A 115,343-nucleotide genomic window follows, 5' to 3' on the forward strand; every position below is an offset into this window, starting at 1 on the left:
CAGAGAAGTTAAGCCCACCAGAGCCGATGGTACTGCGGTAACACGTGGGAGAGTAGGTCGGTGCCAAATCTTAAAGAGACCCTGTAGTGAAAACTACAGGGTTTTCTTGTTTTATAACATTTCTAGGTTTCTTAGGATTTGTAAGTACAAAGAGTTCTTTACCCATCCCAAAACGGCTTGTATGCTAATCCAAAATGTCTCTGTCAATTTATGTTTGTTCATTTTTGTTCATTCTCTTACAAGCCTTGTTTAATAGGCAGATAATCTGTTATTTTATTGTAGTGGTCATTAAAAGAATCGTAACTTTGAACTTTTTATAAATGACACTTTTATGAGTAAAACTAATAGGAAACAAGACGCTTTAGATTATCATTCTCAGGGGAGACCTGGTAAAATTCAGGTTGTACCAACAAAACCGACAGCTTCTCAGAGAGATTTAACACTTGCCTATTCACCAGGCGTGGCCGAGCCATGTCTGCGTATTGCCGATAATACAGAAGATGTATATAAATACACTGCCAAAGGTAATCTTGTAGCTGTAATCAGTAACGGTACTGCAGTTCTTGGTCTTGGCGACATTGGTCCTGAAGCCAGTAAGCCTGTAATGGAAGGTAAAGGATTACTATTTAAGATATTCGCTGATATCGATGTGTTCGATCTGGAATTGGATACCAAGAACATTGACGACTTTGTTAAGATTGTGAAATCTCTGGAGCCTACTTTTGGTGGTGTCAACCTGGAAGATATCAAAGCACCTGAGTGTTTTGAAATTGAAAGGCGTTTGAAAGAAGAGATGAACATCCCGGTTATGCATGATGACCAGCATGGTACAGCAATCATCTCTGCAGCGGCATTATTGAATGCCTGCGAACTGCAAAAGAAAAAAATGGACAAGATCAAGATCGTAGTGAACGGGGCAGGTGCTGCAGCAATTTCATGCACACGTCTGTACGTTTCTCTTGGCGCCAAAAAAGAAAATATCGTGATGTGTGACAGGACTGGTGTAATCCAGGACAGCAGACCAAACCTTGATGCTATTAAAGCTGAGTTTGCCACATCAAGAAAAATAAATACACTGGAAGAGGCGATGAAAGATTCTGATGTTTTCATTGGTCTTTCTTCTGCAGATACAGTTACGGTGGAGATGTTGAAGTCTATGGCAAAAAATCCTATTGTTTTTGCTATGGCTAACCCAAATCCGGAGATTGCTTATGAGCTTGCAATCAGCTCACGTAAGGATTTGATTATGGCGACTGGTCGTTCTGATTATCCTAATCAGGTTAATAATGTATTGGGTTTCCCATACATCTTTAGGGGAGCACTTGATGTACGGGCTACAGCAATCAATGAGCCGATGAAAATTGCAGCAGTAAGGGCTATCGCTGAATTGGCGAAGAAAACCGTTCCTGAAGCGGTAAATTTGGCTTACAATGAAAAGAATATCAAGTTTGGTAAGGAATATATCATTCCTAAGCCAATGGATCTTCGTTTGTTAACGAACGTATCGGCGGCAGTGGCCAAAGCAGCTATAGAATCTGGCGTAGCAAGAAAAGTGATTCAGGATTGGGATGCCTATGCTGAAGAGCTTAAAGGTAGATTGGGTGGTGAGGATGCAATCATGCGTGCTATTACCAATAAAGCCAAATCTGATCCTAAACGTGTGGTTTTTGCTGAGGCAGATAATTATAAGATCTTGAAGGCTGCTCAGATTGTCAAGGATGAAAATATCGCTATTCCAATTTTGTTAGGGAACAAAGCAGCTATTCAACAAATCATCGAGGAAAGCGCACTTGACCTGGAAGGGGTAACGATCATTGATCCCTTCCTGGAACCTGAGCGTATGCAGAAATATGCTGAATCTTTATATCAGAAAAGACAACGTAAGGGCGTAACGCTTTTTGAAGCTACCAAGCTTTTACGTGACAGGAATTACTTTGGTGCATCGATGGTTGAATTTGGTGAGGCTGATGCGATGATTTCTGGTCTTACCAAAAACTATGCGACTACTATTAAGCCAGCCTTACAGATTATCGGTACAGAAGCGGATGTAAACCGTGTTGCCGGAATGTACATGATGATGACAAAGAAAGGGCCGGTATTTTTCGGAGATACTACAGTAAATGTAGATCCTACGATGAATGAATTGGTAGATCTGACTTTACTTTTGGATCGTTCGGTACGCAAATTCAACATCACGCCACGTATTGCAATGTTGTCTTATTCGAATTTTGGTTCTAACGAAGGCATTATTCCTGATAAAGTTAAAGGAGCTGTCAAGATTTTGCATGAACAACATCCGGATGTACTGGTAGATGGAGAGATGCAAGGAAACTTTGCCATCAACAATGCCTTGTTAAAAGATAATTTTCCGTTTAGCAGATTGGCTGACGCACCGGCAAATACCCTGGTATTCCCGAACTTGGAATCAGGAAATATTGCCTATAAATTATTACAGGAACTTGGCGAGGCCGAGGCAGTAGGTCCTATTTTATTAGGTCTTAAAAAACCCGTACATATTGTACAATTAGGTAGCTCGGTTAGAGAGATTGTAAATATGGTGACTATCGCTGTGCTTGATGTGCAGGTAAAGCAGCAGGAAGCCACTGCTAAAAAAGGCGGATTGTTAAAAAGAGTAGCAAAGAAATAAGATGTTTGATTATATTGATGGTAAATTAACTTTTAAATGTCCGGCTTATATTGTGGTAGAAGCCGGAGGCGTAGGTTATCACGTCAATATATCATTAAACACTTACAGTCTTTTAGCAAATACAGAAAGGTGTAAAGTTTATGTGTGGTTACATGTAAAGGAAGATGCACATACACTGTATGGCTTTGCTGACGAGGGGGAGCGAAGATTATTTCTTCACTTGATCTCTGTTTCAGGAATAGGTCCGAATACAGGTAGAATGATGCTTTCTTCGATTACACCTAATGAAATACAAAGTGCCATCGTAAATGCAGACTTGACATTGATCCAGAGGATTAAGGGTATTGGTGCCAAGTCTGCGCAACGATTGGTTTTAGAATTACAGGATAAATTAAAGAAGGAAGGTACAGGCTCACTCATTTCTGCGCCTTTAAATAATACAGTACGTGAAGAATCCCTTTCTGCGCTGATGATGCTTGGCTTTGCCAAGGCACCTGCAGAGAAAGCGATAGATCAGGCAGTAAAAGTCGGTGGCCCGGAGTTGACTGTTGAACAAATGATAAAAATGGCCCTTAAGAGTTTATAATATTTTTTGCCTTTGAGAAAGACTTCTACCTTAATCATTATTCTCGTTGGTTTATTTTTTTGGCAGGGCGCTTTTTCGCAGGTAAGGCCACCCGTTAGAACAGGAACCGACACGGTCAGAAATACCTTTGGTGTTCAGGAGAAATCGCGCTTGAACCTGGGCAATGGCAACAACAGTTTTGCCCCTGTTCCTAATTCTGTAAAACGGGAGGTGGAGTATGATGCCGCCAACAAACAATACATTATCAGGGAAAGAATTGGAGGACGTTATCTGACAGCTCCGCAATATCTGAGCATCGCGGAGTATCAGCGACTGATTAACAGTGAGATTAAACGAGAGAACTGGCGCTCTTTTTCGAATTCCGAAGTAGAGGATTATAGGAAGACAGGCATTATCCCACCGATCCAGATTAATAGCAGATCTTTTGAGCGGCTCTTTGGCGGTACAACCATTGATATCCAGCCAAGGGGCGAGGCTGAACTTACTTTTTTAGGTAGGGTAAATAAGAACGAGAATCCGTTATTTAATGAGCGTCAGCGTGTTCAGAGTAATTTTGATTTTAATCAGCGTATCCAGATGGATGTTATTGGTAACATCGGAACTAAGCTTAAAATCAATATGAACTACAATACTGAAGCTCAGTTTGATTTTGAGAACCAGATTAAACTAGACTATACAGGTGGGGAGGATGACATCATCAAGAAAATTGAGGCAGGTAATGTAACGTTTCCCTTAAATACAACGTTAATTAATGGTACCCAAGCCCTGTTCGGTTTAAAAACACAGCTCCAGTTTGGAAAGCTAAGTGTGATGTCTGTTTTTAGTCAGCAGAAATCTCAATCCAAACAAATATCCATTAACAATGGGGCACAGCAAAATGAATTTCGCCTGAGTGCAGATAGCTATGAAGCAAACAAGCACTACTTCCTGGCACAGTATTTTAGGAACAATTACAATAAGAACTTAATTAATCCGCCGACTTTAAACTCTGGAATTAACATTACTAAAATAGAAGTCTGGATTACCAACAAAACTGGAAATACCACTGATTCTCGTGATGTTTTGGGTTTGATTGATCTGGGTGAGAACGCACCTTATAACACGGCTCAGGTATTGGGCGGGGCTGGTTTTTCAGCACTCCCGGCGGGTTTTACTTCTACACAGTTCCCTCGGCAGTCCAATGATCTCTTATCGAAACTGCCGGCTGATGCGCGACAGACCAATTCAAACGGGATCATCTCTTTTTTCCAGGCCAATGGGGCTACAGACAACTTCGCGAAGTTGACCTATGCACGGAAATTATCTGATAGGGAGTATAATTACCATCCACAGTTAGGATATATCTCTTTAAATAATGCACTGAATTCTGATGAGGTTCTTGCTGTAGCCTATCGTTATACCTATAACGGTGTGGAGTATCAGGTAGGTGAGTTTTCTACAGATGTTTCATTTGATCAGGCGTCGCCAAAAGTACTTTTCGCAAAGTTGCTTAAGAACGAGACGACAAAAACGAATCTGCCAACCTGGGACCTGATGATGAAAAACATCTATTCCATAGGCGGATACCAGATTTCTCCACAGAACTTTAAACTTGACATTTTCAGGATTGATGATAATTCCGGTATAGAACGTCCTTTGATTTCTGAAGGGCAGAATACACAGAATAAGTTATGGATCAATCTGACGGGATTAGATAGGCTGAATCAACAGAATGAGCGTAAGCCGGACGGGATTTTTGACTTTGAAGCTGAGGACAAACCTTTCACAATAGCTCCGGATCCTGGGAACACTATTGGAAGTATTGGCGGTACTGCGACGACTGGAAATTCATCAAATGCCGGATTGTCGGCGTTCTCTACCAATACACATAGTGGATACATCACGATTGACCCGCTGAATGGCAGAGTAATTTTTCCTGTGATAGAGCCATTTGGTAAAGATCTGGCTTCGCAGTTTACGCCAACAGAACAGACGCTGATAGATAAATACACATTTACAGCTTTGTATGACTCTACCCAGGTTGTGGCAAGACAGTTGTTTACCAAGCAGAACAGGTATGTTATTAAGGGTTCTTATCAATCTGAGATCTCTTCCGAGTTTAGTTTAAACTCCATCAATGTTCCTGTTGGGTCGGTTAAGGTTTTTGCAGGTACGATACCCTTGCAGGAAGGATCTGATTTCACGGTAGACTATCAGGGTGGAAGGGTGAAAATCCTGAATACCGGAATTCTTACATCTGGACAAGCTATTAAAATCAGCACAGAAAACAATGAGTTGTTCGGTTTACAGCAACGTTCTTTATTTGGAACACGGTTTGACTACCGGGTAAACAACAAGCTGAATCTAGGTGGGACTTTCATGAACCTATCAGAAAAACCACTTACGGCAAAAGTGAATATTGGCGAGGAACCGATCAATAACACCATGTGGGGTATGGACCTGAACTATAGTTCGGCATCCAGGTTCCTGACACGTATGGTGGATAAGCTGCCACTTATATCTACAAAGGTACCTTCAAGCATTGCTTTCTCCGGAGAGTTTGCGCAGTTGATCCCTGGTCACCCTAAAGCATTAAATGCTGATGGTAGTACTGGTGGTACGAGTTACCTGGATGACTTTGAGGCATCACGATCGGTGATCGACTTGAAGAGTGCTATCGCATGGCAATTGTCGGGAACACCACAAATGTTTTCTGAATCACAGCTGACCGATAACCTTGCCTATGGTTATAACCGCGCGAGGATTGCTTTTTATAATATCGATCCTACATTTTACAACAGAGGTGCGTCAGCAATTCCTGATTATTTAAAGAACGACAGGAACGCTTTGTCTAACCACTACGTGCGTGAAATTATAGAGCAGGAAGTTTTTCCTTTCAAAGAAACCGCAACCGGGCAGTCGATCACATTGCCTACGCTAGATGTCGCCTTTTACCCAAATATCCGCGGACCATACAACTATGTAACATCGGGATTCGGTGCTGATGGAAAATTGAATAACCCACGTTCGCGCTGGGGAGGACTATTCCGGAAAATTGAGACCAATGATTTTCAGGCACTGAATATAGAATATCTTGAACTGTGGGTGATGGATCCTAATATTTATAAACCGGGAAATTCAAATGCAGGAGACTTATATTTCAATTTAGGAAATATCTCTGAAGACATTTTAAAAGACGGGCGTAAATCGTTGGAAAACGGATTACCAACAGATGGCGACCGGAGTAAATTTGATGAGACAAGCTGGGGCAGAGTACCAAAGTTGCAGCCAGTAGTGCAGGCATTTGATAATAATCCGGATGCCAGACGTTTACAAGATGTTGGTCTGGATGGTCTGTCTGATGCTGATGAGCGTGCAAAGTTCGCCTCAGTCTTGAATCTGATCAAGGCACAATTAAATCCCGACGCCGCATTGGCCTTGGAAAATGACCCCTCTTCAGATAATTATTCTTATTTCCGTGGCCCGGCGCTGGACCAGGCTCGTGCAGGAATCCTACAACGTTATCAAAGTTATAACGGTACTGAGGGTAACTCTAAAACCGCCCAGCAGTCTCTTGCAGATCTCGGTCTGGAGAACTCTGCTTCGACTTCATTGCCTGACGGTGAGGATATCAACAGGGATAACAACATGACCCAGTCTGACGAATATTTTCAGTACCGCATTTCTATGCGTGCGGGAGATCTGGAAGTAGGTAAAAAATATGTAACTGATAAAGTTGTCTCGCCAGTGAAATTGGCAAATGGACAGACACAGAATGTTACCTGGTACCAGATTCGAATTCCTCTGGCAGAATATGATCAAAAATATGGGAACATTCAGGATTTTAAATCTATCCGTTTCATCAGGATGTTTATGACCAATTTTGCCGATACAGCAATTTTGAGATTTGCGAAGATTCAACTTGTCCGTGGCGAATGGCGTCAATATAACGCAACCAATGACCCTGCGCAGATTATTGTTGACCCATCACTGGCGCTCGCCGGAGCGGATAACTCAACACTTGAAGTGGCTACAGTAAACATTGAAGAGAATGGTAAAAGAACACCTATTCCTTATGTAATTCCTCCAGGTATTGTGCGTGAACGTGACTATAGCAACTACAGAGGAGACACCCGCCAGAACGAACAGTCACTATCATTAATCGTTAAGAATTTAAGAGATGGTTATGGCAGGGCGGCATTTAAAACAGGGACAAATGACTTCAGGTCGTACAAGCGCTTGGAAATGTATATTCACCTTGAGGCCTTACAAAATAGCGTGCTTAACGATAATGACCTGAGTGGGTTTTTACGAATTGGAACAGACAATCAGGATAACTATTACGAGTATACTCAGCCTCTTATTGTGACGCAGCCAAATACAAGTGATCCTTATGCCATCTGGCCTGATCGAAATAAGATGGATATTGATCTGGAGCTCTTCCAGAAAGCGAAGATCGCACGTAACAATGCGAAACTGGTTAACGGACAATCCTGGCCCGTAAATATTCCTTTTGAATATACGGATGGGCAGAATACGATTACCGTAAAAGGACAACCGGATATGAGTAAAGTGCGACTCTATATGCTTGGTATTAAAAACCCAAGACGTACTACTTCCCGGTCTGACGACGGGCTGGATAAGAGTGCGCAGATCTGGTTTAATGAGTTGCGCTTAACAGAATTTGATGAGCGTGGTGGCTGGGCAGCAACAGCACGGATGAGCGCTAAGTTGGCAGACTTCGCTGATGTGAATGTTTCAGGAAGCAAGTCGACCATAGGCTTTGGCTCTCTGGAAAAAAGAGTAAGTGAGCGCAACCGTGCCGACAATGTTTTCTTTGATGTGTCATCAAACATAGAACTTGGTAAATTATTACCAAAGAAAAGTGGGATTAAGGTACCGATGTTTGTGAGTTACTCTACACAGGTAAGCACACCTCAGTACAACCCAATGACGCCTGATATTGAACTTAAGAACGCTTTGGAAGGAGCAACAAAAGCTGAGAAAAAGGCGATCCTGAATTACTCTCAGGACTACACAACAAGAAACAGTATTAACTTTACAAACGTCCATAAAGAGCGCGATCCTGAGAAAAAGGCTAAACTATGGGATATAGAAAATTTGAATGCCAGTTATGCATACACGAAATTCTATCACAGGGATTTCATTAACGAAAACAACATCCAGCAAACGTATAGAGGATCGTTGGAATATAGGTATGCGGCACAGGCGAGAAGCTATCAGCCATTTGATAAGATTGTAAAAAACAATATGCTGGCCTTAATCAGGGATATTAATTTTACCCTGATGCCGAGCGCCATTAATTTCAGGATAGATGTAGACCGTTATTATTCTGAGAACAGCTTGCGCAACAATGATCCGGGTAATTCTATTCCTGTAAATACGACTTTCAACAAGAACTTCCTGATCACACGTGTCTATGGTATTTCCTGGAATCTCACCCGTTCGCTGACACTGGATTTTGACGCCACAAACTATTCTATTATTGATGAACCTGAGGGTAGAATCAACGGATTGAAGACTGACACAGTTTGGCAAAATCTTAAGCGACTAGGGCGGACAACAGATTATAACCATAACTTAAATGTGACTTATAATCTGCCCTTAAATAAGATTCCGGGTTTGGACTGGGTTACCGTGGCTACGCGTTATGGAACCAATTTTAACTGGCAAACGGAGCCTTTATCGACCTTGCGTGATCCCAATATCAATCTCGGGAATACAATCCAGAACTCCAGGAATATTCAGATCAACCCGACGTTGAATCTAACGAGTTTATACAGCAAGGTAGGCTTTATCCGACGAATGAATAGTAAGACGAAAGACCGGGGAGCGAGTGGATTTTTTGTAGATCTATTGACAAGTATCAAAAGTGTGAACGGTGCTTTTACGCAAACCAAGGGAACATTCTTGCCAGGATATCTACCTAAGACGAATTACTTCGGTATTGAGAATGCTACGGGGGCACCGGGACTTGGGTTCGTTTTTGGAAGTCAGCGTGACATTCGCCAGATGGCGCTGAATAATGGCTGGATTACACTAGACACTTTGCAGTCGCAATTGTACATTAATACGCTGCGTGAGGATCTTAGTATGACAAGTATAGTTGAGCCGATCCGCGATCTGAGGATCACTTTATCTGCCAATAGAAACAGGACATTAAACTATTCGACAAACTTCAGGTACGATAGATCTTCGGAGAGCTTTGAAAATTTCAGCCCGTACACTACCGGTGATTATAACATTTCTTTTATCGCTCTGCGTACCGCATTCTCTGATAAGACTGGAAGTACATTGTCTAGTGTTTACAACAAATTCATGTCTAACAGGGCTGCCATATCTCAGCGTTTAGGAGCTTCAAATCCAAATTCCAGAGGTGGAGCAGATGGATTTGCGGATGGATACAATAAGAATGCCCAAGATGTTATTGTTGGTGCTTTCCTGGCGGCTTATAGCGGTAAGGATGCATCGTCAGTCAATTTGAGAACCTTTCCTAAAATCCCTTTGCCAAACTGGAGGATCAATTATAGTGGATTATCCAAACTGGCATTTATTCAGGAGAACTTTAAATCTATCGATTTGCGCCATGGTTACCGCTCTACATATAGCGTAAACGGATTCAATACTTTGCAGCAATATCAGGAAACTGGCGGCTCCGTATCGAGCAGGGATAACAACAACAACTTCCTGCCTTATTACCAATATTCACAGGTTACCATTTCCGAGCAGTTTGCCCCATTGATCGGAATAGATACACGTTTCAAAAACAACCTGACTGCGAATTTCGAATTTAATAAAAACAGGTTGTTGGGTCTAAGTTTGTCTAACTCGCAGCTGGCACAGCTTTCAGAAAACAATATGGTTTTTGGATTGGGATATCGAACCAATAAATTCAGGTTCCCATTCGGGCTGTTTAAGCAGGTAAGAATGGATAATAACATGGATTTTAAACTTGATGTAGCTGTTAGAGATAACAAAACTGTGATCTACCGGGCAGATGTAACAGAAGCAGAAGTATCATCAGGAGCAAAAAATATTTCATTGAGGCCAACGGTAGATTACATCTTGAACCAAAGGTTTAATATTAAGCTGTTTTATGATTCGAGTATCACTAAACCTTATACCTCGCAGAGCTTTAACACTTCATTTGCCAATTTTGGATTTAGTTTAAGGGTTACACTGAATTAACGTTGGTATAAAGGGCTAGAATATTTATCTTTGGTGCAATCAAAACAAATCACAATGAACTTTCCATCAGAAGTAAAATACACAAAAGACCACGAGTGGGTTAGAGTTGAAGGTAACGAAGCATATGTAGGTATTACCGATTTCGCACAACGCGAGCTTGGGGATATCGTATATATTGACATCAACACGGTTGGTGAAGAGGTGAAAAAAGATGATGTGTTTGGAACAGTTGAGGCTGTTAAAACTGTTTCTGATCTTTTTATGCCGGTTACAGGAACTATCCTTGAGGTCAACACTGCACTGAATGACAGTCCGGAGTTAGTAAATTCTGATCCTTTTGGCGAAGGCTGGATGGTTAAGGTTACTTTAGCTGATGTTGCTACTGTTGAAGAACTATTGGACGCAGATGCTTATAAAGCTTTGGTAGGTGCCTAATTCATGAAGTTTATAAAGGAATTGAGATACCAGGGCTGGGCTATCGCCTGGACCGTATTTATTTTAATACTTTGTTGCATAAAAATGCCAGCGTCTGAAGGACCTGGCTTTTTTTTCGAAGGTTTTGATAAAATGACCCATTTGGGTTTTTTCTATGTGCTTAGCGTTCTGCTGTTTTACGGCAGGATTAATTCCAGTCGGAGCTACAGTTTCCGAAATTTAACAATACTAAAGATCATTGTTTTTACTGCGGGTGTTGGTGGGGCTATTGAATTTCTGCAATATGCATTTTTCCCATATAGATCTGCAGAATGGTGGGACTTTGCCTGCGACATGATTGGTGTGGGGATGGGCATATTCAGCTATATTTTACTGCATAAAACAGCTTACAATGAAAAAAAATATTAAACTTTATTTCTTTTTGCTTCTGCTTACTGCGCTAAGTTCTTGTGGAGTCTTTAAACCAGGATGCCACTGTCCTAAAGTAAGTTACCAGGGATATACTCATTCTGAGGACGTTAATTCCTAATTATATTTTTATTTTTTTATGGCCAGTTTAAGTGCATGTAACGATAAAGTTAGTTGTATTTAAATTGTTACCCATTATTTGACACCCCTTAACAAACTATTAGGCATTCCCGTAGTCTATTAGGGGTAAGTACACAACATTTAAATTAAATATGAAGACTCTTATTAAATCGATACCCTTGTTTTTACTGCTTTTGGCAGGGTATTTTGCGAATGCTCAAACGAAGAATGGCTCTGTTACAGGCAGGGTAATCAATGCAAAAGATAAATCCATTCTGGATTATGCTTCAGTATCAGTCAAAAACTTGAGAGATTCGAGTATGGCAGGATCCAGCAATACCAATCAGAGTGGTGTATTTACGATATCAGGATTGGCTCCTGGAACTTATCGTTTATATGTTGCATACCTGGGTTTAAAAACCATCAATAAAGATTTTACTGTAACTGCGGCTGCTCCAAAAGTAAACATGGGTGATGTAGCACTTGCTGATGGCGGGGTTGACCTCCAGACAGTGGAGATTAAAGGTGAAGCGCCTCCGGTAACAGTAAAGAAAGATACGCTTGAGTTTAACGCAAGCTCTTTTAAAGTAAGAGAGAATGCAGTAGTAGAAGATGTATTGAAAAAGCTTCCAGGTGTTGAAGTTGCTAAGGATGGATCTATCAAAGCGCAAGGTGAGACGATCACTAAAATCCGGGTGGATGGTAAAGAATTCTTCGGAAGTGATCCTTTATTGGCTACAAAAAATTTACCTGCTGATATGATTGACAAAATTCAAGTTATCGATCAGTTATCAGATCAGTCACAATTTACTGGCGTTGACGATGGAAACAGAGAAAAAATCATCAATATCACGACTAGAAAAGATAAAAAGAATGGTTACTTCGGTAATACCAGTGCGGGATACGGTACGGACGATAAATATGATGTAAACCTGAACGTCAACAAATTTAACGGTGAGCAGCAGATCTCTTTGATCGGGCAGTTTAACAATGTAAATAAACAAAGCTTTGGCGGTGGTGTAGGCGGCGGCGGTGGCGGCGGTCGCGGTGGAATCTCTTTTGGTGGTAACACACCGCAACAAGGTATAACAACTACTAATGCTGCTGGATTAAACTATTCTAATGTATACAAAAGCGGTACCCAATTTAATGCAAGTTACTTCTTTAACAAAACGTCGTTATTTAACGATCAGAATAGTTTAAGACAAAATTTATTGGGCGGCGGACAAAGCACAACGTTTGCTGATGCTTTTAATAGTACTACAGACAAGGTTAACCACAGAATTAACTTCTTGTTGGATACTAAAATCGATTCATTAACTTCAATCAGGATCCAACCTAACTTTAGCTATACAACAACAGATCTTGATAAGGACGATGCGTTTACCAATTCGCTTCCAAATTCAGTGACTGTGGGTACTCAGCAATTGAATACAAAGTCGACATCTCCCGTATTGTCTGATAATTTATTGATCAGAAGAAAATTCCTAAGAAGAGGCAGAAGTTTGTCTTTAAACATCAATACGAACTTGAACAACAGTACTTCTGATAACTACAATAATATTGTCAACAATATCACTGTTGCTAATGCAGGGGTTTCGCAGGAAACTACAAACCAGTTCAACGATCAGAGTTCAAAATCTTTTGGAAACACTTCAAGATTGGTGTATACTGAGCCCTTATCGAAGACTTTAAGTTTGGAATTAAACTATGAGAACAGATATAACCATGATAATTCGGAAAGATTTACCTATAACTTCAATCCGGTTACGTCGAGATATGACCTCATTGATAACACCTACACAAATACTTATGAGAATACTACGCTGACTAATGCTGTAGGTTTCAGTTTCAATAAAACAGCAAAAAAATACGTGTTAAATCTTGGTCTTGCTGTACAGAATACGGATCGTGAAAACGACAACCTTACCACTGGAAATGTTTTCAATCAAAATTTCACCAACCTTACACCAACTGCTCAGTTCAGATACACATTTAGTAACAGCAAGCGCTTAAGGATTAATTACCGTGGTACAACACAACAACCATCTATTTCTCAGATTCAGCCGGTTCCTGATAACTCAAGCACACAAACTATCGCTTTGGGAAATCCTGACCTTAGACCTTCATTTTCAAACAACCTGAGTATATTTTATAATAACTTCGATTTTGCACATTTCCGTTCATTATTCTTGTTTGCTAACTTAACACAGACTTCTAACGCGTTTGGAAATAGCCAGGCAACAATCCTCGATCAAACAAGTGATAACTATGGTAAAATAGCTGTAACACCTGTTAACGTAGGTGGTGTGTATTCTGGTAATGCTTTTGCAAGTTTAGGTTTGCCAATTATCAAAGAAAATAAGTTGAATATCAACATTACCCTGGGAAGTAATTACGCCAGAGGTGTCAACTTTACTACAAACACGAGCAATGTTAGCGTTAAGAACATTACAAACGATTTCAGCTTTACAAACGGTTATAAATTTGTTGCTGGTCTAGATAAGTTTGACCTTACAGCGGGTATAAACGGATCGTTAAACAGAGCGACTTATTCTGCTAACCCAGGTCAAAATACTACGTATTACGTTTTGAATCCGACTGCAGATGTTGGTTACCTTTTCCCTGGAAACATTCGTTTAGCTGCAGATGTTAACTACTATCAGAATACTGGTCGTGCGGAAGGATTCAATACAAAATATACGCTATTGAATTCTTATATCAGCAGACAGTTCTTTAAAAACAAAGGCACATTCAAGTTTTCTGTTAATGACTTGTTGAACCAGAATCAAGGTACAACAACAACAAGTGCGAACAACACGATTACCAACTTAAACTACAACGTACTGAAAAGGTACTTCCTGTTCTCGTTTACTTACTCATTGGGTAACATGATGAGCGGCAGAGGTAACCAACAAGGTATGGGCATGCCAGGTGGCATGGGCGGTGGACGTCCAAGAAACTAAATCTCATTCATTATACTACAAAAAGCCACATCGTGTGGCTTTTTGTGTTTTACAAGCGGGATGTAAATTTATCCATTGCTTCCGTTTAATCGGATCGTTATTTGGATTTATTATAGATTAAGGCTAAATTGCCGACTAATTCATGATATGAAACTGTCACAGCTTAATCCGGGAGAACAAGGTACCATAGTCGCATTTACAGATTTGGACATGTCCGTTAAATTAATGGAGATGGGATGTCTTCCCGGGGAGATTGTAGAGGTTGAGCGCCTGGCTCCACTTGGAGATCCAATGGCCATCCGCGTTGCGGGATATCAGCTTTGTTTGCGCAAGAACGAGGCATCGATGATTATAATTGAGTAATAATTTGGCTTCCACTATTAAAATTGCCCTTGTTGGTAATCCAAATACGGGAAAATCAACCTTATTCAACCTATTAACCGGGTTGAATCAAAAGATAGGAAACTTTCCAGGGATTACAGTAGATAAAAAAATCGGATACAGTAAACTCGGAGGTGATAAGCTTGCCGAGATTATTGACCTTCCAGGAACCTATAGTCTTTACCCGAAGAGCAGGGATGAGCGCGTTGTTTTTCAGGTTCTGGCGGATAAGACCAATGCAAGTTATCCTGATCTGATGGTTGTTGTGGTTGATGCCACAAACATGCGCAGAAACCTGCTTTTATACACACAGGTTGCTGATCTGGGTATCCCGATAGTGCTGGCCTTAAACATGACCGATATGGCCATGAAAGAGGGGATCAATGTAAACGTTGATAAGCTTGCCGAACGATTAGGTGTTCAGGTTGTGGCGATTTCTGCACGTAGTAATAAGGGGATTGATGCGCTCAAGCGGGCTTTACTGAATACATCTATCGCAACGCAGGTGCCTGGGGCAGATATGCTTGCATTGGCGCCAGAAGCAATTGCCAAATCTAAAGCCTTGCTGGGCACAGATGAGGATTATTATGCGCTTCAGATTTTGCACCAGCATGCGCATCTGGATTTATATTCTACAGAACAACATCAGGCATTTGCCGACATCAAGGCAGAACACGGTTTTGAATCTTCCAAACTGCAAGCCGCTGAAACGATTAGCAGATATCGTTATTTGGGCAGTATACTCAGCGGAGTTATTGTTGATACGGGTGCATTAAGGAAATTTGCCTTTAGCGATAAACTGGATCGCATATTAACAAACAAGTTCTCCGGGTTTCTTATTTTCTTCCTGATTCTCTTTTTCGTTTTCAATTCCATCTTCAGCTGGTCGGCATACCCGATGGAGCTCATTGAAAATGGTTTTGTTTGGTTAACCGAGCAAGGGCACGCCCATCTGCCGGATGGCGTACTTACCAATCTTTTTCTGGATGGAGTAGTGGCCGGTCTGGGAGGCATTGTTATTTTTATTCCACAGATTGCTATTTTATTTGCTTTTATATCGATCCTCGAGGACACGGGGTATATGGCGCGGGTTACCTTCATGATGGATAAGATCATGCGCAAATTTGGTCTTAGTGGTAAGTCAGTTGTACCAATGATTGGCAGTCTGGCTTGCGCTGTTCCTTCTATTATGAGTGCCCGGAATATCGAAAGCTGGAAGGATAGGATCATTACAATTATGGTTGTGCCTTTGGTAAGTTGTTCTGCACGATTGCCTGTTTATACTTTGCTGATATCATTAATCATTCCTGAAAAAATGATTTTTGGATTTATCAACCTGCAGGGATTAACGTTGATGGGTATGTATGTAATCAGTATCCTTGCCGCCATCATTGTTGCTTTCGTAATGAAACTGATCATTAAGGCAAAAGAAAAATCCTATTTCATCATGGAGCTTCCAGTGTACCGGATGCCGCGTTGGAGTAACGTACTCTTTACCATGTATGAGAAATCTAAAACCTTTGTGCTTGAAGCGGGAAAGGTAATTATCGCTATTTCCATTATTCTATGGGTATTGGCGAGTTACGGTCCGCCAAAGCGTTTTAACGAAATTGACAAGAAATATGCGCTTATAGAGGCCAAAAAAGATAGCACAGCAATTAGTACACTGGAGCGTGATAAAGCGGCTGAGCGTCTTGAAAATTCGTACGCAGGCGTTATTGGTCATGCAATAGAACCTGTGATCAGACCACTTGGCTTTGACTGGAAAATTGGTATTGCGCTGGTGACTTCATTTGCTGCGCGGGAGGCCTTTGTAGGAACGATGGCCACGATTTATAGTGTAGATAATGGCGATGAGCAGGTTGGCACTATTCGAAATAAAATGGCTGCAGCTAAAAATGCTGATACCGGACTTCCGGTTTTCACTTTTGCAACTGGGTTATCACTGATGTTATTTTATGCTTTCGCCATGCAATGTATGAGTACTGTAGCGGTTGTATTCAGGGAAACAAAATCCTGGAAATGGCCGGTTATTCAGCTGCTCTACATGACTGGGATGGCTTACGTGGCCAGCCTCATTGCATTTCAGCTTTTAAAGTAATTTAGGTAACTTAGTAGGGTGAAAAAGGATGATATATTAGCACAATATATGCCTGCTCCTGCAGCGCCGATTATTGCAAAGTGGATTGATTATTTTCAATGTGAGTTTAAGATTTCTAAGAGTCGGGCTACGAAGTTGGGCGACTACAGGCATCCTTTCAAGGATGCGGGGCATAAAATCTCTGTAAACAATAACCTGAACAGCTATGCTTTTCTGGTTACAACTGTTCATGAGTTTGCCCATTTATTAACTTGGAACGACCACAAAAATAAGGTAAAGCCGCATGGACAGGAATGGAAGTCCAACTTTAAAAGGATGATGAGCCCATTTCTTGAGCAGCAAATCTTTCCGGAAGATATCCAGCAGGCGATACAGACTTATCTCAAGAATCCATCGGCATCCAGTTGCACCGACCTTGGTCTTTCCAGGAGCTTAAAAAAGTATGATGCTAATCATCAATATCAGCGCCTGGAAGAGCTTCCATTACATGCCCGTTTTGTGATCAAAGATGGGCGTTCTTTTAAAAAAGGGGAGCGGTTAAGAAAACGCTATCGTTGTACTTGTCTGAACAACGGGAATATTTATCTATTCAATCCGCTGGCTGAAGTTGAGGTCGTACCTGAAGGGACATATATGGCTTCCTGATTACTAATTTTCCATTTCAACTTTAGCCGCTCATCCTTGAACTCTGCAGGAAACCTAAGTAAACTATCTATTAGTGCATCCTTTTCCTGTAGGTGCAGACTCGCGTTATAGCCATTTGGGATTTTGCTTTTCAGCATCAGAAAAGTAGCATCAGGATAGGTTGTAATATGATCAAACACCATATCGAACTTGTTTTTTTGTTGTAATGCGTCATTTAGGGTTTGAATTTCCTGTGGATAATTTTCATCGAAGGTGCCGTTTTCTGACGGGGAGATGGCGGTGTAAGGGAGTTTTCTCAGCGCGTCGTTATTAGCTGCTGTTCTACCATCCCTTTTAAAGATGATATTATTTCTCAGATAGGTTTTGGTATCATTCAATACCTGACCGTTGTCTGTGTCCTGGACATGATTTATGGTTACCAGAATCAAGCTGTCTTTTTTGAAATAGTATTTCTTAATAAATTTGCTGAGACCGCCGGTATTTAATCGGGTGATATAAATATGACTTCCATCAGCATTGCTGTACTTCTCAGCATATAATGTTTCTTCACCAAGTGTATAGATCAGGCTGAATGTTTTTTGGGATGCAGGTGTGTTTAATAGTGTATCTATTCCATTTGCAAAAGCGCGTATAGACACCTCGTTCATACCCGTTGCCGAATTCTGGTTGATGAGATCTGACTGGGGATGCGCAGGTTTCGTACTACAACTGTACAGAATAGTGGCTAGCGCTATTAAAAAAAATGCATAAAAACGGTTCATCGGCTCTTTAAGTTATGGATCTGCAAGTCAGTCCATTATCGTGCCAAGGCCTAGTACGAAAGTAGTTTTTCTACGGTCTCCGCCAACCTGCTTTTAGCCAGAAAGCTATCTTCCAATGTTTTGTGCATCGGTATTGCAGTATCAAGACTTGCGCAGCGCATTACCGGAGCATCAAGATGTTCAAAACAATGTTCAGAAATCCAAGCGGCTATTTCAGCACCGAAGCCACTTCCAAGCGTGTCCTCATGTAAGATAATCACCTTTCCACTCGTTTTTACTGCAGCTGCCACAGCAGCTTGATCCCAGGGCTGCAAGCTACATAGGTTCAGTAGGGTTGCTGATAAACCGGGATGTTGGTCCAGATAGGCCAGCGACCAGTGTACGCCTAGTCCATAGGTAATAATAGTAAACTGGCTGCCTGTGCGTAGTAAATTGGCTTTGCCAATTTCGCAGGTATAATTGCCATCCGGTACAGGGCCAGTTAAACTCCGGTACAGAAATTTGTGTTCAAAATATAATACTGGATTGGGATCGTTAATTGCGGCTATTAATAATCCCTTAGCGTCATAAGGGAAGGCGGGATAGACTATTTTTAATCCTGGAGTTTTGGTAAACCAGGCCTCATTACTTTGAGAATGAAACGGGCCAGCGCCCGTTCCGGCGCCTGTTGGCATCCTTACTACCACGTCGGCTTTTTCCCCCCAACGGTAGTGTGTTTTCGCGAGGTTATTTACAATCTGGTTAAATCCACAGGTAACAAAATCAGCGAACTGCATCTCGACAACGGCTTTAAACCCATTGATGGAAAGACCCAGAGCTGTCCCTACAATTGCAGATTCACATATTGGTGTGTTTCGTACCCTTCCTTTGCCAAAACGGGTACTAAACCCTTCGGTTATTTTAAAAGCACCACCATAATCTGCCACATCCTGACCCATAATTACGAGGTTCTCATGCTGCTGCATCGAGAGATCCAAGGCATCGGTAATGGCATCAAGATAGCGTTTTTCTGTTTGTGTAGTACCTGGTAAGACTGGTTCTTCCTGATACGGATAATACATATCTGCCAACTCACGTTCTGGAGATGCTTCGGGCTCCGGTTCGTTAAAAGCGGCCTCTACATCGGCATCTATTGCCCGCTTAAATTCGAGCTTTATCGCAGCTATTTGTGTGCTATCTAAAAGCCCTTCAGCGATCAGGTAGTCCGTATAATTGCTTAACGGATCTTTTGCTGCCCATTCGGTAATAAGATCCTGAGGCACGTATTTCAAGCCCGAGGCTTCCTCGTGACCGCGCATTCTGAATGTTTTACATTCCAGGAGCACAGGCCCTGGATTGGTTCTCATTTCTTTTGCCAATTCGGTTATGGTGTCATAAACTTCCAGAATGTTATTGCCATCAATCTGTACACCTTTGATTCCGTAACCAATAGCTTTATCAACCAGATTTGCACATTTATATTGTTCTGATGTCGGTGTAGATAACCCATAGCCATTATTTTCTATAAGGAAGATCACAGGCAGGTTCCATACGGCAGCAACATTTACAGCTTCGTGGAAATCACCTTCACTGGTAGCACCTTCACCGGTAAAAACGAGCGTTGCCGATGACTTGTTGCGGAGTATGTTTGCCAGGGCAATGCCATCTGCAAGGGCAAGTTGTGGTCCTAAGTGCGAGATCATCCCGATAATGCGGTAGTCTTGCGTACCGAAATGAAAGGAACGATCACGGCCTTTAGTGAAGCCAGAAACCTTACCTTGCCATTGTGCCATCAGCCTTTTAAGTGGGATATGCCTGGACGTAAAAACACCGAGATTTCTGTGCATTGGAAGTATATATTCTGTGCTGTCCATCGCGAGCGTGCTACCCACAGCTATTGCTTCCTGACCTATACCCGAAAACCACTTACCAATGCGTCCCTGTCTGAGCAGGATGAGCATTTTTTCTTCTACCATCCTGGGGAAAAGCAGGTGTCTGTAAAGTTTCAGTAGGGTGGTATCAGATTTATCTTTCCTGTCAAATTGCATATTTTGCTGCTTAGCTTTGCTTATCGTCTTTACGGGTTTCTGACCAGAGTTTTGAAAAAGATTTAGGAGAGATCACGGGCATATCGCGGTACTTCCCCCAGATTTTTCTAAAGAGTGTTTTCAGAAAGAAATTCTTTAGCTTACCGCCAATCAAATCCATTCGGCTACGTTTTAACATACCCGTTTTCCAGAGTTTCCAGCCCAGGTTTTCTGTTTTGCTATTTTCCTGTTCTACAACGGCATCGCGTCGGTTGAGTAAAAGCATTTTGTGAATGTCAATCTTCACCGGGCATACTTCTGAACATTTACCGCAGAGACTTGAGGCATAGCTAAGGTGCTTAAATTCCTTCATGCCTTTCAGGTGCGGCGTTATGATGGATCCAATTGGTCCACTATAGGTTGTGTTGTAAGTATGGCCACCGATATTTTTATAGACGGGGCAGGCGTTAAGACATGCACCACAACGAATACAGTAGAGTCCCTGGCGTTGCTCTTTTTGTGCCAGTAAGTTTGTCCGTCCGTTATCCAGGAGTATCACATACATCTCCTCGGGGCCATCGGTTTCTTCAGGTTGTCTGGGGCCGCTAAGGATGGTATTATAGACAGTCAGATTTTGTCCTGTCCCATGACTGGCAAGTAAAGGCCAGTATAAATCCAGATCCGACATTGAGGGAATAACCTTTTCAATACCGACGATGGCAATATGTATTTTTGGAAATGTTGTACAAAGACGAGCATTTCCCTCGTTTTCTGTTAATGCAATGCTACCGGTATCTGCAATCAGAAAATTCCCCCCGGAAATGCCAATATCTGCCTGAAGATATTTCTCGCGCAGCAGTTCTCTGGCCTTTTGGGTTAACTGCTCTGGCGTTGCGTCAATTGGGGTGTTAAAGCGATCGTGAAAAAGTTTGGCAATTTCTTCCTTGCTAAGGTGCATTGCAGGAGTGACAATATGATAGGGAGGCTGGCCCAGCAACTGAACAATATATTCGCCAAGATCACTTTCCAAAGAACTGATATCGTGTTCTGCGAGAAAATCGTTGAGGTGAATTTCTTCAGTGGTCATGGATTTTGACTTGATTACCGTTTTTCCACCATTTCTGTTGATGATATTCAGGATCTCTTGTTGTGCTTCTTGCGCATCATTTGCCCAGATTACTTTACCACCTCTTTTTTGGAAGTTGGCTTCAAATTCAGGTAGGAACTTATCCAGATTTTCCATTACGCGCCACTTAATAGCATGTGCTTTTTTCTTGGAATGGGCTAAGTTTTCGAATTTTTGAATACCACGTTCTACCGCTGCGTTATACTTCCCAATGTTATAATTTATCGTCCTTCTATGATTTAAATCAAACACTTTGTCTTCAGCCTTTTCCAAAAAATCTTCCGCGGTATTCATCATATTCAAAAGTACATATTAATATTTGATAACACAGGTAGCATAAAAATCTTGCCACTATACTAAATCATCGGGTATTTTATGTTCAAACAAAAAAACCTGCCAAAGGGCAGGTTTTTAATTTATAATGCGGTTTGTATTATTTGTCTGTTTTATCTACTACAGGCCTATTGGCCCTGTTTGCTAGTTCCCATGCAGTAAAGAATGTGAATTGAGCACGTTTGGCCAATAATGGGAAGTTGATCTTACTGATCTCATCGCTAGGCTTATGGTAATCCTGGTGCAATCCATCAAAATAGAAGATAATTGGAATGCCATGTTTTGCGAAGTTATAATGATCAGAACGTTTATAAATCTGCTCTGGATCTGCAGGATCATCATATTTGTAATCCAGAATCATTTTTGTGTAAGTGGCGTTGGTTGCTTCGCTGATCTTACGGAGCTCAGAGCTTAATTTATCAGAACCTACTACATAGATGTAGTTTGCCGAATCAGGTTTTCCCTGATACTCGAAACCTGTACGTCCAATCATATCGGTATTTAAATCAGCAATCGTATTTTCCAATGGGAAAACAGGATGCTCAGAATACCAGTCAGAACCAAGCAAGCCTTTCTCTTCACCAACAACAGTCATAAACAAGATACTTCTTTTCGGTCCTTTACCAGCTTTTTTAGCCTGAGTGAATGCTTCGGCTATTAACAACACACCCGTTGTTCCAGATCCATCATCATCGGCACCATTATTTACTTTGTCAGGGCCCGAAGTTGTCAATCCGATATGGTCATAGTGACCAGTAACTACAAGAATTTCTTTTTTCAATTTAGGATCAGACCCTTCAAGGAAGCCTAATACGTTTTCTGCACGTACTTTAACTTCCTGTTTCATCGCACTTGCAGAAACATCAATTTTAATGACACGTGACGCTGGCTTAGCTGTTGTCGTAATTTCTTGTTGTAGTCCGGCAACAGTAAGGCCTGAAGCCTTAAGAATATCATTTGCAGTAGCTGTGCTGATGTTGACCAGGCTCAAGACTTTCTTCTGCATATTAGCCAGATTTTCTGCGTTTAAAAGTGTTAACCTACCCCCGTTGCCTGCACTTCTTGCACGTGCTTCGGCAGTCATATTATCCAGTGTTGGGTCTATGGCTAAAACTGCAAGGGCACCGTTATCCAGTAAATATTTAAGTTTTTCCTGACGGGCGATCATCATCTTACGCATTGTTGCACGATCCATCGGACCTGGAGCAGCTTTTTGCGTCGGATCGCCTGCGGCGAAGATCATCACAACCTTACCGCTGATATTCTGACCTGCAAAATCATCGTACCCATCCTTTTTAAGGCCATAACCGGCAAAGAGAATATCACTGGCATTGAAAGCAAATCCTTTATTACCAACATTGGCAGCGGGGATATTAAAATCTACAGTAGCTTCTTTGGCTGCACCATTAACAGTTAAAACTGTTTGCGACAAGTTGTAGGTCGCCATATCGATAGGTTGGAAGTATTCACCATTTACAGGTGGTTTCAGGCCTAATTTTTTAAACTCGCCTTTGATGTAGTCGGCTGCCATCCAGGCACCCTTTTTACCTGTTTCTCTACCTTCGTATTCATCAGATGCGAGGATGGAAAGATGTTTGTAAGCTGTTTCTTTAGTGATAAATCCGCTGAATTTCACAGCACTTTTATCCTGAGCATTTGCCCCAAGCCCCATTAATAGTACAAGGCTGGTGTACAAAAATTGTTTTTTCATGATTTAGTGATTAGTCGTACACCAAATCTATAAAGATTACCTGATACCGTCCGTAAAGTTTTCGTTAGATATTAGGTTTCGACGTTCCGTATAGCTCTTTGTTCTTTTTACGCTCGATGTTGGCAGAAATAAAAATACTCAACTCATATAGAATAAAGAGTGGAAAGGCTACAACCATCATCGTGATTACATCTGGTGTAGGTGTGACTACTGCTGCAATAACTAAAATAATTACTGCGGCGTACCGGCGACTTGCGCGCATAAACTTCGGCGTCATGATACCGAATTTTGAAAGGATGTAAATTACTACTGGTAATTCAAAAATAATACCTGTACCAATGGTCAGCGTAGCTACAGAAGAAAGATAAGAATCTATGGTAAATGTATTTTCTATATCCGGGCTTACGGAGAAGCTGGTTAAGAAATTAATAGATAATGGACAAATAATGTAATAACCAAAAAGGATCCCGATAATAAATAGCGAAGAAGCGAAAAAAACAAATCCGCTTGCATTTTGTCTTTCCTTCTCATGTAACGCTGGTTTGATAAAAAGCCAGAGTTCAAATAGGAGATAGGGAATACCAAAAATGATCCCTGTCATCACACAAGAATTGATCTGGAGGGTAAACTGTCCTGCCATTTCAGTATTGATGATCTTACCGCCAATTTTGGTGATACAGAAATCAGAACCGAGGGACGGGAAATGTGCCGCAAGTTTACACATCATTCTGTAGGTCCAGAAATCGGGTTTCTTTGGGCCCATGATGACAGTGTTGAAAATAAATTCATAGAACCAGAACGCGAGGCCGGTAAATATGACTACAACGAGCAAAGCTCTGAGCAGGTGCTTCCGTAATACGTCAATGTGGTCAAAAAAAGACATCTCTGCCTCTAAACTTTTACCTTTATTCTTAATAGAATCGATCAGATCCTGCGTTTTATTCTCACTCATGTATGCGACTTGATAAACAAAAATACCATTCTATAAAGACAAATAGAATGGTACTTACGTTTTAATTATGAAAAAGAGTTTTCGTTATTCTGAAAATTCAAAAGTTTCCATGAACTTGGTGGTAAAATTACCCGCACGGAAGTTCGGGTCTTTCATCAATTTCAGGTGGAAGGGAATCGTTGTTTTAATACCTTCGATCACGAATTCGCTCAATGCACGTTCCATGGTACTGATGGCTTCTTCACGTGTTTGTGCCACGCAAATCAATTTAGCAATCATAGAATCGTAGTTCGAAGGAATCTGATAACCAGCGTATACATGTGTGTCTACACGTACCCCATGTCCGCCGGGAGAATGGAAGTTAGTAATCTTTCCGGGGCATGGTCTGAAGTTATTGAAAGGATCTTCAGCATTGATACGACATTCAATAGCGTGCATATCTGGCAAATAATTTTTACCAGAAATAGGTACACCTGCAGCTACTTTAATCTGTTCTTTGATCAGGTCGTAGTTAATTACTTCTTCAGTTACCGGATGCTCTACCTGAATACGGGTATTCATTTCCATGAAATAGAAATTACGGTGTTTGTCAACCAGAAATTCAATGGTTCCTGCACCTTCATATTCTACTGCAACTGCACCTTTAATAGCAGCTTCACCCATACGTTCGCGCAATTCTGGAGTCATGAAAGGAGACGGTGCTTCTTCCACTAACTTCTGGTGACGGCGTTGAATAGAGCAGTCGCGCTCAGAAAGGTGGCACGCTTTACCATACTGGTCACCAATAATCTGGATCTCAATATGACGAGGGTCTTCAATATATTTTTCCAGGTACATACCGTCGTTACCGAAGGCTGCTCCCGATTCTTGTCTTGCACTATCCCAGGCAGCTTCAAATTCTTCAGCTTTCCATATCACGCGCATACCACGTCCACCACCACCGGCAGTTGCTTTGATAATTACAGGATAACCCATTTCGTTTGCTAATTCTATACCTTGTTTAAAGCTTTCCAATAGTCCCTCAGAACCTGGAATCGTAGGTACACCTGCTTTTTTCATTGTTTCTTTGGCTGATGCTTTATCACCCATAGAATTGATCTGCTCTGGAGTCGCACCAATAAACTTGATACCGTAATCACGACAAACCGAAGAAAATTTAGCATTTTCAGATAAGAAACCATATCCAGGGTGAATGGCGTCAGCATTTGTTAACTCAGCAGCGGAAATGATATTAGGAATGCTCAGATAAGAATCTTTACTGGGTGGGGGGCCAATACAGACCGCTTCGTCAGCAAAACGGACATGCAGACTTTCTCTGTCGGCAGTAGAATACACGGCCACAGTCTTAATGCCCATTTCTTTACAGGTGCGTATGATACGCAAGGCAATTTCGCCCCTGTTAGCAATTAATATTTTTTTAAACATACAGTTGATAAGATAAAACCTGCAGAAGCCTGCTGCCTGAGGACAATCATCCTGAGTCTGGCGGGCTTCAAAGCAATTAATGATTTATATGCAAAAAGATCTGCTAAACGCAAATCTTACATGGGCTCTACTAAATATAAAGGCTGATCGTATTCTACTGGAGATGAATTATCTACCAAAACTTTCACGATGCGACCAGAAACTTCAGATTCAATTTCATTGAACAATTTCATGGCTTCGATGATGCAGATTACTTTTCCTGTTGTGATTTCATCACCAACATTTACAAACGAAGGTTTGTCAGGGCTCGATGAACGGTAGAAAGTACCGATCATTGGAGATTTAATTGTAATATATTTCGACAAATCTTCTGTTGCAGGGGCAGCGGCTTCAGTAGCAGCAACTGGCTGAGGAGCCGGGGCCGCTGGTAATACTTGTGCTGCAGGCTGTGCAGGTACCGTTGTGGTAATCACAGTCGGCGTTTGGTTTGTTTTGATTGTGATTTTGAAGTCTTTTTGCTCAATAGCTACTTCATTTACGCCAGAACGAGAAACAAATTTAATAAGTTCCTGAATTTGTTTGATATCCATTTTTTAGATTTTATTTTAAAAAAATAGTGTGCGTTAACACAAACTAAGTTAAGATTATTTATGTATAAAAATTAATATGCCCATTTTACATAGACTGAGCCCCAGGTAAATCCGCCCCCAAAAGCAGCTAAAATTAAGGTGTCTCCTTTTTTAAGCTGACTTTCCCATTCCCATAAACAAAGGGGAATCGTTCCGTTAGTGGTATTGCCGTAGCGCTCTATATTGATCATTACTTTTTCGGCACCTACACCCATGCGGGATGCAGTAGCATCAATTATTCTTTTATTGGCCTGGTGCGGCACCAACCAGGTAACATCATCAGCAGTAAGCTGGTTGCGGTCCATAATCTCGGCTGCCACATTAGCCATATTGGTTACTGCAAATTTAAATACTGCCTGACCTTCCTGATGTACAAAATGTTCGTGGTTGTCGATAGTGTCATGGCTTGCTGGTCTGGCAGAGCCACCTGCTTTCTGATGCAAGAACTGACGACCGGCACCATCACTGTGCAAAATTGAGTCAATTATTCCGTTACCTTCTTCATTAGGTTCCAGTAATACTGCGCCACATCCATCACCAAAGATGATACAGGTAGTGCGGTCTTCATAGTTAATGATAGACGACATTTTATCGCCACCCACCACCAGAACTTTTTTGTGTTTACCAGATTCAATAAATTGGGAAGCTGTTGACAGCCCATAAATAAATCCTGAGCAAGCAGCCTGCAGGTCGTAGCCCCAGGCATTCTTTGCGCCAATTTTATCCGCTAATATATTTGCTGAAGCAGGGAAGGGCATATCAGGGGTAGTGGTGCAGAAGATGATCAATTCGATTTCTTCAGCAGTGATGCCTCTTTTTTTGAGCAAGCCATTTACAGCATGCACTGCCATATCTGAAGTGCCCAGGCCTTCGCCTTTTAATATTCTGCGCTCTTTAATACCCGTTCGTGAAACAATCCATTCGTCTGTGGTATCCACCATAGCTTCCAGATCTTTATTGGTCAGTACATCATCAGGAACATAACCATGAACCGCAGTAATTGCAGCGTGAATTTTATTCATCTTGTTGTCTTTTATTTAAATGCGGCTTGTATTTTCTCTACAAGTCCGGTAGCAATCATATTTCGCGACTGAAGTATCATGTTTTTAACTGCGGTAGGGCTGGAAATACCATGTCCAATGATAACAGGTGCGTTAACACCTAACACCGGACTGCCACCATAGTTTTCATAATTTAACCGGTGGAAGAACTCGTCCTGAAAGCCTTTTTTAATCGTGACGACATAAAAGGATTCAGCAAGCTTAAGTAACACATTCCCTGTAAAACCATCGCAAACGATAACGTCGGCTTTATCATTGAACAGATCCCTGCCTTCAACGTTACCCACGAAATTAAATAAGTTGGTATCTTTCATTAAAGGGAAGGTAGCCAAACTCAGCATATTTCCTTTTTCATCCTCTTCACCGATATTCATCAATGCCACTTTAGGATTGTTGATCTGCATTACGTTTTCTGCGTATAGACTGCCGAGCACGCCAAATTGCAATAAAGTATCTGGTTTGCAATCTGCGTTAGCACCTACGTCAAGCATGAGGCCTGCGCCACCGCTCAATTTAGGTACGTGCGTACATAGACAAGGGCGGATGATCCCTGGAATAGTTTTCACACTGAAAACAGCACCAACGAGCATGGCGCCAGAGTTACCTGCGCTTGCAAAAGAGTCTAGTTTACCTTCTTTAAGTAAGGAAAAACCTACAGAAATGCTGGAATTAGGCTTCTGAACGATAGCCTTTGTGGGATGTTCGCCCATACCAATAACTTCTTCGGTATGAACATATTCAAAGTGGTCGGGATTGAACCCGTTTTCAGAGAGTAAAGGCTTAATCTGCTCTGTGTCACCGATCAGCACAATGTGCTCTCCGGGAGATAATAACTCATGAGCTGCTATTGCTCCCAAAACATTTGCTTTGGGAGCATAGTCTCCGCCCATTATATCGAGACCTATTTTCATAGTAAAAAATCAGTTTGTGTACGTCGCACTATTGCCGGATTCAAAGGTCTAAGTTAAACTTAAACACGCTGAAAACACAAACTATTTTTCAAGAAAATTAACCTATAGAGGTGTTTTCAATAACCAATTTACCATTGTAGTACAGGTTACCATCAACGTTGTATGCATGGTGAGGTACATGAATCGCACCAGTAGTCTGACATGTAGCTAAAGAAGGCGCTACTGCTTTATAGTGGGTTCTTCTTTTGTCTCTTCTACTTTTAGAGATCTTACGTTTTGGATGTGCCATTGCTTTTTATTTAATTATTATTTTAATTTTTTTAGTGCTTCCCATCGTGGGTCGTCACTGGTTTGTTCTGGTTCTTCTTCCTGATGTCCGACAGCTAAACTTTCCAGTCGCTGAATCATCTCTGCATCACATTTTACGTTTACTCCGTTTTCCTCACAAATTTTAATGTAAGGCACAGAAACCGTAATCAGTTCGTAGATCATTGAGGAAACATCAAGCTCACTCTCTTTTCTGTTCAGCATGATAATTTCGAGATCATCGCTCTCTAAATCATCTTCTGCAAACTTTACGATCTGACGCTCCGAAATATCAATAGGGGCATCAAAAAGTGCTAAACACTTGTCGCAGTCCAACTCAATTGTTCCAAAAATATGGAATTGCAAGAGTAACATTGTTTCCTGTTTGTCTAGCTCAACTTCAACTTTTAAATTCCCTTTTTTTACAAGAGAATACTCAAAGGCATCAAAAAAGCTGTTATCAATTTCAAAATCAAACTGATGTTTGCCAATTTTTAAGCCTGTAAACGGGATTGAAAATTGTTTTAATGGTCTCAATTGTAACAAAATTTTAGCCCGCAAATGTATGAATTATTTTAACATAAATAAAACATTTGCAGGAAATTTATTGATCTAATTTGCGTCGTCCTTTACGTCGGCAGCAGTTTCTATCACTTTCCCACCACTTCTAAGCTGTCCCTTCAATAGTTCATTCTGCTCTTTGCGACTTTTAAAGATGTGTACGGCAGCAAAAAGTGCTTCTCTGAATGAGGTCGGGTCGGCAAGATTTTTTCCAGCAATATCGTAACCTGTACCATGATCTGGAGAGGTACGTACTACTTTAAGTCCCGCTGTAAAGTTTACGCCAGTACTAAAGGCCAATGTTTTAAATGGAATAAGGCCCTGGTCATGATACATCGCCAGCACTGCATCAAATTGCTTATAGGTTCCATTGCCGAAAAACCCGTCGGCTGGATATGGGCCAAAGCAAATGACGCCTTTATCAAAGGCATTTTGAATTGCAGGCATGATCACATCCTTTTCTTCAGAACCAAGAAGACCATTATCGCCAGCATGTGGATTAAGACCGAGTACAGCGATTTTAGGCTTTTCAATCCAGAAATCCTTTTTTAGGCTCTCGTTCATGAGGATCAGCTTTTTAGTGATCTTCTCGGCGGTGATACTGGCAGATATCTGGTTTACCGGGATATGGCCTGTCACTACACCGATGCGTAGATCTTCACTCACCAGAAACATCAGCACGTCATTGCTCCCACTTTTTTCCTGCAGGTATTCTGTATGCCCTGGAAACTGGAAAGTTTCCGATTGTATATTATGTTTATTAATCGGCGCAGTAATGAGTGCATCGATATCACCTTTTACAAGATCTTCAGTAGCTTTTTCGAGTGAGAGTAAAGCATATTTTCCGCCTATTTCATTAGATACACCCAGTTCAATCTTCACATCTTCTTCCCAGCAGTTGATCAGGTTAGCCCGTTTAGGATTTGCATTTTCAGGGTGTCCAATTACGTTGAAGCTGAAATCGCCCAGGCCCAGGGCCTTGCGGTGATAGGATGTCACTTTTGTATGTCCATATACTATAGGTGTACAATATTCAAGGATTGCAGGCTCAATCAGGGTCTTCAAAATAACCTCCAGCCCGATTCCGTTTACATCGCCTATACTAATACCAATTTTAACTTTATCGCTCATGTCCACATCAGAATTTGGTGCAAATTACAGAATTTGACTTAATGTTAAGCCGATACTGATAAAACTTTAGTTATTTTGCAGCTTTAGAAGCAGAGATATATGAGTTTGGTAAAGGCAAAAAAGCACTTAGGGCAGCATTTTTTAACTGATAAAAATATTGCAGCAAGGATCGTTGACGGCCTGATTCATACAGACCAATATAGCCAGGTGCTGGAAGTAGGACCGGGAATGGGCATCTTGTCAGATATCCTTTTGGAAAGAAAACATCTGGACACCTATCTGATTGATATCGACCGTGATTCGTATAAATTTCTACAGGAAAAATATCCGCAACTGGGAGAAAAGCTTATCCTTGGTGATTTTCTTGCACTTGATCTGGCTAATATCTTTCCTGGTAAATTCGCTATTATAGGTAACTTCCCTTATAACATTTCTTCGCAGATTTTATTTAAGGTACTTGAACACCGTGACTATGTTGTGGAGATGGTAGGAATGTTTCAGAAAGAGGTGGCAGAACGCTGTGCTTCAAAATCAGGAACCAAAGAATACGGTATATTGAGTGTACTGATCCAGGCCTATTACGATATCAGCTACCTCTTCACGGTGAAGCCTGGAACATTCAATCCGCCACCTAAGGTCAATTCGGGGGTAATCAGGTTGAGCCGTAATAAAACCGAGAAATTGCCTTGCGATGAGAAGCTGTTTTGGCGCGTCGTAAAGGGAGGATTTAACCAGCGCCGCAAAACATTGCGTAACGCGTTGTCTGGTACAATTCCCAAAGACAGAATGGATAACCATCCGTTCTTTGATAAACGTGCTGAACAGTTAACTGTAGTAGATTTTATTGCATTAACCCAGCATTTAACCACATTGAACGAAGCTGCAATATGAGCCGTAAAATATTAATAGTTGACGATTTACATCCAGCCTTTAAACTGAAGGCTATTGAACTTGGCTACGAAGTTGACGACAGGCCGCTGATTACAAGAGCGGAAACTATTGCCGTTATCGGTACTTACGACGGTATCGCCGTACGGACCAAATTTCAAATAGACCGGGAGTTTTTTGATGCTGCTACGAACCTGAAGTTTGTAGCGCGCGCTGGTGCCGGACTAGATAATATTGATGTAGCCCACGCGGAGGAAAGAGGCGTTATATTGATCAATGCTCCAGAAGGGAATTGTGATGCTGTAGGTGAGCATGCTATTGGCATGTTGCTGAGCCTGGCCAATCATTTTAGAAAAGCCGATCAGCAGGTGCGCTCTGGTATCTGGGATCGTGAAGATAACCGTGGCTGGGAACTAAAAGGTAAAACGGTGGGCATCATCGGTTACGGATTTATGGGACAGAGCTTCGCAAAGAAACTTTCTGGCTTTGGTGTTCAGGTAATCGCATACGACAAATATAAAACCGGCTTCTCAGACCAATATGTAAGAGAAGTGAGTATGGAAGAAATCGTTAAGTTTAGTGATGTGCTTAGTCTGCATATTCCATTAACTTCAGAAACACGACAGTTGGTAACGGAAGAATATTTGCTACATTTCAAAAAACCAATATTTTTTATCAGCACCGCGAGGGGTGAAATTACCAGCACCAGGGCCGTGCTTGATGCCATCATCAATGGTAAGATCGTTGGCGCGGGACTTGACGTACTGGAAGTAGAAAAATTTCCAAAGCTTGCAGAGCAGGAGTGGTATACGGACCTTGTCAACTCAGGAAAGGTTATCCTTACTCCGCATGTTGCTGGCTGGACTTTTGATTCTTACCGCAAAATCTCAGAAGTACTTGCAGAAAAACTAAGCGCTATCGCCTAGTTTTTCCAGTTATTATTGGCGGGTTTGGCATCCATAAAGATACCGCCCTCCAACACAATGTTAGTTACTTTCCCTGTTGCGCTGATCTGAACGGACGTCTGTTTTTGATTTGGCTTCCATATTGCTGCTGTTTGGTGCAAAGTCTGCTTTGTGCCGTCGGCATAGGTAACCAGCACATCAAAAGGAGCTGCAAAGCCACCAATGTTTTTAATATCGACAGTATATTTTGACCCTTTAATGCTTACCTTTTCTACGGCCAGGTCAATATAATTGTTGCTAAAAAACCAATTGTTCCAGTACCAGTTTAAGTCCATACCAGTAGCGTCGTTAATGGAATTGAAGAAATCCCATGGGATAGGGTGTTTACCGTTCCATCGATCCATATAGATATGTAGTGCTTTCAGGAAAAGTTCATCACCCAGCATATCTTTTAAAGCGAGGTAGGAAAGCGAAGGTTTTACATATGCATTATTGCCATACCCAACGCCTGAAACTTGTGTAGATAAGCTGATGACTGGTTGATCCTGTTCCGTAGAGGCATCGGAGATCCATCGTTTTACCCGGAAGTTTTTGTATAATGAGTCGGCTTTAGCTTTACCGACCTGTTGCTGTCCTATAAAATATTCGAGCGTAGTAGCCCAGCCTTCATCCATGTATGCATATCGTGTTTCGTTTATGCCCATATAAAAAGGAAAATAGGTGTGCGCGATCTCATGATTCATTACAAACTGCGAAAACGGCAAATCCGGCGTTGGGGTATCGTTCACCATCATCGGATATTCCATATCGGCAAAGCCCTGAACTGCGGTCATCTTCGAGAAGGGGTAAGGAACGCCAGGCAGGTTATTCGAAAACCAGTAAAGCGCCTGTTTGGTCCATTCCACTGCATGAGGAAAATCCTTCGCGTCTGCGCCATACGCGGCTTGTACACTTGTTTTACGTCCGGTCTTTTTATCAACCAGCACACTGCTTGCATCCCAGGCGTAATGATTACTGAGCGCAAAGGTTACATCAACAATATGTGCGGCGGTAAATCTCCAGGTATTCCATTCTTTCTGTTGGGTAACAATGCCCTTTTTCATCTCATCAAAACTTACTACATGGCTGATTTCGTCGGCAGCATAAGATTTCTTTAAGCGCTCGGCGAAAGTTGGCATTAGCACCTCATCAGGATTAAGCAGGTCGCCGGTAGACCATACCACATAATTTTTTGGGGCCTTAACAGCGAGGGTATAGTCGTTGAAATCGTTATAAAATTCGTTTCTTCCATTGTGCGGCAGCACATCCCAGCCATTGTAGTCGTCATAAACCGAAATCCGTGGATAGGCGTAAGCCACAAAAAAAGTAGTGCTGTCTATCTGGCCTTCGCGTCCACTCTTTTTGGAAAGTGGGTAAGACCAGTCGATTGCGAAAGTTGCCGACTGCCCGGGAAGTAAAGGTGTCGTAAGTTTTACTTCTCCCGTGGTGCCCCACTTCCTACTGTCAACTTCCAGTTTGGCTCCATTTACAACGAATTTGTTAACCTGAAGACCACTGGTTAAAAAATCTGGAGACTCCATGCCTGCTCTTGGTGCTTCGGGCTTATGCACGTTATTAACGAAACGGATAATCACAGATTTGAGCGTATCAGGACTGTGGTTTGTGTACATGATGGTTTCGGATCCGCTAACCAGTTTATTTTGAGGGTTAACACTGATTGTCATGTCGTATTTACCATGGTTTTGCCAGTATTTCTTACCGGGTTTTCCATCTTCAGAACGAGTTCCCAGTTGATAGGCTTTCTGGATATTTCTTGGCATATATAGCTCCTGGGCCGCTGCCGGGCCAGCAACAAAGAGGAAAATGGAGGCGAGTCTAAAAAATTGCTTGAACATAAATTTGTAGCTTGGAATTTAAAACTACACATTTATTTCAAGAAAGCTCTACCTGTAGATAGTTAAAGCGGCTTTAGCGAAATCGGGACTTATTCGTAATAAAAATATTTGCTTTTGTTGGTACAGCCTGCTATCTTCGTTTCGATTGAAGCAAGACTATGTAGGCGGAAGCCGATGTAGTCTTGTTTGTTTTTTAGAGGTTGACATAAAATAAAAGCTATGACAGAAGTTACTTATTATACCCAGGAGGGACTAGATAAACTGAAGCAGGAATTACAACAAATGAAGACTTCCGGCAGGCAGATGATATCCAAGCAAATTGCTGAAGCCAGGGATAAGGGCGATCTTTCTGAGAATGCAGAATATGATGCAGCGAAAGAAGCTCAAGGCTTACATGAGGCTAAAATTGCCAAGCTGGAGACTACCTTATCTACGGCAAGATTAATTGATGAATCTAAGCTGGACCTGACAAAGGTGTTGGCTTTATCAATAGTGAAAATAAAAAATACAAGCAACGGCGCAAGCATGACCTACCAGTTGGTTGCCGAGTCTGAGGCCGACTTGAAAACAGGTAAGATCTCTGTAAAATCACCTATAGCACAAGGTTTACTAGGTAAATCTGTAGGAGACAGCATTGAAATTCAGGTTCCTGCTGGGAAAGTAAAATTTGAGATATTGGAAATCAGCAGATAAGCATATGGCAAGCATATTCTCAAAAATTGTAGCCGGTGAAATTCCTGCACACATCGTGGCCGAAACCACAGAGTTTCTTGCATTTCTAGACGTAAGTCCATTAACGACCGGACATGTGCTGGTGATACCGAAAAAGGAAATCGACTATATCTTTGATATGGATGAGGAAAGTTATTTCGGATTAACATTATTTGCAAAAATTGTAGCAACAGGACTTAAAAAGGCCGTGCCTTGCATTAAGGTTGGTGTTGCCGTGATCGGTTTGGAAGTACCTCATGTACATATCCACCTGATTCCGATGAATACTGTTTCGGATATGAATTTTAGTAAGCCGAAGCTGAGTCCTACTCAGGAAGAATTGGCAGAAACTGCAGCTCAGATTAAAGCACAGTTATAATTAGCTTATTTAAAGGGCAGCAGATTTATCTGCTGCTTTTTTATTGCTGCAACTTTGGGTTATTTTTATGCCTGTCGGCATCCCTGATACTTTTCTTATCCAGGTTTTTCTCCAATGCGGCAGTAAGATCTATACCTGTCTGATTTGCCAGGCAGATCAGCACAAACAACACATCGGCCATTTCCTCGCCAAGATCTACCTGCTCATCACTCTTTTTAAAAGACTGCTCGCCGTATTTTCTAGACATGATGCGTGCCACTTCCCCAACCTCTTCCATTAAAATGGCTGTATTGGTAAGCTCGTTGAAATAGCGTACCCCTGTGGTGGTTATCCATTTATCGACAAGCTCCTGTGCGTCCTTAATTGTCATTATTCTTTGTTTTTGGTGTCTATACTAATGGTAACGGGTCCATCGTTCAGCAAACGGATTTTCATGTCTGCACCGAAAATGCCGGTAGCGATCTCTTTTTCCAATATAGCAGAGAGTTTAGCAATCATGGCCTCATATAACGGAATTGCTTTTTCAGGTCTGGCTGCTCTGGTAAAACCTGGCCGGTTTCCTTTTTTTGTTGCTGCAAACAAGGTGAATTGGCTGATCAGCAGGATATCGCCGTCGATATCTGCCAATCCTTTGTTCATGAGCCCGGCTTCATCACTGAAAATGCGGATTCCAGCAATCTTTTGTGCCAACCAATCCAGGTCTTCCTGCTCGTCGGCATCTTCGATGCCAAGAAGTACAAGTAACCCCTGCTCAATGGCACCTGTAACGATACCATCTACTGTGCAGCTGGCTTCTGTTACTCTTTGTAATATTGCTCTCATTTATAGTATATCTGCTTAAGCCCGGGTTTCATTTCCGTGGTAAATACTCAGGTAGCTTTCGTACCTGCTTAACTCGATCTCTCCATCATTAACTGCTACCAGTACTGCACAACCGGGTTCGTTAATGTGCCGGCAATTGTGGAATTTACAGGCATGCATCAGATCCCGGATCTCCCGGAAATAATGGCCGAGTTCTTCGGGGCGGATATCATAGATGCCTAACTCCCTGATGCCCGGCGTATCTATCAGGTAGCCACCAAAGGGCAGCGTATGCATCTCGGCAAATGTTGTGGTGTGTTGTCCTTTATCACTCCATTCTGATACAATACCAGTTTTTATGGTTCTGCCAGGCAATAACGCATTGATCAATGATGATTTGCCGACGCCAGAGTGGCCAGAAAATAATGTGGTTTTATCTTTCAGCAGATCCTGTACCTGCTCCAGATTGGTTCCTTCAATAGCTGATACTTCGTAGCAGGGATAACCTATGTTTTCATAGATGGCTTTGTATTCTGCGAGAATCTCCAGTCCTTCTTCATGGAAAAGATCCAGCTTATTGAAAATCAGTGTCGCCGGAATACTGTAGGCTTCAGCAGTCGCCAGAAAGCGGTCAATAAATCCGAGCGACGTTCTTGGTGATGCCAGTGTAACCACCAGAAAGGCCTGATCCATGTTGGCGGCAATGATCTGCGCCTGTTTAGACAGGTTGATAGATTTACGGATGATGTAGTTCTTCCTGTCGTGAAGTTTAAAGATAACCCCATTGTTAGAGTTTGGCTCCAACTCGAATTCCACCTGGTCGCCCACGGCAATGGGGTTAGTAGTCTGAATGCCCGTTATTCTAAATTTACCCTTGATTCTGCAATCATAGTCCTGGCCATCCGATGCGTGCACCTGATACCAGCTCCCCGTTGATTTAATCACTAATCCCTGCATATAGGGGATAAAGGTAAGGGAATTAAATTTTTATATTCATTTGCTATTTCAAAAAATATAGCTTTACTTTATGGCAGAGCACAGATAGTGTAAAAAATACAATGTTAAACCAAACTACAATTACATCGATTATTATTACCACCACCGGGAAATTTCGGAGGCAGGTGAGCTAATGGGTAATTGACAAGATAAACAAACCATAAAAAAGCGCCTTCCTCCACACAGAGGAAGGCGCTTTTTTTTTAACCTTAAAACTATGCAGATTTTAAAATTTGGAGGAACATCAGTAGGAACCGCAGAAAGCATCAAAGCGCTGATTGAAATCCTCCAGTCTACACCAGAAGCAGAAAAGTCCGTTGTGGTACTATCTGCAATGAGCGGGGTAACCAACCTGCTTCTGGAGATGGCAGAAAAAGCTTATGCCGGATTGGGATACGCCGATGATTTGAAAGCAATGGAAGAGCGGCACTTTGGCATTATCAAAACATTGTTGCCCGCTGCGGCACAAAATCCGGTATTTACCAGACTCAGGATTTATTTTAACGAGTTGGAAGATGTGCTTCAGTCGGTATCGAATCTTAAAGAGCTGAGCTTACAAACAAAAGATCTGGTACTGAGTTATGGCGAGCGTTGCTCTACCTTTATGATTAGCCACATTGCCCGGCAGTATTTCCCCGACGTGCTTTGCGTTGAGGGCTCGGAGCTGATTAAGACTGATAGTAACTTTGGACAAGCCAAGGTTAATATACCACTCACTGAAATGTTGATCCGTGATTTTAGAGCTGCCAATTCAGAGAAATTTCTTTTCGTAACTGGGTTTATTGCCAGCAACGAATTGGGTAGAATTACCACTTTAGGCAGGGGCGGGAGTGATTACACCGCGGCTATCTGGGCAGCAGCACTTGATGCTACGGCTATACAAATCTGGACCGATGTAGATGGTATGTTAACCGCTGATCCTAGAATTGTTGAGAAGGCATTTTCATTACCCGAACTCAGTTATACCGAGGCGATGGAGCTTTCTTATTTTGGTGCCAAGGTAATCTATCCGCCTACAATGATCCCTGCTTTTCTGAAGAAGATACCTATTGTTATCCGCAATACTTTTAATACCGCATTTCAAGGGACTTATATCAGACATGATGTTGGTGCCTCAGAGTTGCCTATTAAAGGAATTTCTTCCATCAATGAAATCAGTATCCTGAACCTTTCAGGAAGCGGTATGGTAGGGAAGGCCGGATTTAGTGGGCGCCTGTTTTCCATGCTTTCCAGGGAGCAGATCAATGTAGTGCTCATCACCCAATCATCTTCAGAGCACAGTATCACCTTTGCTGTAAAACCGGCAGATGCAATCCAGGCGCTCAACCTGATCAGCAAGGAGTTTGAGTTGGAGCTGCAAACTAAAAAGCTCGAGTATCCGGAAGTAGAGAATGGGTTGTCGGTACTGGCGATTGTTGGCGAAAACATGAAACGTACTCCTGGAATGTCGGCAAGGCTGTTTAATGCTTTAGGTAGAAATGGGGTTAATGTACGCGCTATTGCCCAAGGTTCATCAGAATACAACATCTCTGTTATCATCTCTAAAGCAGACCTTTCCAAAGCTGTTAATGCTGTTCATGATGCCTTTTACTCTCAACTTAAAAAGACGTTGCACGTATTTTGTCTGGGAACAGGGAACATTGGTAAAACCCTTTTTAGTCAGTTACAATATCAGATGCCATTTTTGGCAACTACTAATGACCTGGAGGTTAAAGTGATGGGAATTAGTAACTCCCGTCAAATGTATTTTTCAGAGAGCGGCCTGGATCTTTCGCAATGGGAAGAAAAACTTGCAAATGAGTCCCTCCCAGCCGACCTGGACTTATTTGTCCAGCAAATGAAGGCTATGAATTTGCCGAACTGTGTATTTGTAGATAATACGGCAAGTCCAAACCCGGTAGAATATTACGAGGACATACTAAAAGCCAGTATTTCTGTAGTAACCTGCAACAAAATTGGAAACTCAGGGCCGTATAGTCGCTATGCAGCATTTAAAAAAGCGGCTAGAACTTTTGGTGTCGACTTCTACTACGAAACCAATGTAGGTGCCGGATTGCCGATTATCAGAACCTTGAAAGACCTGATGTTGAGCGGCGATAAAGTTGCACGCATAGAAGCCATATTATCAGGAACGATCTCTTATATCTTTAACAATTTTAAGGGCGACCGCCTGTTCCATGAGATCGTTAAGGAAGCACAGGATAAAGGATATACAGAACCGGATCCGCGTGACGACTTAAATGGAAAAGATTTTATGCGTAAGATGCTGATCCTTGCCCGCGATGCTGGGTATGCATTGGAAGAAGCCGATGTTGACATCGAAAGTATGTTACCTGCGGCATGTCTGGCGGCAGAAACTGTGCCTGATTTTTATGCCGAGCTTGAAAAGAATAAGGCCTACTTCGAAGAGCTTAAACAGCGGGCAGAAAGTTCGGGGAAAGTTCTGCGGTATATTGGTAAACTTGAGTCTGGAAAGGTGGTGATAACACTGCAAATGGTTGACGACAGTCATCCGTTCTTCATGCTTTCGGGTAGTGATAATATCATTTCCTTTACCACAGACAGGTATAAGGATCGTCCGTTGGTGATCAAAGGCCCTGGTGCGGGCGCCGAAGTAACCGCTGCGGGCGTTTTTGCGGATCTAATTAACGTAGGGAAGAAATAATGAAATCAGTTCAAGTTTTTGCCCCGGCAACGGTGGCCAACGTAGTATGCGGATATGATATCCTTGGTTTTGCAGTAGATGCGCCGGGTGATGAGGTAACTATGCGGTTAACAAGCACACCTGGAATCCGTATTTCTAAAATTACCGGAGATGATGGACGGCTGCCGCTCGATCCTGCAAAAAATACAGTGAGCGCCAGTGTCCAGCATTACCTGAATGCTTTAGGCCAGCCAAGTCTTGGTATCGATATCGAGCTACATAAAAAAATGCCTATAGGCAGTGGATTGGGTTCCAGTTCTGCGAGTACGGTTGCAGGTCTTTTTGCGATTAATACTTTGCTGGATAATCCGCTAACGACGATGGATCTGGTCCCCTTTGCCATGAAGGGCGAGGAGTTGGCCTGTGGCCATGGGCATGCAGACAATGTAGCTCCGGCATTATTGGGTGGTTTCGTTCTAATCAGAAGTTACGAACCCCTTGACATCATTAAGCTTCCTTTTCCAGAAGACATGTGTGTGGCCATTGTGTACCCGGAAGTAGACGTGCCTACGCGTGATGCAAGGCAAATTATCCGTTCCAAAGTGCAGCTTAAAGACGCAGTAACCCAATGGGGTAATGTGGCGGGACTTGTTAGCGGATTGTTTATGAAAGACTATGCACTTATTGGTCGCAGTATGGTCGACGTGCTTGTTGAACCTGCGCGATCTATTCTCATACCAGACTTCTACCAGCTGCGCGAACTGGCATTAGCGCAAGGTGGCATAGGATTTGGGATTTCCGGTTCAGGGCCATCTGTCTTTGCGCTTACCAAAGATCCGGAAACGGCAAAAAGGATCACAAATACATTGCAACAACACCTTCAAAAAATTGGAATCAGAAGCTTGTCTTTCGTTTCCTCAGTTAATCAACAGGGGCCGGTCGTTATCGGTTAACGCTCAATATAGCAAACATGGAATTATACAGCACAAACAACCCCAGTCTAAAGGTAGATTTTCCTACGGCTGTTTTCAATAGTATGCCTCAGGATAAGGGGCTTTATATGCCTCAGGAGATCCCGGTTCTTGACCCGGAATTTATAGCTCAAATCGGCGACCGAACCTTTTCGGAAATCGCCCTGAAAGTAGCTTCAGCATTGATCGGTGATGCTATTCCTACGCCTGATCTGAAAGCTATAATAGCGGAAACATTAAGTTTTGATGCTCCGGTAAAAGAGCTGGATGCAGAAACTTATGTTCTTGAACTTTTTCATGGCCCGTCCTTGGCCTTTAAAGATTTTGGCGCGCGCTTTATGAGTCGTGTTATGGGTTACTTCCTGCGCGAAAATGAAAAAATGCTTGATGTGCTCGTAGCTACATCAGGTGATACCGGCGGGGCAGTGGCACTAGGCTTTTTAGGTGTTCCCAATACGCGCGTAACGATTTTATATCCCGAGGGAAAAGTGAGCGAGATCCAGGAATTGCAGTTATGTACCAATGGAAATAACATTCAGGCGATCTCGGTAAATGGCACATTTGACGATTGCCAGGCATTGGTTAAACAGGCCTTTGCCGATCAGGATCTGGCAGATAAGTTGAGATTAACTTCAGCCAATTCTATCAATATAGCAAGGCTGATCCCACAAACATTCTATTACTTCAACGCCTATGCGCAACTTGCCCGGGAAGGTAAAACAAAAGTGGTTTTTGCTGTACCGAGTGGCAACTTCGGTAATATTGCTGCCGGATTAATTGCCTATAAAATGGGATTGCCGGTGCAACAGTTTATCGCTGCCACCAATGCCAATGATACTGTGCCGCGTTTTCTGGAAAACGGCATTTACGAAACCCGTGCCTCTGTACAAACCTATTCTAATGCGATGGATGTTGGCGCGCCAAGCAACTGGGTACGCATTATGGATTTATTTAAAGGAGATGTCGCAGCATTGAAAAAAGTGGTAAGTTCCTCATCTTATACAGATGTGGAAACGCAGGAAGCGATAAAGGAAATTTACGATACCTATAGTTATGTGGCCTGCCCACATACAGCGATAGCATATCGCGCTTTGAAAAATTATCTAGCTGAACAACCAGACCATGAACTGACAGGTGTGTTCCTGTCTACAGCACACCCTTGCAAATTTCCGGATGTATTCCCCAATGATGTTGCTGCGGCGATAGCAATACCTGAGCAGGTTAATGAACTGCGGGCAAGAACAAGTGCCGCACAGAAGATGGATCCTGTTTTTGCAGACTTCAAAACGTATTTGCAGGAATTGAATTAATTGAAGAGTCTCAGCTGACCGCTGATTTCCTTGACTGCGCCCTGCTGGTTGTCTCCAAAATTGGAAAGTGAGATACCCAGCAGGCGTATTTTTTTTGTCGTGTCTGTAGCTTCCAGCAGCGCTTTCGCTGTTTGCTGTATGGTTACAAGATCATCAATACCAATCGCGAATGATTGGTTTCGGGTAATCTGCTTAAAATCGTGATATTTTATTTTTAAGGTCAGCGTTCGTCCTTTCAATTGGTAGCGCTGCAGCCTTGTTACCACCTTTTCAGCAATCTTATCCAGCTCCTCATGCATCTCGTCCAACTCAGAGAGGTCTGAGCCAAAAGTATCCTCAGCACCCATAGATTTTGTTTCCCGATGCGGTTGCACGGCACGGTTGTCTATGCCCCGTACAATATGATAGTAAAACCGGCCTGTTTTACCGAAGTGGCGCGTTAACTCGTGTTCAGTAAGCTTTTTTAAATCTGCGCCAGTATGCAGACCCATACCTTTCATCTTTTGCGCAGTCACTTTCCCCACACCAAAGAACTTTTCTACGGGCAATTTTTCCATAAAATTCTCGATAGAGGAGGGGCCGATAAAAGTAAGTCCATCGGGCTTATTCATGTCTGATGCAATTTTGGCAACAAATTTATTAATAGAAACACCTGCCGAAGCGGTGAGGCGTAGTTCGTCTTTAATCGCCTGCTTAATCTGTTTGGCAATCTCCATTGCCGATCCGATCCCTAACTTATCTTCAGTAACATCCAGAAAAGCTTCATCAAGTGAAAGCGGTTCTATCAGATCGGTATATCTGGCAAAGATGGCGCGAATACCCTGCGACACCTCCTTGTAGGCCGCAAAGCGAGGAAATACAAAGATAGCTTCCGGACAAAGTTTTACCGCCTGTTTAGAAGGCATAGCCGAGCGGATTCCAAATTTGCGGGCTTCGTAGCTTGCTGTGGCCACCACGCCACCGCGCCCTTCAGGGCCGCCGCCTACCACCAGTGGCTTGCCACGGTATTCAGGATGGTCGCGCTGTTCTACAGAAGCATAGAAAGCATCCATATCGATATGGATAATTTTCCGATGAGGAGGTCTTTCAATGTCTTCTGCCGACATGTTGTTAAAAAATAGCCTGGGCGATTTTCTTGGTGGGCCCAGATTTTCCCATAGTATAAAAATGCAGCACTGGCGCACCCAGCGCTTTCAATTGTTTACATTGCTCAATCATCCATTCAATACCCACCTCACGCACGTCAGCTTCCGAAGAGCAGGCAGTAATTGCTTCGCTCAGTTCCATCGGGATATCCAGATGAAAGGTTTTAGGCAAGCTGATCAGCTGCTTGCTGCTGGTAATTGGTTTTAATCCAGGAATAACCGGAACGTTGATGCCATTTTCCCTGCATTTCTCTACAAAAGTCTTATAGGCATTGACATCAAAAAACATCTGTGTCACGATAAACTCTGCACCAAGATCAACTTTATGTTTTAGGTATTTGAAATCCGTCTGCAGGTTTGGCGCCTCGAAATGTTTTTCAGGGTATCCGGCAATACCGATACAGAAATCTGTTTTCTCAGAGTTGTCAATGTGTTCATGCAGGTATTTGCCATTATTCATATCTACAACATGCTGCAGCAACTCCGAAGCGTAAGCATGGCCATCTGGAGTAGGTATAAAAGATGCATCACTTCTGCGGGCATCACCACGCAAAACCAGGACATTGTCTATCCCCAGAAACTGCAAGTCTATTAAAGCATTTTCTGTTTCATCCTTGGTAAAACCTCCACAAATCAGGTGTGGCACAGCATCTACCTTGTACTTATTCATAATAGCTGCGCAGGTAGCTACTGTACTTGGGCGCTTACGGTAAGATACCTTTTCCAGCAAACCACTGGCATGTTGTTTATAAATATAGTCCTCTCTTAAATATGTCACATCGATAAATGGCGGATTAAATTCCATCAGGGGGTCTATGGCATCAAAGATGCCCTGAATACCCTGGCCTTTCATCGGCGGAAGCAGCTCAAAAGAAAAGAGCGTTTTGCCCTGTGCATTTTTAATGTGGTCGGTAATCTTCATGTAGTGTAAATAGTGGCGTTAGGTTTAGGTTGATTTAGTAGGCTAAGTTAGGACTCAGCCAGCGTTCTGTATCTTCTATTGACATATTTTTTCGCTGTGCATAATCTTCGACCTGGTCTTTGGTTATTTTATTCAGTCCGAAATACCTTGATTGTGGGTGGGCGAAATAAAACCCACTTACAGCAGCCGTAGGATACATGGCGAAGCTCTCTGTTAGCTTAAGGCCAATTTTATTTTCGGCATCAAGCAGGTTAAATAACGTTTCTTTTTCTGTATGATCCGGGCAGGCAGGGTACCCCGGCGCAGGTCTGATACCGGCATACTGCTCTTTAATGAGCTCCTGATTTGTCAGTTCCTCATCTTTAGCATAGCCCCAATACTCTTTCCTTACCAACTCGTGCATGCGTTCGGCAAAGGCCTCAGCAAGTCTGTCGGCCAAAGCCTTTGCCATGATGCTGTTATAGTCATCATAGTTTCTTTCAAACTCTTCAACCATTTCATCCACACCGATACCGGTAGTTAAAGCAAAGCCACCAAAGTAATCCTTTTTGCCGCTTTCTTGTGGAGCAACAAAGTCGGACAGCGCATAATATGGGTCGCCATCAATTTTTTCAGCCTGCTGGCGGAGTGTGTGGATAGTTACTTGTTTTCCTTCTGCCTCAAGTACAATATCATCACCTACCGCATTTGCCGGCCAGAAGCCGATCACTGCTTTTGCTGTCAGCAGCTTTTCATCTACAATCTTTTTCAGTAAAGCCTGGGCATCATCAAATAATTTCTTTGCCTCATCACCCACATTCTTATCGGCAAATATCTTTGGATAAGATCCTTTAAGCTCCCAGGTGTGGAAAAAAGGTGTCCAGTCAATATAAGGCACAAGCACATCTAATGGATAATCTTCAAATATACGGGTGCCTGTAAACACCGGTTCGGGCGCTATCAGATCAAGGTCAATCTGGAACTTATCTGCCCTGGCTTCTTCAATGCTTTTAAAGCGTTTGTCAGAACGTTTGTTGAGATGCGCTTCGCGCGCTTTATCATATTCAGCACGGATGCCTGCTATATAAGCTCCGCGAGCATCATCATTCATCAGGGTGCTGCATACCGTAACGCTTCTGGAAGCATCAAGAACATGGATGGCAGGTCCGGAATAGTTAGGGGCAACTTTTACCGCCGCATGGATCCTGGAAGTAGTAGCACCGCCAATGATCAACGGAATTGTAAAGCCCTCGCGCTCCATCTCCTTTGCAAAATGCACCATTTCATCGAGAGACGGCGTAATCAGACCACTCAGTCCAATAATATCTGCATTAATTTCTTTTGCTTTTTTTATGATTTCCTGTGCGGGAACCATCACCCCCATATCTACGATCTCGAAGTTATTACAGGCCAATACCACACCAACAATGTTTTTGCCAATATCATGCACATCGCCTTTCACGGTTGCCATCAGGATTTTCCCTGCTGATGAGCTTGCTTTTCCATCCGGATTATCCAGTTTTTCCTGTTCGATAAACGGAAGGAGGTAGGCCACAGCCTTTTTCATTACCCGCGCAGACTTTACCACCTGCGGCAGGAACATTTTTCCAGCACCGAAGAGATCACCAACGATGTTCATGCCATCCATCAGTGGGCCTTCAATTACATGGATTGGTTTAGGGTATTTCTGACGAGCCTCTTCCACGTCGTCATCCAGATACTCAATAATTCCTTTTACCAGGGAGTGCGACAAACGTTCCTCAACAGGGCCTTTGCGCCATTCCTCATCGCGAACAATCTCTTTGCCTTTGCTTTTGATCGTTTCAGCAAATTCTACCAGACGCTCTGTAGCATCATCGCGGCGGTTTAGCAACACGTCTTCTACCATGATCAGCAGTTCTGGAGGGATCTCCTGATACACTTCAAGCATTCCGGCATTTACAATACCCATATCAAGACCAGCTTGAATAGCATGGTAGAGAAATGCGGAGTGCATGGCTTCCCTAACCGTATTATTTCCACGGAAAGAGAAGGAAATATTGGAAACACCACCACTCACTTTTGCGTACGGCAGGTTTTCCTTAATCCAGCGGGTCGCGTTGATAAAATCTACTGCATAGTTGTTGTGTTCTTCCAGGCCAGTGGCTACAGTCAGGATGTTCGGGTCAAAGATGATGTCTTCGGGAGAGAAGCCCACCTCGTTAACCAATATATCGTAAGATCTTTTGCAGATCTCTTTTCTACGTTCAAAATTATCCGCTTGTCCTTTTTCATCAAAGGCCATTACCACAACGGCAGCGCCATATAGCATTACTCTGGCAGCACTTTCCCTAAATTTTTCTTCTCCCTCTTTCAAGGAAATAGAGTTTACGATCCCTTTACCCTGAATACACTTTAATCCAGCCTCAATAACCGTCCATTTCGAGGAGTCGATCATAATAGGCAGTTTCGAGATATCAGGTTCAGAAGCAATCAGATTGAGAAATTTGGTCATTGCCGCTTCCGAGTCGAGCATCCCCTCATCCATATTCACATCTATCACCTGGGCGCCACCTTCAACCTGCTGACGGGCAACGGTAAGTGCGCCTTCATAATCACCACTTAGAATGAGTTTAGAGAATTTAGGTGATCCGGTGATATTTGTACGTTCGCCGATATTTACGAAGATGCTTTCGGGGGTTATTGTTACAGGCTCCAGTCCGCTTAACCTTAGGTAAGGCGCAACTTGAACTACAGTTCTTGGCCTGATATTTTTTGCCTTAGCGGCGATAGCGGCAATATGTTCTGGCGTGGTACCACAACAACCGCCAACAATATTTACAAAGCTATGCTCAATAAAATCTTGAACCAGCGTTGCTGTTTCCTGGGGCATCTCGTCGTATGCACCAAATTCGTTAGGTAGTCCGGCATTGGGATAAGCAGAAATATAGCAGCTTGCTTTAGCAGAAAGCTCTTCAATATGCGGACGCATTTCTTTGGCTCCCAAAGCACAGTTAAATCCAATGCTCAACGGCTTTGCGTGCAGTACTGAATTGAGAAAAGCTTCGGCAGTTTGTCCAGACAGCGTTCTGCCCGAGGCGTCGGTAATGGTGCCCGAAATCATGATCTCCAGCGTACGGCCTACAACTTTTTCATATTTTTTTATGGCAACAATAGCGGCCTTGGCGTTTAAGGTATCAAAAATTGTTTCGATCAATAAGACGTCAGATCCCCCGTCAACCAGTCCGCGGACCTGCTCAGTATAGGCGGCCTCAAGTTCATCGAAGTAAATGGCGCGGTAGCCTGGGTCATTTACATCTGGCGACATGGACAGTGTCCGGTTGGTAGGGCCAACGGCACCAGCTACAAAACACTTGCGATCGGGATTAGCAGCCATAAACTCTGTTACAGCTTCTTTGGCCACACGGGCACCTTGAAAACTCAGTTCATACGACAGATCTTCCATCTGGTAATCTGCCATTGAAATCCGCTGAGTGCTGAAGGTATTGGTCTCGATGATATCAGCACCTGCCTGAAGGTATTCCAGGTGAATAGCTTTGATAATATCAGGTCGGGTGATGTTCAGTAAATCGTTGTTGCCCTTAACGTCGCAAGGATGATCCTTAAACCGCGCGCCCCTAAAGTCTTCTTCAGACAGGGTGTAGCGCTGGATCATGGTTCCCATGGCACCGTCTATAATTAATATGCGTTTGTTTAGTTCTTCTCTGATGTTCATTAGTAATTGCTCTCCCCGAAAGAAAAATGCTGAATCTTTTTTCAGGCAAATCTTTCAGTAAAAGCTTATTCGAAAGTTCGAGGTAGTAGTGTCGAATCACTTATCTTTCAGGACAAATCCCGTAGAATGTAGCACCTTGTAAGCACAGGTTGCCAAGACTTCGCAGGGTCTAATCCCTCCATCTTTCTCTATAAGCACTGCAAAAATGCAACAAAGAAAAATCAATTCCAAAGAAACAGACGTTTAGGCCAATAATATTGCAATTTATTGGTGTTTTGAAGAGCTGTTCGGAATTTAATATGGCTGTATACGAAAAACGGGCATCTGTTAAATCAGATGCCCGTTATCAAAGGATTTTTCAATTACTAACTCGTAGCACTATCTATAGCGCGCTGATCTATCAGGGCGTCAACATTGTTCTTATCACCAAATTTATCGGTCTTCTCAGCAAAGTATTCCAGGATGCCAACGATGGTATCCAGGTTGTCTGCTAAACGCTGATGCATATCCGGCATATCTTTCTCTAATCTTTTATCACCAAGTTCAATATTATCGACTTCAATTTTACCAATTTTTTGAACTAGTGCCTGTTGAGAATGTTGTAAATCTTCCAATTCTCTAACAATCTTCTGCATTAATTCGAATTTCTTTAACGTATCCATATGTTTAGTTTTTACTATTAGAATTTATATGCTAACATGTAAGTACTACCAAATACTCTGCCACAATGTTTCAGATAGTTGTTTTTAAATGCAGTAATATACTTAAGGTTCTGTAGCTTTTCGGGTACAAAATTCGACGATGCGGATTTGCTTGAGCTGGTTTTGTATTGAGTTAATCTGGTTATTCCGTGTGCTTTAGGTTGTATTTTTGATTCAGTAGTTTGCTTGTTGCCATTGCTTCTTTTACCACATCTGCCGGATACCCGAGTGCCTGAAGGATGGCAATTCCGTTTTTATTTTTCAGAATGCCCGGTTTGATCAGATAATCGAACACTAAACGTTCTCTTAATGGCTCCGCAGGTTCTTCCAAATGTTCTTCTAAACGCTCTCCTAATTCTTCTTCAACTATTTTTTCTTCAAAGGAATACGTTGCATATTCATTGCCAAGGAGCTCAGCAAGCTCCAGATCATGGGTAGAAACAAAAGTGAAGTTCCGCGAAGCGGTCAAATAGGATAGTATCGCTTTGGCTGCGGCTACGCGTTCAATAGTATTTGTTCCTCTGAAAATCTCGTCAATAATGATCAGGCTGGGCATGCGCGATTCACTTTTCCTGAGAATGTTGAGCACAGATATCGCTTCAGATTGGAAATAGCTTTTATGTTCTTCCAGGTCGTCACTTAGCCGGATGCTAGTCAATATCTGGACAAAGGGGGCAGAATAGCTTTTCGTACAAGAGGTGAAAAGTGTCTGTGCTAAAATAGCATTAATAGCGACGGCTCTAATAAAGGTCGTTTTTCCCGACATATTTGATCCGGTGATCAATGTGCCCTGGTCAGCGGTCACAGTTAAGGAGTTGGCAACACATCCAGGAATTAAGGGATGGTAAAGGTCTGCCATTTTCATTTCACCGGAACTTGTAAATTCAGGCTTGCTGTAAAAAAGAAGGCTGGTTCTTAATGATACTACAGAGATAGCCATATCTATACCACCTACGTATACATATAGGTTTTCAATATCCTGTCTGCGCTCATTAAGCCGGTCTACCGATAATAAGAACATAGCCGGCTCAATCAGGAAAAAGATTTTCAACAGTTCAGTAAAGGCAAATGCAAGATCGTTGGGATCTGCCGCTGCGCGTTCCTGGAAGGAGATCATGCTTAGTGACTTGTTGAGCTTTGCCAGGCTATTGAGGCTACCATTGATATCAGCAGTGCTACCTGGAACAAGCGTATACAGTTTTTTCGAGATATTGATCAAGGCATGTAGTTGCGGAAGGGAGTGTACATATCCCGAGATCTTGCGCTTGTTGCCGTAGTGCAGATACAGGTTAAATAGTGTAAAGGCCAGCGTCAGGAAAAAGAAATACTGATTATGAAGTACAACAGTGAGGATTACTGCGGCGAGATTAAGCAGTGCAGCAAGTTTGATATAGACACGTAAAAATCCGTTATATAAGGCACGGTACTGCGTGGTAAAAAGTTCCTGTAGATAGTACGCATTTTTGCCCGATAACGCTAAAAGTTCCAGTTCAACAAGTCTGCGCAGCTTATCATCTGCTTCAAACCTTGAGCTTAACTCGTCTAACTCCAGCAAATCTTTAGTTGAGCCCTCCGGCATTCTGAGTTTTTGATACAGGTACTGCTGGCCGGGTTTGGAGTTGGTGCGGTCTATATATTCAAACAAATCTTCTAAATCCAGGTCTTCTACTATGGCATCGGTAAGTATATTATTTCCGGTATTGCAATAGTTGAAGTAGGATGCTATCAGCTTAAAGTTCCGTTCTGACTCCAACGGTTTGCCCCATTTATCAATGACTGACTGGAGTTTTTTTGTTCTGTTTTGACTACGACTGTACGCCGTCCAGGCAATAGCAGCACAAAGTATCAGGAGCAGAACTAGGAGGTAGACCATAATAATTGATTTGAAATTGAGGCAAAAAAAAGGCCATGCATATTGCATGGCCTCTGTATAAATTAAGGAAGCTTATCTTCTGTTTCCGAAAATTCTTAATAAGTAAATAAAGATGTTCAGGAAGTCGAGATACAAGGAAAGCGCCCCCATGATGGCCAATTTCTTAGTGTCAGCTGCAGCGATTGCAGAACCATTTTCTTCAATACCTTCACCAATACGTTTTAGCTTTTGAACGTCATATGCGGTCAGTGCCGTAAAGATTGCGATACCGATAAATGCCATAAACAAGCTGAAAGATTCACTTTGAATAAACATGTTTACCAAACTAGCTATAATCAGACCTACAACACCGATCATCAGGATCGGGCCAAATTTGCTTAGGTCAACATCTGTGGTGTATCCTAAGATTGCCATGATACCGAAAATTCCAGCGGCCGCGGCAAAGCAGCTCACTACAGAAGCAGCGGTGTAGGTAAGCAGAATGAAACTCAAACTTACGCCAGTTAACAGTGAATATAAAAGAAAGACACCTACCAATGCGTTGAAAGATAGTCTGCTTAGACCAGCACTCATCAAGAGCACAAGACCTAGCGGCGCAAACATGGCTACGTATCCCAGTATACTCATGCCGCGTGCATTACCTTCTGCATCAAATCTGATGAGGTACGACATAAACTCCGGAGTTGATGCCATAAAGTATGCTGCTAATGTCGAAAGCCCTAAAGCAATAAACATCCACAAGAAAACACTGGCAAAGAATTTCTTAGCTACTGTGCCTGTTTCTGGTTGCACAAAAACAGATTTTTGTGCCCAATCAAAATTATTGTTGTTATCCATTTGTGTTAAAATTTATATAAAGATAAATATAAGCTAGCTGATACAAAAGCTATGCCCCAAGTCTTTTTGTCAGAATTTCTTCAACTTTATTAAAGATTTGAAGGGGTTTAAGTGTTCTCCATGCCATTTCGTCAAGCAGGCCGCCAAAGTTAATATAGTAATCCAGGTTGTTGCTCCTAAATTCCTCAATCACATGTTCCGTAAAGTTGATACCTGAAATCCAGCCATCTTCCACATCCTGAAACCATTCTTCGTAATAAGAATCTTCCGAAGAGTGGAAGTTCAGTACATTTTCTCCAATCAGAATAAACTTATTGATCCCTTCATCGATCATCAGTTCCAGGATCTCCCGCTTCAACAACATGATATCATTATTGATGGCATCGTTCCATTCGCCAATCAGCTCAATAATGGTGTAGTTGAGCTCGTAATCTGTGTACAACACCTTAAGATAAAGGGTATTTGATCCAAAATCATCCCACTGTGGGTGGATCAGGAAGTTGTATAACTGTTTATCGAAATAAAACTCAGAATATTCCGTATTGAAAAAAGGGGAACGCTCATCTTCAGCGGCGATATAATCATCGCGCCATTGATAATACGGTTCTATTTCGTGCATGGTCTGTTTATTTGTGGTTTGCTTCTACAGCTTTTCTAACACTTCCATAGCGGATCAAAAGGTCGGCAGCATGATCATGGTCGATGTTAAGCTCGTCCATTACCATTTGCGTACCTCGATCTACCAACTTATGGTTTGTTAACTGCATATCGACCATTTTATTGCCTTTTACGCGGCCTAATCTGATCATTACGGTGGTGCTCAGCATGTTTAATACCAATTTCTGGGCAGTACCAGATTTCATACGTGTGGATCCAGTTAAAAATTCTGGTCCAACAACTACTTCAACCGGGAAATCGCTTGCTTCAGCTACCGGGCCTCCTGTGTTACAAACAATACATCCAGTCAGGACGCCATGCTCACGTGCAGTATTTAAGCCACCAACAACATAAGGTGTGGTGCCTGATGCTGCTAGCCCTACCAGGCAATCCTGGCTATTGATATGATATTCCTGTAGGTCTACCCAAGCTTGATGCGTATCATCTTCAGCATTTTCTACTGCCTTACGGATGGCCTGATCGCCTCCGGCAATGATGCCCACAACATAGTCAAAAGGCACACCGAAAGTTGGTGGGCACTCCGAGGCATCCACAACACCCAGTCTGCCGCTGGTACCGGCACCGATATAAAATAACCGACCACCGGCCGCCATACGTTTTGCCACAGCATCAGCCAAGCGCTCTATCTGCGGCAGTGCCTGCTCAACAGCAAGAGGTACTAATTTGTCTTCGTTATTTATGCCTTTCAGGATTTCCAGCACAGACATCTGATCAATGTTGTGGTATCTGGATTCTTGTTCGGTGACTCGTATCATACAGGATTTTTTGCTAAAATTCGGCAATTTCTTTTTAATCTAGAAATCATATCGTTCAATCAGACTAACATAATTTGAGATTCTTAAGTTTTAAAAATTGGGAATAGAAAAAATCTAATGTAAAAACACAAAAACAATAGCAAATGAATCTGGTTAGATTGTTAATTAACAGGGTAAATTTATAACTTTGTACTACAACTACCCCATGAATAAAAATACCCGTCAAAACCTCCTGATTGCACTCACTTATTCCGTTACATTAATAGGTGGTATGTATCTTGGCTACAGGTTTTTGAAGGATCAGGGGTTCACTGTGCAGCGAAATGTCACTTTTGCGGAGAATAACGACGAAAAAGTAGACGAAATTATCCATATCATCAACAAAAACTATGTAGATGAGGTTAATGCTGATACCCTAAATCATTTGCCGATAGACAGTATTTTACATCAGCTGGATCCACATAGTATGTATCTGCCGCCAGCAAAAGCCTACGAGCAGTCAGAAATGCTGGAAGGTAACTTCGAGGGAATAGGCATCGAATATTATCTGTTGAATGACACTCTGTTGGTAACGAATGTTTTCAAAGATGGTCCTGCGTATGCTGCGGGGTTGAAGCTGGGCGATAAAATACTGAAGGTTGACAGCAACTTTGTGTCCGGACACCAGCTGCCGCGTGAGCAGATGATCGGTAAGATCAAAGGACGCAGAGGCACACCCGTTCAACTGAGTGTATTGCATAATAACGCCACTGTTCCGGTAATGATGACCATTAAGCGTGATAAAGTACGCGTTAGCACTATTGATGCAGCCTATATGCTCAATCCAGAAACAGCCTATATCAGGATCAGTAAATTCGGAGCAAATACCGACCTGGATTTTGTGGATGCCATTCGCGTTTTAAAAGCTAAGGGAATGAGCAAACTGGTATTAGACCTGCGAGACAACGGCGGGGGATACCTTACTGCTGCTACAGGACTAGCCAATCAACTGCTGCCCGAAAATAAATTGATCGTATATACCGAAGGAAAACATGAGCCACGTACAGATTACATCGCTACAGGCGGTGGAGAGTTTGAGCAAGGCAAGCTGGCCATCCTGATTAACGAAAATACCGCTTCAGCGAGTGAAATCCTTGCGGGTGCCGTGCAAGACCTGGATAGGGGAATCATCATTGGGCGTAGGTCATTTGGTAAAGGCCTGGTGCAGGAGCAGTTTCCTTTTGGAGATGGATCAGCCCTAAATCTCACTATTGCACGGTACTATACCCCATTGGGGCGGAGCATCCAGAAATCCTACAAAAAAGGATATGCAGCGTATCAGAGTGAAATTGACGAAAGGTATTCAGATGGGGAGCTAACCGACAGGAACAGGTTAAAAGACAGCATTAAGAGCCTTAAGAGCGTTAATAAAACCAATGCCTATGTAACTGCATCAGGTAAAAAAGTATTTGGTGGTGGTGGTATTACGCCTGATTTATATGTGAAGATGGATACCGTAGGTATCAATAGGTTTTACAATACCTTAATTACCAAGAAGGTGCTGTTTGATTACGTGTATGATGTGCTGGCTAACCGTTACACCGCAACTTCGCTGGAGCACGACATCAACCATTTCAATATCAGTGATACAGATTATAAAGACCTGATCAGGTATATCCAGAATAAGCATGTCGAAGTAGATCCCAAACAGCTTGCGCAGTCTAAGCCAGTTATCCTGAACGACCTCAAGGTACTTTTATACAAGTACTATCTGGGCGATACAGGTTACTATAAAGCATTGAATGTAAACGACAAAATGGTTAAGCAAGCCCTGCTGAGCCTGCAATAACCATTTTGCTAAATAATCTATTTATGTGTTTAACTATTTCTGTCTGAAATAGATCTGGATCGGAACACCATTAAAGTCGAAGTTCTCGCGCAATTTATTCTCAATAAAACGTTTATACGGCTCCTTGATGTATTGCGGCAAGTTACAGAAGAAGGCAAACATCGGTGATGTAGCATTGATCTGCGTAACATATTTAATCTTAATGTATTTACCTTTTGATGATGGTGGCGGATATTTTTCGATAATCGGCAGCATCACATCATTCAATTTAGAAGTAGGCACCTTTTTGCTTCTGTTCTGGAACACCTGTAAAGCAGTTTCCACAGCCTGGAAAATCCTTTGTTTGTTTACTACCGAAGTAAATAAGATAGGAATATCAGTAAAAGGCTGTAGGCGTTTGCGGATCTCCTCTTCAAAAACCTTGGTAGTCTGGTTGTTCTTTTCAATCAGATCCCATTTGTTAACCAGGATGACGATACCTTTTTTGTTTTTCTCTGCCAGGTGGAAGATGTTCACATCCTGAGATTCCATTCCTTCCTCGGCATCAATCATCAGAATCACTACGTCAGCTTCTTCCAAAGCTTTGATGGTACGCATTACTGAGTAAAACTCGATGTTTTCCTTAACCTTGGTTTTCTTTCTTAAACCAGCGGTGTCTATGAACATAAATTCATGACCAAACTGGTTGTAGTGGATATGGATAGAATCGCGGGTGGTACCTGCAATTGGGGTAACGATATTTCTGTCTTTACCAATCAGTGCATTGATCAGCGAAGATTTACCTACGTTAGGCCTACCAACAATGGTAAGCTTAGGTAAAGCATTTTCTTCCAGGGGAACATCTTCAAAATGCGTGATTACATCATCCAGCAGTTCGCCGGTTCCAGAACCAGTCATAGAAGAGATGGTGTAGATCTCACCCAGTCCGAAGCCATAAAATACTGAAGCTTCATTTTCCAGGGCCGTATTATCAACCTTGTTTACTACAGTGAACACCGGTTTTTTACTTCTGCGGAGCAGCTGAGCGATGTCATCATCCAGATCGGTGATGCCTGTAGTCACATCCACCATAAAGATCAGCACAGTGGCTTCTTCAATGGCAATTACCACCTGCTCACGAATGGCAGCTTCAAAAACATCTTCAGAGTTTGCTACATAACCACCGGTATCAATTACGGTAAATTGTTTGTCAGTCCACTCAGAAACACCATAATGGCGGTCGCGGGTTACGCCGCTAAAATCATCAACAATGGCTTTGCGACTTTCTGTTAAGCGGTTAAAAAGTGTTGATTTGCCTACGTTTGGTCTTCCGACAATTGCAATAATGTTACTCATATATAGTGTGAATTGTATTAATTATTAAGGGGTTGCAAAGGTACGCTTAATTTTCGTACCCGAAACTTTTTAAGTAATTCTTTTTGCTTCTCCAATCGGGGATTACTTTTACAAAGGTTTCGAGGAAAACTTTCTGGTCCAGGAACTTCTCAATATCCTTACGGGCTTCGGTACCAACTTTCTTCAGCATGGCACCACCTTTACCGATGAGGATATTTTTTTGCGAATCGCGTTCAACAACAATTTCGGCACTGATTCTGGTCAGGTTTTCCTCTTCCTTGTACGCTTTAATCAGCACTTCTGTGCTGTAAGGAATTTCCTTCTGGTAGTTGTTAAAGATTTTCTCGCGGATAATTTCAGAAACAAAGAAACGCTGTGTGCGGTCAGTAAGGTCTTCCTTATCATAATAAGGAGCATGTTCGGGCAGGTAGTCTAACACCATCTCCATAATACCATCCAGGTTATATTTGTGCAGGGCAGAGATGGCGAAGATCTGTTTAGGTTTAAGGAGTTCCTGCCAGTAGGCCATTTTCTCTTCCACCTGTTCCTGGGTAGCATTGTCGATCTTGTTGATCAGGACAATCATGGGAATGGTGGTGTTGAGGATCTTGTCTAACACATCATTCTCATCATGCTCTTCATTGATATCGGTAACAAACAAAAGCAGGTCGGCATCAGAGAGTGCGCCACTAACCGAGCTCATCATAGAATCCTGTAAACCATAGCGAGGTTTGATGATACCTGGGGTATCAGAAAATACGATCTGGTAGTCTTCTTCATTAACGATCCCTAAAATACGGTGACGGGTAGTTTGCGCTTTGGGGGTGATGATGCTGAGCTTTTCGCCGATAAGGGCGTTCATAAGGGTCGATTTACCAACATTTGGCTTACCGATGATACTTACAAAACCTGCTTTATGTGCCATGGAATTTTTTTTAAAATAAATTTGCATTGCAAAGAAACGAAATATATCTTTGCAGACCAATTTAAAAACAACACAACAACGTTCTTTAACTGTTTTAGATTGGAAATAGAGTGCGGGGTGGAGCAGTTGGTAGCTCGTCGGGCTCATAACCCGAAGGTCATCAGTTCGAGTCTGGTCCCCGCTACCAAAAGGAAAGTATAAGCATGCAAATGTGAGTCACTTTTAATGGCCCGTTCGTCTAGGGGTGAGGACGCCAGATTTTCATTCTGGAAACAGGGGTTCGATTCCCCTACGGGCTACGGAGCCCTTTAAAGATCAGCTAGAGTGCTGATCTGGAAAAATATAGTGCGGGGTGGAGCAGTTGGTAGCTCGTCGGGCTCATAACCCGAAGGTCATCAGTTCGAGTCTGGTCCCCGCTACCTAAGAGGCATCATTGCAAAATGAGTCGCTTTTTATGGCCCGTTCGTCTACCGGTTAGGACGCCAGATTTTCATTCTGGAAATAGGGGTTCGATTCCCCTACGGGCTACATACAAAAACCCGCAATACGAAAGTAGAGCGGGTTTTTTGTTTTTAGAATAATGTTGTCTGAGGGTCTAATGGACCCTGTCCTAAAAAGGGATACTTACCAATAACTTCATATTTAAAATTAGCATCTGTAAATGGCCTTCTTAATAATAAAATACAATTTGCAGTTGTACTGGATTGGTATTCTACATTTTCCCAATTTGGCCAAGCCTTTAAGAACTCCAACTCTGAGATTCCTTTTGCAATAGTTAGATGAGCATCTTTCGTGTTGTAACGAGGTGGGTAATCCTTCACAGACTTTAGTATTGGTTTGCAAAATTTCCTAATATATCCTGCCATTTCTGAAAATTGTTTTTCATCTTTCAGTTTCACATAAAGTGTATAAGTAGGTATAGAAAAATAGTCAAAACCGCAAAGGTTTATTTGAAAGGGTGAAATATTTACGATAATTCTTTCAAAACATTTAATTAGTCTTTTTTCATTTGACGTGGGTTGTATAAAGTTAAAAACTGTAAAATGAGGAGTAGAAGAGTTCCAGCCATAGTCATTCTTGCATCTGACTTTCATATCAATTACATCAGAACTAACAGGCTTATCTGGCTCTATTATTGCCAAATACTCATTATGCATGTGATTTTCCATACCTAAATTTATCAATTTTTTTATTTCTATTGAAACACGTATGTTTGAATATTAATTCACACGTATATGAGAACTAAGCTTACACTAACAATGGATGACAGTGTAATTGATTCTGCTAAAAAATATGCACGTCAAAAGGGAAAGAGCCTTTCAGATATTGTAGAGAACTATTTAAAATCAATTGCTACACCTGAAGATACCACCGAAAAGCTATCTCCAAAAGTAGTAAAAATGATGGGGGTGATTAAATTGCCTCAGGATTACGATTACAAAAAAGAATTGGGAAATGCTTTAGCTATAAAATATAAATCATAGAGATGAAGCATATCTTTATGGACACTAATGTTGTCATTGATTTTTTAGCCAACAGACAACCTTTTTCTTTAGATGCAGCCAGACTTTTTAATATGGCTGTAGAAGGAAGAATTAAAATCTATATTTCGGCTGTTTCATACAATAATATCTATTATGTTCTACGTCAGTCGCTAACTAACAATGCTACTATAAAATTATTAGAAAGTCTAGCAGACATAACGGAGATAACTGATGTAAACGATCAAGTAATTCGGCAATCCTTAAAAACAGATTTTAAAGATTACGAAGATGCAATACAGTATAATTCTGCATTGACCATACCAAATGTTGATTTTATCGTGACTAGCAATACTAAGGACTTTAAGAAAAGTAGATTGCCAGTTTTAACATCAATCGAAGCAATAGCTTTACTCAGCAGTGAAATGTGAATGGAATCTTCTCAGTTCATTATCATTACCTAACGGTGCAGGTATTAGATCGCCCTCAATGCTACTTAAAAGCAATAAATCGTCTTGAACGATGTTCGACAAATCTAACGCTTGGGCTACATACAAAAAACCGCTTTACGAAAGTAGAGCGGTTTTTTTGTTTATCTCGATCTATTATAGTATAACTAATATCAGTTAATCTGACCCAAGTATACAGAGTCTGATGCATCTAAATTATCAATTGAAAGGAATGCGATATAAATGTGCATAGTGCGTGCGTAAGCTGCTTTTGATTAAAAGCATGTCGGAAAGCTGGTTTCTTTTTGATCCACTCATTCAAAAACTGCATGCTTTGTTTCGGGAAAATAAGCCAGCAACATCGCACGATCATTCCTACGGTCGTGATCTTTTTCAGAAAACTCCCAAGAAAATTTAGCCCGTGCTCTATAGTTTCAAGAATGGGATTTTGTGGAAGGGGCAATAGTCCGTTTGAAAGTAAAAGCTTATCATACATTAGCTGAGGTGTCCTATACTGGTTTACGCGACCTACTTAGTGTCTTATTTTTTGGTTTTACTGTTTTTACTTATCATTGTATCTTATACTGATAAAAATGAAAATTGGCCTAGCTGAATCTCAAAAGGGGTAGTATGGACATAGTATTATGGCTGCAATTTTATATGCTAAAACCTGTTAACTTTATAAAATAGTTCAAATATTATAGGACAACAGAAAATAGAGATCGATGGACACGATGTGTTTTTAGACAACGCCGTCCAGGTGTTATAATAGAAGACTGCACCATCAAATGGTACAGCCTTTCTCTTATCGTGATAAATTTTAAGCTTCCAAAATTTCAATCACCTTTTTCGCGGTGCTCCTGGCTGACGCTGGATTTTGGCCTGTCACCAGGTTTCCATCTGCAATGCTATTGTCTTGCCACGCAGCTGCAGCATTAAATATCCCGCCTTGTTCAGTAAGTGCACTTTCTAATAAAAATGGAACGTCGTCTTTTGCGTAGTTGTTCTCTTCATTATTTGTAAATGACGTGATGTTTTTGCCTTCTACCAAAAACGTTCCATCGCTAAGCTTAACGTTCAACAACGATACCGGCCCATGGCACACTGCGCTAACAACAGCGTTCCTTTCATAGGTTTCTGCAATTACCTTCTTTAAGACTGCATGCTCTGGCATGTCAACCATGGGAGCCAGTCCCCCAGGAACAAAAATTGCATCATAAACACTTGCGTCCACATCCTCCAATTTGCGGTTATTTTGCATTTTTTCCCATCCGCCATCCTGCAGGAATCTCGCATTCGAAGGTTCGTCTTTTGCTTCCATATTATCCAGAGCAGGCACTTCTCCGGTAATACTTGCAAAATCTATTTGATAACCTGCATCATCAAATTCAACGTAAGGGTGGGCTACTTCATCAAGGAATACACCTGTTTTTCTGTTTTTTGGTCCAATTGCTTTGCTGTTGGAAACAATAAATAAAATTCTTTTTGACATGATATTTTGATTAAAAAAGTTTGTTTACAAAAGTTAATTCGCGGATTTCAAGCTGGGGTATGATTTTTTCCACTACCGTTTGTTGGTAATGCTCAGAATTTTTATGAGCTGCTACCGCATCACTATCCACATAGCGTTCGTGTAAAATAAGTTCGTTGGCGTTATCTGCCGATTGATAGATGTGGTAGAAGATATTCCCTGCTTCATTTCTTGTTTTAGTTACCAGTTCATCTAGTAGTGCCAAAATTCCAGCAGTTTCTGTTTCCTTGATCTTCCATTTTACAATGAGTTCTTTTTCCATGTTGTTGTTATTAGCGGTAAATTCATGATGTCAATTTCGAATCGTATCTCTGTATTGACAGTTCAAAGGTGGGCGTAATTAAAAAGAAAGATTGGTGATGTAGATCACAATCAGGATGGAGCAGAGATAATGTGATCTACATCAATAAATGAGGGTCGCTCTAATGCTCAAGGAGTTTTTGCTTTAAGTTTTTTAACTGGAATTGAGCTCGCTTCCTGTATTGTTTTTAAATATATTTGTAATACTATAATGTTAGTAATGAGTACTTATCTTATATTACTACTACCATGATGTTACTTATATCTTCGGCAAAAGCTCAGGTGAAAATCGCGAACAATATTTGCGAAAGAAGGTTGTCACACTCAGTCATGGTACATCGGTATGGCGATGTTTATTTCAGATGGACTTATATCAGTCGAGGGAGGACATCACGAACTGCAATTTACAATGGCAGTCACAGCCATACTATAATGGTGCCATAGCAAATGTGCAATCCTTTAAACTAAAAAAATCTGTTAACTCTAAAGCTCATGAAAAGATCCACTCAGAATATTTTACGGTCACATGATCTAGTAACAACTCAGGTTGAGCGGTCAATCTACGATAGACAAATGGATGTCGTAAGACATCTGACTTACGCGTTGAATGAATTATTTTGGAATGTCGGTACGCTAATTAGCGCAAATAAGCTTGACGAAGATTCGAGTCCAGGGAATCAAAATAGCATTGACTATTTATCGAAAAAATTAGTTAATCAATGCGGGAAGTACTTCTCTGAAGAGAATCTAAGGTTAATGCAGCTTTTTTCGTTAAGGAATTATGACCTTGTTCGCGATACATGGCTATATTTTAGTTGGAAGTACGTTCCTATTCTTCTCCAAACTGATAGTGATGATGCCTGGCGATATTACGTTTTGAGAATACATGAGAAAAGCCTGAATCCGGAAGAACTGCAAACTGAAATAAAAAATACACAGTTTGAGAGGTCTGACGGCGATTATTTACACCCCAGAAATAGCTATGCAGAAAAAATGGTCTATAACTTAAAAAATAGTGATGTTTATAACGCTAAGGATTACTTTGATGGGGCTAACGAAATCGCTTTAAAAGCACTCTTTTATTTTAAAGAAAACCAACCTGATAGCCAGTTCGAATCAGATTCCTCAATCAATTTATTGATTTCTGCTATTTATAAGGCAATCCAGAGGTTTCAAAACGACACAAATGATATATTCAACGTGAGGTTTAATTTTGCGGTTTGGCATATTGGGGACGGAATTAAAAAACTGAGCATTTTTTTAGAAAAAAGCGAAAGTCAAATTATTCAAGATTTGAGTGTTGTACTGGTTAGAAAATATGGCCATTTTTTCAGTCAGGAACATCTTACGGTCTTTGCTAAATTTGGTCGGGCATTCACATTCGACGATGATTTAGCAGAATTTACCAGAGCCATTACCTGGGCTCATATCAAGGAACTGCTTACTGTAGAAAATTACGAACTGCGGATGAATTATATGCGGATTATTTACAAAGACAAGTTGAGTGTCCTTCAACTTTTGGGATTGATTGAGCAGCACGATCAAAGCAGATTCGCATTAAAAGTTGAGGATATTTATAGCCATGGTGATTCCGAACCAACCTTCAATGAAAATATTTTTGAAAACCAGTCATTTTTAGGTTTTATCAGCTCTTTGCGTAGTAACACACAATAGGGACATCTTCATAATATTTCACACCACCCTGACCAATATTTAAAAATTCCTTTTGTAAGTCATTTTAAAACATATAACCCTCCGTATCATTTTTGATTTATACAAACTAAGTATTTCTGACATTGTTAGTAATCCTTGAAAGGTAAACCCAAGGCTGTGTTTTCTTATTTCCATTCAAGAGTATGAAAGAGAATCCAATTAACGTCAGTATAAAAGGTTTCGCCATTTCCGATATTTCCAATTTTCGATATGGTCAACAACTTCATGACCAGCGTTTTTTTGAATTGAAATTCAGGCGACCGCTGATCGGCGATCCATTTTCTTTGGGCACGGGTGATCCAGAAAGCTATGCGCATCAACCTGTAACATTGCAATTCCCAGGTGCTTTTGGCAAAATGAGATCTGTAAGTGGTACCATCCTGAAACTAGAATTTATTAGCACTGCCGCACAAGCTGCCGAAGTTGTAGTAAGTGGCACTATGTATCAGCCGGGAGGTTATATTTCTAAGTTTAGCTTGGCCCTCATGGCGCTATTAATCTGCCCGATTATTTTTGCAGGATTTCTTTTTTTTTATGTTTCCCACTTCAACCACTCGCTCTCTAAAACAGAGGGTACCGTTAGCTACTTTAATGAAAGTGGCACCAAAGGAACACATAACTATACGTTTAAAATCTCGCCCTATCAGACCTTCTTTAACAGATCATACCACACGCCAGTATTTAGCACCGCCAGGCAAAATATCGATGCCTTATTTAATGCCGCCGACGGAACATTTGATGAAAACCTTACCGGCCAGAAAGTGACATTCTATATCGTTAATACAGATCAAAACAGGTTAAATAATCGGGATGGAAAAATTGATTTCCTATACATGAAATCAGCAGTAACGCCGCATGTCAAGTTTGATTATTACTATGATCTGTTAATCTATATAACTGATAAAACTTGGTTTTACTTTGTATGGATTACTGAACTCATCATGGAAATATTTTTCTTTTCTTGTGCGCTCTACTGCTACAAAATGTACGCACTAGACCAGCAACAGAAGAATAGAATTTTATGGTTTACCTCCCTGTTTATTGCGGCCTTGCTAAATATTGGCGTGCTGGCAATGATGTTATAATACCAGTTAGCTCCATAAATACATATTGTTGATTAACCCGCTCGCTTATTTGCATAGATTGCAGCGTTATCCCACTGAAAACTATTTTAGTATCATTTTTGATTTACTCAAACTAAGTGTTTTTCACATTGTTAGTGATTATTGAAAGGCAACCCACAATCGCCTTTTTCTCATTTCAACTCATTAACATGAAACAAAAGAGAACAGCACTCAGCCCGGAAGAACAAAAGCTTTTTGGTGATTTAATGCCTGAAGAACTGGAAGAAGTACTGGATTCAGGACTCCACAGACGCCACTTCCTAAAATTGATGAGTCTGGCTACCGCCGGACTGCTGGCCAGTCACCTCATTGGTGCAGAACAGCTCTTTGCCCGTGCGGCGGATATCGATGATATCCAGGATCTAATTCCCGGAGCCATAGAAAACGGGGTTAACCTGAGCTTTAACGTGAACTCAAAAGCTACCAAAGTGCTGGTTGATTCTAGAATGACTTTGCTGGATACACTGCGGGAACGCATCGGCCTTACTGGTTCTAAAAAGGGCTGTGATCATGGACAATGTGGTGCTTGTACAGTAATTGTTGACGGCAATAGGGTGCTTTCCTGCTTAACGCTTGCTGCAACTTGTGAGGGCAAATCGGTTATTACTATTGAAGGGCTGGCTAAAGGGAATGAACTTAACCCCATGCAGGCAGCATTCTTGAAGCACGATGGTTTCCAGTGCGGGTACTGCACCCCCGGACAAATCTGTTCTGCAGTGGCATTGATGAAAGAAGCCAAGGAAGGGCAGGCAAGTTTTGTAACGAAAGACATTCGCGCACAGCAGCAAGGAATCTTGTTGACTGATGAGGAGATTTCTGAAAGGATGTCTGGGAATATTTGTCGCTGTGGTGCCTACCCAAATATTGTAGCAGCCATTAAAGAAGCGCAAACTGGAAAAAGTGTAGAACAAAACTGGCTATTTGTCGGCTAAATTAAACCTGTTGATATGAACCCTTTCAAATTTTCCATGGCGCAAAATCAATCGCAGGCCGTAAATATGCTGGTCAGCAATAACAGTGCTGCGCTCCTTGGTGGCGGTACCAATCTGCTCGACTTAATGAAAGAGCATGTGGCTGCGCCTACTGAACTGATAGATATAACCCGGCTAGAGCTGAAGACGATTGAGAAAAATGCTTTAGGCATCAGTCTTGGCGCGCTGGCAAAAAATACCGACACGGCAAATCATCCCATCATACGAAGTGATTACCCGCTGCTGAGCAAAGCCATCCTTGCCGGTGCATCAGCGCAGATCCGCAATATGGCAACCAACGGTGGAAACCTGTTGCAAAGAACTCGCTGCAGTTATTTTTATGATATCGCCATGCCTTGCAATAAACGCGAGCCCGGTAGCGGCTGTGCCGCCATGGAGGGTTTTAACAGGATGCATGCAATTTTCGGTTGGTCTGATCAATGCGTGGCTGTTTACCCATCGGATATGGCAGTAGCGCTTTCTGCTTTACGCGCATCGGTGCGTGTGCTGCAACAGGATGGTAGTTCGCGCAACATTGCTTTTGATGATTTTCATATTTTACCGGGGCAGCATCCGGAAAAAGATAATAGTTTAAAACATGGTGAACTGATCACGTCAATCGAAATCCCGGAAAATAAGCTTGCCGCCCATTCTGCCTATGTGAAAGTGAGAGACCGGAATTCTTATGCATTTGCATTGGTTTCGGTTGCTGCGGGTTTAGCATTGGAAGGAGCGCGCATCGGTGATGCGCATATTTCTATGGGTGGGGTTGCGCATAAGCCATGGCGGGCGTTGAAAGCCGAAGCGTTTTTAAAAGGGAAGACAGCAAGCACGGCCAATTTCAGAGCGGCGGCTAAAGCTGAAATGGCTGCAGCAAAACCGCTTTCGCATAACAAGTTTAAAGTGGAAATGGGGATTAACAGCATCACAAATGCGCTTGAAATGGCGCTAAAGGGGTAATCAGGTTATGGAAAAGGAAGAAAAAAACAAATCGATTGGCAAAGGCATTGACCGTATTGATGGCATTCTTAAAATAACGGGTAAGGCTACCTATGCTACCGACTATCCTGCAAAAAATATGGCCTTTGCGGTTCTTTTTAAGAGCACAATTGCCGCTGGAAGAATTACCAGCATAGATGCTGAGGCGGCAAAAAAATCGCCTGGGGTCCTCACTGTAATCACGCACGAAAATGCGCCGAAGTTGAATGTTAAGGGTGGCCTTAGAGGTGGTGCACTACTGCAAGGCCCGGAAATTTTGTTCTATGGACAGCACATCGGGCTGGTTGTGGCCGAAACGTTTGAGCAGGCCACTGCGGCTTCGCATCTGATCAAAGTAACTTATCAGCAGGAAGCGCATCAAAAAACTGATTTTGAACATGAGGCCAAAACGCCTGTGATGCCAAAGGGAAAGGAACTTCAGGATTTTGTTAAAGGCGGGGGTAAGGCTGCAGTAAAAACCGCGGAGGTAACTCTAGAAGCCCAGTATGAAACGCCTATAGAACACCATCACCCCATGGAACCGCATTCAACTGTCGCGATATGGGAGGGTGATCATGTAACGCTTTACAATGGTTCGCAAATTATTAACGGTGCACAAACGGCTGCTGCTGCCACACTTAACTTAAAGCCTGAGCAGGTTAGAATTGTATCGCCCTATATTGGTGGCGGCTTTGGTTCTAAAGGCGGGCAATGGGCAAATCTTGTACTATGTGCTGTTGCGGCAAAAGTTGTAAAACGACCGGTTAAGCTTGCGCTGAGCAGGCAGCAGATGTTCAATTCGGTAGGTTTGCGCCAGCGGAACATTCAAAAGATAACCTTAGGTGCCACTAAAGATGGCAAATTGAATACGCTTGCGCATGAGACAATCTCACATACGGCTATTAATGATGAATATATCGAACCTTGCGGGGATTGTTCAAAAATTATGTATGATGCACCAAATGCATTGATTTCTTACCGCTCGGTGCCGATGCATGTGATCCTGCCAACCTATACCAGAGGCCCGGGTAAGTCGACCGGGAGTTTTGCCTTGGAATCTGCGATGGATGAGCTTGCGCATAAACTGCGTATGGATCCGATTGATTTACGGATCAAAAATGAACCTAAGGAGGATCCATCTAACGGAAAGCCATGGAGTTCGAGAACAACAGTGCAATGTTTAAAGGAAGGCGCAAAGGCTTTTGGTTGGGAAAAACGGAAAATGGAACCCGGAGTCAATAAAATCGGCGATGATTTGGTGGGGTATGGCGTAGCCTGCGGAACGTATCCGGCTCGTCAACGCGACAGCTCAGCTGCAGTCAAGCTGAGCCTAAAAAATGGGCAGGTTTTTGCAACGGTTGAGATAGCAGCATCGGATTTGGGTACGGGAACAAATACTATCCTGGCTCAAACAGCAGCAGACGGATTGGGTATTCCGGTTTCACAGATTACAATGAACATCGGCGATTCTTCTTTACCGCCTGCTGCGGGCTCTGTTGGCTCTGTTGGTGCATCGAGTTTTGCGAATGCGGTTAACGATGCCTGCACAAAAATTACGGATGAGTTGCTGGCTAAATCTGGTAAACAATTTTTTGTTCGGCCTACGGCTCGTGAATTGATGATTTCGGAAAACATTGCCGCTTTCCAGATCCGTTCGGATTCTAAAGCGCCGGTTGATGCAGATCAATATTCTTGCCACAGCTTTAACGCTAATTTTGCAGAGGTAAGGATTAACAGCGTTACTGGGATGATCAAAGTAACACGTTTTCTTGCTGTTACCGGTGCAGGTAAAATCCTAAACCCTAAAACAGCGCGGTCGCAGATTATCGGAGGCAATGTTTGGGGCATCGGTATGGCGCTTAGTGAAGAATCTATCATCGATCCGCGATATGGCAATTTTGCAACAAGATCTTTTGCAGATTACCACGTGCCTTCGAACCTTGACGTAGGAAAGCTGGATGCCATGTTTATCAATGAAATAGATCTTGTTCCCAATAAAATGGGTGTTAAAGGCATTGGCGAGGTAGGCATCGTTGGAGTGGCAGCAGCTATCGCAAATGCCGTGTTTAACGCTACTGGGAAAAGGATTAGAAATCTGCCGATCACACCTGATAAAATTTTGGTTTAATATGTTTTAATGGATACTTATGATGCGCACGATGTTAACGCTATTATTTATTGGATTGACAATACAGGTTTCGGCACAAACTGGCAAACTGTATCGCGGTACAATTAACAAGTCTATTCAAATTACACTTTATCTGGAAGGGTTAGACAACGGCACCAACGCAGATCCCATTGTGGGCAGTTATAAATATGATACGCAATCTTCCTATCTGTTGGTTAACGGTTACATCAACAATAAGGGTAATGTTGTTTTGGTGGAACAGGGATCAGCAAATTTCACAGGGGTGTTTTTAGGTGCGTTTCAGGATAATAAAATTGTTGGAAATTGGTTTTCTGACGACTACAAAAAGAGTTACCCATTTGAACTTGTAGAAGCTGTTGTTAGCAAGGCGCAAGCTGCAAAGTTTAAAGCGGCAATTGCAGCCAAAGCACGTCAGTTCAGCGCATACTGATGATTCTGTGAACCTGATCGTTGCCAAAGTTTTCTAATTTCACGTAAAAGCTGTAAATCAACATTTGACTTACAGCTTTTTACTTTCTATTTTAAAATTTTATTTTCACAATAGCAGATTTTAGCCATGGCGAAGTGAAACGTACCGTTACTTCGGCTGCTTGTCCTTTTGTTTGGATATACACAATCATTTTACCGCGGAAAACCCGTTGTTTATTGTCGGTATAATTGCCCATGTCGGCATTGTTACCAGCTTCCATACCTAGCAAACGCGCGTTTCCAGCAATTTCACAGGTAACCTCTTCATCAGCATCTGCTACTGCAATTCCATGCTCATCTACAATTTGCAGCTCGAGTTGTGCAACGCCGTCTTTTGCGTTAAGCTGGATTTGTGCTCCCTGTAAAACTTTGATGGCCTGAGGCCGTTTGCTCGATTGAATTTGATGGCGAACAGTTTCCTTGCCTTTTCCATCCAGGCCAACTACTTCAAGTTTACCATCGGCATAAGGGATATCCCAATACATGATACCAGTCTTGTTGTCGTAATCTTTGGTTATTCCTACAACGGATCCATTTAATTCTAACCGCGCTTTAGCGGCATTGGTGTAGCAAACCACGCGTATAATTTGTCCGGTTTGATAGTTCCATGAAGGCCATGCATCCATCGATGGTGCTTCGTTTTTAGACTGTCCTTGTTCAGATTCGAGTGCCGACCATACATCGGTAGCAACACTACCGCCTTTAAGGGGATAGGTGCCCAGGTAAGCCATGGGCTGCTCAGACCAGAGCGACTGGCGGAAATAACCACGGGGTTTAATGAAACCGCCGAAATCAAGTAATCCGGAGTAAAATCCGCGTGAAGGCCAGCGTCCGGATTCACCCAGATAATCAATGCCGGTCCACAGAAACTGGCCAAAAATATGTTCATTATCCAGTACCGCTTTCCAGGCACTGAAATCATGACGGTTTTCGCTACCAAAAATAACGCGTTTTGGGTAGCGTTTATGGTCCTGAAGGTATCGGCTTTCCGTATAATTGTATCCAGCAATGTCAAGGGTTCCAGGATAGGCTGTTTCATTTGACATAGCAACGCCAGCCAAACCAGCGGTAACCGGCCGACTAGTATCATACCTTCTAACTACAGTAGCAAGTTTTTTTGCAATAACGCCCAACTGAATAGCATCTGGAGCATCCTTTTTATAACCTCCAAAAATGGGTTGCGTAAAACCGCCCTCTCCATTGCCTGCCAATACAGGGTGGGAGTATGGATCGTTTGGATAGTCTACTTCATTTCCAATGCTCCAGGCAAAAATGGAAAGATGGTTACGGTCCCGTTTTATCATGTCGGCCAGATCTCTTTCTCCCCATTCTTTAAAGAAATCAGAAGAACCCTGAAAACCTGGTGTGCCTACATTCCATCCCTGAAGCCATTTGCGTTTTGGAAATTCCCATTCATCGAAAGCTTCATCCATTACTAGAATACCCAGTTCGTCGCAAAGATCGTATAGCGATGATGCTTGTGGATTGTGGCTGGTTCTGATGGCATTTACGCCTAGCGACTTCAACGTCAATAAACGGCGGCGCCATACTTCTGGATATACTTCAGCGCCCAGTACTCCTGCATCGTGGTGTAGGCATACACCTTTTACTTTCATTTGTTTATCATTTAGCGCAAAGCCTTTGTCGGGATCGAAAGTGAATTTACGGAAACCTGTGATGATGCTTGTGCTATCGATTATTTTGTTGTTCTGCAACACTGTGGTACGTAGCCGGTATCGATTAGGTACATCGATGCTCCAAAGTTCCGGACTGTTAAGCGTTAAGCTATTGTTGATCTGCTGACTGCTATTAGGCAACAGTGTTAGTTTGTCGGATTTTTTTACCAATACGTTGCCACCTTTATCCAATAGCTCATTCATTACAGTTAAGGATGTGATTGCTGCGGATTCGTTTGTTAAGGCTGCCTGTATATTCAGTATCCCTTTATTACCAGTAAGGGTTGGGTATGCATATAGTCCCCATTGCTGGAGATGGACCGGATTTGACCTGACAATATAAACGTCCCTATAAATTCCAGAACCGGTATACCAGCGTGAATCAGCATCCTGGCTATGATCTATGCGAACGGTAAGTTGGTTTTCTTCGTCGAATTTTACAAAAGGGGTAATGTCGTAGCTGAAAGCTATATAGCCGTTAGGACGTTTGCCAAGCAATTTTCCGTTAAGAAAAACCTCACTGCGGTTATAAACCCCTTCAAAATAAAGGTATAGTTTCTTGCCCTGGTCTTTTTTTGTAATGTTTATTTTTTTTTGATACCATCCGATACCAGCAGGAAGGTATCCTGTGGCACTGGCGTAAGTTGGACTATAAGTCTGTTTAATTGTCCAATCGTGGGGGAGTTGTACTGTTTGCCAGGATCTGTCGCGTTGATCTGGTTCTTTTTTAGGGTCAATATCTCCGAGGTGAAAACGCCAGTCGGCATTGATTTTTTCGGCTGTACCAAATCCAGGTTGGGCCGAAACGCTGATTGCTGCAATTAAACTTATTGCAATCGCCAGCATAGGGGATTTAAAAGATTTTATCATTGTTAGTGTGTTGGCTTTACAGGAATAATATTACCGGCTTCATCAAAAAACATGGGATCTATACAAACTTCACGATTAAATCCGGCTGCATCACCCATGTGGATCCCGTTAGGGTAGTTAAATCTATGGTAAACGATGTACCATTCGTCTTTTCCAGGAATTTGCAATACTGAATTGTGTCCTGTTCCGAAGATTCCGGATTTCGGGTCTTTTTGGATCACCAGATTATTTTCAGCCGTGGTGATGGGCCCTAGCGGTGATTTTGACGTTCCGTAACGTACGCGGTAGTTTTCACTACGCGTATCATCTTCCGACCACATGAAATAGTAAATTCCTTTTCTATAGAACACATAACATCCTTCTCTGAAAGTTTGATCGGTATTGATCACTTTTGTCGTGTTGGGTTTGATGGAAATCATATCCTCATTAAGTTCTGCTACTGCAAGGTATCCGTTGCCCCAATAGAGGTAATTCTTTCCAGTGGCTGGATCGATAAATACTGCGGGATCTATTTCTTGTCCGCCTTTTACGCCGTCAGGTTTAAAGTTAACCAGGGGCTTTCCAGAATCTTTAAAAGGTCCGGTTGGCAGATCAGCTGAAGCAACGCCGATTTTCTGCGCAGCAGTAAAGTAGTAGAAATATTTATACGCTTTTCCAATTCTCTTTTCGGCAATAGTTGGCGCCCATGCATTGCGGGTTCCCCAGGGAACGTCTTTTTTTAAGTCGAGAATTACACCTTCATCTTTCCAGTTGGTGAGGTCGGTGGAAGAAAAGGTTTTAAAGTAATAACCTCCCCAACCATCAAAACCATCGCTGGTAGGATAGATGTAGTATTTTTTGGTCTTATTAGAGTAGAGGACATCGGGATCGGCATAAAAACCATCGAGTACAGGATTTTTAGCCAGCTTCAATTCCATGCCCTGCGGGAGGCCCCATTTGGCCGTTAAATTTTTCAGTTCATTGCGGGAAATGGGAATTATGGTCCCGTGGCGGGGATGAAAGTCCATTTTTACCTCGTTATCAATGATCTTAAACTTATCGAGGTCATAACTTTCGCAAAATTGATATTTACCTTTACCGTACACATCGTACATCAGGATATACTTGTCAGTGTTATTTAGTTTGAATACACCCGACCCTTCAACGGCATCTCTGGTTTGCTGTTTGTATCCGGGTTGTTCCACCCACTTTCCAGAAGTAAGAGAATCGGTAATGGCCAGTTTAATTCCATTTCCATTGCCTTCAGTTTTGTAGAAGAGGTAAAATAAGCCGTTTTTGTTAATAATGTCGCCGTCGATGCAGGATTTTCCATTCTTCGGGTTGAATAGCACTTGAGGGGCAGCTTCAAAGTCGGTAAAATCACTGTTGGCATAGGCATAGTAAATAATATCCGGACCACTGCCACGTTGCATGGAAAAGTAAACCATGTACTTGCCCTTTGCCGGATCGTATATTGTTTGCGGAGCCCACACCCGTTTAAGGTCGTCATTCCCTTTATAGTTTTTCTGAATATTGATTACGGTATGTTTCCAGTTAAGGAGGTCATCCGATTTCATCAACACCATTGCCCGGTTGGAATTCCATCCTTTGGAGGAGGTCATATCAGTAGCCACCATATAAAATGAGCGGCCATCTTGTGAACGTAAGATATGGGGATCTCGAACGCCGCCTGTAGAACTGATTTTTTTTGAGTCAATTACAGGCTGATTATTATTCAGGGCGCGGTAATTATAACCATCAGTACTAATGGCGAAGCAAATGGCTTCATCTTCGATGGCATTCCCTTTGAAATAGGTAAACAGGTAGCCTGCAAAATCTTTATCAGCAGGGCCAGACTTGTAAGTCTGGCCCGATGTTTTTTTAACTAAAACTAACTGTAAAGAAGCCAGGATAATAAAGCATAGGTTTCGATAGTTTTTAATCATTTGTCTGGGTCGTTAAAAGCGGTGATCTTCTTATAAAATTGGGTACGTATCTGCATGACCCGTATTTGAGTTAACTATTTCAATGCGATTTTTTGTACTGGTGAATATACATACTCGCTGGCAACAGTGGCTTTCACCCCAATTCTTGCATAAATAAAATCAAGGTTTTTAAGGTTATCGGGGATGTCGGCCGACAGGCTCGTTTGCGCGCCGAATACCAGTGAAGATACATTTCCATCTACGCGCACATCGCGCAGTACCTGGTCGGTTAACACAGATTTGCCCAGATAAAGGCGAACTAATTCTAAATTTGCTGTTTGCACCACTTTGTTCACTACAAAACTTGCATTAATGTTACTGCCAGATTTTGTAAAGGTTTCATTGGTGATCGTGAAGTACGGTGTTACCGGTACATCAATAGTTGTATTTTCTGTTAGATTTACCCTGATGGTATCAGTGGACTGCTGGAGCCATGGTGCGTCAGGGCGTCGTGTAAGTTTATATTGGCCTGCAAATAATTTTGACGAGAAGCTGCCGTCCTGATTCATATATACATAAATAGGAGATTTGAGGGGATACCCGTCCTGCCATAGTTCCAGCTGTGGCCCGTTATTACGTACGCCTAAAGCTTTACCCTGATAAACAACCTTACCTGATAAGGTTAGTTCTGGTGCGTCAAAATTATCGTATTTGCTGCAACTGGCCAGAAATAAACTGGCTGCTGCTATGATCGTTAGAAATTTAGTTTTCATCATTGAAGGGATTAATGGAATGGATTACGAACAATTTTTGGATTATTGTCCAATACATCTTGAGCAATGGAAGAATAATAGTTTGCCATGCGGAACATCCTGGCACGACGGAAACGGGTTGGACGTATCCGGGCGTAAATGTATTTTCCGTTGTCGGGGTGGCCAGGTCTTACTACACGGTACGAATACAAGCCCATTACTACGGCATTCGGATCGGTTTCTGTACCATCCCAAACCAGATGGGCTATCCGCCATCTTTTCAAATCAAAGTAACGGTGATCTTCGAAGGCAAGTTCTACCCGGCGCTCATTGCGGATTACGTTGTTAGTTAATGCACTTAAGCTGTTGGCTGGAAATCCTGCGCGCGCACGAACGGTGTTAACATACCCTAATGCTTCTGGGCGACCTAATTCAAAAGCGGCTTCTGCCGCATTTAAGTAAATTTCTCCAAGGCGGAACCATGGCCACCAGTTTACAGCAGATGTTCCACGCGTACTTGCAGCCGGCGCATCGCTTACCATTTTACGGAGATAGAAACCAGTGTTACTCACATCTACAGCATCGTCTTTAGGGCCATCAAAGCCTGTCCAAACCTGGCCATCAGTGTAGTTGCCACCCAGTACTGTTGATGTGGTTAACTGATAAGAGCCGTTAGTATATACCGCTACACCTGCCTGCATCCTGACAGGATTGTTTTTAAACGTTGTACCCGGATAAATGACTGTGCCAAATAAGCGGCCATCTTTATTGGCAAAAATATCGGCAGGGTTGGTATAAGTGATGTAGTTTCCATTTGCATCTTTATCTTTTAATGTACCTCTGCTTCCGTCTAAATAGTCGAAACTTTCTACCAGACTCAGTGAAGGTGAAATTGCAGATGAGGCTTCATTATCTTCTGTCATACTTTTGATAATGTTATCATAGGTGAACCGGTGCACTTTGGTCCCCAGTGCAAAATCTTTTGCAAAGATTACTTCACTGACCGGTTTTTTATTCAACATATCGTAGAAATTGGCCCCTTTATCGGGATTGGTGTTGTATAAAGCATATGGACCCGCTATTACTTCTTTTGAAGCTGTAAGCGATTTATTGTAATAATCGGTGGCCATTGATGCCGGAATACCTACTTCACCACCGCTGGTGCTGATTGGAGCGGCCATTAAACTGTTGTATTTGGCAATAGAAGCGGCATACAACATCGCCCTGCTTTCCAATGACAATGCAGTATATCGGTTTGCACGAGTTGCGATGCCATTATTAGCCGCTAAGTCGGCTTTAATTTCTTCCAGTTCTTTATAAATGAAATCATAAACTTCGGATTCTTTCGCACGTGGCACCTGTAATGGAGTAGGGTCGCCACTGAAGTCGTAAATCAGCTGCTTGGTTACTAAAGGTACACCACCCATGCGTTTTACCATTTCGAAGTAGACGAATGCACGGATAAAACGCATTTCAGCTACAAAAAGGCTTTTCTGGGCTGGTGTTAGTTTGCCCCCTAATGCATTTATATTTTCAAGAGAAAGATTAAGGTCGCGGATCAATCCATAATCCCAGTAGCGTCCATAGTCGTTTCCATATTGGAAATCGTTTCTGCCATTCTGATCCCGCGTACCAGACCACATGGCATCGTCAATTTCTGTCATCCCACCTGTATTGAATACACCATGAAGTGACGGTAAACGATTATAGTAATTGGCCAGAAGAGAAACAATCAAATTTGGGTCATTCCACAATTGTTCATCTGTAATGGTTGTTTTTGAGTCACGGTAAAACCAGTCATCGTGTTTGCAGCTGTTCATGGTTAAACCAATAAGCATTGCAAATGCTAAATAAAATTTTTTCATCGTAATCTTTGTTTAAAATGTGATGTTAAATCCTGCCATAAATACTCTTTGCTGCGGATATACTACAGCAGCTGCCGCTTCGATTTCCGGATCAATCTGGAAATTTTTTACATTGTCGAATGAAATTAAATTCGAACCATTTACAAAGAAGCGGACTTTCTGTGCTTTGATCTTTTCTGCAATGGTTTTAGGTAGGCTATAAGCCAGCTCCATATTCCTAACCCGCAAGTACCTTACGTTTTTTAACCAAAAACTATTGTTTCTGCCGTTTGGACCTGAGTTGCCATTTCGTATCGCAGGATAGTAGCCTGGAATCCATTCACTTGTTGGATCATAAGGATCTGCACGGTGCCATCTGTCTTCTAGCAGGTAAGCAGGTGAATTTCCTCCGCCGTGGAAGGCGTTTCTTAATTCATAATCTTGATTCCATGATTGCATGGCACCACCAGCTAAATCGATGTTTAAGTCGATACCCTTATAACTTAAACCGATACGTCCACCGAACGACATCATTGGTGCCCAGCCTGTAGGATAACCAATCGGACGCTGATCAAGATCATTGATCACACCATCACCGTTTACATCTTTGTAGATAAAATCACCTGGTAGTTGTGTTCTGTTGTTCTGACCATCGTTGTTTATCCCATAGCTCCGGATTTCCTGTTCAGACTGAAAGCGGCCTACCACCTCATAGCCCCACCAGATTCCTCCCCAACGGTTTTCACTTGAATTTGTATACTCATTGTATGAATTGCTGAAACGCGGTTTGTAAGAATCAAGCACTTTATACCTTGAAAAAGTAAAGTTTCCACTCACCGTATAGTTTAATTCGCCTACTTTACTGGCATAAGTAATGATACCTTCTGCGCCATAGTAGCCATTACTATTTAAGTTCTCATTCGGTAATGTATATCCGATTTCAGATGGTAACAAGACATCATATTTTGTACCTGGATAACCTGTACGGATAATTTTAAATGCATCGGCAGTAAACGTCAGCTTATTACTAAACATACCTACATCGATACCTACATTATAGTTGGTGTTTTTCACCCAGGAAAGATTACGTACCGGAAGGCCTTTAGGCTGAATTCCAGGATAATAAGTTCCGTTTAATACTGCATTCCCTGAATTCCAGTTGTAACCTGCTAAGTAGCCATGCATGCCTACACCTTCTTCAAGTCCGGTTTGGCCAACTGAAACGCGAAGTTTCATGTCATTTACGACGCTTTTAAATGACTTAAAGAAAGGCTCATCAGAGATGCGCCATCCTAAGCTTCCTCCTGGGAATAGTCCCCATTCTTTTCCTGAATAGTACAGGTAGGATCCATCGTAACGGCCGAGGATTTCTAGAAGGTATTTCCCTTTATAATTATAATTCAAACGACCAATAAAACCGGCTCTTGCTTCATATAACCATTCATCACCAATACCGCTAAGTTCAGAAATGGTGTTTACAAGAGGAATATAGTTATTGGTAGGGTTAGAGCCGATGGTAGTAAGTGTCCTGTCCCAGTCAGAGCGTTCGTAACCTGCCATTACGGAGAAATTATGGTCGCCGATTTGCTTGGTATAATCCAATTGAAACTGTCCGGATCTTGCAACTGCTACACGGTCGGTTTTATAGCGCCATCTCGAATTGGTTCCATTGCTGCGTAAATAGTTGCCGTTGTCATATCTGAAAACGTCGTAGCTGTACTGAAATCCATCAAACTTGTTGTTGGTGTAATTGTATGACACTATACTTTTCGCTGATAAACCGAATTTGGTTTTGTAGGTTGCAGTCAAATTCACATTCCCACTCATAAAGCTATTATCTTTATAACCTGCAATATCGCGGCTAAAAACGGCTGGATTATATGCAAATTCGTTTGTTTGATTAGGATATAGCGGATTATCATTGGCATAAGGGCCTACTGTTGGTCTGTTTTTGAAGATTGCCAGGATAGAAGAGAAATAACCATCGCCGCCAGGTAAGCCCACATCCTGTGTCTTTTCTTTTCTGGCTGAGATTTGCGTACCTATGGTAAGCCCCTCCAGGACGGTTGCTTCCAGGTTTGCCTGTAAATTAGTACGATTATAGTTGAAATCTTTCATCATGGCATCCTGTTTCAGATTACCAACAGATAGAAAATAATTTGATTTTTTGCCACCACCGGTAATGTTGGCATTGAAATATCGCTGTGGAATATTTTTGCGGATGATCATGTCAGGATAATCATAACCCTGGTATCCTGCTTCGGTACCAGCCTGCCATTTTGCGAGTTCCGCACGTGTATATACTGCGCTCGGATCACGGCCTTCATTTTGGGCGGCTTCTACCAAACCTCTCGTATATTGTGCTGCTGTAGCCATTTTAGGCAAACGGGTAAGATTTTGCCAACCCAGATAGCCATTGACATTTATTTTTACAGTTTCATCTTTTGAACCTTTTTTCGTGGTAATTAGCACTACCCCTTTAGAGGCCCTGAAACCATAAACGGCAGCAGCAGCATCTTTGAGGATAGATATGCTTTCAATATCTTCCAAGTTTAAGGAGTTGAAGATATCTGCACCCGAAGCATTTTGAGTACCTACCCAGTCTGTTCCGGTCTGACCTCCATAAGCTACGCCATCGATTACAAATAATGGATTACCCATGTTACGGACTTCAATACTGGCTCCGCGTCCCGGGCGTGCATCTTTGGCACGTACGGAAATACCCTGTACCTTGCCAGCAAGGGCTCCTGCGGTGGAAGTAGATGAGGTACGTACCACGTCTTCTGATTTCAGGCTACTAACAGCTCCGGTAATGTTCCGTTTTGATTGCTGTCCATAACCTACAACCACTACTTCTTCCAGCCCCTGGTCATCGCTTTCCATTTTGACGGTAAATTGGGTTTTGTCACCAATGGTGACGGTTTGGTTTTTGTAGCCAATGTAGGTTATCAGGAAGGTACCCTTACTTGCCGTAAGGGTAAAGCGTCCTTGACCATCGGTTGTTGTAATTTCTTTCGGGACTGCTCCAGGAACAACAATAGTAGCGCCACCTATGGGCTCATTGCGTTCGCTCAATACTTGTCCGGAAATTTTGCGTTGCGCGTAGGTGTATGAAGGGATTCCCCATACCATTAAGCAGAAAAAGAAAATTTTCAGGATTCTCATGTTATATTTGGTTTTGGTTATAAGCGTATTGTGTATGCATTATAAATCCAATTAATGTTAGATGCATTCCGTGCGAAGCGGAATTTGATCAACAGATGCGCTTTCCAAAGGAAGACGCGAACGGTTCATTGGTGAAGGATTTATAATTGGTTATTGGAATCAAACATAGCTGATTGACCGATCTGCAGACATATACAAATCCGTCAATTAACGATTAATATTTCGTCAAAAATTGTGTATTTCAGGTTTGAGACTTTCTTTTTTGGTATTCTGAGGGCAGCTGACCAAATTCTTCCTTGAAGCATTGCCGGAAATAAATGGAGCTGTTGACACCTACCATTAAGGCTACTTCGGTTACATTATATTGACCTGAGCGTAGTAGCTGAGCGGCTTTTTGGATTCGGATTTTGCGCACCAGCTGATTAATGTTTTTGCCAGTGAGCCCTTTCAGTTTTCGGTAGAGCGTAGACTGGCTCATGTTCATTTTTTCAGCGAGGCTTGCGGCATCAAGAATCTCATCCTGGATGCATTCTTCTACAAGGTTTACAAACTCCTGTACAAACGCACTTTCACGCCAAAGGTTCTGATCTGATTCCGTACTTTTAGGTGTTACACCTTTTTCTTCAATGGCAAGTCGACCAAGTAGTTCAGTATATACCAATTTCCGTTTAAGGAGCAGATTTTCAATACGTTTGTTGAGTAGTTTCGGACTTATTGGTTTAGTAAGGTAGGAATCTACGCCGAGGCTGTACCCACGTTCTTTATCGGATTCAGCGTCTCTTGCTGTTAAAAATATCGTTGGAATATGACTTGTTTCCCGCTGTTGGTTAATTTTTTCAAGCATAGTAAAACCATCCATGTCTGGCATCATCACATCACTTAAAATGATATCGGGAATGTAGTCTTTCGCCATTTCAAACCCCTTCTTTCCATTTTCGGCAGTAATTACATCGTAGTTTACAACAAGGATGCTGGTTAAATATTCTCGCAGGTCTGTCTCGTCTTCAACCAAGAGTAGTACAGGGCGGGAATCAGCATTACTTTTTGGGGTTAACGCGTCTGATCCGGTTCCAATTTCTGATGAGGCTGGTACAACGGCATTGGTGAGTATGCGCACGCAAAACTCACTTCCTTTTCCGGGTTCACTTTTTACAGATATTTTGCCATGGTGTATAATAGCCAGTTCTCTAACCAGAGCGAGGCCTACGCCGGTACCATGGCTAACGGATCTTGGCACCTGGTAATAGCGGTCAAATATTTTATCCAAGTGTTCTGGCGCAATTCCACAACCCGTATCTTTTACACAAATCAGGGCACTTGTACTCAGCGGGTCCTGTTCATAGTGCAGGCAGACTTCGATTTTGCCAGACGTGGTATATTTGCATGCATTAGACAAGAGGTTATCCAGAATTAGTTGTACAATTTCTGCGTCGAAAATGGTTTTAATATCTTCCTGATCAATTTTGCAGGTAATTTGCAAGTCGCTATTGGTATTTGCTTCACTATATTTTTGAACAATATGCTGTACCAGATCGCCTAAAAAGTCTTCACCCAAAACCAAGGGTTTGTATTGGGACTCTACCTTACGGAATTCGAGCAGTTGATTCACCAGTGAGAAAAGCCTATTGGCATTTTTTTGTACTATCAATACCCCTTCCTTATGATTAGCTGCCAATTTGTTTTCATGAAGGAGATCTTCAAGTGGACCAAGAATGAGGGTTAGCGGCGTGCGGAGTTCGTGGGTGATGTTGGTATAAAAATTCATTCTCTCCATATGTAATTTACCATCATGTTCTATCTGCAATTTTTTTACCCGAAGCTCGGCCTCTGCATAAACTTTTCTGATGTGAAATACAACAAGCATGATGATGATTGATATAATTACCAACACATACAGCACAATAGCAAGGCTGCTCAGGTAGAAAGGGGGGGAGATTTTGATCAGGAGTTTCGTATAGTCCTTCGACCAGGCTTCATTTTTTTGTCGTGTGCGAATGCGCAGTTCATAACTGCCATGGGGGATATTTCTGAAATCGAGATTTTTCTCATTACCTAAAAACACCCATTTTTCATCCCTTCCGTGAAGCTGATAGCTAAATTCTACAAGATCATGGAGGGCGTAATCCATTACGGCCAGCTCTACACGAAAGCTGTTTTCGTCATGTTTAAGATTGATTTCTTCGGCTAGGCCAGGATATTTTTCTGATTGTGCATGTGTTTCGCCGGTATTAAATACCATGAATCGGCTGATCTTAATTGGAGAATTAGGAAGGGTGAGGGGGACATCCTTAGGGTTAAAATAGCAGACGCCAGCCGGCATTCCGAAGAAAATCTTCCCGGCAGGATCTTTACCTACACTATTGATGGTAAAACCACCGAGAGGTAAACCGAATGCCTGATCGTAATATAAAAACCGTTTTTGTTCAGGTAAATAACGGAGAATTCCTGATCGGGTTGAGCACCAGATGTTTCCGTCATTATCTTCTGCAATAGCATTGATAGTTAGCCAGGCGTCACCTCCTGGGGGTATTATGTTTTCAATTTTACTAAGTGCGGTGTTTGCATGATGCAGACCTATTCCTTCGTTTGTGGCAATCCATATATTGTTATTCCGATCGGCAAAGAGCTGGTTGATCGTATTGCTATTGATTCCTCCACCTTTTGATATTCTTTGAATCAGCTTCCCACTGTTGTCAAATATATATATGCCCTGGCCGTAGGTGCCGATCCACATGTTTCCCTTGTTATCTTCGACAAGTGTACGGGGCGCATAATCTCCAAGCATTGGCGCATTGGTTACGATTTTTTTGAAAGATCCGGTGCGGGGGTTGTGAATGAAAAGCCCTTCTTCGGCTGCAAAACATATATTTCCTTCTTTGTCTTCTGCTATAGCCCTAACGGAAGACATCTTTTCCATAGGACTGATTTTCTTCCATACCTTGGTTTTAGTATTATAGAACGATACACCATCATTTTGTAAACCAAACCATTTATTGTTATCGCTATCCTGAAGTCCGGAAAGCAAAAAATCGTCTGCAATTCCGCTATTGTGCATATTTTTCCTGACTAATTTCCCATCAGGAGTGATTTGCAGGATGCCATCACCAACAGTACCTAACCACATGCTGTTATTGCGATCATTCAGTATACTCGTTACCGTTGCGGGTTTTCCTTCTGCCAGCATTAAATTCTCTGTAGATAAAATGGAGAAGAACGGTTTTACGTGACCGATAAATGCGATGCCGCCGCTATATATCCCCATCCAAATATTGCCAAACTGATCGCGATCGATGCTCTGTATCGATGAAGTATTTCCCCTTTTGAGATAGAAACGTGTGATGTCAGAGATTTGCGGCATCGCTGCACCATAACTATAGTTTGTTTTAATAATAAATAATTGAGATGACTCTGCACCTATCCAAATCGCTCCGTTGATCTCTTTGATGGTGTAAACAAAAGGTTCCAGCCCATTTCTGCTTTTGCCGGCCAGGCTGATCTTTTGGATTTGTTTGCTTGTGGAGTTGTAAATTGCTAATCCTTTTCTAGTGCCTATCCAGATGTTGTTGAATTTATCGCAGAAAAGGGATTTGACTTCGTTATCTGGAAGCATATCCCCGCTGATTACTGTAACCGAACGGGTTTTGGGATCTAGAATAGAAATACCTTTATTAACATGGCCGATAAACAGCCTGCCTGCTTTATCTTCTGCTAAAGACCAGATGCTGTTTTCGGGTAAACCGTAAACATTTTTCCGGTTAAAAGGGGTGAAGGTTTTCTTTAACGGGTCGAATAGTTGTACGCCCTGATGATAAGTTGCGAGCCATAAGTTTCCATTGGCCGATTTGATGATATCGGTGATGTCGTTAGTGGCGAGGGACTGTGGATCTTTATCACTGTGCAGGTAATAAGAAAACTTGTTGGTTTTTGTATCGTAAACATTTAATCCATTTGCTCTGGTACCGATGTAAAGCTGGTTTTCATCGTAAAAGAGTGTGTTGATTTCATTGCTGTTTACAGAAGAGCCATCTGCCTTTTCTGATTTGTAAAAATGTTTAAATGAGTTACTAGCGAAACGGTTGAGGCCCATTTCAGTAGCAATCCATACGAAGCCATCGTGGTCGTGCACCACGTCAATTACTTGTTGGCTCGACAAGCCTTCCTGCAGGGAAAGATACTTCGCAAGGTTAGGCTGTGCGAACAGAGAGAAGGAGCATATACAGCAAGCAATAATCAGCCTCAACCTCATCTTCGTAGCTTCAAGAAATACTGACCGATATTCTGCATCTACTTTCCTATCATTACTGCTCCACCGTTAGGCAGCAGTTTCAGTTTGACCTGTTTGGCTTTATTTACCTTAATTTGTTTCAATTGAGGTGAACGGTCAGCAGCGTCGTCGTAAACTGTGAGGTTGGTGCTACTTAAAAATGGAAGTGTTAGCGTGAGATTTTTTTCGGCACCCTCTGCATTAATTGCCGCTATGTACCATTTTTCACCATGGCGGCGGGCAATGACGCAGTATTTTCCAGGATATCCGTCGATAAAAATGGTGTTATCCCATGTGGTTGGTACATTTTTCATGAAATCGATTAAATGGCTGGGCAGATCGTTAAGGTTATTTGGAGTGATTCCGAAATTTTGTATCGGGCTTTGAAAAAGAACTGCGGTGGCAATCTGAAAAGTTTCGGTTGTTTTTCTGGTGGTGCCACCATCGTTTTTCTTATTGTGTCGTTTGTTTAGCAGTACTGGCCCGAATTCCATTGCCCCTACAGCGTTGCGGATGAAGGGGTGTAGGCTTGCATTGAAGGCTTCCATGTCATTAGCGCGTTGAGCGAAGATGAGGTTTTCTGATGCCAGAACCGCTTCACTGCCCGCATAATTAGGGTACATGCGCTCCCAGCCGCGTGGAAGCGTGCAGCCGTGGAAAATTACTGTTAATCCAAAAACATTGGCGTCGGATAAAATGTCTTCGTATAATTTCATGGTTTCCTGTTTATCGCCCCCGAAGAAATCCACCTTAATACCTTTTACGCCCATGCGCTGCATCCAGGCCATTTCCTTCTTTCTTGCAGCCGCTGTGTTCATCCGGCTTTTAGGATCCTGGGGCGCATCATTCCACAATCCGTTAGAGTTATACCAAAGGCAGATTCCAACACCTTTAGTTGTTGCATACCGGATCAATTCTTCTATTTTGGTATAGCCAATATTTTTCTCCCAGCCACCGTCTATTAATGCGAACTCGTAACCCATGGAAGCAGCCAGATCGATAAATGTCTTCTGATCATCATATTGAATACTGGCGTCCTGCCATAACAGCCAGCTCCAGGTGGAGCGGCCGAAAGTGTAGTGTTTTGATGCCTCATACTGCGGTTCAACGACATCGAAAGGGATCGTTGTTTCAGTGATGGGCTTCAGTGTTGTGCCTACAGTAATGGTGCGCCATGGCGTATTGCCGGGAAGTGGAATGGTTGGGTTTGCACTGCCCATACCATTATTTTCTCCAACCTCAGGGAACGCTATCTTGTAATTCCCGTCTTTTGAACCTTCGCTCAGTTTTGATGCGCAGTATAATGAGTTAACTCCTGTTTCGGAAAGTAGTACCCATCCTTTATCGCCAAGGTGGAAAAGTGCTGGAAAGGTATAGCCTATACCATATTTTGAAGGAATGCCCATTGCCTGATCAGGATTGTATTCTTCCTCATAACTGGGTTTGGTTTTCATCCATCCGATCATTGGCGTAGCCTGCGGGGTTAAAAAAGTAGTGGTTTGCTTAGGGAATTTATAGCCACTCAATTCCTCTTCAATTTGAAAATTCGCGGATTCCCCCGTTTGAGGTATTTGATACCGGAAAGCAATATCGTTATTGCTTACGCGGAACACCACTTCAATTTTGTTCTTTTTTGTATTCTCAAATTTGCAGGTCAGTTCGTTTGCCTGGTATCTTACCGTGCTGATCTTGATTTTGGGCTCTGTGTAACTTTGATCAATCTGGCGTAGCTTTGTATCGGTGAGCTTAAGACCGGATGATAAATCCATTTGTTTTCCTCTAAGGCCTAGCAGCGACCGTTCCAGCATTTCGTTGCCACCGAGAGTCACATTATAAAAAAGCTTTCCTTGTTCGACATTGATTTTTACTACGAGGTTCCGATCGGGACTTGTCACAGTTAGCTCCTGTGCAAAGGAAGTCGTGCAAAAGCTGGTAAATACCAGGACGGATAGGATAGTTTTTAGGTGTTTCATACTTGGTTTGTCGTTGGGATGATTTCAAAAGTTATTCATCAGGTTGACGCAGTTGGAAATGACCTGCTTATCAAATGATTTCTATACTTTTATGTGAATATTTGGTTACGGTGTTCAATCAGTTTTGAATCACAAATATTAGCATTTTTTTTAAATGTTATTATGACGTTTAAAAAAAAGGTTGGCAGTTGTGGCTATTTGGGTTTCGCGTGGGAGCGTCTCCAAGTCAATTACCTCAGTGGCTCTCGGTAAATTGATAGATGAAGGAAAAATTAATATCACTGAGAACTTTCAACAACAGTTGCCGGAATTTAGAGAAAAGAAGTCTCCTATTAATTTAACAGCTGGTGGGCCATTTGATTGGAATTCGACACTATAGGGGGTACGATTCTAGTGATTTTATACATAAAGAGCATTATGACGATGTAACATCAAGCTTGACTACACCAACTGATCTGGCGCTGATGGCATCGGCGTTGCTATCTGGCTGTTTTACTGTGGTAAATTAATCATATGCTTGTCCCAAAGCGTCTGTGCAAAATCCAAAAATACCTTTGGACCGTTAGATAAAGCATCATCAATCTTATATTCTCCACCCATATACATTTTGTTTCCGTTGTCGTCAATTCCATGCATCACTTTACTTTCTCCTCTTACTGCAAATTTTTGTTGCCCTTCATACATTATAATTTTCATGTCGGAAGGGCTCAAATCTGATTGGCATACCGTTCTATACATGAGCCATATTTCTGCAGTTCCATTATGGTTGAGGTCTGTGATAGTAAAGGCTTTGTCGATAAATGAGGCGTCAACATCAAAGGGGCAATCACTGATGTAGTCATAAACCTTCCATGTTTGTTTATAACTACCATCAGATTTTATAAAATGATAAGCAAACAGTTCGGCATCTTCGCCGTCGCTTTCGTGTTTAAATTTCTTACTCTGGTAAATGCCAGTTTCTGTTGTTAGGACAATGTTTTCGCCCAATTGATCTGTCCATTGAACAGCAGTTTTGATCTTCCCTTCATATTTAATTTCTGGAGGAATCTGATCAATACTTATATTAACTGGTGTACTGATTTTCCCATCTTTAGTTGAAGCTGTGTTATTTGCCAACATGTTTTTAGACTCATTATTTTGTTTCTTTGAATCGCTGGTACACGACTGGAAGATAGAAATTAACGCTAGACAAATGATTGTAGTCTTTATAATGTTTCTTTTCATCTCGAGTTTTAATATAAGTTAGTTCAGCATATTGCAACAATTAAGGTAGCGTAAACTGAACATTATGAGGAAGCTATTGTTTGTATATTTTAAATAGAATAACAAAAAACTATGGCTCTTCGATTTTTGATCTTTCCGCTTTTTTTACTAATGTCGAACGTTTACGGTCAAAATGACTATGAGGTTATGGAGAGTTCCTCATTAAAGATTAATGGATCCGGCTTTAACTTAAAAAAAGAATTAATCTTGAAGAGCTTTGGTAAACCAACACGGATTTTTGAACCTAAATATGAATGCGGGTTTCTTTCTGAAGATGAGCAAGGAAACAAGTATTTTTCGCTTGACTATGGGAATCTGAAATTTACCGGCAATAAAAAAGAAGGATACCAATTAGAGGAAATCCATTTTGGACCTGCACTACGCTGTAAAATTACATTTGGTAAAAAGCTGATCTCTCATACAACAACCAGGAAAGAATTTGAGTCTATAACGGGAGTTAAAATAAGCGGTTCCGGAAAAACCATTTATAATAAAGGGGCTGACGATGCCTACATATTTACTTTTGTTAATGACCGACTTGCTAAAATAGAATATTGGTCGCCTTGTTAAGGTAAATCAAATTCATCATGTTCGGAGCATTCCTTCTGCGAAATTAACCTACGAAATGTCTGGCGGTTCCAGTAGAGCTGGTAAATTAAATATGTTATTCGCAAGTCATCAACAAGATAAGTTAGCTTTGGCATTAAGCATTAAATGGGAAAATCGTTGTAGACCATTCGAGCTAGCTTCTGACTTTACTTCAGAAATTCTGCTATTTTAGCATTGAAAACAAATGGGCACACATTGAGATTTATTGCACGCAATCAGACGGTACTATTGTATGGCGCTTCGCTAGCTGTTCTATTATTGATCATGAAATGGCTGGAGTGGCATGTGCTTGTCATTGAACATTCTTTTGAAGTATATGCGGGAGCTATCGCGCTATTATTTACTGCGCTGGGCATTTGGCTGGCTAATAAACTGACCCGGGCCAAGAGCACTACCATCATTGTAGAAAAGCAGGTGCTTGTTAAAACTAAAGATTTTGTACTGAATGAGGCGGAGGTTGTTCGCCTCGGACTAACCAAACGTGAGATGGAAGTATTGCAAGCTATGGCCGATGGCTTAAGTAATCAGGAAATTGCCGAACGCTTATTTTTGTCGTTAAATACGATTAAGACCCACTCGTCAAAAGTGTTTGAAAAGCTTGAAGTGCAGCGTCGTACCCATGCTGTTGACAAGGCCAGGAAGTTGAATATCATTCCATAAAATTTTCACCCTTTTTGGTAAAAGAGACTATTTTTGTTAAAATCATACTAAAGTATGAGGCTGAAGATGAGGTGAAAGGCCATTTTTGTTGTCTAAACTTTAATTAAAATCGACATGAAAAAAAATGTATTTGTTTACGGGCTTATCTCGGGTATCTGTGTAACTACCCTTATGGCCTGCTCCATTGCCTATTGCTATAGCAAGGGCTCATTTGACGGCAGCATGCTGGTTGGCTACATCGCCATGATCCTCTCTTTTTCAGTCATATTTGTAGGTGTAAAAAACTACAGAGATCAGGTTGGTGGTGGTATAATCAGTTTTGGTAAAGCATTGCGGATGTCGTTGTTGATGGCACTAATTTCGTCAACACTGTATGTAGTAGGATGGATGATTGTATATTACACTATCTTTCCTGATTTTATTGAAAAACTTGCTGCCTATCAATTAAGTCCCGCAAAAACAAGCCAGATGAGTGCAGCGCAGGTAACAGCTATTCGCGACCAGATGGATATGTTTAGAGATTGGTATAGCACACCACTGGGCGTGGCAGGTGCAACCTATATGGAGATACTGCCGGTAGGTATCCTGGTAGCGCTGGTAACTGCTTTGGTATTAAAGCGTAAGGACAGAAGAATTCTTTAGTTCTTTTAGCTGTATAATTCCTGCTCATCAGTGTAGTACGTTTTTCTGGCGCCTTTTTTCTCCACCTGAATTTCTGCTCCTGTTGGGCTTTTCTCCAGCTTAGGACTATGAATCTTGAGAAAATCCTTGATCTCTCCATGTAATTCGTGCGGGAGCTCTTTAGCAATGTCTTTTGCCTCTTGCTTTAACAGCTCCTTGATGATTTTTAAAAGCTTTTTTACTTGCATTTCTGGAATCGCTTTAGCTATTGAAAAAGGAGAGATTCTGGCTGCCCATAAGATCTCATCGGCGTAAGTATTACCAATGCCGCGGATATGTTTTTGATCCATCAGCAGTACTTTGATTTGTACTTTCTTTTTTGCCAGTAGTTCTGCAAAATAGGTGCCGGTTAGGCCCAATGCATCAGGTGCCTCCGCTATTTCTGGGTTAAGCGTTGGCGTTGCTTGTTTCTGGAAATCGGTTAAAGCAAAGCCATCGCCACCTTTGAAATGGAAGCTGACGATCTTAAACTTAACTTCTTCGCCGTCCAACGGTCTGATTTCTCCGTGGAGCATCAGATGAAGGCCCACTACAGCTTTGTTTTTGAAATGAAGCTGCAGCGTTTTCCCGTCTCTGGTTACCTGCTCCAGGCCATGACCTTCCACGGCCTGTTTAAGCTCATCAACAGTTACGTTCAGTTTTTTTGCGACAGTCACGTCCACTGTTTCTACAATTTTATTTTTAAAGCGTTTTTGCAGGTTTGCTGCAAAGACTTCCAGATCTGGTAATTCGGGCATAATATCTTTATCTAAATTGTATTGGTTTTAGTCCTTCTGCTGCCAGGGCAGCTATGTCAGTGATCCTTTTGTGTCTGGTCTCGGGTCGTTTGGCAAGTGCTACCCATTGCAGTAACATTTTTTTTGACGACTTACTTAGGCTCATGAAAAAGTCTTCCGCACCTGCTTTTGTTTTTAATTCTTCAGCTAAATCATCCGGGACAGTTAGTTCTTCGACTGTGTCTAACAACGCCCATGATCCGTTTTCTTTTGCTGCAACAATGGCACGCAGCCCAGCTTCGGCCATTAACCCCTCTGCCGTTAATCTAGCCACTTTACCTTTATTGATTTTTGACCAGGTGCCGTTGGGTTTTCTTTTGCTGAAAAACTGATGGGAGGAACCGTCACCTAAAGAGATCTTTTTACTGTCTATCCAGCCAAAACACAGGGCTACATCTACAGCATCGCTCCAGCTTAATGTGGGCTTTCCGGAATGTTTTTTATGGAAAACCACCCACACTGCGTTTTTAGCTTGGTGATGCTTTTGTAACCACGCACGCCATGCTGCCTGATCTTCAGGATAGAAAACGTCGATTTCGCTTGCTGTCATAACCCAAATGTAAAAAGTTGTACTGACAGCCCTATGTCAGTTTGAAAAAGAATTTTCTCGGGTACACGTAAGCATTGCCTTTTTAGCTGTAATTAGATATATTTGGTTTATACCAAAAGCCAGAACCACATGGACCAAATTAAGAAAGAAGACATCAAACAGGAAGTGTTTGATTTGTATGATGATTATGCACATAGCAGGATGGATCGCCTGGCTTTTGTGAAAAAACTGTCACTATATGCTGTTGGCGGACTAACCGTGCCTGCATTGATGAGTTTCCTGATGCCCGATTATCAGGGTAACACGCAGATCAAAGCGGATGATCCCCGTCTGAAGTCTGAATACATCACTTATCCATCTCCTAATGGTGGCGGACCTATCAAAGCATTGTTATCTAAACCGGTAGGCGCTAAAAAGAAATTAGGCGGAATTATCGTGGTACACGAAAACCGCGGACTCAATCCATATATAGAAGATGTGGCCAGGAGAGCTGCTTTAGCTGGCTTCGTAACGTTGGCTCCTGATGGTCTAACTCCACTGGGTGGCTATCCGGGTAATGATGATGAGGGCCGTACCATGCAGGCTAAACGTGATAAAGCTGAATTGGAGCAGAATTTTATTGATGCATTCACTTATTTGAAAGGTCATAAAGATTGCAATGGTAAGGTAGGTGTAGTAGGCTTCTGCTTTGGTGGTGGGATCTCCAACATGATGGCTGTGCGTTTGCCAGAATTGGCGGCAGCTGTGCCTTACTATGGTGGGCAACCAGCACTTGAGGATGTGCCAAAAATCAAAGCACCGTTGATGTTACATTATGCATCACTGGATACAAGAATCACCGCAGGTTGGCCGGCATATGAAGCGGCATTGAAGGCCAACGGTAAAAAATATCAGGGCTTTGTTTATGAAGGTGTAAATCACGGGTTCCATAACGATACTACACCGAGATATGATAAAGCTGCAGCAGAATTGTCCTGGAAACGTACAATTGATTTTTTCAATGAAACGCTGAAATAATGAGTTAATAAAAGGGTTTTATTTGAGACGACAACTCGTAGCATCAAATGAAACCCTTCAGTTATTGCATTGTAAAACGAAGCGTATTTTTCGTTATTTAATCAACTTATAATTTTCATCATATAAACCAACAAGTACACTATTCCCAGCATCATCTATCTTTAACGCACCATATTTTGCACGTTCATATTTCTTGCCACTGCCTTCCTCAAAAAAATATGATTCTGCACCCAGCTGTACATTGCTGGCATACGCATAGCCCGAAGAATAATATTTGACGGCGAATTCGCCAGATTTTAAAGGTGTTAAACTATCCTGGAATCTGACAAAAGTCGCTACATGTTGCGCATTTTCAGTAACGATGCAATAGCCTCTTTTGGATACCTTTTTTTGATAGGGTAGCTGACTGATGCTGTAGCGAAGACTCATATAGTCGCCTTGAATTAATGACCTTGGATCAACAGGCGCTAGTTCCAGCAACACAAGTCTGCCCTTGCTCAGGGTGTTTTCCTTAGCTACGATAGACCAGTTGATATACCCAATCAGCAGGAGCAGATTTGCGAGTATCAGGATTTTTTTAGTTCTGCTCATAACGCTTCAATGTGTTTTTAAAGATGAACCATGCGGTAAGAAACAAAACTCCGGTAGCTACCATAATGGCAGACTTGATTAGCAGGGAGAAATGCAGATTGTAATAATACTGCCCTACAAAATAAATCAACGCAATAAAGCCAATAATGAGACCGAAACGGTGGTTGGTATGGAAACTAAGCAATAAAATAAGCAGTCCGCCACAAATAGCCGGAGCAAATGCCGAAAGCAACATCAGCAGTAAGGTCATGGCATAAATCAAAACTTTACTTTGCTGACTTTCGATCTGCAGTGTCCTGATGATATGATTTAAGATAAACGCTGCCACTACCATAATCAGAATTGAAGAAAGCCACTCAAAGCCAACATAGCCAGGCTTATTAAAGCTTTCGATCCCCAGAAAACCCAGCAGTGCAATAAAAGAAATAAGAAAACCGATACGCCAGATACGAAATTTATAGAGACTAGTATAGGTGTAAGCAGCTGCAAGCAACGGAGCTAACAAATGGACAAGTGAAAACTGCTTATTAATAGTAATCAGCGCAAAAAGACATCCGTTGAATAATAATACGGCAATCAGATTCAGCATATATCCACGCGAAAACATTGGAATGATGATGGCAAAACCCAACAGAAACAGGGTAGTTATATTATCGCTTTTAGTTGTGTTTCCCAATCCGGCGCCAATCATGGTTATTGCGGCTAGCGTGGCTCCGATGCAGGCGCCATCCAATACCCGCGATGTGCTCGTCCGGTCTACAACTAAAGTTCCTGCCAGAATAAATAGGCCTAGAAAGCCCATCACCTTTGGTGAATCAAAGACTGTCATAAACAGAAAACCGATGAAAAACATGCTGGCTAATATGCCTCCGGATATAGATAGCAATTTGATGCCCAGACTTTCTTTATGCACTGATTCCATTCCAACTCTTATTTAGTTTGATTAATTGACTAATTGCAAAGGTGATGCTCAGGATAATAAATAGACTAACCAACAGGAGCGTGCCCTCTGACACGCCATCTGTGATGCGGATAATAGCCGAGGCAACTACAATAATGGCGCTCAGATAGAGCAGGCATAGTAAATAGAGTGATTTGCTTTTGAATGCATATAAAGTTCCGGCGATGTATGTGATCAGGCTTAATACGAGTGCTACGTAAAAGGCCGGTTTATAGTGGTCAAAAATTCCTGTAGATAATGCTGTGGTCAAAAATGTGGTAGCGGCTAATGCAGTAAGCTTAACAATCCAGTTTGGTACATCGGCAAGGTTCCTGATCTGCATATATTTGAACAACAGCCCTGCTGCAGTGTTAACAACAAAAAGAATTACGGTAGTAGCCGTAAATGACAACTCTGCACCTACCTGCTGGATATAAAGCACGATGGTTACATTAACAAGCGTAAGGAAAATTAACCAGAGGGGTGCAAAGTTTGAAATCATTGTCCACAAAGCAATAAATACAGTCCAGGCAAGGAAAAAGTCGTACGCATTGGCACCGGTTTGGTAGATCTGCCCGAATGTTGCAAATAAAACACCCACCAGTAGTGACGCGCCCATCAGGATCAGTCTGCGTACTAGTTCTACGGGCTTAAAGATCAGAATCCCTACAACTGGCAGGATGATTAGCGCCTGCATAATGCCAAGTTTAGCAAAAGGGTGCAGGTCTGCCCAATTGTAGGCAAAAAAGAAGATGATACCTATTACGCTAAAGGTTACGCCGATGCCTAAAAGTGCCCAGTCGATAGCTTTTGCCCAGAGGGCCTTTTCAGCGTATTCATTTTTTATTTCTGGTATGTCCATTTTGATAGCGTATGGACTAAATGTAAGCAAAAAAAAGGCCGGATAAATTATCCGGCCCCTCTCAGTGTGTGTTATTATTTCCAGCCACCCCCAAGATTGAGGTAAACCGTTGTTACTGCATTCAGCTGTTGTTTCTTGGTTTCTATCAATTCGAGTTTTGAAGCGAGGGCATCTCTTTGGGTTAACAATACTTCCAAATAATCAGCTCTCGCAGAACGGAAGAGGTCGTTGGAGATGTCGATCGACTTGGTCAATGCGGCTACTTCTTTCGATTTCAGTTCATACCTCTTGCTCAGGTTATTGATGTTAGACAATTGGTTGGACACGTCCATGTAGGCCGACAAGATCGTTTTCTCATAGTTGAACATAGCCTGGATTTGTCTTGAATTGGCGCTAAAAAACTCTGCTTTGATCGCATTTCTGTTAATCAGCGGGCCAGCAAGGTCTCCGGCCAGCGAGTACAAAATCGACTCTGGAAGTTTAAAGAAATACGATGGCTTAAAGGCTTGTAGTCCAAAAGCTGCGGAGATACCAAAAGAAGGGTAAAACTCTGCTCTGGCAACTTTAACGTCCAGCTTGGATGCTGCAAGCTCAAGCTCTGCCTTCCTGATGTCGGGCCTGTTGGCCAACAACTGCGAAGGGATTCCAGCATTAACTACAGATGGCACAACAGCCAGGAAGTCTCCTTTATCACGTGGAATTTCCTGAGGGAAACGACCTAGCAAAGCGTTGATCTTGTTCTCTGCTTCAGTAATCTTTTGGCGGATCTCAAACTCCAATCCCTGAGAGTTTAGTACTTCGGCCTGGAACTTCTGTACTGCCAGCTCCGTTGCACGTGCTGCCTGCTTTTGAACTTTCAGAATCTCCAAAGCATTCTTTTGCAGGGCGATGTTCTGGTTCACAATCTCCAACTGGTTGTCAAGCGCCCGCAACTCGTAATAAGAGTTGGCCACTTCAGTGATCAGACTGGTGAGCACAAAGTTTTTGCCTTCTACAGTAGACAGGTATCTGGTAACGGCTGCTTTCTTGGCATTACGAAGTTTTTTCCAGATGTCTACCTCCCAGTTTGCATATACTGCTGCAGTGTAGTCCATCAAAGGATCGGGCGTTTCTCTACCATCAGTGATGTCTGTTGTCGCATCACCGGCACCCTGACTGGTATATCGACCAACCTTTTCTACGCCAACACCCAAGCGGGCACCAACTGTTGGCAACAGCTGGCCTTTTCTTAAGCGTACATCATTTCTGGCGATCTCTATTTCCTGCAACGTCATGTTCAACTCCTGGTTGTTCTTCAACGCTGTATCGATCAGATTTGCCAGGTCTTTATCGGTAAAGAAAGTACGCCAGTTTACGATGGCCAGGTTGGTAGTATCGGTACTATTGGTATAGGCTCCGGGTACCGCCCGGTTTTCTGCACGCTGGGTAATTTCCGGAATCTTGCAGCTGGCAATACCCACGCAAACGCCCAACAGGGCTATGCCTTTATATATATTAGCTTTATTCATTGTGATCAATTGCTTCGGTTAAGGGATTTTCTTCTTCATCTTTAACGAGAATGCTTTTCTCGGAAATTTTGGCGAATATGTAGTATAAACCAGGAATTACCAGTACCCCGAACACGGTACCGAAAAGCATACCTCCGGCGGCAGCCGTACCAATGGTTCTGTTACCGATGGCACCAGGACCGGATGCAAATACCAATGGCAATAGTCCGGCGATAAATGCAAACGACGTCATCAGGATTGGACGGAACCTTACGGCAGCACCTTCCATGGCCGCCTGTAATACGGTGGCGCCATCCCGGTGTTTCTGCACGGCGAACTCTACAATCAGCACGGCATTTTTACCGAGGAGTCCGATGAGCATCACCAGTGATACCTGTGCATAGATGTTGTTTTCCAGTCCTGCAATCTTCAGCACAAAGAAAGCTCCGAAGATACCTGCTGGTAGGGACAGGATTACTGCCAGTGGCAGGATAAAACTTTCGTACTGAGCGGCAAGGATCAGGTATACAAATCCAAGACAGATCAGGAAGATGTAAATGGCCTCATTACCACGGGCAACCTCATCAGCAGAGATACCTGCCCAGTCGATGCCAAATCCCCTTGGTAAGGTCTTTTCTGCTACTTCCTTGATTGCATTGATAGCTGCGCCGCTGCTGTATCCCGGTGCAGCCGCTCCACTGATCTCTGACGCATTGTACATGTTGTGTCTGGTAATCTCTGACAGTCCATAAACTTTTTCCATTCTCATGAAAGCAGAGTAGGGTACCATTTCTTCACGGTCGTTCTTCACGTACAGTTTCAGGATATCCTCGGGCAGGGCACGGTACTGAGGTAAGGCCTGTACCATTACTTTGTATTGCCTGTCAAACTTAATAAAGTTAGTCTCGTAGTTACTACCTACAAGTGTAGACAAGGTGTTCATGGCATTATCAATGGTCACTCCTTTTTGCTGTGCGATATCATTGTCTACGCGCAACATATATTGTGGGAAACTGGCACTATAGAAGGTGAATACCGAGGATAGTTCCGGACGCTTGCTCAGGTCTTTCACAAAGTCCTTACTAACGGTCTCCATCTTCTTGAAGTCGCCGCTACCAGCTTTATCCAGTAAACGTAGCTCAAAACCTCCCGCTGCACCATATCCTGGTACCGCTGGTGGCTGAAAGTACTCAATAGTAGCACCGGTAATCTCCTTGGATTTTTCTTCTAACTCATTCATTACTTGTTGTACAGAATGCTTACGCTCGTCCCATCCCTTAAGGTTAATCAGACAGGTTCCCGAGTTGGATCCTGTTCCTTCGGTCAGGATCTCGTAACCTGCCAGTGATGATACTGATTTTACATCTTCGATACCTTCCGCAATTTTTTGCAGTTTTTCGGCGATCTGGTTGGTACGTTCCAAAGAAGAACCAGGAGGTGTCTGGATGATGGCGTAGAACATCCCCTGATCTTCGTTTGGAATAAAGCCTGTTGGTAAGGTCTGGTTAACTAAGTAGATACCTCCGCAAAAAGCAAGCAGGATGCCCCAGGTCACTGCCCTGCGGTTAATGATGCTGCCTAATATCTTTTGGTATCTACCCGAAAGTTTGTTAAATCCGTTATTGAACCCATCAAGGAACTTATCTAGTCCTTTTTTCTTTTTAGGTTTTCCATGGTTGTTTTTCAGGATCATGGCACAGAGTGCTGGTGTTAGCGTTAGTGCTACTACTCCTGAAAGGATGATGGCCGTGGCCATGGTGATGGAAAACTGCCTATAAAAAATCCCTACCGGACCAGACATAAAAGATACTGGTACAAATACCGCAGCCATTAAGAAGGTAATGGCGATGATGGCTCCGCTGATCTCGTGCATGGCGGCCATAGTGGCTTTCATTGGAGAAAGGTGTTCTTCCTCCATCTTGGCATGCACGGCCTCAATTACCACGATGGCATCATCGACGACGACACCTATGGCGAGGACAAGTGCAAATAAGGTGATCAGGTTGAGCGTAATCCCGAAGAACTGCATAAATACAAATGTTCCAATCAGGGATACAGGCACCGCTACGGCTGGAATCAACGTAGAACGCCAGTCGCCAAGGAATAGGAATACCACCAATCCTACCAGGAAGAAGGCTTCGACCAATGTGTGGATTACTTTTTCTATAGAGGCATCAAGGAACTTAGAAACGTCGTAACTGATCTCATAGTCCATTCCTTTAGGGAAGGTCTTTTTGATCTCTTCCATTTTAGCCTTGATGTCTTTGATTACCTGGCTGGCGTTACTGCCATACGACTGTTTTACGGTGATAGCTGCTGAAGAACGGCCGTTCAGGTTGGAATAGATATCGTACATGGAACTGCCGAACTCAATATTGGCCACATCCTTTAACCGGAGGATCTCTCCGCTGGTGCTGGATTTAAGGATGATGTTTTCGTAACCTTCCTTAGTGGTAAAACGGCCCGGGTATTTGAGCACATACTCGAAAGTCTGTGAACGTTTACCCGAGCTTTCTCCTGTTTTACCTGGTGAGGCTTCGAGACTCTGCTCATTCAATGCTTTGAGCACTTCATCAGCAGAAATCTTATACGCCAGCATCCGGTCTGGCTTTAACCAGATCCGCATGGCATATTCCCGGTTACCCAGGATATCGGCTACACCCACACCATCAACGCGTTTTAATTCTGACAGTACATTGATGTCTGCAAAGTTGAACAGGAACTTCTGATCAGTCTTTGGATCTTTACTGTACAAGTTAATGTACATCAGCATGTTTGATTCCTCACGGGTGATCTTAACACCTTCACGCACTACCAATGGCGGAAGCTTGTTAACCACCGAGGCCACCCTGTTTTGGATGTTTACTGATGCCTGGTTTGGATCTGTACCCAGGTTAAATACTACCTGGATAGATGCTTCACCATCGTTACCGGCATCAGAAGCCATATATTTCATTCCCGGAACACCGTTAATGGCACGTTCCAATGGGATGATTACTGATTTGATCATGAGCTCGCCGTTAGCTCCGGGGTATTCGGCGGTGATATTCACCTTTGGAGGTGAAATTGAGGGGAACTGTGTCACCGGCAGGTGGGTAATCGCGATGACCCCCAGAAACACAATGATCAGTGATATTACGATAGACAGGACGGGCCTGTGTATGAATCTGTTAAACATGGATTTTTTTTTAGGAATGAATCACTATTCGGCTTTCAACTGCAGGCTGGAAATCACTGATTTCGGCGACTGGAATTCTACCTCGATCTTATCATTGTCTTTCACTTTCTGAACGCCCTCGAGCAGGATTTTATCGCCTTCGGCGAGTCCGCCGCTTACCACATACAGATCGGGCATTTCTGTCAGGATCGTGATGTTGCGCGAGTGTACGATACCTCTGCTGTCTACCACAAATACATAGGTTTTATCCTGTATCTCGTAGGTGGCTTTTTGTGGGATTATTAAGGCGTTTCTTAAAGGTACAGTCATCTGGATTTTTCCAGTCTCTCCGTTTCTCAATAGTTTATCCGGGTTAGGAAATTTAGCACGGAAGGCAATGTTACCTGTTTCGCTGTTAAACTCACTTTCAATGATCTCCACATCGCCTTTATATTTCAACAGATCGCCATTTGCAAGCATCAGACTAACCTTATTACTGCCACGGTTTTTAACGTTAGTTTCGTAGTCGAGATATTCAGGTTCTGTTACATTGAAATAGGCAAACATCTGAGTGTTGTCTGAAAGGCTGGTCAGCAGGTCGCCCTCATCAACAAGGCTACCCAGCTTTAACGGGATCCGGTCAATCGTACCATCAAACGGTGCTCTTACTTCTGTTGCCGAAAGGTGGAACTTAGCCACTGCCATTTCTGCCTTTGCCTGGTCCATTTTAGCATGTGCCATGGCTAGTTCGTTTTTAGAAACGACATTTTTGTCGGTCAGCGTTTTGGTGTTCTGTAATTCTATTTCAGAAGCTTTAACCTCAGCAAGTGCTTTCTGGTATTCTGCTTCATACATTTTCGGCATAATCTTGAACAGGAGCTGTCCTGCTTTTACAAATTGGCCTTCATCTACGTAGATGTTCTGCAAAAATCCTTTTGATAGCGCCCTGACTTCGATGTTCCTTACAGATTTGATTTGCGAAACGTACTCCTTGGTATAGGAGGTATCGAGTTTTAAAGGGCTTGTTACAGCATACTTGCTCTCTTTTTCCTTTTCTACTTTTTTAGGTGTACAGGCAGTGTGGAAAAGTATAACACACAGGCCCATGAGCATTACTAGTCTCTTCATGGTATTGATTATTATTTAATGATTGGTGGTTGGAATTTGGAATCCCCGGAATAGGGGAGGAAACCAGTTACGAGATTAACCAGCATCACCATGCGGAAGAATAGTTTATTCAGAAAGAGAACGTAAATCTAATTTCGTTCTTTGTTGGCATGCATGATTAATCTTCAGAAACTGAAGGTTTTGATCATAGCCTCAATACACCCTGAAGGATGTACTTATAAGAAGAAGTGAAGGATAGATGCCTGCAAAATGGCAGGCGATTTTTTAGGTAATTGTAGAAATTGACAAAGGCAGAGATCAACACCAATGTCAGGAAATAATTTGCCGAAAGCATGAGCTTTCCAGTAAAGCTGAAATCTTCAGTATCATCTTCTGTTTCGATACTGGTTAGATCATCTGGATAATCGCTTAGGTTTGTGTTTTTGTAAAAAGGAGAGTCTTGAATCAGGCTGCTGTATTTATTGTGGTCTGTTTTTACAATATGTTCTGCAGGAGAATACGAACTTATGCTCGAATGCGATTCTGCATGCGCATAATTGCCACCCTTTAACACAAGAAAACACAGGGAAAAGAAAAATACTACAGCAACTTTCATACTCTGGGTCAAAATTAACATGCTGAATTATAATTGTATGGAAGAATTGAATTTTGTTCGTCAGTTTTTTGTCAATTTCGGCCTCTGGGATTAAAACGGGATTAAAAGGAAATTAATTAGGAGGTTTTTGTTGAGATATGTGACGAAATGCAAGTAATAGTTTGGCAAAATGCGGAGCCGTTATAACAAGCATCTGTGGTGCTTTATTCCAACTGTTTAGCGAATTTCCAAATGATCCCAATAAAGTACTCAATTGTGCTGTTAATTTTCTGATCCGATTTGACGATTCACACGTTATATAACTAAAGAAAATATTATGTCTATTCTAAAAGATAAAGTTGCACTGGTAACTGGTGCTGGTTCTGGCATCGGCAGAGAGGTGGCTATTAAATATGCTGCTGAAGGTGCACAGGTAATTGTAAGTGATATCGCCGAAAAGGGCGGGAACAGCGTTGTTGAAGAAATTCTGGCAGCTGGCGGAAAAGCGGTTTTTATTAAAGCGGATACAAGCAAGGCCGAAACAAATGAAGCTTTGGTAAATGAAATTATTGAGCGCTTTGGTGCTTTACATATTGCCTGTAATAATGCGGGTATCGGTGGCCCCTCAGCACCCGCTGGAGAATATCCTGTAGAGGCATGGGATAAAGTAATTGCAGTGAACCTGTCTGGTGTTTTTTATGGAATGCGTTACCAGATTCCAGCGATTTTGAAATCTGGAGGAGGAAATATTGTGAACATGGCTTCCATTCTTGGTAAAGTTGGCTTTGCCGGTTCTTCAGCTTATGTAGCCGCTAAACATGGCGTCATCGGCTTGACGGAAGCTGCGGCGGTCGAATATGGCACTAAAGGTATTCGTATCAATGCTGTTGGACCTGGTTTTATCAAAACACCACTTGTTGAGAGCTCTATGGATGAGGAATCACGTAAGGCACTGGTTGCTTTGCATCCGATGGGCCGGTTGGGCGAATCAGCCGAGGTTGCCGAACTGGTGTTGTGGTTAAGCTCAGAAAAAGCATCTTTTGTAACTGGTGCATACTACAATGTGGATGGCGGTTACTTAGCACGTTAATAACCAAATATAAATGGGCCCGGCTGTAACACAGTCGGGCTTTTTTGTTCTAAAAGATGTCTTATAATTAACGTGTTAAAGATGCTTAGAACATTTAAGATTCTGCTGCTCCTTTGTGTCGGCTACAGCGCTTCTGCGCAAATTGCAGTGACGGGTAAAATAACTACTGATAAACAAACTCCTGTAGAACTGGCGGTAGTTAGTATACTACAGCGTTCGGTAGTTGTGAGCAATACGATTAGTGATCATAACGGTATTTACCAATTTAAGGATATTAAGCCGGGTATCTATCAGTTGTTATTTAAGCACGTATCTTTTCGGGATACTGTAATAGCTATAGCGTTGCGGCGGGATACGGTATTGAATGTTAGCCTTAGCAACACCCTGGCGTTAAATGAGGTTACGGTTCGCGCAAAAAGACCCATTTTTCAAAAGGAAATCGACCGTCTCCGATTTAATGTTGCTGAAACAGATCTGGTTTTTGGTAATAACATTTGGGATGTAGTAGAGAAGACACCGTTGGTTACTACTTCTTCTGACGGTGGTATTCAGATCAGCGGCACCTCTGGTGCTGTTGTGTATATGAACGGTAAGAAAAAGATCTTAAGCGGGGGAGCGTTAAAAAACTACCTGAGCAGCTTACCCTCGGATAATTTGGAAGCAATTGAAGTAATTACTACACCGTCCAGTAAATATGATGCCGAAGGTGGGGCGGGAATCATTAACATCATCACCAAGAAAAATAAGGAAGAAGGCTTTATTGGGAATTCTGTGCTAAGCATGAGGCAGACTGCTGTAAATTCTGAGGCTGGGAGTGTTTACCTCAATCAACGAAAGGGCAAATGGAATATATTTTCTGATGCCTTTATGGGTAACAGAAGTCGTAATCCAGAATTTAGGAAGGATATCTATTATCCGGTTTCAGCGAATCAGGATTTGCTGCATAGAAACATCATTTCGAAGAATGCTTTCCAGATTCTGTATCCGGGTGCAAATCTTGGGATAGACCACGAAATTGACAGGAATCAAGTTGTAGGGTTATTATTCGATTATTCGGGAAGTTGGCAGAAGGAAACACGCGATGCCTTGAGCACAGATGACCTTCGTATAGGTAAAGCGCTTTCTCTCACAAATAACAGGGATAGATTAAATTCCCAGACCTACGCCCTCAACCTGAATTACCAGGGAAAGCTGGATAGTGCTGGCAAAAAACTAAGTGTAGATTTTGATGCCCTGGAATACCGTTCTGCCAATAATTCTGTGAGTAAAACAGAAGGCCTGGATCTGATCAATCAGCAACCCATACAAACTAACGATTGGTTTAGAAGCGCCTCCCCTCAAAATATCAGCAACCAATCATTGAAGTTTGATTTTGAATGGCCGCTGAATAAAAACACGTCTGTTGATTTTGGTGCCAAAGCTTCAATGTCGAGAATCAATAACGACCTGCTGTTTGAAAACACGGTAAATGGAGCTGCATGGACAAAAGATAATAACCGGAGTAATCTGTTTAAATACAATGAAAATATCAATTCCCTTTATGGGATTCTACATCATAAATTAAGTGCGCACTGGGCGTACCAGCTTGGTCTGCGACTCGAAAATACAAATGCGCAGGGATGGTTGGATGGAGAAATGGCCGTAGATAAAAATTACGTAAATCTGTTTCCAACGGCTTTTTTAAAATATACCAGCAGCAAGGATCAGTCATATGTATTGGCAGTTTCGAGCAGAATTACCCGTCCGGGGTTTTGGGATGTCAATCCTTTCAGAACTTACACCAGTGATCAGACGTATTACGAGGGTAATCCCTTTTTGTCTCCATCTAAATACTATCGACAAGAGCTGAGCCATACCATTTCGGGCAAAACTGGTAGCTATACCATTCAGCTTGCTGCAAGTCAGTCACTCGATGAAATTTTTGCTTTGCCCTATAATCCCGCAGCAAACATCATTGCCAATAAAAAAGTGAATTACGGAAATAAATATGGCTTTACAGGTAGTGTCGCTTACTATAAACAGTTGCTTCCTTGGTGGAGGTTATCGGGCACAGCACTTACGGGCTATGTAGCTACTAAAGGTGCTTACGCGGGTAACGTGTTGATTGATAATAGTACCTTTTTGTTAAGTATTTCTGCAAATCAAACCTTTAGCGTGTCAAAAAAGGATGGTCTTTCCTGCACGTTAATTACAAGTAATACGTTCCCGAATACTATTGTAAATACACATATTGGTAACAGGCTGGAAACGGAAGTTAGGTTGAGGAAATCTGTTGGTGCTTTTAATGTTACCTTATCTGTACAGGATTGGTTTAAGAGTAATAAGGACCGTTACAGGGTATCCGTAGATGATCTCAGAATTTTTGACGAAAACTATTACGATACTAGAAGCGTAGCAATCGCGCTAAGTTTTAATTTTGGTAAATCTACTGTGAAAGACAAAAGAGATAGGGAAACCGGCGCAAAAGATGTGAAGCAGCGTATGATCTAATTGACAGGATAATTGTCCATACAGTAAATTATGATTTGATCATGCTGGTTTAGTATCTTGGTCACCTTCCGGCGGTAAGCCAGAATCTCCGAATTAAGCAAAGTTCAACCATGAGCTGTCTGCCGCATAATTTGAAACTACCTGAACGGTATTATCAAACTTTAGTGCACAGCTCAGTGAAGCAATCTCCTGACGAATCATCACAATACAGCTTTCGGCTAATGCCTTATTAAAGCCTTTTTCCTGTAACGCCAATACGTAGCCGGTACAGATCACTCTCGCGATAATTCTACCGAGCTCTACCTGTTTACGTTGCGGCAGGTTATCATTGAGATTAAACGATAAATCAGATTTGAAATAATCAACCCCATCACTGGTTGGTTCAAAACCTTTTAAGAAATCAAATAAGTTGCTTTGCTTCTGTTTTTTCATCAGTCGGGTAACCATTTCAGAAATCTGAGCGTAAAGCATTTCGTTGGACCCTTCAAAAATTTGGAATGGTCTGCTATCCATGATCCCGCGGCCGCCGATGTTACTGATCCGATATCCTTTAGCTCCTGATAATTGCACCAATGCATGCGCACTTTCCTGCATCAGGTCTGTTACCACAGCTTTCATGGTGTTGGCTTCCATGCCTTCGGTAGCGAGATTATGCTCGATACCGCTAATTTTACTGCTACGCAGACACATTCCTGAACAAATCGTATATGCTGCCTGAATTCTGGAAAGCTGAAACTGTACATTGTCAAGCGCCAGCAGATTACTGCTGCCTACAACTCTGTTCTGGCAGTGCAACATAGCTTCGTCTAGCATACGCTTTATAAAGCCCATTCCCATACCCGGGAATTGCATTCTGCTGCGGTGCAAAATATCAAGCATCATCTTGATGCCTGTGCTTTCGGGGATTAGGCGGTATTCTTCGGGTACTTTAATATCCAGTTCGTTACGGCCATAAGGAATCATATATAGTCCTGCATTGTCGTATAACTCTGTAACGTTAATATGCTGTCCAGGAGCGGTTACATCGCATAAAAAGAAATCAATGTCGCGACCAAGATTGCCATCGCTATTTTTTGCTCTCGAAGCTATTAACCAATAATCGGCCATGCCCGTTAAGCCCTGCCAGTGTTTTACACCCTTTATGTGATACCCTCCATCAATAACTTCGTTAGTGGTTTTCATGTTCAGGGCGTCACTGCCATAATCTGGCTCTGTGATCATTAGCCCGCCCATATTTTGTTGAAACAGGAACCTGTCGAACACACCTTTTTTGATAGATTCATCTCCGTATTTGGCAATGGGCTCCAGAAATAAAGCAATGTTGATCCCAAATGTTAGCGAAAGCGGAAGCGATTCATAGGACGCTGCGGCAAGAATTCCAAGGCATTCCTTAACCTGACTTCCCCGTCCATCGTAAGCTTCAGGTATAGCAACTGATAAAGGTTGCATATCCATAATGCCTTTCAGTAAATCTTTTGGCAAACCTCTTTCCAGACTTAATTTATCGATATCATATTTTTCTCTGAACAGATGTTTTAAGGTTCGTTCAAAGTTTTGTAGATGTTCTGAAAAGATGGTTTTTTCTAAGGTCATAGTTGCAAGGTAATCAAAAGGTTTTGGCCAGGCTTAACATAATAGCAAAAAGCACTCCGTAAAAATACAGTTATTTAGAATGGTTCTATTGTTAAATGTAAAATTAGTTTGAAACAGCTATTAAGGCCATGACGGCGGTAAATATTTTTTATGATAAATATCATATCTCTAAATTTTATTGATTCACCCCACCACTTTGACCAGATACCACATTCTTTTGAAAGTAGCGTTTTGCTTTAGTTTCTTTGAGGTATGAAGAGCAACATTAAGTCCGTTATCCGAAAAGTAATAAGTGGGTGGTTGATTCACTTGGGTATTTTCTGGTTGATTATAGTTGTATTCAGAATGTCTTCACACTTCATTTTGGTACGGCAGGGTTTTTATCAGATTTACAGAAACGGAAGACCATTAACACTATTAGAATATTTTGTAGATATTCAGGATGATTTATGGAAGGTTGCGCTTTTTCTCGTGCTAACGGAGGTCTGTTATTTGATTTTTTTTCCTAGAGTCCGCTTACCATTGTATGCGCTTTGCTGCATAATTGTTGGGATAATTACCTTTATACCAGTAGAATTGGTGAGGACTTTTAGCCCGCTCGAGAATCGCTTTATTTACGCAGTTACTCCGGTCATTTCTATGGCTGCATACGGTTTTGTATACGGTATTCTGAGAGATTACTTTGTGAATGCCGGCCGCAGAAAAGCTTTGCGATTGCAGCAGGCAGAGCATGAACTCCATGCACTTAAAGCTCAGCTTAACCCACATTTTTTATTCAATAGCCTCAACTACCTATATGGAACTGCACTTCGGGAACATGCATCGGATACTGCTGAAGGGATTGACCGCCTTTCGGAGATGATGCGCTACACTATTTCGGGAATGCATGATAATATGGTGCCGCTTGCCAAGGAACTTAATTTTGTAAAACACTATATCGCATTACAACAGGTACGGATGGCTGATGCAAGCCATATACAACTTGTTCTAGACACTTCGGTGGAAACGGCATCGCTCCAGATTCCGCCTCTAATTATGCTTCCTTTTCTTGAAAATGCTTTTATCTATGGAATAAGTATTGATCAGCCTGAATTAATTCATATCAATATCAATTTGGAAGGCGAGGTATTAAAGTTTAAAGTGAGCAATAGCATCGTAAAAAATAACCCTGATGGCCGGGGAAACAAGACCGGTATTAAAAACACGCTGAAAAGACTGCAGCTGATTTATCCGGATGGATATGATTACAGTTTTAGTCATATCGGCAACAACTATTGCATGTCTTTACAAATAAATTTAAAACCTCTTTAAGTATGAAAAATCTTATTCTAGTGCTGGTATTTTTAATGCCACTGCACAACTATGCCCAAAAAGTTGCCGCTACGACATTTACTATTCAGGTGGACGGAAGAAAAATGTTGGATAAACCAACGCTGTACCTGTTTTACCAACAAGATGGCAAGAAATATATAGACTCAGCGAATCAGAAAAACGGAATCTACCTGTTCAAAGGAGAGGTTGACCACCTTATTAATGTAGCCATGGCTGCAGACCATACGAGGACGGGCCTGCAAAATCTGCTCAAAAAGAAAACATATGAGGTGGACGTTCTGAAGTTCTATATCTATCCAGGATTGATCGGGTGCAAAACAGATAGCCTCTTGAGCAGTGTTACCTTCACAAATTCAGTAGTTAACCGTGATTTGCAGCGATTGGATATACTATCAAGGCCAAACGCGATCAAAACTACGGAGCTGGAAAAGAAGCTGGTTGTGGCAAAAGATAAAACAGAAAAAGATATTTTACAACGGAGCATAGATAGTCTGTTGGTGGCCAGGAGAGCGATGTGGAAATCCTTCTACCAGAAAAATCCCAGTAGCGAGGCGGCACTGATAGCCTTAAAATGGTATGCCGGTCCAGAAGCTAGTATTGCAGATTATGGGCCAATTTTTATGCGACTTTCCAAACAGGTACGTAACACTCCAGAGGGAAAATCATTTTATAAGCAGCTACTTGATAAGGGCACGTTAGTGGCAGGCTCCCGCGCACCAGATTTTGAACAGGCAGATACTCAAGGCAAAATGGTCAGGCTATCGTCCTTTAATGGGAAATATGTTTTGCTTGATTTCTGGGCCTCCTGGTGCGGGCCCTGCAGAAAAGAAAATCCTGCATTGGTAAAGGTATATCAGGAATTTAAAGACAAAAAATTCACTATCTTGGGTGTATCTCTTGATGAACATGATGGCCGCGCGGCTTGGTTAGAAGCGATTAAAAAAGATGGGTTGATCTGGCCTCAAGTATCAGACCTCAAACATTGGGACAATGCGGTTGCAAAGCTGTACAGCATCAGCAGTATCCCCCAAAGTTTTTTAATTGGACCTGATGGTGTTATTATAGCCAGAGATCTTAATGCTGAACAGCTAAAATTAAAATTGATTGAAGTAATGAGTATAAAGGAATGAGAGTTATAGCGATAGATGATGAGCCTGTAGCGCTGGATATTCTACGTACACATGCTGAAAAAGTTCCGTTTGTAAAATTTGAACACAGTTTTTTAAGTGCTACTGAAGCGCTGATCTATGCAAACAAAGAGACACCCGATCTAATTTTGCTGGATATTGATATGCCCGACCTGTCCGGATTGGAGTTTGCTGAAATGATGAGACAAAAAACGCAAATTATATTTACCACAGCCCATGCGGAACATGCACTCAAAGGATTCGAACTCGCTGCGACAGACTATTTATTAAAGCCGATTAATTTCGGCAGGTTTCTGAAGGCATGTGAGCTGGCCAGAAGTAGAATGCACGATGTTAAGGAGTCAAATGGATTGACTCCAGACTTTATCTTTGTGAAAGATGGTTACGATTGGGTAAGGATTAATCTTGCAGAACTGCTTTATGTAAAAGCAGAAGATAATTATGTTAGCCTGGTTACTATTAAGAAAAGTGTACTTACACGGATGACATTAACCGAAATGCAAGAAAAACTTCCCGCAGATGAATTTATCAAAGTGCACAAATCCTATATTGTTGCCGTAAACCGGATCGAAAAGATTGAGCAGCATCAAATAACGGTATATGACAGCTTTATTCCGCTTTCTAAATCTTATCGCGACCTGATCTACACACGTATACAACATAGATAGATTAATATTTGGCAGATCAAGAAACTGTGTGTAATTGTTTTGTATGAAATGACCTTTACGCGCCCGTTTTAGTTTTATACATTTATATTCGCGATATAAATAGGCTAAAAGGGGATACATGGGCTTGATTAAAACTGTTAAAGAAAAGCTTCACAATATTCATGTCCTGTCTTTAATGACCAACGGCTCCGTGGCCGTAATTGGCATGGTCACGTATGCGCTACTATGTCATACGTTATCATTGGCCGAGCGCGGTGTGTGGCTGATGTTTCAATCTACATTTCTGTTAACTGATAGTCTTAGGGCAGGTTTTTTATCCACGGGGTTTATTAAATTCTATGCAGGTACCAGTGTCAGCCAGGCCCGCGGCATAGCAGGTTCTGCCTGGGTTATTGCCATCGTGATAACCTTGTTGTTCTGCCTGCTGAGTATTCCTGGATTTTTCTTTTCTTATTTGATAAAGGATCCTGGACTGGTCTTTTTTGTCAAATGGTTTGGTGTACTCTCACTGGTTAGCTTACCTTATTTTATGGCTTCCTGCATTGTACAGGCCGAAGGGCGCTTTGATAGATTTCTGAAACTGAGGCTTGTTAACCTAATCAGTTTTATGGCCGGGGTGATCCTGTTAATAGCTTTTCATGAGCGTTCGGTATTGAGCGTAGTGTATGCCTTTTTTGCGGCCTTTGTGATTAGTAGTATTTTTGCATTAAGTTCTGGATGGTCCAAAATAGGAACCCTTGGAAAGCAAAACCGACCAGATATCTTAAGGCTTTATCATTTCGGGAAATATACTGTAGGTACGGCAATCAGCTCCAATTTCTTTCTAACTATAGATAACTTTATCGTTAACTTTATGCTCGGCCCGGCGGCGCTTGCGGTTTTCGATATCGGTGTCAAACTACTGGAAATCATAGAGATTCCGATGCGGAGCTTTGCTGCTTCAACTATGCCTATCTTATCTGCGGCATTCAATAGAGGTCAGAAAGATGATTTAATGCTAACGATGAAAAAGCTGGTGGGTATGTTAACGATTGTGATGATTCCCATTGTGATTTTAGTAATCATTTTTGCTGAGATCCCAATTGGGTTATTGGGCGGTGGAAAGTACCTGGATACGGAAGCAGTTAACTTATTTAGGTTATTTATTCTGTTTGCGTTGCTTACACCTGCGGATCGTTTCTTTGCGTTAACACTTGATGCTGTACATCGCCCTGGTGTTAATTTTTATAAGGTTTTGGGCATGCTTGCGCTGACCCTCATTTTTGATTACATCGGTATCTCGTTATTTGGGAATATCTACGGAATAGCATATGCTTACCTTGTCCCCTTGATATTTGGAATTGTGGTCAGCTATTTTGCGCTTCAACAATATGCGAAATTTGGCTTTTGGAGTATTTACGGCTTCGGCTTTCAGGAAACGAAAGGTGTGATAGCGGCTGCCCTTGCAAAATTCAGGAAAGCGTAAAAGAACGAATTTGGGCCGGTGGGTACTTGCCATCGTACGCCAGGGCTAAAACGTGTTTCGCATCTACATCAAGATTTATTAGTCCGTCTCTGGAGCTTATATCTACCCCGGGCAGATTTTCGCTAATGCCCAATCCTTCCTTTTTTAGAACCGCCTCTTTTCTCGTCCATGCATAGTAAAATGCACGGCGTGGATTTTCATCGTTGCCAATAACCTGCTGTTCGTTTGATTTGAAACAGGTAGCCAAAATATCCTCGTATCTAAATTCCTGATTAACAAACTCCAGGTCAATTCCCACCGGTGCAGTTGAGCAGGCCAATACAATGTATTCGCCTGCATGCGATAAATTAAAATGAGGCCCCCCAGCTAATTCAGGCTTCCCTGCTGTATTTTTTGAGAATTGTAGATCCTCGGGCTTCAAACCAACATAACTTGCTAAAATGAGCCTCACGATCACCCTGGTAACAATATATCTGTCACTATCTGATGGCTTCCTGAATTTGTTGCTTTTTTCAAGTTCAGGAGGGGTTAACAAGTAAAGATATTTCGCCCTGCACAGACTTGCTTCTTTAGCTATATTTACCAGCCAGATGCGTGTTTTGCCGTAAGTTGAATCAGCTTTTAACATGTGTATCAGTAGCGTTTAATACCTGGTCAAGGATATCAACAAACCTTTTCTCGAAAGGAGGCTGAATAAACGTCTTATGGTCGCCAGGCAAATTATGTATCTTCAGTCCGGCCGGGGCAAACGGTCGCCAACCCAGATAACGGGGGTCATCCAGGAAATAGAGTCGTTTTTTCACCTTAAATAAATGAATTACGTCATCGTAAGGACTCAGTTTATATCTGCCGTACACGTCTTCATACTTTGCATAGATGCGCTCCTGGAAGGACTGCTCTGAGGAGATCATTTTTTCTTCATGGCCAAATAGTTTTTTAAACCTGTTTTTTACCATGTTTAGTTGATATAAGATAGTGTCTTTCGGATACTTAATAAACGATTTTAAAATAAACCAAAGCTTGGGGATTTGTCGCCAAATCTTTTTGAGCAGTTTTACGCCAGGGCTGTCAAATAGTTCTACGTTATCTACATACGTATCTATCATGCCCAGCATGGTTACCGTTTTGCCCATTGCTTTTAATTGTTTGGCCATCTCAATAGCGATCATCCCCCCTAAAGAATAGCCCAATAATGCATAGGGGCCATCAGGGTTTTCGGCGAGCATATCTGAAATATAGATTGATGCGATATGTTCTATAGATTGAATGGCTTGCTCAGAGCCGTCCAGTCCGACAGCTTGAATACCATACAGCGGACGTTCAGGGTCAAGATAGTTGACCATAGAATGGAACATGAACACGTTCAGGCCTGATCCATGGATAATATATACTGGTGTTTTGGCTCCACTTGGTTTGATGGGCACGAGCGAACTCCATTTAATCTCTACGTCCTTGGTTTCGATAAACGACGCCAGTTTCTCAATAGTAGAATTCTGGAATAACGTTGCGATAGGTAACCTAACACCTGTTTCGTTCTCGATCCTGACCATCACAGAAACGGCAATCAAAGAGTGACCACCAAGCTCAAAAAAATTGTCGTGGATGCTAACCTTATCCAGCGCCAGCAGATCTTTCCAGATAGCGGCGATGAGTTTCTGTGCTTTAGTATGTGCTTCAACAAAGACATCTTCCTTTTCGGGTTGACTTGTTTCGGCCAATAATTCCAGTTTTTTCTTGTCTATTTTTCCATTGGGCGTTAAGGGGAGTTCCTGCAAGCCTATAAACTGATGTGGAATCATATACTCCGGAAGCACTGCCTTGAGTTGTTTTTTCCAGATGGATACGTTCTCTTCGAATGTATTTTGCTGGGCGTCGTCTATTACAACATAAGCGATAAGCCTGATGTCATCGTTAGCAGCTTGTATGCCGTCAACAAAAACTGCTTTAAGATCGGGCATTTCTACCAGTTGATGGGCGATTTCTTCGGGTTCTATTCTAAATCCGCGGATCTTAATTTGGTGGTCTGACCTGCCTAGGCATTGGATTTCGGCCTCAGGAAGAAGTCGGCCAAGATCACCGGTTTTATACAAGTTACCCGCACCAAAAGGATTAGGTAAGAAACGTTCAGCAGTTAACTCGGGTTTATTGATATACCCGTCAGCCAGATTATCACCAGCAATATAGATTTCTCCAATGCTGCCCTGGGGTAGTTGCTGCAAATTTTCATCGAGGATATATACCTGTGTATTATTTACCGGTTGCCCAATAGTAATTACGGTATCTGTTTCTGATATCTGTTTACCGATGGTGTAAATGGTGGTCTCTGTTGGTCCGTAAATATTCCACAGTGCATTGCTGCGTTTGAGCAGCGCTTTAGCGAGGTCTATACTTAAGGCTTCACCACCGCAGATCAGGCGTATAGGTAACTTTCGTTGCCAACCAGAATTGATGAGCATGTTCCAGGTTGCCGGAGTTGCCTGCATCAGGCTGATCCGCTCATCTTCCATCAGCTGTAAGAGCAGTCGGCCATCTTTAGCTGTTTCTGTATCGGCAAGGATAATTTCTGCACCTGCAAGTAACGGCAGGAATAGTTCAACATAGGAGATATCAAATGAAATACTGGTGATTGCGAGCAACCTGTCGGCCGGTCCAATTCCAGGGTTTTCCAGCATCCAGTAAAAAAGATTGACGACACTCTGGTGCTTAACTTCAACACCCTTTGGCTGCCCTGTGGAACCCGAAGTGTGTAAAATATAAATTAAAGCATCTGGATTATTGACGGCCCTTACCATAGCGTCCGGATATTGTTCGAGCTCGGCAATCAAATCTTCCAGGAAGAGCGATTCTGCATCCGTTTCGTAAACCTGTTGGTTTGTTCTGGAGCTAATCAATAGCTGTGCGGAAACATCAGCTAATATATAAGTGATTCTCGCTACAGGATAATTGGGATCCAACGGTAAAAACACGGCGCCGACTTTCATAATTCCCAGTAGTGCAACCAGCATATGTTCCGTTCTGGGTATGGCAAGGCCAATCTTATCACCCACCTGAATGCCCTTTGCCTGCAGTGCCTGTGCAAATTGGTTTGATCGTCTATCAAGTTCCCGGTAACTCAGCTGCTGTTGCCCAAAGCTGATGGCTGTTTTCTCGGGATATTGCCCTGCTGTTGATCTGATTAACTCATGCAGGGGCATTGTTTTCGGGTATGATTTAGTCGTGTTATTCAGAGCTGCCGACAATGTTTTTAATGCGGTGTTGTCAAACAGAGACAACTCATTAAGCGTTGTTTCGGCATTATTAGTAAGTTGTTCTAAAATCAGCTTAAACTGGGCATGAAACTGCTGTATAGTTTCTGGCAGAAACAGTGCTGTATTATAAGACCATTCCACGGTAAGTCCCGACTGATAATCGCTGATATTTACAAAAAGCTCGAAAGTTTCGTAATGTCTCGGATTGCTGTATAGTCTGTAAGTCAATTCCTCAAAATGAACATCATTATCCAATCCGAGGTCTACATTAAAAACAACAGGTACAAGAGTTACCCTGGAAGGATCCCGCGGAATGTTTAATGTCTTTAACAGTGTGCCGAACGTGATTTGCTGATGCTCAAAGGCTTCGAGGATCTCGGATTTTCTTTGCTTCAGATAGGCAGAGAATGGAATCCTGCCATCGGGACTGCTTTTAAGCGGAAGTAGATTTACGCAATGCCCAACAAGACCTGCGTTGTCGGTTACGGCCTGTCCCGCAGCGGGGAGGCCAATAATAATATCCCTTTGTGCGGAGATTTTATAGAGCAATACTTCAAATGCTGTGAGCAGGGTGGTAACGAAGCTCGCAGATTGCTGTCTTGCCATTTTTTGAACAGCTTCTTTTAGGGATTGTTCAAGTGGATAATCGTCGCGGCGACTCTTATAGCTGCGCTGCGCCGGTCGGGGGAAATCTGTTTTTAAATCAAACTGTGGACGCGTATTTTTAAACTGGTTATGCCAATAAGACTGAACTTCTGCATGTGCCTTTGTAGTGGCAAATGCCAGCTCTTCTTTGGCATATTGCAGCATTTGAGGAGCAGGCCCCAGAACTGCTGCTTTGCCTGATACTTTAGCCGAATAGAGTTTCCCAAGGTCTTGTAACATTACACCTACAGACCAGCCGTCGGCAATGATATGGTGTGCTGTAATACAGAACTGATAGTAGCCTTCGGTCAGTTTAATCAGCTGGAAATGTTGTAGCGGACCATTGAGTAAGTCGAATGGCCGTTCTACATTTTCTACTGCGAGTGCCGATAGTGCTTCCACCTTATTAAGGTCAGATTTACCACTCAGGTCAATCATGTTGATAAGGATAGGTTTGAACTGAGATACGAACACATAGTTTCCATCGGCACTCAACGTAGAGCGAAGAGCCTCATGGCGTTTAACCAGGTCGTTCACAGCAGCAATCAGGTGATCTGTATTCAGCGTGCCTTGAAAATCCAATGCAAATGACTCGTTATAAGCACGGTTAGCATCATCTCCACCGATTAACGATGACAGGTAGATTTCCTTCTGTGCTTCGTTGGTAAAACCAACTTGTTCGATCTCCGCATCAGCAAAAGGATTATAGTTTACCGGTATGTAGTTGAATTGCTCAGGCATTCTTGATATTTTCAGTTTTAACAAGCTGCATGAATTTTCCTGCATGCTCAGGGTCTTCAATAAACCAGGCTGGATTGCCGGAGGCATCTTTGCCAAGGCGTGCTCCAGGTTGAGGAGAAAACTCAAATCCAGTTACTGGAGTCTGACTATCTGGATGAACCTGTGTATAAAAGGGAACCATCTCTACCTCACGTAATGCGGTAATACTTTCAAGGAAAGCATTGACGATGCTGTCAATATCTCCCCGGGTATGGGCCTCTGTGACAAAACAAGGGAAACCGTCCCAAATATGTATACCCTTTTCGCGCATTAGCGTAAACAACAATTCGCTATATGGATATTCTTCGTGGAACTTCAGTTTCCATAGCGAGGCGAAGTTGACAGGATAGATAGGTAGACTGAGCGTCCGGCAAATGGTGTTAAGTTCGTTGGCAAGGTAAGTCGTTAAGCTATTCAGTCCTTCCTGCAAGGCAGGCCCCTTGGTTTTCATATATTTTAAGGTAGCTACACCAGCTGCCAGTGCTAAAGGATGACGCACAAATGTTCCGGCAAAATAGGTTACTCCTGCTTCGGGAACGGAGTCATCGCCATAGCTCCAAAAACCTCCGTCCAGGGCATCCATAAACTCACGTTTCCCGGCGATAGCCCCTATCGGCATGCCACCACCAATTACTTTTCCATAGGTGCCTAGATCAGCCTTGATCCCGAAAATGGCTTGGGCACCCCCTTGATGGGCACGGAATCCGGTGATAACTTCATCAAATATCAACACAGTCTCCGAGGCAAGTGTAATCTCCCGGATTTCTTTCAGGAATGCAATTGGCGTGAATTCCGGGCGTCTGCTCTGTACAGGTTCTACCAATACCGCAGCAAGTTCATGCGCGCGGGAACGAATGATTTGCAGACTTTCTTCGGTCCCATAATCGAGAATAAGCATATTGCCTACAGCCTCTGAAGTGATGCCGGGAGCCGCAGGGAAGCTTTTTAGCTTTTTGCTGCCACGGATGATAACTTCGTCATTGATGCCATGGTAAGATCCCGAGAAAGCAACAATCAGACTACGACCAGTTACCGTTCTTGAGATACGCATGGCGCCGAGTACAGCCTCGGAGCCGGTATTGCAAAGCGCTGCACGGTCAAAATTAGTAAGTTCACAGATGAGCCTGCTCATTTCCCCGGCAAGCTCATGTTGTGGTCCGATTTCATAACCTTTCTCTACTTGCTCCAATACGGCCTCCTTCAGAAAGTCTGGTTGGAAACCAAGCATGCTTGAACCAAATCCGTTCAGCGCATCGATATATTCATTTCCATCCAGGTCCCATAAACGGCAACCTTTGCTTTTTTTCATCACCAGCGAATAAACCAGCTCTTTGGTGGCGGGTTTGAATCCTGATACCACCCGCGGATCGGCCATATGCGCCCGGTTTTCCTGGGTATAAGCCTTACTTTTTGCTGTTTTAGCGTTATAGCGTTTGGTTAGCCCAGACAAAAATTCCTGCTGCCCTGCTTGTAATACCGCACTTTGTTTTTCTATCCTTGCTGCGGCGCCAAAAGGTGATTTTAACACCTTAATCTCCGCCTCTGTAAGTTCAGGGGCTACAAGAGGTGAAGCAGATGGAGCCGGTAGCGGGGTTCCATTTTGTAGTGATGCAACTTGCCGGGTTAAGTCGCCAAGTTGCCTGATGATCTCATCTAGCGGAGAACCTTGAGGACGTTGAGCATTCATCATGCCAGGTGCTTCTGGAATATCCACACTGTTAATTGTTTGGTCAAGATTTTTGTCCTGGAAAACATCTGCAGGTAGATTTGTATCCAGAAACGCGGCAAGTAAGGCTACGCTCGTATATTCATCGTTAAGCTGCTTAAAAGATACAGGGAGCTTAAATTCTCTTTTTATAGTAATGGCAATCTGTGTTAACAACAGGGAGTCAAGGCCAAGCGCTATAAAGCTGGTTTGCAGCTCATGATCATCGATATTGATGCCCGAAGCATTTTCAAGGATATCCTTGATCTTATCTGTTAACAGGTCTTTTCGCGGCCTTAATGTTGCTGTCATTTTTGTGGGTATAGGGTTAAAGTGTGCGAAAGCATGATCAGCCTGGATGGTAAATGATGGCGTGCTAAGGGGCGCTTCCAACCAATGCCTTTTTTTATCGTAAGCATAAGTTGGGAGATTGATTCTATGTTTTTGGCTCGTCGTATATACTGACTCCCAGTTTGGATTTGCGCCCCAGGACCAAAGTTTACCCAGCGCTTTCAATAAGCTGATATAGTCTTCGACAGGCAATATAGAAGGCGTCAAGCCTGGTATGATCCGCGCCGGACTGCTGTTTTTAGCATGCATCTGGAAAGCCAGGGTTGCCAACCCTTTACCAGGACCCACTTCGAGCATCAGATAAGTTTGCTGCTGTTTGGCAAACTCAATAGCGGCCT

85 protein-coding genes, 4 tRNA genes and 1 riboswitch (1 of these 90 running past the window's edge) are annotated in these 115,343 nt (G+C 42.3%); of the genes, 39 read left to right on the top strand and 50 right to left on the bottom strand.

Annotated features, from left to right (window positions below; all coding sequences use genetic code 11):
- Positions 1-331: 331 nt before the first annotated feature.
- The 9 genes from CLV32_RS19815 (at position 332) to CLV32_RS19855 (ending at position 17,477) form a co-directional block, all read left to right on the top strand.
- Positions 332-2,647 (top strand): NADP-dependent malic enzyme, encoded by a 2,316-nt coding sequence (locus tag CLV32_RS19815; RefSeq protein ID WP_133558706.1) that lies wholly within the window; start codon positions 332-334, stop codon positions 2,645-2,647.
- Between the two features lies 1 nt (position 2,648).
- Positions 2,649-3,233, top strand: a complete 585-nt coding sequence (ruvA, locus tag CLV32_RS19820; RefSeq protein ID WP_133558707.1) for a Holliday junction branch migration protein RuvA — start codon at positions 2,649-2,651, stop codon at positions 3,231-3,233.
- A 12-nt stretch (positions 3,234-3,245) separates the two neighbouring features.
- Positions 3,246-10,421: a T9SS outer membrane translocon Sov/SprA gene (gene sov / locus CLV32_RS19825; RefSeq protein WP_133558708.1), complete on the top strand. Its 7,176-nt coding sequence runs from the start codon at positions 3,246-3,248 to the stop codon at positions 10,419-10,421.
- A gap of 54 nt (positions 10,422-10,475) precedes the next feature.
- On the top strand, positions 10,476-10,856 hold the full coding sequence (gene gcvH, locus CLV32_RS19830; protein ID WP_133558709.1) for a glycine cleavage system protein GcvH: 381 nt from the start codon (positions 10,476-10,478) through the stop codon (positions 10,854-10,856).
- Between the two features lie 3 nt (positions 10,857-10,859).
- Entirely contained in the window at positions 10,860-11,264 is a 405-nt protein-coding gene (locus tag CLV32_RS19835; protein ID WP_133558710.1) for a VanZ family protein, read from the top strand.
- A 272-nt stretch (positions 11,265-11,536) separates the two neighbouring features.
- Complete coding sequence (locus tag CLV32_RS19840) at positions 11,537-14,350, top strand: outer membrane beta-barrel family protein (protein WP_133558711.1); 2,814 nt, start codon at positions 11,537-11,539, stop codon at positions 14,348-14,350.
- Positions 14,351-14,497: 147 nt separating this feature from the next.
- Entirely contained in the window at positions 14,498-14,713 is a 216-nt protein-coding gene (locus tag CLV32_RS19845; RefSeq protein WP_133558712.1) for a FeoA family protein, read from the top strand.
- A gap of 4 nt (positions 14,714-14,717) precedes the next feature.
- Positions 14,718-16,832, top strand: coding sequence for a ferrous iron transport protein B (gene feoB, locus CLV32_RS19850; protein WP_133558713.1), 2,115 nt, complete (start codon positions 14,718-14,720; stop codon positions 16,830-16,832).
- 18 nt (positions 16,833-16,850) lie between these two features.
- Positions 16,851-17,477 carry a SprT-like domain-containing protein gene (locus tag CLV32_RS19855; RefSeq protein WP_243732368.1) on the top strand — a complete coding sequence of 209 codons (627 nt, stop codon included), beginning with the start codon at positions 16,851-16,853 and terminating at the stop codon, positions 17,475-17,477.
- On the opposite strand, the gene CLV32_RS19860 is transcribed toward CLV32_RS19855, so the two are convergent.
- The 12 genes from CLV32_RS19860 to pdxA form a co-directional block, all read right to left on the bottom strand.
- Positions 17,414-18,238 (bottom strand): hypothetical protein, encoded by an 825-nt coding sequence (locus CLV32_RS19860; RefSeq protein ID WP_133558714.1) that lies wholly within the window; start codon positions 18,236-18,238, stop codon positions 17,414-17,416. The genes CLV32_RS19855 and CLV32_RS19860 overlap by 64 nt on opposite strands.
- 50 nt (positions 18,239-18,288) lie before the next feature.
- The gene (locus tag CLV32_RS19865) at positions 18,289-20,265 is read right to left on the bottom strand and encodes an alpha-ketoacid dehydrogenase subunit alpha/beta (protein WP_133558715.1); all 1,977 of its coding nucleotides are present in this window, start codon (positions 20,263-20,265) and stop codon (positions 18,289-18,291) included.
- Positions 20,266-20,275: 10 nt separating this feature from the next.
- The gene (locus CLV32_RS19870) at positions 20,276-21,667 is read right to left on the bottom strand and encodes a LutB/LldF family L-lactate oxidation iron-sulfur protein (protein ID WP_133558716.1); all 1,392 of its coding nucleotides are present in this window, start codon (positions 21,665-21,667) and stop codon (positions 20,276-20,278) included.
- Positions 21,668-21,803: 136 nt separating this feature from the next.
- The gene (locus tag CLV32_RS19875) at positions 21,804-23,414 is read right to left on the bottom strand and encodes a M28 family peptidase (protein WP_133558717.1); all 1,611 of its coding nucleotides are present in this window, start codon (positions 23,412-23,414) and stop codon (positions 21,804-21,806) included.
- Positions 23,415-23,478: 64 nt separating this feature from the next.
- Positions 23,479-24,366 (bottom strand): twin-arginine translocase subunit TatC, encoded by an 888-nt coding sequence (tatC, locus tag CLV32_RS19880; RefSeq protein WP_133558718.1) that lies wholly within the window; start codon positions 24,364-24,366, stop codon positions 23,479-23,481.
- A gap of 84 nt (positions 24,367-24,450) precedes the next feature.
- Complete coding sequence (gene accC, locus CLV32_RS19885; RefSeq protein ID WP_133558719.1) at positions 24,451-25,791, bottom strand: acetyl-CoA carboxylase biotin carboxylase subunit; 1,341 nt, start codon at positions 25,789-25,791, stop codon at positions 24,451-24,453.
- 116 nt (positions 25,792-25,907) lie between these two features.
- Positions 25,908-26,381, bottom strand: a complete 474-nt coding sequence (gene accB / locus CLV32_RS19890) for an acetyl-CoA carboxylase biotin carboxyl carrier protein (RefSeq protein ID WP_133558720.1) — start codon at positions 26,379-26,381, stop codon at positions 25,908-25,910.
- 71 nt (positions 26,382-26,452) lie between these two features.
- Complete coding sequence (locus tag CLV32_RS19895) at positions 26,453-27,442, bottom strand: beta-ketoacyl-ACP synthase III (protein WP_133558721.1); 990 nt, start codon at positions 27,440-27,442, stop codon at positions 26,453-26,455.
- A gap of 11 nt (positions 27,443-27,453) precedes the next feature.
- Complete coding sequence (gene plsX / locus CLV32_RS19900; RefSeq protein ID WP_133558722.1) at positions 27,454-28,392, bottom strand: phosphate acyltransferase PlsX; 939 nt, start codon at positions 28,390-28,392, stop codon at positions 27,454-27,456.
- 97 nt (positions 28,393-28,489) lie between these two features.
- Positions 28,490-28,681: a 50S ribosomal protein L32 gene (rpmF, locus tag CLV32_RS19905; protein ID WP_073238280.1), complete on the bottom strand. Its 192-nt coding sequence runs from the start codon at positions 28,679-28,681 to the stop codon at positions 28,490-28,492.
- A gap of 17 nt (positions 28,682-28,698) precedes the next feature.
- A complete protein-coding gene (locus CLV32_RS19910; RefSeq protein WP_133558723.1) occupies positions 28,699-29,235 on the bottom strand; it encodes a YceD family protein in 537 nt (178 codons plus the stop codon).
- 75 nt (positions 29,236-29,310) lie between these two features.
- Entirely contained in the window at positions 29,311-30,390 is a 1,080-nt protein-coding gene (gene pdxA, locus CLV32_RS19915) for a 4-hydroxythreonine-4-phosphate dehydrogenase PdxA (protein ID WP_133558724.1), read from the bottom strand.
- A 99-nt stretch (positions 30,391-30,489) separates the two neighbouring features.
- On the opposite strand from pdxA, the gene rsmA reads away from it, so the two are divergent.
- Both rsmA and CLV32_RS19925 read left to right on the top strand, forming a co-directional pair.
- Positions 30,490-31,281, top strand: a complete 792-nt coding sequence (gene rsmA, locus CLV32_RS19920; RefSeq protein WP_133558725.1) for a 16S rRNA (adenine(1518)-N(6)/adenine(1519)-N(6))-dimethyltransferase RsmA — start codon at positions 30,490-30,492, stop codon at positions 31,279-31,281.
- A complete protein-coding gene (locus tag CLV32_RS19925; protein ID WP_133558726.1) occupies positions 31,278-32,204 on the top strand; it encodes a 2-hydroxyacid dehydrogenase in 927 nt (308 codons plus the stop codon). Before rsmA ends, CLV32_RS19925 begins: the two co-directional genes overlap by 4 nt.
- Here the strand turns inward: CLV32_RS19925 and CLV32_RS19930 are convergent.
- Positions 32,201-34,078 carry a M1 family metallopeptidase gene (locus CLV32_RS19930; RefSeq protein WP_133558727.1) on the bottom strand — a complete coding sequence of 626 codons (1,878 nt, stop codon included), beginning with the start codon at positions 34,076-34,078 and terminating at the stop codon, positions 32,201-32,203. The genes CLV32_RS19925 and CLV32_RS19930 overlap by 4 nt on opposite strands.
- A gap of 219 nt (positions 34,079-34,297) precedes the next feature.
- Here CLV32_RS19930 and greA point away from each other — a divergent pair, with 219 nt between their 5' ends.
- Positions 34,298-34,771, top strand: coding sequence for a transcription elongation factor GreA (greA, locus tag CLV32_RS19935; protein WP_133558728.1), 474 nt, complete (start codon positions 34,298-34,300; stop codon positions 34,769-34,771).
- A 4-nt stretch (positions 34,772-34,775) separates the two neighbouring features.
- Positions 34,776-35,168, top strand: a complete 393-nt coding sequence (locus tag CLV32_RS19940) for an HIT family protein (protein ID WP_133558729.1) — start codon at positions 34,776-34,778, stop codon at positions 35,166-35,168.
- A gap of 40 nt (positions 35,169-35,208) precedes the next feature.
- On the opposite strand, the gene CLV32_RS19945 is transcribed toward CLV32_RS19940, so the two are convergent.
- From CLV32_RS19945 to rsgA, 3 genes are read right to left on the bottom strand one after another with little or no spacing between them, the layout of a single operon-like run.
- Positions 35,209-35,538, bottom strand: a complete 330-nt coding sequence (locus tag CLV32_RS19945) for a nucleotide pyrophosphohydrolase (RefSeq protein ID WP_133558730.1) — start codon at positions 35,536-35,538, stop codon at positions 35,209-35,211.
- Complete coding sequence (gene dtd / locus CLV32_RS19950) at positions 35,538-35,990, bottom strand: D-aminoacyl-tRNA deacylase (RefSeq protein ID WP_133558731.1); 453 nt, start codon at positions 35,988-35,990, stop codon at positions 35,538-35,540. Before dtd ends, CLV32_RS19945 begins: the two co-directional genes overlap by 1 nt.
- A 15-nt stretch (positions 35,991-36,005) precedes the next feature.
- A complete protein-coding gene (rsgA, locus tag CLV32_RS19955; protein WP_133558732.1) occupies positions 36,006-36,926 on the bottom strand; it encodes a ribosome small subunit-dependent GTPase A in 921 nt (306 codons plus the stop codon).
- A gap of 256 nt (positions 36,927-37,182) precedes the next feature.
- Between rsgA and thrA the strand changes: the two genes are divergently transcribed.
- The 3 genes from thrA to thrC are packed head-to-tail and all read left to right on the top strand — an operon-like array spanning position 37,183 to position 41,890.
- A complete protein-coding gene (gene thrA / locus CLV32_RS19960) occupies positions 37,183-39,630 on the top strand; it encodes a bifunctional aspartate kinase/homoserine dehydrogenase I (protein ID WP_133558733.1) in 2,448 nt (815 codons plus the stop codon).
- Positions 39,630-40,562, top strand: coding sequence for a homoserine kinase (locus tag CLV32_RS19965; protein ID WP_133558734.1), 933 nt, complete (start codon positions 39,630-39,632; stop codon positions 40,560-40,562). The genes thrA and CLV32_RS19965 overlap by 1 nt, the downstream gene beginning before the upstream one ends.
- Before the next feature lie 17 nt (positions 40,563-40,579).
- Positions 40,580-41,890: a threonine synthase gene (gene thrC / locus CLV32_RS19970; protein ID WP_133558735.1), complete on the top strand. Its 1,311-nt coding sequence runs from the start codon at positions 40,580-40,582 to the stop codon at positions 41,888-41,890.
- Here thrC and dinB read toward each other — a convergent pair.
- The 8 genes from dinB to murQ form a co-directional block, all read right to left on the bottom strand.
- Positions 41,887-42,996, bottom strand: coding sequence for a DNA polymerase IV (gene dinB / locus CLV32_RS19975; RefSeq protein ID WP_133558736.1), 1,110 nt, complete (start codon positions 42,994-42,996; stop codon positions 41,887-41,889). The two genes, thrC and dinB, sit on opposite strands and share 4 nt — an antisense overlap.
- A gap of 4 nt (positions 42,997-43,000) precedes the next feature.
- A complete protein-coding gene (locus tag CLV32_RS19980; RefSeq protein ID WP_133558737.1) occupies positions 43,001-43,957 on the bottom strand; it encodes a methylenetetrahydrofolate reductase in 957 nt (318 codons plus the stop codon).
- 34 nt (positions 43,958-43,991) lie between these two features.
- Positions 43,992-47,651, bottom strand: a complete 3,660-nt coding sequence (gene metH / locus CLV32_RS19985) for a methionine synthase (protein WP_133558738.1) — start codon at positions 47,649-47,651, stop codon at positions 43,992-43,994.
- A gap of 97 nt (positions 47,652-47,748) precedes the next feature.
- Positions 47,749-47,848: riboswitch (SAM riboswitch) on the bottom strand.
- 168 nt (positions 47,849-48,016) lie between these two features.
- Positions 48,017-48,313: a hypothetical protein gene (locus CLV32_RS19990; protein WP_133558739.1), complete on the bottom strand. Its 297-nt coding sequence runs from the start codon at positions 48,311-48,313 to the stop codon at positions 48,017-48,019.
- Between the two features lie 181 nt (positions 48,314-48,494).
- Positions 48,495-50,225: a MutS-related protein gene (locus CLV32_RS19995; protein ID WP_166641992.1), complete on the bottom strand. Its 1,731-nt coding sequence runs from the start codon at positions 50,223-50,225 to the stop codon at positions 48,495-48,497.
- Between the two features lie 72 nt (positions 50,226-50,297).
- Positions 50,298-51,062 carry a Bax inhibitor-1/YccA family protein gene (locus tag CLV32_RS20000; protein ID WP_133558741.1) on the bottom strand — a complete coding sequence of 255 codons (765 nt, stop codon included), beginning with the start codon at positions 51,060-51,062 and terminating at the stop codon, positions 50,298-50,300.
- A 49-nt stretch (positions 51,063-51,111) separates the two neighbouring features.
- Positions 51,112-51,681 carry a hypothetical protein gene (locus CLV32_RS20005; RefSeq protein WP_133558742.1) on the bottom strand — a complete coding sequence of 190 codons (570 nt, stop codon included), beginning with the start codon at positions 51,679-51,681 and terminating at the stop codon, positions 51,112-51,114.
- Between the two features lie 7 nt (positions 51,682-51,688).
- Entirely contained in the window at positions 51,689-52,495 is an 807-nt protein-coding gene (murQ, locus tag CLV32_RS20010; RefSeq protein ID WP_133558743.1) for an N-acetylmuramic acid 6-phosphate etherase, read from the bottom strand.
- A gap of 205 nt (positions 52,496-52,700) precedes the next feature.
- On the opposite strand from murQ, the gene CLV32_RS20015 reads away from it, so the two are divergent.
- A complete protein-coding gene (locus tag CLV32_RS20015) occupies positions 52,701-54,323 on the top strand; it encodes a S41 family peptidase (RefSeq protein ID WP_133558744.1) in 1,623 nt (540 codons plus the stop codon).
- 33 nt (positions 54,324-54,356) lie between these two features.
- Here CLV32_RS20015 and der read toward each other — a convergent pair whose 3' ends face one another.
- Together der and era are read right to left on the bottom strand one after the other, a co-directional pair.
- Positions 54,357-55,658 (bottom strand): ribosome biogenesis GTPase Der, encoded by a 1,302-nt coding sequence (der, locus tag CLV32_RS20020; RefSeq protein WP_133558745.1) that lies wholly within the window; start codon positions 55,656-55,658, stop codon positions 54,357-54,359.
- Positions 55,659-55,704: 46 nt separating this feature from the next.
- A complete protein-coding gene (gene era, locus CLV32_RS20025) occupies positions 55,705-56,583 on the bottom strand; it encodes a GTPase Era (RefSeq protein ID WP_166641993.1) in 879 nt (292 codons plus the stop codon).
- 111 nt (positions 56,584-56,694) lie between these two features.
- Here era and CLV32_RS20030 point away from each other — a divergent pair.
- From CLV32_RS20030 to CLV32_RS20045, 4 genes are all read left to right on the top strand, one after another.
- A tRNA-Met gene (locus CLV32_RS20030) sits at positions 56,695-56,770 on the top strand.
- Positions 56,771-56,810: 40 nt separating this feature from the next.
- A tRNA-Glu gene (locus CLV32_RS20035) sits at positions 56,811-56,882 on the top strand.
- Positions 56,883-56,929: 47 nt separating this feature from the next.
- Positions 56,930-57,002, top strand: a tRNA-Met gene (locus CLV32_RS20040).
- 37 nt (positions 57,003-57,039) lie between these two features.
- Positions 57,040-57,111, top strand: a tRNA-Glu gene (locus CLV32_RS20045).
- Between the two features lie 44 nt (positions 57,112-57,155).
- Here the strand turns inward: CLV32_RS20045 and CLV32_RS20050 are convergent.
- Positions 57,156-57,752 (bottom strand): 2'-5' RNA ligase family protein, encoded by a 597-nt coding sequence (locus CLV32_RS20050; RefSeq protein WP_133558747.1) that lies wholly within the window; start codon positions 57,750-57,752, stop codon positions 57,156-57,158.
- A 66-nt stretch (positions 57,753-57,818) separates the two neighbouring features.
- Between CLV32_RS20050 and CLV32_RS20055 the strand changes: the two genes are divergently transcribed.
- A complete protein-coding gene (locus tag CLV32_RS20055; protein WP_133558748.1) occupies positions 57,819-58,067 on the top strand; it encodes a DUF6364 family protein in 249 nt (82 codons plus the stop codon).
- Between the two features lie 2 nt (positions 58,068-58,069).
- Complete coding sequence (locus CLV32_RS20060; protein WP_133558749.1) at positions 58,070-58,495, top strand: PIN domain-containing protein; 426 nt, start codon at positions 58,070-58,072, stop codon at positions 58,493-58,495.
- 838 nt (positions 58,496-59,333) lie between these two features.
- Here the strand turns inward: CLV32_RS20060 and CLV32_RS20065 are convergent.
- Both CLV32_RS20065 and CLV32_RS20070 read right to left on the bottom strand, forming a co-directional pair.
- Positions 59,334-60,005, bottom strand: coding sequence for a type 1 glutamine amidotransferase domain-containing protein (locus CLV32_RS20065; RefSeq protein WP_133558750.1), 672 nt, complete (start codon positions 60,003-60,005; stop codon positions 59,334-59,336).
- A 10-nt stretch (positions 60,006-60,015) separates the two neighbouring features.
- The gene (locus CLV32_RS20070; protein ID WP_133558751.1) at positions 60,016-60,306 is read right to left on the bottom strand and encodes a putative quinol monooxygenase; all 291 of its coding nucleotides are present in this window, start codon (positions 60,304-60,306) and stop codon (positions 60,016-60,018) included.
- Positions 60,307-60,836: 530 nt separating this feature from the next.
- On the opposite strand from CLV32_RS20070, the gene CLV32_RS20075 reads away from it, so the two are divergent.
- The 6 genes from CLV32_RS20075 to CLV32_RS20100 all read left to right on the top strand — a co-directional run bounded on the left by CLV32_RS20075 (position 60,837) and on the right by CLV32_RS20100 (position 67,709).
- Positions 60,837-62,018 (top strand): DUF1016 N-terminal domain-containing protein, encoded by a 1,182-nt coding sequence (locus tag CLV32_RS20075; protein ID WP_133558752.1) that lies wholly within the window; start codon positions 60,837-60,839, stop codon positions 62,016-62,018.
- A 182-nt stretch (positions 62,019-62,200) separates the two neighbouring features.
- Positions 62,201-63,142: a hypothetical protein gene (locus CLV32_RS20080; RefSeq protein ID WP_133558753.1), complete on the top strand. Its 942-nt coding sequence runs from the start codon at positions 62,201-62,203 to the stop codon at positions 63,140-63,142.
- 188 nt (positions 63,143-63,330) lie between these two features.
- Positions 63,331-64,113, top strand: a complete 783-nt coding sequence (locus tag CLV32_RS20085) for a 2Fe-2S iron-sulfur cluster-binding protein (protein ID WP_133558754.1) — start codon at positions 63,331-63,333, stop codon at positions 64,111-64,113.
- Positions 64,114-64,128: 15 nt separating this feature from the next.
- Positions 64,129-65,112, top strand: a complete 984-nt coding sequence (locus CLV32_RS20090) for an FAD binding domain-containing protein (RefSeq protein ID WP_133558755.1) — start codon at positions 64,129-64,131, stop codon at positions 65,110-65,112.
- Between the two features lie 7 nt (positions 65,113-65,119).
- The gene (locus CLV32_RS20095) at positions 65,120-67,258 is read left to right on the top strand and encodes a xanthine dehydrogenase family protein molybdopterin-binding subunit (protein WP_133558756.1); all 2,139 of its coding nucleotides are present in this window, start codon (positions 65,120-65,122) and stop codon (positions 67,256-67,258) included.
- Positions 67,259-67,277: 19 nt separating this feature from the next.
- Positions 67,278-67,709: a hypothetical protein gene (locus CLV32_RS20100; RefSeq protein WP_133558757.1), complete on the top strand. Its 432-nt coding sequence runs from the start codon at positions 67,278-67,280 to the stop codon at positions 67,707-67,709.
- 91 nt (positions 67,710-67,800) lie between these two features.
- Here the strand turns inward: CLV32_RS20100 and CLV32_RS20105 are convergent, their stop codons facing one another.
- The 8 genes from CLV32_RS20105 to CLV32_RS20145 form a co-directional block, all read right to left on the bottom strand.
- Complete coding sequence (locus CLV32_RS20105) at positions 67,801-70,293, bottom strand: sugar-binding domain-containing protein (protein ID WP_133558758.1); 2,493 nt, start codon at positions 70,291-70,293, stop codon at positions 67,801-67,803.
- A 2-nt stretch (positions 70,294-70,295) separates the two neighbouring features.
- Positions 70,296-72,218 (bottom strand): family 43 glycosylhydrolase, encoded by a 1,923-nt coding sequence (locus CLV32_RS20110; protein ID WP_133558759.1) that lies wholly within the window; start codon positions 72,216-72,218, stop codon positions 70,296-70,298.
- A 74-nt stretch (positions 72,219-72,292) separates the two neighbouring features.
- Complete coding sequence (locus CLV32_RS20115; protein ID WP_133558760.1) at positions 72,293-72,973, bottom strand: DUF3823 domain-containing protein; 681 nt, start codon at positions 72,971-72,973, stop codon at positions 72,293-72,295.
- Positions 72,974-72,981: 8 nt separating this feature from the next.
- Positions 72,982-74,814: a RagB/SusD family nutrient uptake outer membrane protein gene (locus tag CLV32_RS20120; protein WP_133558761.1), complete on the bottom strand. Its 1,833-nt coding sequence runs from the start codon at positions 74,812-74,814 to the stop codon at positions 72,982-72,984.
- 12 nt (positions 74,815-74,826) lie between these two features.
- Positions 74,827-77,958: a SusC/RagA family TonB-linked outer membrane protein gene (locus CLV32_RS20125; protein WP_133558762.1), complete on the bottom strand. Its 3,132-nt coding sequence runs from the start codon at positions 77,956-77,958 to the stop codon at positions 74,827-74,829.
- 241 nt (positions 77,959-78,199) lie between these two features.
- A complete protein-coding gene (locus CLV32_RS20130; RefSeq protein WP_133558763.1) occupies positions 78,200-82,204 on the bottom strand; it encodes a hybrid sensor histidine kinase/response regulator transcription factor in 4,005 nt (1,334 codons plus the stop codon).
- Positions 82,205-82,242: 38 nt separating this feature from the next.
- Entirely contained in the window at positions 82,243-84,195 is a 1,953-nt protein-coding gene (locus CLV32_RS20135; protein WP_133558764.1) for a glycoside hydrolase family 97 protein, read from the bottom strand.
- 492 nt (positions 84,196-84,687) lie between these two features.
- Positions 84,688-85,419 (bottom strand): M949_RS01915 family surface polysaccharide biosynthesis protein, encoded by a 732-nt coding sequence (locus tag CLV32_RS20145; RefSeq protein ID WP_133558766.1) that lies wholly within the window; start codon positions 85,417-85,419, stop codon positions 84,688-84,690.
- A 150-nt stretch (positions 85,420-85,569) separates the two neighbouring features.
- Here CLV32_RS20145 and CLV32_RS20150 point away from each other — a divergent pair, with 150 nt between their 5' ends.
- The 3 genes from CLV32_RS20150 to CLV32_RS20160 all read left to right on the top strand — a co-directional run bounded on the left by CLV32_RS20150 (position 85,570) and on the right by CLV32_RS20160 (position 87,369).
- Positions 85,570-86,028, top strand: coding sequence for a hypothetical protein (locus CLV32_RS20150; RefSeq protein ID WP_133558767.1), 459 nt, complete (start codon positions 85,570-85,572; stop codon positions 86,026-86,028).
- Between the two features lie 234 nt (positions 86,029-86,262).
- Positions 86,263-86,727, top strand: a complete 465-nt coding sequence (locus tag CLV32_RS20155) for a response regulator transcription factor (protein WP_208111062.1) — start codon at positions 86,263-86,265, stop codon at positions 86,725-86,727.
- A 114-nt stretch (positions 86,728-86,841) separates the two neighbouring features.
- Positions 86,842-87,369 carry a DUF4199 domain-containing protein gene (locus CLV32_RS20160; RefSeq protein ID WP_133558768.1) on the top strand — a complete coding sequence of 176 codons (528 nt, stop codon included), beginning with the start codon at positions 86,842-86,844 and terminating at the stop codon, positions 87,367-87,369.
- Between the two features lie 5 nt (positions 87,370-87,374).
- On the opposite strand, the gene CLV32_RS20165 is transcribed toward CLV32_RS20160, so the two are convergent.
- A complete protein-coding gene (locus CLV32_RS20165) occupies positions 87,375-88,145 on the bottom strand; it encodes a DNA-formamidopyrimidine glycosylase family protein (RefSeq protein ID WP_133558769.1) in 771 nt (256 codons plus the stop codon).
- A 7-nt stretch (positions 88,146-88,152) separates the two neighbouring features.
- Entirely contained in the window at positions 88,153-88,734 is a 582-nt protein-coding gene (locus CLV32_RS20170; protein WP_133558770.1) for a YdeI/OmpD-associated family protein, read from the bottom strand.
- Between the two features lie 129 nt (positions 88,735-88,863).
- On the opposite strand from CLV32_RS20170, the gene CLV32_RS20175 reads away from it, so the two are divergent.
- The gene (locus CLV32_RS20175) at positions 88,864-89,751 is read left to right on the top strand and encodes a dienelactone hydrolase family protein (RefSeq protein WP_133558771.1); all 888 of its coding nucleotides are present in this window, start codon (positions 88,864-88,866) and stop codon (positions 89,749-89,751) included.
- Positions 89,752-89,844: 93 nt separating this feature from the next.
- Here the strand turns inward: CLV32_RS20175 and CLV32_RS20180 are convergent, their stop codons facing one another.
- The 7 genes from CLV32_RS20180 to CLV32_RS20210 form a co-directional block, all read right to left on the bottom strand.
- The gene (locus CLV32_RS20180) at positions 89,845-90,342 is read right to left on the bottom strand and encodes a GDYXXLXY domain-containing protein (protein ID WP_133558772.1); all 498 of its coding nucleotides are present in this window, start codon (positions 90,340-90,342) and stop codon (positions 89,845-89,847) included.
- Complete coding sequence (locus tag CLV32_RS20185) at positions 90,329-91,264, bottom strand: DUF4401 domain-containing protein (RefSeq protein WP_133558773.1); 936 nt, start codon at positions 91,262-91,264, stop codon at positions 90,329-90,331. Before CLV32_RS20185 ends, CLV32_RS20180 begins: the two co-directional genes overlap by 14 nt.
- Positions 91,248-92,144, bottom strand: a complete 897-nt coding sequence (locus CLV32_RS20190; RefSeq protein ID WP_133558774.1) for a DUF2157 domain-containing protein — start codon at positions 92,142-92,144, stop codon at positions 91,248-91,250. The genes CLV32_RS20185 and CLV32_RS20190 overlap by 17 nt, the downstream gene beginning before the upstream one ends.
- Before the next feature lie 74 nt (positions 92,145-92,218).
- Entirely contained in the window at positions 92,219-93,652 is a 1,434-nt protein-coding gene (locus CLV32_RS20195) for a TolC family protein (RefSeq protein WP_133558775.1), read from the bottom strand.
- Entirely contained in the window at positions 93,645-96,809 is a 3,165-nt protein-coding gene (locus CLV32_RS20200) for an efflux RND transporter permease subunit (protein WP_133558776.1), read from the bottom strand. The genes CLV32_RS20195 and CLV32_RS20200 overlap by 8 nt, the downstream gene beginning before the upstream one ends.
- 24 nt (positions 96,810-96,833) lie before the next feature.
- Complete coding sequence (locus tag CLV32_RS20205; RefSeq protein WP_133558777.1) at positions 96,834-97,916, bottom strand: efflux RND transporter periplasmic adaptor subunit; 1,083 nt, start codon at positions 97,914-97,916, stop codon at positions 96,834-96,836.
- Positions 97,917-98,100: 184 nt separating this feature from the next.
- Positions 98,101-98,511, bottom strand: a complete 411-nt coding sequence (locus tag CLV32_RS20210) for a hypothetical protein (RefSeq protein WP_133558778.1) — start codon at positions 98,509-98,511, stop codon at positions 98,101-98,103.
- Between the two features lie 316 nt (positions 98,512-98,827).
- Here CLV32_RS20210 and CLV32_RS20215 point away from each other — a divergent pair, with 316 nt between their 5' ends.
- The gene (locus CLV32_RS20215) at positions 98,828-99,580 is read left to right on the top strand and encodes an SDR family NAD(P)-dependent oxidoreductase (protein WP_133558779.1); all 753 of its coding nucleotides are present in this window, start codon (positions 98,828-98,830) and stop codon (positions 99,578-99,580) included.
- Positions 99,581-99,661: 81 nt separating this feature from the next.
- Positions 99,662-102,070 carry a TonB-dependent receptor gene (locus tag CLV32_RS20220; RefSeq protein WP_133558780.1) on the top strand — a complete coding sequence of 803 codons (2,409 nt, stop codon included), beginning with the start codon at positions 99,662-99,664 and terminating at the stop codon, positions 102,068-102,070.
- Between the two features lie 93 nt (positions 102,071-102,163).
- On the opposite strand, the gene CLV32_RS20225 is transcribed toward CLV32_RS20220, so the two are convergent.
- Positions 102,164-103,663 carry an acyl-CoA dehydrogenase family protein gene (locus CLV32_RS20225; protein ID WP_133558781.1) on the bottom strand — a complete coding sequence of 500 codons (1,500 nt, stop codon included), beginning with the start codon at positions 103,661-103,663 and terminating at the stop codon, positions 102,164-102,166.
- Positions 103,664-103,915: 252 nt separating this feature from the next.
- On the opposite strand from CLV32_RS20225, the gene CLV32_RS20230 reads away from it, so the two are divergent.
- The 4 genes from CLV32_RS20230 (at position 103,916) to CLV32_RS20245 (ending at position 108,276) form a co-directional block, all read left to right on the top strand.
- Complete coding sequence (locus tag CLV32_RS20230; protein ID WP_133558782.1) at positions 103,916-104,974, top strand: sensor histidine kinase; 1,059 nt, start codon at positions 103,916-103,918, stop codon at positions 104,972-104,974.
- A gap of 2 nt (positions 104,975-104,976) precedes the next feature.
- Positions 104,977-106,125 carry a TlpA disulfide reductase family protein gene (locus CLV32_RS20235; protein WP_133558783.1) on the top strand — a complete coding sequence of 383 codons (1,149 nt, stop codon included), beginning with the start codon at positions 104,977-104,979 and terminating at the stop codon, positions 106,123-106,125.
- Positions 106,122-106,811, top strand: coding sequence for a LytR/AlgR family response regulator transcription factor (locus CLV32_RS20240; protein WP_133558784.1), 690 nt, complete (start codon positions 106,122-106,124; stop codon positions 106,809-106,811). The genes CLV32_RS20235 and CLV32_RS20240 overlap by 4 nt, the downstream gene beginning before the upstream one ends.
- A gap of 118 nt (positions 106,812-106,929) precedes the next feature.
- On the top strand, positions 106,930-108,276 hold the full coding sequence (locus CLV32_RS20245) for a lipopolysaccharide biosynthesis protein (protein WP_133558785.1): 1,347 nt from the start codon (positions 106,930-106,932) through the stop codon (positions 108,274-108,276).
- Here the strand turns inward: CLV32_RS20245 and CLV32_RS20250 are convergent.
- The 3 genes in view from CLV32_RS20250 to CLV32_RS20260 are tightly spaced (each overlapping or abutting the next) and all read right to left on the bottom strand, a layout consistent with a single transcriptional unit that may run on beyond the window.
- The gene (locus CLV32_RS20250; protein WP_133558786.1) at positions 108,263-108,904 is read right to left on the bottom strand and encodes a 4'-phosphopantetheinyl transferase family protein; all 642 of its coding nucleotides are present in this window, start codon (positions 108,902-108,904) and stop codon (positions 108,263-108,265) included. The genes CLV32_RS20245 and CLV32_RS20250 overlap by 14 nt on opposite strands.
- Positions 108,891-112,910 (bottom strand): non-ribosomal peptide synthetase, encoded by a 4,020-nt coding sequence (locus tag CLV32_RS20255; protein WP_166641994.1) that lies wholly within the window; start codon positions 112,908-112,910, stop codon positions 108,891-108,893. The genes CLV32_RS20250 and CLV32_RS20255 overlap by 14 nt, the downstream gene beginning before the upstream one ends.
- Positions 112,903-115,343 carry the 3' portion of a polyketide synthase gene (locus tag CLV32_RS20260; protein WP_243732370.1) on the bottom strand. It continues 4,108 nt past the right edge of the window, so the window shows 2,441 of its 6,549 coding nt (coding positions 4,109-6,549); its start codon lies off the right edge, out of view — the gene reads right to left on this strand; its stop codon occupies positions 112,903-112,905. The genes CLV32_RS20255 and CLV32_RS20260 overlap by 8 nt, the downstream gene beginning before the upstream one ends.

The sequence above is a fragment of the Pedobacter duraquae genome, from assembly GCF_004362245.1.
GTDB lineage: Bacteria > Bacteroidota > Bacteroidia > Sphingobacteriales > Sphingobacteriaceae > Pedobacter > Pedobacter duraquae.

What these genes read in the sequence shown, in the direction of transcription:
- CLV32_RS19815 (WP_133558706.1), top strand. Translation starts at nt 332, where the DNA reads ATGAGTAAAACTAATAGGAAACAAGACGCTTTAGATTATCATTCTCAG.
- ruvA (WP_133558707.1), top strand. Translation starts at nt 2,649, where the DNA reads ATGTTTGATTATATTGATGGTAAATTAACTTTTAAATGTCCGGCTTAT.
- gcvH (WP_133558709.1), top strand. Translation starts at nt 10,476, where the DNA reads ATGAACTTTCCATCAGAAGTAAAATACACAAAAGACCACGAGTGGGTT.
- CLV32_RS19835 (WP_133558710.1), top strand. Translation starts at nt 10,860, where the DNA reads ATGAAGTTTATAAAGGAATTGAGATACCAGGGCTGGGCTATCGCCTGG.
- CLV32_RS19840 (WP_133558711.1), top strand. Translation starts at nt 11,537, where the DNA reads ATGAAGACTCTTATTAAATCGATACCCTTGTTTTTACTGCTTTTGGCA.
- CLV32_RS19845 (WP_133558712.1), top strand. Translation starts at nt 14,498, where the DNA reads ATGAAACTGTCACAGCTTAATCCGGGAGAACAAGGTACCATAGTCGCA.
- CLV32_RS19860 (WP_133558714.1), bottom strand. Translation starts at nt 18,238, where the DNA reads ATGAACCGTTTTTATGCATTTTTTTTAATAGCGCTAGCCACTATTCTG.
- CLV32_RS19865 (WP_133558715.1), bottom strand. Translation starts at nt 20,265, where the DNA reads ATGCAATTTGACAGGAAAGATAAATCTGATACCACCCTACTGAAACTT.
- CLV32_RS19870 (WP_133558716.1), bottom strand. Translation starts at nt 21,667, where the DNA reads ATGATGAATACCGCGGAAGATTTTTTGGAAAAGGCTGAAGACAAAGTG.
- CLV32_RS19875 (WP_133558717.1), bottom strand. Translation starts at nt 23,414, where the DNA reads ATGAAAAAACAATTTTTGTACACCAGCCTTGTACTATTAATGGGGCTT.
- tatC (WP_133558718.1), bottom strand. Translation starts at nt 24,366, where the DNA reads ATGAGTGAGAATAAAACGCAGGATCTGATCGATTCTATTAAGAATAAA.
- accC (WP_133558719.1), bottom strand. Translation starts at nt 25,791, where the DNA reads ATGTTTAAAAAAATATTAATTGCTAACAGGGGCGAAATTGCCTTGCGT.
- accB (WP_133558720.1), bottom strand. Translation starts at nt 26,381, where the DNA reads ATGGATATCAAACAAATTCAGGAACTTATTAAATTTGTTTCTCGTTCT.
- CLV32_RS19895 (WP_133558721.1), bottom strand. Translation starts at nt 27,442, where the DNA reads ATGAATAAAATTCACGCTGCAATTACTGCGGTTCATGGTTATGTTCCT.
- plsX (WP_133558722.1), bottom strand. Translation starts at nt 28,392, where the DNA reads ATGAAAATAGGTCTCGATATAATGGGCGGAGACTATGCTCCCAAAGCA.
- rpmF (WP_073238280.1), bottom strand. Translation starts at nt 28,681, where the DNA reads ATGGCACATCCAAAACGTAAGATCTCTAAAAGTAGAAGAGACAAAAGA.
- pdxA (WP_133558724.1), bottom strand. Translation starts at nt 30,390, where the DNA reads ATGAGCGATAAAGTTAAAATTGGTATTAGTATAGGCGATGTAAACGGA.
- rsmA (WP_133558725.1), top strand. Translation starts at nt 30,490, where the DNA reads ATGAGTTTGGTAAAGGCAAAAAAGCACTTAGGGCAGCATTTTTTAACT.
- CLV32_RS19925 (WP_133558726.1), top strand. Translation starts at nt 31,278, where the DNA reads ATGAGCCGTAAAATATTAATAGTTGACGATTTACATCCAGCCTTTAAA.
- CLV32_RS19930 (WP_133558727.1), bottom strand. Translation starts at nt 34,078, where the DNA reads ATGTTCAAGCAATTTTTTAGACTCGCCTCCATTTTCCTCTTTGTTGCT.
- greA (WP_133558728.1), top strand. Translation starts at nt 34,298, where the DNA reads ATGACAGAAGTTACTTATTATACCCAGGAGGGACTAGATAAACTGAAG.
- CLV32_RS19940 (WP_133558729.1), top strand. Translation starts at nt 34,776, where the DNA reads ATGGCAAGCATATTCTCAAAAATTGTAGCCGGTGAAATTCCTGCACAC.
- CLV32_RS19945 (WP_133558730.1), bottom strand. Translation starts at nt 35,538, where the DNA reads ATGACAATTAAGGACGCACAGGAGCTTGTCGATAAATGGATAACCACC.
- dtd (WP_133558731.1), bottom strand. Translation starts at nt 35,990, where the DNA reads ATGAGAGCAATATTACAAAGAGTAACAGAAGCCAGCTGCACAGTAGAT.
- rsgA (WP_133558732.1), bottom strand. Translation starts at nt 36,926, where the DNA reads ATGCAGGGATTAGTGATTAAATCAACGGGGAGCTGGTATCAGGTGCAC.
- thrA (WP_133558733.1), top strand. Translation starts at nt 37,183, where the DNA reads ATGCAGATTTTAAAATTTGGAGGAACATCAGTAGGAACCGCAGAAAGC.
- CLV32_RS19965 (WP_133558734.1), top strand. Translation starts at nt 39,630, where the DNA reads ATGAAATCAGTTCAAGTTTTTGCCCCGGCAACGGTGGCCAACGTAGTA.
- thrC (WP_133558735.1), top strand. Translation starts at nt 40,580, where the DNA reads ATGGAATTATACAGCACAAACAACCCCAGTCTAAAGGTAGATTTTCCT.
- dinB (WP_133558736.1), bottom strand. Translation starts at nt 42,996, where the DNA reads ATGTCGGCAGAAGACATTGAAAGACCTCCTCATCGGAAAATTATCCAT.
- CLV32_RS19980 (WP_133558737.1), bottom strand. Translation starts at nt 43,957, where the DNA reads ATGAAGATTACCGACCACATTAAAAATGCACAGGGCAAAACGCTCTTT.
- metH (WP_133558738.1), bottom strand. Translation starts at nt 47,651, where the DNA reads ATGAACATCAGAGAAGAACTAAACAAACGCATATTAATTATAGACGGT.
- CLV32_RS19990 (WP_133558739.1), bottom strand. Translation starts at nt 48,313, where the DNA reads ATGGATACGTTAAAGAAATTCGAATTAATGCAGAAGATTGTTAGAGAA.
- CLV32_RS19995 (WP_166641992.1), bottom strand. Translation starts at nt 50,225, where the DNA reads ATGGTCTACCTCCTAGTTCTGCTCCTGATACTTTGTGCTGCTATTGCC.
- CLV32_RS20000 (WP_133558741.1), bottom strand. Translation starts at nt 51,062, where the DNA reads ATGGATAACAACAATAATTTTGATTGGGCACAAAAATCTGTTTTTGTG.
- CLV32_RS20005 (WP_133558742.1), bottom strand. Translation starts at nt 51,681, where the DNA reads ATGCACGAAATAGAACCGTATTATCAATGGCGCGATGATTATATCGCC.
- murQ (WP_133558743.1), bottom strand. Translation starts at nt 52,495, where the DNA reads ATGATACGAGTCACCGAACAAGAATCCAGATACCACAACATTGATCAG.
- CLV32_RS20015 (WP_133558744.1), top strand. Translation starts at nt 52,701, where the DNA reads ATGAATAAAAATACCCGTCAAAACCTCCTGATTGCACTCACTTATTCC.
- der (WP_133558745.1), bottom strand. Translation starts at nt 55,658, where the DNA reads ATGAGTAACATTATTGCAATTGTCGGAAGACCAAACGTAGGCAAATCA.
- era (WP_166641993.1), bottom strand. Translation starts at nt 56,583, where the DNA reads ATGGCACATAAAGCAGGTTTTGTAAGTATCATCGGTAAGCCAAATGTT.
- CLV32_RS20050 (WP_133558747.1), bottom strand. Translation starts at nt 57,752, where the DNA reads ATGGAAAATCACATGCATAATGAGTATTTGGCAATAATAGAGCCAGAT.
- CLV32_RS20055 (WP_133558748.1), top strand. Translation starts at nt 57,819, where the DNA reads ATGAGAACTAAGCTTACACTAACAATGGATGACAGTGTAATTGATTCT.
- CLV32_RS20060 (WP_133558749.1), top strand. Translation starts at nt 58,070, where the DNA reads ATGAAGCATATCTTTATGGACACTAATGTTGTCATTGATTTTTTAGCC.
- CLV32_RS20065 (WP_133558750.1), bottom strand. Translation starts at nt 60,005, where the DNA reads ATGTCAAAAAGAATTTTATTTATTGTTTCCAACAGCAAAGCAATTGGA.
- CLV32_RS20070 (WP_133558751.1), bottom strand. Translation starts at nt 60,306, where the DNA reads ATGGAAAAAGAACTCATTGTAAAATGGAAGATCAAGGAAACAGAAACT.
- CLV32_RS20075 (WP_133558752.1), top strand. Translation starts at nt 60,837, where the DNA reads ATGAAAAGATCCACTCAGAATATTTTACGGTCACATGATCTAGTAACA.
- CLV32_RS20080 (WP_133558753.1), top strand. Translation starts at nt 62,201, where the DNA reads ATGAAAGAGAATCCAATTAACGTCAGTATAAAAGGTTTCGCCATTTCC.
- CLV32_RS20085 (WP_133558754.1), top strand. Translation starts at nt 63,331, where the DNA reads ATGAAACAAAAGAGAACAGCACTCAGCCCGGAAGAACAAAAGCTTTTT.
- CLV32_RS20090 (WP_133558755.1), top strand. Translation starts at nt 64,129, where the DNA reads ATGAACCCTTTCAAATTTTCCATGGCGCAAAATCAATCGCAGGCCGTA.
- CLV32_RS20095 (WP_133558756.1), top strand. Translation starts at nt 65,120, where the DNA reads ATGGAAAAGGAAGAAAAAAACAAATCGATTGGCAAAGGCATTGACCGT.
- CLV32_RS20100 (WP_133558757.1), top strand. Translation starts at nt 67,278, where the DNA reads ATGATGCGCACGATGTTAACGCTATTATTTATTGGATTGACAATACAG.
- CLV32_RS20105 (WP_133558758.1), bottom strand. Translation starts at nt 70,293, where the DNA reads ATGATAAAATCTTTTAAATCCCCTATGCTGGCGATTGCAATAAGTTTA.
- CLV32_RS20110 (WP_133558759.1), bottom strand. Translation starts at nt 72,218, where the DNA reads ATGATTAAAAACTATCGAAACCTATGCTTTATTATCCTGGCTTCTTTA.
- CLV32_RS20115 (WP_133558760.1), bottom strand. Translation starts at nt 72,973, where the DNA reads ATGATGAAAACTAAATTTCTAACGATCATAGCAGCAGCCAGTTTATTT.
- CLV32_RS20120 (WP_133558761.1), bottom strand. Translation starts at nt 74,814, where the DNA reads ATGAAAAAATTTTATTTAGCATTTGCAATGCTTATTGGTTTAACCATG.
- CLV32_RS20125 (WP_133558762.1), bottom strand. Translation starts at nt 77,958, where the DNA reads ATGAGAATCCTGAAAATTTTCTTTTTCTGCTTAATGGTATGGGGAATC.
- CLV32_RS20130 (WP_133558763.1), bottom strand. Translation starts at nt 82,204, where the DNA reads ATGAGGTTGAGGCTGATTATTGCTTGCTGTATATGCTCCTTCTCTCTG.
- CLV32_RS20135 (WP_133558764.1), bottom strand. Translation starts at nt 84,195, where the DNA reads ATGAAACACCTAAAAACTATCCTATCCGTCCTGGTATTTACCAGCTTT.
- CLV32_RS20145 (WP_133558766.1), bottom strand. Translation starts at nt 85,419, where the DNA reads ATGAAAAGAAACATTATAAAGACTACAATCATTTGTCTAGCGTTAATT.
- CLV32_RS20150 (WP_133558767.1), top strand. Translation starts at nt 85,570, where the DNA reads ATGTCGAACGTTTACGGTCAAAATGACTATGAGGTTATGGAGAGTTCC.
- CLV32_RS20160 (WP_133558768.1), top strand. Translation starts at nt 86,842, where the DNA reads ATGAAAAAAAATGTATTTGTTTACGGGCTTATCTCGGGTATCTGTGTA.
- CLV32_RS20165 (WP_133558769.1), bottom strand. Translation starts at nt 88,145, where the DNA reads ATGCCCGAATTACCAGATCTGGAAGTCTTTGCAGCAAACCTGCAAAAA.
- CLV32_RS20170 (WP_133558770.1), bottom strand. Translation starts at nt 88,734, where the DNA reads ATGACAGCAAGCGAAATCGACGTTTTCTATCCTGAAGATCAGGCAGCA.
- CLV32_RS20175 (WP_133558771.1), top strand. Translation starts at nt 88,864, where the DNA reads ATGGACCAAATTAAGAAAGAAGACATCAAACAGGAAGTGTTTGATTTG.
- CLV32_RS20180 (WP_133558772.1), bottom strand. Translation starts at nt 90,342, where the DNA reads ATGAGCAGAACTAAAAAAATCCTGATACTCGCAAATCTGCTCCTGCTG.
- CLV32_RS20185 (WP_133558773.1), bottom strand. Translation starts at nt 91,264, where the DNA reads ATGGAATCAGTGCATAAAGAAAGTCTGGGCATCAAATTGCTATCTATA.
- CLV32_RS20190 (WP_133558774.1), bottom strand. Translation starts at nt 92,144, where the DNA reads ATGGACATACCAGAAATAAAAAATGAATACGCTGAAAAGGCCCTCTGG.
- CLV32_RS20195 (WP_133558775.1), bottom strand. Translation starts at nt 93,652, where the DNA reads ATGAATAAAGCTAATATATATAAAGGCATAGCCCTGTTGGGCGTTTGC.
- CLV32_RS20200 (WP_133558776.1), bottom strand. Translation starts at nt 96,809, where the DNA reads ATGTTTAACAGATTCATACACAGGCCCGTCCTGTCTATCGTAATATCA.
- CLV32_RS20205 (WP_133558777.1), bottom strand. Translation starts at nt 97,916, where the DNA reads ATGAAGAGACTAGTAATGCTCATGGGCCTGTGTGTTATACTTTTCCAC.
- CLV32_RS20210 (WP_133558778.1), bottom strand. Translation starts at nt 98,511, where the DNA reads ATGAAAGTTGCTGTAGTATTTTTCTTTTCCCTGTGTTTTCTTGTGTTA.
- CLV32_RS20215 (WP_133558779.1), top strand. Translation starts at nt 98,828, where the DNA reads ATGTCTATTCTAAAAGATAAAGTTGCACTGGTAACTGGTGCTGGTTCT.
- CLV32_RS20220 (WP_133558780.1), top strand. Translation starts at nt 99,662, where the DNA reads ATGCTTAGAACATTTAAGATTCTGCTGCTCCTTTGTGTCGGCTACAGC.
- CLV32_RS20225 (WP_133558781.1), bottom strand. Translation starts at nt 103,663, where the DNA reads ATGACCTTAGAAAAAACCATCTTTTCAGAACATCTACAAAACTTTGAA.
- CLV32_RS20230 (WP_133558782.1), top strand. Translation starts at nt 103,916, where the DNA reads ATGAAGAGCAACATTAAGTCCGTTATCCGAAAAGTAATAAGTGGGTGG.
- CLV32_RS20235 (WP_133558783.1), top strand. Translation starts at nt 104,977, where the DNA reads ATGAAAAATCTTATTCTAGTGCTGGTATTTTTAATGCCACTGCACAAC.
- CLV32_RS20240 (WP_133558784.1), top strand. Translation starts at nt 106,122, where the DNA reads ATGAGAGTTATAGCGATAGATGATGAGCCTGTAGCGCTGGATATTCTA.
- CLV32_RS20245 (WP_133558785.1), top strand. Translation starts at nt 106,930, where the DNA reads ATGGGCTTGATTAAAACTGTTAAAGAAAAGCTTCACAATATTCATGTC.
- CLV32_RS20250 (WP_133558786.1), bottom strand. Translation starts at nt 108,904, where the DNA reads ATGTTAAAAGCTGATTCAACTTACGGCAAAACACGCATCTGGCTGGTA.
- CLV32_RS20255 (WP_166641994.1), bottom strand. Translation starts at nt 112,910, where the DNA reads ATGCCTGAGCAATTCAACTACATACCGGTAAACTATAATCCTTTTGCT.